General features: G+C 34.8%; 111 protein-coding genes, 2 tRNA genes and 2 pseudogenes (2 of these 115 only partly in view). 40 read left to right on the plus strand and 75 right to left on the minus strand.

The window, feature by feature from the left end:
- The 4 genes from OOK92_RS03800 to OOK92_RS03815 form a co-directional block, all read right to left on the minus strand.
- Positions 1-193: the 5' portion of a helicase RepA family protein gene (locus OOK92_RS03800; protein WP_264735731.1), read on the minus strand. The gene continues 614 nt to the left of window position 1, outside the view; 193 of the gene's 807 nt are visible here — the first part of the coding sequence; its start codon is at positions 191-193; the stop codon falls past the left edge of the window.
- 21 nt (positions 194-214) lie between these two features.
- Positions 215-1,030, minus strand: coding sequence for an ATP-binding protein (locus tag OOK92_RS03805; RefSeq protein ID WP_264735730.1), 816 nt, complete (start codon positions 1,028-1,030; stop codon positions 215-217).
- A 58-nt stretch (positions 1,031-1,088) separates the two neighbouring features.
- Positions 1,089-1,610, minus strand: coding sequence for an RNA polymerase sigma factor (locus tag OOK92_RS03810; protein WP_179947489.1), 522 nt, complete (start codon positions 1,608-1,610; stop codon positions 1,089-1,091).
- A 1,026-nt stretch (positions 1,611-2,636) separates the two neighbouring features.
- Positions 2,637-4,697 (minus strand): AAA family ATPase, encoded by a 2,061-nt coding sequence (locus OOK92_RS03815; protein ID WP_264735728.1) that lies wholly within the window; start codon positions 4,695-4,697, stop codon positions 2,637-2,639.
- Positions 4,698-5,034: 337 nt separating this feature from the next.
- On the opposite strand from OOK92_RS03815, the gene OOK92_RS03820 reads away from it, so the two are divergent.
- The 12 genes and pseudogenes from OOK92_RS03820 to OOK92_RS03875 form a co-directional block, all read left to right on the plus strand.
- Entirely contained in the window at positions 5,035-5,730 is a 696-nt protein-coding gene (locus OOK92_RS03820) for an AAA family ATPase (protein WP_264736295.1), read from the plus strand.
- 28 nt (positions 5,731-5,758) lie between these two features.
- Positions 5,759-6,235, plus strand: a complete 477-nt coding sequence (locus tag OOK92_RS03825) for a crossover junction endodeoxyribonuclease RuvC (RefSeq protein ID WP_264736296.1) — start codon at positions 5,759-5,761, stop codon at positions 6,233-6,235.
- Between the two features lie 109 nt (positions 6,236-6,344).
- Positions 6,345-7,550, plus strand: a complete 1,206-nt coding sequence (locus OOK92_RS03830) for a DNA modification methylase (RefSeq protein ID WP_264736297.1) — start codon at positions 6,345-6,347, stop codon at positions 7,548-7,550.
- A gap of 28 nt (positions 7,551-7,578) precedes the next feature.
- The gene (locus OOK92_RS03835) at positions 7,579-8,064 is read left to right on the plus strand and encodes a hypothetical protein (protein WP_264736298.1); all 486 of its coding nucleotides are present in this window, start codon (positions 7,579-7,581) and stop codon (positions 8,062-8,064) included.
- A 19-nt stretch (positions 8,065-8,083) separates the two neighbouring features.
- Positions 8,084-9,568, plus strand: coding sequence for an ankyrin repeat domain-containing protein (locus OOK92_RS03840; protein ID WP_264736299.1), 1,485 nt, complete (start codon positions 8,084-8,086; stop codon positions 9,566-9,568).
- Positions 9,565-11,391, plus strand: a complete 1,827-nt coding sequence (locus OOK92_RS03845; RefSeq protein ID WP_264736300.1) for a phage terminase large subunit family protein — start codon at positions 9,565-9,567, stop codon at positions 11,389-11,391. The genes OOK92_RS03840 and OOK92_RS03845 overlap by 4 nt, the downstream gene beginning before the upstream one ends.
- Complete coding sequence (locus tag OOK92_RS03850) at positions 11,384-11,608, plus strand: gpW family protein (protein WP_264736301.1); 225 nt, start codon at positions 11,384-11,386, stop codon at positions 11,606-11,608. Before OOK92_RS03845 ends, OOK92_RS03850 begins: the two co-directional genes overlap by 8 nt.
- A gap of 26 nt (positions 11,609-11,634) precedes the next feature.
- Positions 11,635-12,666 carry a PDDEXK nuclease domain-containing protein gene (locus tag OOK92_RS03855; protein ID WP_264736377.1) on the plus strand — a complete coding sequence of 344 codons (1,032 nt, stop codon included), beginning with the start codon at positions 11,635-11,637 and terminating at the stop codon, positions 12,664-12,666.
- The gene (locus OOK92_RS03860) at positions 12,666-14,072 is read left to right on the plus strand and encodes a phage portal protein (protein WP_264736302.1); all 1,407 of its coding nucleotides are present in this window, start codon (positions 12,666-12,668) and stop codon (positions 14,070-14,072) included. Before OOK92_RS03855 ends, OOK92_RS03860 begins: the two co-directional genes overlap by 1 nt.
- Entirely contained in the window at positions 14,072-15,124 is a 1,053-nt protein-coding gene (locus OOK92_RS03865) for a S49 family peptidase (protein ID WP_264736379.1), read from the plus strand. Before OOK92_RS03860 ends, OOK92_RS03865 begins: the two co-directional genes overlap by 1 nt.
- Before the next feature lie 67 nt (positions 15,125-15,191).
- Positions 15,192-15,566: a head decoration protein gene (locus tag OOK92_RS03870; protein ID WP_264736303.1), complete on the plus strand. Its 375-nt coding sequence runs from the start codon at positions 15,192-15,194 to the stop codon at positions 15,564-15,566.
- A 37-nt stretch (positions 15,567-15,603) separates the two neighbouring features.
- A pseudogene (locus OOK92_RS03875) lies at positions 15,604-16,230 on the plus strand (major capsid protein); the annotation flags it as partial.
- 8 nt (positions 16,231-16,238) lie between these two features.
- On the opposite strand, the gene OOK92_RS03880 reads toward OOK92_RS03875, so the two are convergent.
- Positions 16,239-17,195, minus strand: a complete 957-nt coding sequence (locus OOK92_RS03880) for an IS5 family transposase (RefSeq protein ID WP_264735591.1) — start codon at positions 17,193-17,195, stop codon at positions 16,239-16,241.
- A gap of 308 nt (positions 17,196-17,503) precedes the next feature.
- The gene (locus tag OOK92_RS03885; protein WP_264736304.1) at positions 17,504-17,815 is read right to left on the minus strand and encodes an ECH_0659 family protein; all 312 of its coding nucleotides are present in this window, start codon (positions 17,813-17,815) and stop codon (positions 17,504-17,506) included.
- A gap of 23 nt (positions 17,816-17,838) precedes the next feature.
- Here OOK92_RS03885 and OOK92_RS03890 point away from each other — a divergent pair, with 23 nt between their 5' ends.
- The gene (locus OOK92_RS03890; RefSeq protein WP_264736305.1) at positions 17,839-18,084 is read left to right on the plus strand and encodes a hypothetical protein; all 246 of its coding nucleotides are present in this window, start codon (positions 17,839-17,841) and stop codon (positions 18,082-18,084) included.
- A 142-nt stretch (positions 18,085-18,226) separates the two neighbouring features.
- Here OOK92_RS03890 and OOK92_RS03895 read toward each other — a convergent pair whose 3' ends face one another.
- Positions 18,227-18,358, minus strand: a complete 132-nt coding sequence (locus OOK92_RS03895) for a hypothetical protein (RefSeq protein WP_264736306.1) — start codon at positions 18,356-18,358, stop codon at positions 18,227-18,229.
- A 94-nt stretch (positions 18,359-18,452) separates the two neighbouring features.
- Between OOK92_RS03895 and OOK92_RS03900 the strand changes: the two genes are divergently transcribed.
- Positions 18,453-19,455 (plus strand): IS630 family transposase gene (locus OOK92_RS03900; RefSeq protein WP_264735405.1). Its coding sequence is split into 2 segments (ribosomal slippage): positions 18,453-18,962 and positions 18,964-19,455, totalling 1,002 coding nucleotides; the frame shifts between segments, so codons are not numbered across the junction.
- Positions 19,433-19,618 carry a hypothetical protein gene (locus OOK92_RS03905; RefSeq protein WP_264736307.1) on the plus strand — a complete coding sequence of 62 codons (186 nt, stop codon included), beginning with the start codon at positions 19,433-19,435 and terminating at the stop codon, positions 19,616-19,618. Before OOK92_RS03900 ends, OOK92_RS03905 begins: the two co-directional genes overlap by 23 nt.
- A 74-nt stretch (positions 19,619-19,692) precedes the next feature.
- Here OOK92_RS03905 and OOK92_RS03910 read toward each other — a convergent pair whose 3' ends face one another.
- Positions 19,693-21,792, minus strand: coding sequence for an ankyrin repeat domain-containing protein (locus OOK92_RS03910; protein ID WP_264736308.1), 2,100 nt, complete (start codon positions 21,790-21,792; stop codon positions 19,693-19,695).
- 69 nt (positions 21,793-21,861) lie between these two features.
- On the opposite strand from OOK92_RS03910, the gene OOK92_RS03915 reads away from it, so the two are divergent.
- Positions 21,862-22,053, plus strand: coding sequence for a hypothetical protein (locus OOK92_RS03915; protein WP_264736309.1), 192 nt, complete (start codon positions 21,862-21,864; stop codon positions 22,051-22,053).
- A gap of 524 nt (positions 22,054-22,577) precedes the next feature.
- Here the strand turns inward: OOK92_RS03915 and OOK92_RS03920 are convergent.
- The 4 genes from OOK92_RS03920 to OOK92_RS03935 form a co-directional block, all read right to left on the minus strand.
- On the minus strand, positions 22,578-22,718 hold the full coding sequence (locus OOK92_RS03920) for a hypothetical protein (protein WP_264736311.1): 141 nt from the start codon (positions 22,716-22,718) through the stop codon (positions 22,578-22,580).
- Between the two features lie 575 nt (positions 22,719-23,293).
- Entirely contained in the window at positions 23,294-23,872 is a 579-nt protein-coding gene (locus OOK92_RS03925; RefSeq protein WP_264736312.1) for an RlmE family RNA methyltransferase, read from the minus strand.
- 76 nt (positions 23,873-23,948) lie between these two features.
- Positions 23,949-24,524 (minus strand): PopZ family protein, encoded by a 576-nt coding sequence (locus tag OOK92_RS03930; RefSeq protein ID WP_264732275.1) that lies wholly within the window; start codon positions 24,522-24,524, stop codon positions 23,949-23,951.
- A 19-nt stretch (positions 24,525-24,543) separates the two neighbouring features.
- Entirely contained in the window at positions 24,544-25,779 is a 1,236-nt protein-coding gene (locus tag OOK92_RS03935) for a TolC family protein (protein ID WP_264736313.1), read from the minus strand.
- 132 nt (positions 25,780-25,911) lie between these two features.
- Here OOK92_RS03935 and rplM point away from each other — a divergent pair, with 132 nt between their 5' ends.
- The 3 genes from rplM (at position 25,912) to OOK92_RS03950 (ending at position 27,293) form a co-directional block, all read left to right on the plus strand.
- Positions 25,912-26,370: a 50S ribosomal protein L13 gene (rplM, locus tag OOK92_RS03940; RefSeq protein ID WP_253309391.1), complete on the plus strand. Its 459-nt coding sequence runs from the start codon at positions 25,912-25,914 to the stop codon at positions 26,368-26,370.
- A 10-nt stretch (positions 26,371-26,380) separates the two neighbouring features.
- Complete coding sequence (gene rpsI / locus OOK92_RS03945) at positions 26,381-26,836, plus strand: 30S ribosomal protein S9 (RefSeq protein ID WP_264732271.1); 456 nt, start codon at positions 26,381-26,383, stop codon at positions 26,834-26,836.
- 145 nt (positions 26,837-26,981) lie between these two features.
- Positions 26,982-27,293 (plus strand): HU family DNA-binding protein, encoded by a 312-nt coding sequence (locus OOK92_RS03950; RefSeq protein WP_264688310.1) that lies wholly within the window; start codon positions 26,982-26,984, stop codon positions 27,291-27,293.
- Here OOK92_RS03950 and OOK92_RS03955 read toward each other — a convergent pair.
- Positions 27,286-27,993, minus strand: a complete 708-nt coding sequence (locus OOK92_RS03955; protein ID WP_264736314.1) for a pyridoxine 5'-phosphate synthase — start codon at positions 27,991-27,993, stop codon at positions 27,286-27,288. The genes OOK92_RS03950 and OOK92_RS03955 overlap by 8 nt on opposite strands.
- 262 nt (positions 27,994-28,255) lie before the next feature.
- On the opposite strand from OOK92_RS03955, the gene odhB reads away from it, so the two are divergent.
- Positions 28,256-29,428 (plus strand): 2-oxoglutarate dehydrogenase complex dihydrolipoyllysine-residue succinyltransferase, encoded by a 1,173-nt coding sequence (odhB, locus tag OOK92_RS03960; protein WP_264329147.1) that lies wholly within the window; start codon positions 28,256-28,258, stop codon positions 29,426-29,428.
- Between the two features lie 38 nt (positions 29,429-29,466).
- Here the strand turns inward: odhB and OOK92_RS03965 are convergent, their stop codons facing one another.
- On the minus strand, positions 29,467-32,445 hold the full coding sequence (locus tag OOK92_RS03965) for a tetratricopeptide repeat protein (protein ID WP_264736316.1): 2,979 nt from the start codon (positions 32,443-32,445) through the stop codon (positions 29,467-29,469).
- Positions 32,446-32,694: 249 nt separating this feature from the next.
- On the opposite strand from OOK92_RS03965, the gene secA reads away from it, so the two are divergent.
- Positions 32,695-35,355 carry a preprotein translocase subunit SecA gene (gene secA / locus OOK92_RS03970; protein ID WP_264736317.1) on the plus strand — a complete coding sequence of 887 codons (2,661 nt, stop codon included), beginning with the start codon at positions 32,695-32,697 and terminating at the stop codon, positions 35,353-35,355.
- Between the two features lie 3 nt (positions 35,356-35,358).
- On the opposite strand, the gene OOK92_RS03975 is transcribed toward secA, so the two are convergent.
- The 6 genes from OOK92_RS03975 to OOK92_RS04000 all read right to left on the minus strand — a co-directional run bounded on the left by OOK92_RS03975 (position 35,359) and on the right by OOK92_RS04000 (position 41,496).
- Positions 35,359-36,780, minus strand: a complete 1,422-nt coding sequence (locus tag OOK92_RS03975) for an ankyrin repeat domain-containing protein (RefSeq protein ID WP_264736318.1) — start codon at positions 36,778-36,780, stop codon at positions 35,359-35,361.
- 309 nt (positions 36,781-37,089) lie between these two features.
- A complete protein-coding gene (gene guaA, locus OOK92_RS03980; protein ID WP_264736319.1) occupies positions 37,090-38,652 on the minus strand; it encodes a glutamine-hydrolyzing GMP synthase in 1,563 nt (520 codons plus the stop codon).
- 96 nt (positions 38,653-38,748) lie between these two features.
- Complete coding sequence (locus tag OOK92_RS03985; protein ID WP_264736320.1) at positions 38,749-39,276, minus strand: hypothetical protein; 528 nt, start codon at positions 39,274-39,276, stop codon at positions 38,749-38,751.
- A gap of 401 nt (positions 39,277-39,677) precedes the next feature.
- Positions 39,678-40,031 carry an Asp-tRNA(Asn)/Glu-tRNA(Gln) amidotransferase subunit GatC gene (gene gatC, locus OOK92_RS03990; protein ID WP_065094978.1) on the minus strand — a complete coding sequence of 118 codons (354 nt, stop codon included), beginning with the start codon at positions 40,029-40,031 and terminating at the stop codon, positions 39,678-39,680.
- Positions 40,021-40,947, minus strand: coding sequence for a ribose-phosphate diphosphokinase (locus OOK92_RS03995; RefSeq protein ID WP_264736321.1), 927 nt, complete (start codon positions 40,945-40,947; stop codon positions 40,021-40,023). The genes gatC and OOK92_RS03995 overlap by 11 nt, the downstream gene beginning before the upstream one ends.
- Positions 40,948-41,298: 351 nt before the next feature.
- Positions 41,299-41,496, minus strand: a complete 198-nt coding sequence (locus OOK92_RS04000; RefSeq protein WP_264688305.1) for a hypothetical protein — start codon at positions 41,494-41,496, stop codon at positions 41,299-41,301.
- Positions 41,497-41,676: 180 nt separating this feature from the next.
- Between OOK92_RS04000 and sdhA the strand changes: the two genes are divergently transcribed.
- Positions 41,677-43,482 (plus strand): succinate dehydrogenase flavoprotein subunit, encoded by a 1,806-nt coding sequence (gene sdhA, locus OOK92_RS04005; RefSeq protein ID WP_264736323.1) that lies wholly within the window; start codon positions 41,677-41,679, stop codon positions 43,480-43,482.
- On the opposite strand, the gene OOK92_RS04010 is transcribed toward sdhA, so the two are convergent.
- From OOK92_RS04010 to OOK92_RS04030, 5 genes are all read right to left on the minus strand, one after another.
- Positions 43,483-45,732: an ankyrin repeat domain-containing protein gene (locus OOK92_RS04010; protein ID WP_264736325.1), complete on the minus strand. Its 2,250-nt coding sequence runs from the start codon at positions 45,730-45,732 to the stop codon at positions 43,483-43,485.
- 313 nt (positions 45,733-46,045) lie between these two features.
- Positions 46,046-48,559 (minus strand): ankyrin repeat domain-containing protein, encoded by a 2,514-nt coding sequence (locus tag OOK92_RS04015; protein ID WP_264736327.1) that lies wholly within the window; start codon positions 48,557-48,559, stop codon positions 46,046-46,048.
- 402 nt (positions 48,560-48,961) lie between these two features.
- Positions 48,962-49,570, minus strand: a complete 609-nt coding sequence (gene gmk / locus OOK92_RS04020) for a guanylate kinase (protein ID WP_253308926.1) — start codon at positions 49,568-49,570, stop codon at positions 48,962-48,964.
- Positions 49,554-51,359: a pentapeptide repeat-containing protein gene (locus OOK92_RS04025; protein WP_264736380.1), complete on the minus strand. Its 1,806-nt coding sequence runs from the start codon at positions 51,357-51,359 to the stop codon at positions 49,554-49,556. Before OOK92_RS04025 ends, gmk begins: the two co-directional genes overlap by 17 nt.
- Positions 51,352-52,545: an ankyrin repeat domain-containing protein gene (locus OOK92_RS04030; protein ID WP_264736328.1), complete on the minus strand. Its 1,194-nt coding sequence runs from the start codon at positions 52,543-52,545 to the stop codon at positions 51,352-51,354. Before OOK92_RS04030 ends, OOK92_RS04025 begins: the two co-directional genes overlap by 8 nt.
- Before the next feature lie 313 nt (positions 52,546-52,858).
- Here OOK92_RS04030 and OOK92_RS04035 point away from each other — a divergent pair, with 313 nt between their 5' ends.
- A complete protein-coding gene (locus tag OOK92_RS04035) occupies positions 52,859-53,815 on the plus strand; it encodes an IS5 family transposase (RefSeq protein WP_264735591.1) in 957 nt (318 codons plus the stop codon).
- A 93-nt stretch (positions 53,816-53,908) separates the two neighbouring features.
- On the opposite strand, the gene ychF is transcribed toward OOK92_RS04035, so the two are convergent.
- A complete protein-coding gene (ychF, locus tag OOK92_RS04040) occupies positions 53,909-55,003 on the minus strand; it encodes a redox-regulated ATPase YchF (RefSeq protein WP_264736329.1) in 1,095 nt (364 codons plus the stop codon).
- Between the two features lie 118 nt (positions 55,004-55,121).
- On the opposite strand from ychF, the gene OOK92_RS04045 reads away from it, so the two are divergent.
- Entirely contained in the window at positions 55,122-56,381 is a 1,260-nt protein-coding gene (locus OOK92_RS04045; protein ID WP_264736330.1) for a hypothetical protein, read from the plus strand.
- Positions 56,382-56,464: 83 nt separating this feature from the next.
- Positions 56,465-57,637 carry a CCA tRNA nucleotidyltransferase gene (locus tag OOK92_RS04050; protein WP_264736331.1) on the plus strand — a complete coding sequence of 391 codons (1,173 nt, stop codon included), beginning with the start codon at positions 56,465-56,467 and terminating at the stop codon, positions 57,635-57,637.
- Here the strand turns inward: OOK92_RS04050 and OOK92_RS04055 are convergent.
- Positions 57,621-59,933: a hypothetical protein gene (locus OOK92_RS04055; RefSeq protein WP_264736333.1), complete on the minus strand. Its 2,313-nt coding sequence runs from the start codon at positions 59,931-59,933 to the stop codon at positions 57,621-57,623. The two genes, OOK92_RS04050 and OOK92_RS04055, sit on opposite strands and share 17 nt — an antisense overlap.
- A 135-nt stretch (positions 59,934-60,068) precedes the next feature.
- Positions 60,069-60,602 (minus strand): HK97 family phage prohead protease, encoded by a 534-nt coding sequence (locus OOK92_RS04060; RefSeq protein ID WP_253309059.1) that lies wholly within the window; start codon positions 60,600-60,602, stop codon positions 60,069-60,071.
- A 720-nt stretch (positions 60,603-61,322) separates the two neighbouring features.
- On the opposite strand from OOK92_RS04060, the gene OOK92_RS04065 reads away from it, so the two are divergent.
- The 6 genes from OOK92_RS04065 to OOK92_RS04090 all read left to right on the plus strand — a co-directional run bounded on the left by OOK92_RS04065 (position 61,323) and on the right by OOK92_RS04090 (position 68,308).
- Complete coding sequence (locus OOK92_RS04065; RefSeq protein WP_264736335.1) at positions 61,323-61,541, plus strand: hypothetical protein; 219 nt, start codon at positions 61,323-61,325, stop codon at positions 61,539-61,541.
- Positions 61,542-61,753: 212 nt separating this feature from the next.
- Entirely contained in the window at positions 61,754-61,876 is a 123-nt protein-coding gene (locus OOK92_RS04070; protein WP_264736337.1) for a hypothetical protein, read from the plus strand.
- Between the two features lie 913 nt (positions 61,877-62,789).
- A complete protein-coding gene (locus tag OOK92_RS04075; RefSeq protein WP_264736338.1) occupies positions 62,790-63,878 on the plus strand; it encodes a type I glyceraldehyde-3-phosphate dehydrogenase in 1,089 nt (362 codons plus the stop codon).
- Entirely contained in the window at positions 63,875-64,633 is a 759-nt protein-coding gene (tatC, locus tag OOK92_RS04080) for a twin-arginine translocase subunit TatC (protein WP_264736339.1), read from the plus strand. The genes OOK92_RS04075 and tatC overlap by 4 nt, the downstream gene beginning before the upstream one ends.
- A 151-nt stretch (positions 64,634-64,784) precedes the next feature.
- Positions 64,785-65,531, plus strand: coding sequence for a hypothetical protein (locus tag OOK92_RS04085; protein WP_264736340.1), 747 nt, complete (start codon positions 64,785-64,787; stop codon positions 65,529-65,531).
- 731 nt (positions 65,532-66,262) lie between these two features.
- Positions 66,263-68,308 (plus strand): hypothetical protein, encoded by a 2,046-nt coding sequence (locus tag OOK92_RS04090; protein ID WP_264736341.1) that lies wholly within the window; start codon positions 66,263-66,265, stop codon positions 68,306-68,308.
- 172 nt (positions 68,309-68,480) lie between these two features.
- On the opposite strand, the gene OOK92_RS04095 is transcribed toward OOK92_RS04090, so the two are convergent.
- From OOK92_RS04095 to OOK92_RS04120, 6 genes are all read right to left on the minus strand, one after another.
- Positions 68,481-71,618, minus strand: a complete 3,138-nt coding sequence (locus tag OOK92_RS04095) for a YhdP family protein (RefSeq protein ID WP_264736342.1) — start codon at positions 71,616-71,618, stop codon at positions 68,481-68,483.
- Positions 71,611-72,048: a ribonuclease HI gene (gene rnhA, locus OOK92_RS04100; protein ID WP_253309066.1), complete on the minus strand. Its 438-nt coding sequence runs from the start codon at positions 72,046-72,048 to the stop codon at positions 71,611-71,613. Before rnhA ends, OOK92_RS04095 begins: the two co-directional genes overlap by 8 nt.
- Before the next feature lie 175 nt (positions 72,049-72,223).
- Entirely contained in the window at positions 72,224-73,111 is an 888-nt protein-coding gene (locus tag OOK92_RS04105) for a heme o synthase (protein WP_264736343.1), read from the minus strand.
- A 1-nt stretch (position 73,112) separates the two neighbouring features.
- Positions 73,113-74,663: a cytochrome c oxidase subunit I gene (gene ctaD / locus OOK92_RS04110; protein WP_253309068.1), complete on the minus strand. Its 1,551-nt coding sequence runs from the start codon at positions 74,661-74,663 to the stop codon at positions 73,113-73,115.
- A 15-nt stretch (positions 74,664-74,678) separates the two neighbouring features.
- Positions 74,679-75,443: a cytochrome c oxidase subunit II gene (coxB, locus tag OOK92_RS04115; RefSeq protein ID WP_264736344.1), complete on the minus strand. Its 765-nt coding sequence runs from the start codon at positions 75,441-75,443 to the stop codon at positions 74,679-74,681.
- A gap of 543 nt (positions 75,444-75,986) precedes the next feature.
- Positions 75,987-77,507, minus strand: a complete 1,521-nt coding sequence (locus tag OOK92_RS04120) for an HlyD family type I secretion periplasmic adaptor subunit (RefSeq protein ID WP_253309070.1) — start codon at positions 77,505-77,507, stop codon at positions 75,987-75,989.
- 266 nt (positions 77,508-77,773) lie between these two features.
- On the opposite strand from OOK92_RS04120, the gene fabG reads away from it, so the two are divergent.
- The gene (gene fabG, locus OOK92_RS04125; protein ID WP_253309071.1) at positions 77,774-78,508 is read left to right on the plus strand and encodes a 3-oxoacyl-[acyl-carrier-protein] reductase; all 735 of its coding nucleotides are present in this window, start codon (positions 77,774-77,776) and stop codon (positions 78,506-78,508) included.
- 95 nt (positions 78,509-78,603) lie between these two features.
- Positions 78,604-78,939, plus strand: coding sequence for a TrbC/VirB2 family protein (locus OOK92_RS04130; RefSeq protein ID WP_264736346.1), 336 nt, complete (start codon positions 78,604-78,606; stop codon positions 78,937-78,939).
- Positions 78,940-78,967: 28 nt separating this feature from the next.
- On the opposite strand, the gene OOK92_RS04135 is transcribed toward OOK92_RS04130, so the two are convergent.
- From OOK92_RS04135 to carA, 36 genes are all read right to left on the minus strand, one after another.
- Positions 78,968-80,248: a M48 family metalloprotease gene (locus OOK92_RS04135; RefSeq protein WP_264688286.1), complete on the minus strand. Its 1,281-nt coding sequence runs from the start codon at positions 80,246-80,248 to the stop codon at positions 78,968-78,970.
- 71 nt (positions 80,249-80,319) lie between these two features.
- Complete coding sequence (gene ribB, locus OOK92_RS04140; RefSeq protein WP_182182755.1) at positions 80,320-80,964, minus strand: 3,4-dihydroxy-2-butanone-4-phosphate synthase; 645 nt, start codon at positions 80,962-80,964, stop codon at positions 80,320-80,322.
- 6 nt (positions 80,965-80,970) lie between these two features.
- Entirely contained in the window at positions 80,971-81,465 is a 495-nt protein-coding gene (gene greA, locus OOK92_RS04145) for a transcription elongation factor GreA (protein WP_264736348.1), read from the minus strand.
- Between the two features lie 9 nt (positions 81,466-81,474).
- Positions 81,475-83,016 (minus strand): F0F1 ATP synthase subunit alpha, encoded by a 1,542-nt coding sequence (gene atpA, locus OOK92_RS04150; RefSeq protein ID WP_264736349.1) that lies wholly within the window; start codon positions 83,014-83,016, stop codon positions 81,475-81,477.
- Positions 83,013-83,573 (minus strand): ATP synthase F1 subunit delta, encoded by a 561-nt coding sequence (atpH, locus tag OOK92_RS04155; RefSeq protein ID WP_253309075.1) that lies wholly within the window; start codon positions 83,571-83,573, stop codon positions 83,013-83,015. Before atpH ends, atpA begins: the two co-directional genes overlap by 4 nt.
- Positions 83,574-83,599: 26 nt before the next feature.
- Positions 83,600-83,965: a YraN family protein gene (locus OOK92_RS04160; RefSeq protein ID WP_253309076.1), complete on the minus strand. Its 366-nt coding sequence runs from the start codon at positions 83,963-83,965 to the stop codon at positions 83,600-83,602.
- 23 nt (positions 83,966-83,988) lie between these two features.
- Positions 83,989-84,417 carry a 50S ribosomal protein L17 gene (gene rplQ / locus OOK92_RS04165; RefSeq protein WP_253309077.1) on the minus strand — a complete coding sequence of 143 codons (429 nt, stop codon included), beginning with the start codon at positions 84,415-84,417 and terminating at the stop codon, positions 83,989-83,991.
- Between the two features lie 7 nt (positions 84,418-84,424).
- Positions 84,425-85,492 carry a DNA-directed RNA polymerase subunit alpha gene (locus OOK92_RS04170; protein WP_253309078.1) on the minus strand — a complete coding sequence of 356 codons (1,068 nt, stop codon included), beginning with the start codon at positions 85,490-85,492 and terminating at the stop codon, positions 84,425-84,427.
- Positions 85,493-85,513: 21 nt separating this feature from the next.
- A complete protein-coding gene (gene rpsK / locus OOK92_RS04175) occupies positions 85,514-85,900 on the minus strand; it encodes a 30S ribosomal protein S11 (protein WP_264732204.1) in 387 nt (128 codons plus the stop codon).
- Positions 85,901-85,924: 24 nt separating this feature from the next.
- Positions 85,925-86,293, minus strand: a complete 369-nt coding sequence (gene rpsM / locus OOK92_RS04180; RefSeq protein WP_264736350.1) for a 30S ribosomal protein S13 — start codon at positions 86,291-86,293, stop codon at positions 85,925-85,927.
- Between the two features lie 59 nt (positions 86,294-86,352).
- A complete protein-coding gene (locus tag OOK92_RS04185) occupies positions 86,353-86,994 on the minus strand; it encodes an adenylate kinase family protein (RefSeq protein ID WP_264732200.1) in 642 nt (213 codons plus the stop codon).
- The gene (secY, locus tag OOK92_RS04190) at positions 86,991-88,319 is read right to left on the minus strand and encodes a preprotein translocase subunit SecY (RefSeq protein WP_253309081.1); all 1,329 of its coding nucleotides are present in this window, start codon (positions 88,317-88,319) and stop codon (positions 86,991-86,993) included. The genes OOK92_RS04185 and secY overlap by 4 nt, the downstream gene beginning before the upstream one ends.
- Positions 88,320-88,322: 3 nt before the next feature.
- The gene (gene rplO, locus OOK92_RS04195; RefSeq protein WP_264736351.1) at positions 88,323-88,793 is read right to left on the minus strand and encodes a 50S ribosomal protein L15; all 471 of its coding nucleotides are present in this window, start codon (positions 88,791-88,793) and stop codon (positions 88,323-88,325) included.
- A gap of 3 nt (positions 88,794-88,796) precedes the next feature.
- Positions 88,797-89,309 carry a 30S ribosomal protein S5 gene (gene rpsE, locus OOK92_RS04200; RefSeq protein ID WP_264736352.1) on the minus strand — a complete coding sequence of 171 codons (513 nt, stop codon included), beginning with the start codon at positions 89,307-89,309 and terminating at the stop codon, positions 88,797-88,799.
- A gap of 12 nt (positions 89,310-89,321) precedes the next feature.
- Positions 89,322-89,693 (minus strand): 50S ribosomal protein L18, encoded by a 372-nt coding sequence (gene rplR, locus OOK92_RS04205; RefSeq protein WP_250294835.1) that lies wholly within the window; start codon positions 89,691-89,693, stop codon positions 89,322-89,324.
- 5 nt (positions 89,694-89,698) lie between these two features.
- On the minus strand, positions 89,699-90,244 hold the full coding sequence (gene rplF / locus OOK92_RS04210) for a 50S ribosomal protein L6 (protein WP_253309084.1): 546 nt from the start codon (positions 90,242-90,244) through the stop codon (positions 89,699-89,701).
- 16 nt (positions 90,245-90,260) lie between these two features.
- Positions 90,261-90,656, minus strand: coding sequence for a 30S ribosomal protein S8 (gene rpsH / locus OOK92_RS04215; protein WP_264736353.1), 396 nt, complete (start codon positions 90,654-90,656; stop codon positions 90,261-90,263).
- Between the two features lie 21 nt (positions 90,657-90,677).
- Complete coding sequence (gene rpsN, locus OOK92_RS04220; RefSeq protein ID WP_064124653.1) at positions 90,678-90,986, minus strand: 30S ribosomal protein S14; 309 nt, start codon at positions 90,984-90,986, stop codon at positions 90,678-90,680.
- Positions 90,987-91,002: 16 nt separating this feature from the next.
- Complete coding sequence (gene rplE / locus OOK92_RS04225) at positions 91,003-91,536, minus strand: 50S ribosomal protein L5 (protein WP_010962750.1); 534 nt, start codon at positions 91,534-91,536, stop codon at positions 91,003-91,005.
- A gap of 6 nt (positions 91,537-91,542) precedes the next feature.
- A complete protein-coding gene (gene rplX, locus OOK92_RS04230) occupies positions 91,543-91,860 on the minus strand; it encodes a 50S ribosomal protein L24 (protein ID WP_182182782.1) in 318 nt (105 codons plus the stop codon).
- A complete protein-coding gene (gene rplN / locus OOK92_RS04235) occupies positions 91,860-92,219 on the minus strand; it encodes a 50S ribosomal protein L14 (RefSeq protein WP_006279348.1) in 360 nt (119 codons plus the stop codon). The genes rplX and rplN overlap by 1 nt, the downstream gene beginning before the upstream one ends.
- Positions 92,220-92,232: 13 nt before the next feature.
- Positions 92,233-92,469 (minus strand): 30S ribosomal protein S17, encoded by a 237-nt coding sequence (rpsQ, locus tag OOK92_RS04240; protein WP_264732192.1) that lies wholly within the window; start codon positions 92,467-92,469, stop codon positions 92,233-92,235.
- Complete coding sequence (gene rpmC / locus OOK92_RS04245; protein ID WP_006279350.1) at positions 92,462-92,665, minus strand: 50S ribosomal protein L29; 204 nt, start codon at positions 92,663-92,665, stop codon at positions 92,462-92,464. The genes rpsQ and rpmC overlap by 8 nt, the downstream gene beginning before the upstream one ends.
- Positions 92,666-92,676: 11 nt before the next feature.
- Positions 92,677-93,090 carry a 50S ribosomal protein L16 gene (rplP, locus tag OOK92_RS04250; RefSeq protein ID WP_250294844.1) on the minus strand — a complete coding sequence of 138 codons (414 nt, stop codon included), beginning with the start codon at positions 93,088-93,090 and terminating at the stop codon, positions 92,677-92,679.
- Positions 93,091-93,101: 11 nt separating this feature from the next.
- A complete protein-coding gene (gene rpsC, locus OOK92_RS04255) occupies positions 93,102-93,716 on the minus strand; it encodes a 30S ribosomal protein S3 (RefSeq protein ID WP_264736354.1) in 615 nt (204 codons plus the stop codon).
- A gap of 39 nt (positions 93,717-93,755) precedes the next feature.
- The gene (gene rplV / locus OOK92_RS04260) at positions 93,756-94,106 is read right to left on the minus strand and encodes a 50S ribosomal protein L22 (protein ID WP_096616838.1); all 351 of its coding nucleotides are present in this window, start codon (positions 94,104-94,106) and stop codon (positions 93,756-93,758) included.
- 5 nt (positions 94,107-94,111) lie between these two features.
- Positions 94,112-94,396: a 30S ribosomal protein S19 gene (gene rpsS / locus OOK92_RS04265; RefSeq protein WP_006279181.1), complete on the minus strand. Its 285-nt coding sequence runs from the start codon at positions 94,394-94,396 to the stop codon at positions 94,112-94,114.
- Between the two features lie 3 nt (positions 94,397-94,399).
- Complete coding sequence (gene rplB / locus OOK92_RS04270; RefSeq protein ID WP_253309089.1) at positions 94,400-95,224, minus strand: 50S ribosomal protein L2; 825 nt, start codon at positions 95,222-95,224, stop codon at positions 94,400-94,402.
- 1 nt (position 95,225) lies between these two features.
- Positions 95,226-95,513 carry a 50S ribosomal protein L23 gene (locus OOK92_RS04275; protein WP_064124642.1) on the minus strand — a complete coding sequence of 96 codons (288 nt, stop codon included), beginning with the start codon at positions 95,511-95,513 and terminating at the stop codon, positions 95,226-95,228.
- Positions 95,510-96,124 carry a 50S ribosomal protein L4 gene (gene rplD / locus OOK92_RS04280; RefSeq protein ID WP_264736355.1) on the minus strand — a complete coding sequence of 205 codons (615 nt, stop codon included), beginning with the start codon at positions 96,122-96,124 and terminating at the stop codon, positions 95,510-95,512. The genes OOK92_RS04275 and rplD overlap by 4 nt, the downstream gene beginning before the upstream one ends.
- 2 nt (positions 96,125-96,126) lie before the next feature.
- Complete coding sequence (gene rplC, locus OOK92_RS04285) at positions 96,127-96,849, minus strand: 50S ribosomal protein L3 (RefSeq protein ID WP_253309090.1); 723 nt, start codon at positions 96,847-96,849, stop codon at positions 96,127-96,129.
- A gap of 9 nt (positions 96,850-96,858) precedes the next feature.
- Positions 96,859-97,179, minus strand: coding sequence for a 30S ribosomal protein S10 (gene rpsJ / locus OOK92_RS04290; protein ID WP_264736356.1), 321 nt, complete (start codon positions 97,177-97,179; stop codon positions 96,859-96,861).
- A 14-nt stretch (positions 97,180-97,193) separates the two neighbouring features.
- Positions 97,194-98,366, minus strand: coding sequence for an elongation factor Tu (gene tuf, locus OOK92_RS04295; RefSeq protein WP_264329094.1), 1,173 nt, complete (start codon positions 98,364-98,366; stop codon positions 97,194-97,196).
- 79 nt (positions 98,367-98,445) lie between these two features.
- Positions 98,446-98,516, minus strand: a tRNA-Gly gene (locus tag OOK92_RS04300).
- A gap of 4 nt (positions 98,517-98,520) precedes the next feature.
- A tRNA-Tyr gene (locus OOK92_RS04305) sits at positions 98,521-98,602 on the minus strand.
- Positions 98,603-98,716: 114 nt separating this feature from the next.
- Positions 98,717-99,808, minus strand: a complete 1,092-nt coding sequence (gene carA, locus OOK92_RS04310; RefSeq protein WP_264736357.1) for a glutamine-hydrolyzing carbamoyl-phosphate synthase small subunit — start codon at positions 99,806-99,808, stop codon at positions 98,717-98,719.
- Between the two features lie 183 nt (positions 99,809-99,991).
- On the opposite strand from carA, the gene OOK92_RS04315 reads away from it, so the two are divergent.
- Complete coding sequence (locus OOK92_RS04315) at positions 99,992-100,492, plus strand: hypothetical protein (RefSeq protein ID WP_253309092.1); 501 nt, start codon at positions 99,992-99,994, stop codon at positions 100,490-100,492.
- A 181-nt stretch (positions 100,493-100,673) separates the two neighbouring features.
- Here OOK92_RS04315 and glpX read toward each other — a convergent pair whose 3' ends face one another.
- A complete protein-coding gene (glpX, locus tag OOK92_RS04320) occupies positions 100,674-101,591 on the minus strand; it encodes a class II fructose-bisphosphatase (RefSeq protein WP_264736381.1) in 918 nt (305 codons plus the stop codon).
- Positions 101,592-101,706: 115 nt separating this feature from the next.
- On the opposite strand from glpX, the gene OOK92_RS04325 reads away from it, so the two are divergent.
- From OOK92_RS04325 to OOK92_RS04345, 5 genes are all read left to right on the plus strand, one after another.
- Entirely contained in the window at positions 101,707-103,050 is a 1,344-nt protein-coding gene (locus tag OOK92_RS04325) for an ankyrin repeat domain-containing protein (protein ID WP_264736358.1), read from the plus strand.
- 469 nt (positions 103,051-103,519) lie between these two features.
- The gene (locus OOK92_RS04330; RefSeq protein ID WP_264735333.1) at positions 103,520-104,776 is read left to right on the plus strand and encodes a WD_0033/WD_0034 family tandem repeat-containing protein; all 1,257 of its coding nucleotides are present in this window, start codon (positions 103,520-103,522) and stop codon (positions 104,774-104,776) included.
- Positions 104,777-104,934: 158 nt separating this feature from the next.
- A complete protein-coding gene (locus OOK92_RS04335) occupies positions 104,935-105,171 on the plus strand; it encodes a hypothetical protein (protein WP_264735334.1) in 237 nt (78 codons plus the stop codon).
- 161 nt (positions 105,172-105,332) lie between these two features.
- Positions 105,333-106,781 carry an ankyrin repeat domain-containing protein gene (locus OOK92_RS04340; RefSeq protein ID WP_264735335.1) on the plus strand — a complete coding sequence of 483 codons (1,449 nt, stop codon included), beginning with the start codon at positions 105,333-105,335 and terminating at the stop codon, positions 106,779-106,781.
- Positions 106,782-106,876: 95 nt separating this feature from the next.
- Positions 106,877-107,854 carry a hypothetical protein gene (locus OOK92_RS04345; RefSeq protein WP_264735336.1) on the plus strand — a complete coding sequence of 326 codons (978 nt, stop codon included), beginning with the start codon at positions 106,877-106,879 and terminating at the stop codon, positions 107,852-107,854.
- An 89-nt stretch (positions 107,855-107,943) separates the two neighbouring features.
- Here the strand turns inward: OOK92_RS04345 and OOK92_RS04350 are convergent, their stop codons facing one another.
- The 4 genes and pseudogenes from OOK92_RS04350 to OOK92_RS04365 form a co-directional block, all read right to left on the minus strand.
- Positions 107,944-110,211, minus strand: a complete 2,268-nt coding sequence (locus OOK92_RS04350; protein ID WP_264735337.1) for a hypothetical protein — start codon at positions 110,209-110,211, stop codon at positions 107,944-107,946.
- The gene (locus OOK92_RS04355; RefSeq protein WP_264735338.1) at positions 110,202-112,079 is read right to left on the minus strand and encodes a hypothetical protein; all 1,878 of its coding nucleotides are present in this window, start codon (positions 112,077-112,079) and stop codon (positions 110,202-110,204) included. The genes OOK92_RS04350 and OOK92_RS04355 overlap by 10 nt, the downstream gene beginning before the upstream one ends.
- A 128-nt stretch (positions 112,080-112,207) precedes the next feature.
- Positions 112,208-113,430, minus strand: a pseudogene (locus tag OOK92_RS04360) (IS256 family transposase).
- Positions 113,431-113,453: 23 nt separating this feature from the next.
- Entirely contained in the window at positions 113,454-114,401 is a 948-nt protein-coding gene (locus OOK92_RS04365; protein WP_264735339.1) for a coiled-coil domain-containing protein, read from the minus strand.
- 685 nt (positions 114,402-115,086) lie between these two features.
- On the opposite strand from OOK92_RS04365, the gene OOK92_RS04370 reads away from it, so the two are divergent.
- A protein-coding gene (locus OOK92_RS04370) for a hypothetical protein (protein ID WP_264735340.1) crosses the window boundary here: on the plus strand, positions 115,087-115,343 show its beginning. 967 nt of this gene lie beyond the right edge of the window; the window shows 257 of its 1,224 coding nt (coding positions 1-257); its start codon is at positions 115,087-115,089; its stop codon lies off the right edge, out of view.

The raw sequence follows: 115,343 nt of genomic DNA on the forward strand, positions 1-115,343 counted from the left end.
CCATGTAAACAAGCCAAGAGATCAAAAAGTCACTTTTGCCGATTTTAGGTGGGCCACCCAGCACCAATAGACCTCTTTTTGTTAAAATCCTTGGTGAAATTATATCTTCTGGTATTGGCGATTGATCATTCAAGTATTCTTTCACACTGAAAAAGGGAATTTTTTGACCGATATTGAAAAAGCTTTGTTCCATAATAATTTCTCCAATTTTTAATTAAACAATAGGAGCCAAAGTTTTGGCTTTAATTTTCGCAAGTAATTTACCCAGATGCGGCTCTTCAACCATATTAAGGCAACCACTTCGATCTTTAGCTGGGTATCCCCAAGAATTAATGTTATGACAGACAAATGAACGTACTTCTGTGCCATTATCTTTCTTAATTCCAACCATGCTGATCACCTCATCAACAATGCCTGGAATCTCACTAGCGGTTTTAGCTCCTTCACATTGAGGTAGCCAAATTGGACGATTGCAGTCATCGAGATATTGACCTAATGTTCCAACTATGATAGTGTCTTTGTCTCTGATATGTTGAAATTGATTGAGCCAAGCCATCATCTCTTGAGCAAGTAATCCATGGGCAGCTCTCATATCCTGTTTTCCCGATCTCTCAGAAAAAGCTTCAGGTTGCATTTTTGCCCATAATAGACATAAACGTGAAGCAACGGTTATACTGTCCACAAAGATGCATCGGTATTTAGAAACTTCAGAAAGAAGATTTTTATACTTACCAGATACATGTTCATGGTGTCTTTGGCTGTATGCTTGATCAGACCTCAGCGCAGGATTAGGCCCACCAATAAGACAAGCAATGTCTCTAGCTTCATTCCAAGTGCGAATATTGATTGAATCTCCTTTCCAATCCTGAACAGCAAGAAGTCCTGCTTCAAAATCAAGGCAAAGCGTTGTCGATTCAACAAGAGTTTTAAGCAGGCTAGTTTTACCGATTCCATAAGGTCCAAAGATTACCATTTTCACACCTGTGACTGTTTTTATTCTTTCTTCGTTATTTATTATTTTTAGAGTCATAGTTTTTACCCCCTATATATATAAGTTCAACATTTAGCGCATATGTGTTCACTATTTTTTACGAGATATAAGTTTTTAGATGTGGAAATTTTTCACCTATTCGTTTAAGAATCTTGTAGATGGTTGTTCTCGATAAACCAGTAATTTCAGAAACTTCAGCTACATTATAAACTTTGAGTTTTTCACAAAGATCTTGCCAACGTGGTGGTAACTGTTTAATAAGATCTTCAACATCTGAACATGCTGCAACTTTGCTTTCAAAATCACAATTTTTATCAACTAAACTATCCAAGATTTCATTGTCAAGAAAGGTAATATCTCCACCATATTTCATACGTTGTTTTTTGTTTATAAGGTTAACAACACGATTTTTGATCACTTTGTCTGCAAAGTAGGAAAAACTGCTTTTGCTTTTCTCATGTTGCTCGAGGCAAGGCCAGATCTCACAAAAAAGTTCTTGTTCTATATCTTCAAGAGTGTCATGAGCAAAACATCTGAAAGACTTCATGTATTTAGCATAATCTCTTACCTTTTTAACTAATATATAATTAATCTTAGAGTATTTATTTTTAGACTTCATAAAGCTCCATAAACAGTTATATGGCTTAAGAATGAAGTCTATTGACTCAATCTTGCAGGGCATGGAAGAAACTCAGTCCCCTATGTAGAAAAATTAACTTATTGATATTCAGGTGTTTTTTGTTAAAGCATCCCCCATCTGCAAAATTTGTTCAGACATACTTATAGATGTTTTTATATTGGAGACTAGTTCTTCTTTGAGTTATTTCCGTTTTAAGTTTTCTCAATAAGGCATTCATATAAATTTTTTTTCTTTACAGTGAATAAAAATAACGGTAAACTTACTTGTAAGTTTATTTTGTAACAATAGAATTGTTTAGAATGCCTTCTATTTGAGCTTTTAAGAGATTTACAAGCATTAATTAAAAAAAAGATGACTTCTTTATCTGAATTACAAATAGTGTTTATAAGGACCTCTTAAAGAGTTTTAAAGGGTAAGGAAATTTTGTCACCGTCCTTATGGTAGAGGTAACAAGAATTGGCTATTGCAGAAATGACCTTTCAAAAAATCTCTAACCATTTGTTCTTTAGGCTTGAAAAATTTTCTCTGCAATCAACAAAAAAAACATAATCACAGGTAATAAATAAAAATTTTGGTAAAAGTAATGCCTTTTTATGAGGTTTGAAGTTTCAGTAAGTCAAGAATCGTTTTAAAAATAATTACTGGCATTTTTTCTTGTTAGTTTTCATGACACTAGTAGTATGTGTTTCTATTCTAATATTTATTTATATTACTTTATATATCTACGTATGTATTATTTACATATATTATATAATATATAGGTTTTCGGAAATTGGAAAGCAGCTATTCTAGCGGGTTTGAGTGTTACCAAATTGACTAAATTTTTTAAAAATGGAAACGTAACATTATTTATGTTTAGTAGCTGAAAGTTGGCGAATTTCAATAAGTTAGCTGCAATACAATCTCATTTCCAAAACTTGGTAAATTCTCCGGAAACGTTGGAAATTGGGTAAGTCCGGAAATCATTTTTGCTGTACTTTCTAGAGACAAAAAAGCTCACAATTTTCAAAAGTTAACTACTTCAAACTTTCCTGCACCTACATTAAAATCACCTTTACCCTTAGCAAATGGTCCTGTTGGTATATCAAGCCACTTATCTTCTTTTGAGTGTGTAGCCATGCCTTTAATTATCTTACGCTCGTTTAATAAGCTTTGTGCTAGGTATTCAAGTTTATGCCTACTAATATCATGAAATGCAGCTGGTAATCTATGCCGCTGTTTAAACACCCCTGGTCCACCTGTATGCGTAAATGGGTGCCCTTCTTCTGCTGAAACTGCTATAGCTTGCACAAGTATCTTTTTTAAGTATTCATCAGATATTTTTTTGAGCTTAAATTCTTCAGATATATCCTCAAGCAAGCCAGTTGAAGAACGCAAGTAAGTTCTTATACTCCTATCTGTTGACCCATTAGATTTAACTATAGCTCCTTGATATACTGCATTATTAACTTTATTCATCTTGAATGTCTCAAATACAATGTTTTGATTGTCTGCAGAAGCAGGCCATAATGCAAAAGAACACCTAACTCCATCAACAAGTGCAGTAGTTCCTCTTATTGCCTCTCTTGCTTGCTCTACAGTTGTGATTGGTCCTCCACATTTAGGTTTTCTCATGTGATGTGCTACAATTGTAGTTGCTCCTGTTTCACTTGCCAAACTAGCAAGTAACCCCATTGTGTACCATCCCATCTCTGGATCCGCATTTATATCTGCATGGACAAATGATGTTAATGGATCAAAAACAATAAGTTTTAAATTGTTAATCGAGCTTAATTGTGCTCTGATATCTGCAAACTTTTCTGAAATTTCAGGACATTTGCCACGCATATTAGTTTTTACTACAGAAAAAGGTTCTCCTGTATTTGGTATAGGTACAATAAACAACCTATCTTGATATTCTGCCCTTTTACCTTCAGGATCAAGGCGATCGAGACGACGATGTATTTCATCTGCATCATCTTCTGCTGAAAAAATTACCACTGATCCATGTTCTGTCACAAGTGGACCAAAACCGCATGTTTGATCTGCGTTACTTGCAACTTTAAGTGCTAGATCAAGAAGAAGCATACCTTTACCTGTATCTCCCATAGCAGCTACTATTGAGGTAACACCTAAAGGGAATAAACCTTCAACAAGAAACCTTTGTATTGGTACTGGACCTAAATAACGACTCACACTCCAATCTAAAATGTTAAGTGGCTTTTTTGTAGATTTTTTTTCGATGAATTCCGAAATATTTATACCTTCTTGTACACCATCTGCAGCATCCCACCCTTTCGGTTTACCTTGTGGAATCTTAAGAACAACAAGTGATGCAACTCCGATCTCTAAAAGCTTTTTTTCAGCATTTTTTGCGTATTTATTACCTGCTTCATCATTGTCTGGCCATATAATAATGTGTTTACCTTTAAGTGGAGTCCAATCTGTTTTCTCAATAGGTGCATTTGCTCCAGACATCGCTGTTGTTGCAGTAATTCCTTGTTCTATCAGCGCTTCAGCACATTTTTCTCCTTCAACTAGAACAACTTTATCAGATTTTAAAATGCCTGGTATATTATATAGAGGCCTTATTTCTGGTGAAGCATAATTAAACGTTTTAACATCAAATGGACGATATTCTTTCTTTCCTTCAGGAGGGTCATAACGGTAAACTATAACTATAATCTGGTTGTCTTCATCGTAATAATTCCAGCTGTAAGTCATGTACTGTTCTAGATCTTTGATACTCTTTTTTTCTCTAGTGTGTTGTTTGCCAAGCCATTCGCTTATTGAAACTATTACCTCAGAAAACTCTGTCCTTGCATTCTTTCTATGCACAGCTGCCCAAAGGTCGATAATATCACCACCTTCTCCAGTTGCAAAATCATTCCATAGACCGGCTCTACTGCCACTCAGTTCTACTCTTAAACTTTTTCCTTTATTACCCCAGATATCACCTACTTGAAACTCATTTTTGTGAAAAGTTCCGTAAGGTAATAAGTACGAAAGACAAGATCTGATATTTTGTAAAAGCTGTGTTTTTAGGTCTGCTGTCCCTTTTGTTGAAAAATGATCCTGTGAATACATAAACTCTCCAGTTGCCTTAATTAATATAGTTCAATGTTTTTTGAAGAAGTGTACACGTACAGCAGTTGCAACTATTGCAATGGTTTATAAAATTTTCTGGTGAGTTTATTGATGAAACAAGAGAACAAAAAAACTGAACACTTTTTCGAAAAAAGTTGAACTTATATTATTAAGGGGAGAATGAAATGCAACCTCTCTCTAGTTAAGTAGCATAAGATTCTTGGATTTCCGTTGTTGGCCAACAAAAAAACTATAAACCGCTTTTTGATAGTACGTTGTAGGAACCAGACGATATTTTGGAATCAGTGCTACTTATAGTCAATGTTTTGGTGATTTTATGATAAAAGCAATAGATTTTTCAACTTTAAAGAACTCATCTCCATATAAAGAATTTATTATGCAAGATTGGCTTGCCATTGGAAGTCTCTCCTCTTTTTTTGGTGAACGCGGAACAAATAAATCTTTTTTAGTTCAAGAATTAATGACAGCTATTGCAACTGGTCAACAGTGGTCAGGTACAAGTTTTTTACCAGCTAAAGTTTATGGAGTATTTTCAGAATATGATGAAACCGAACTATTATGCCGTCAATATAAAATCAATAAAAGTTGTGAAATAAGCAACCTTGACAGAATGAAAATGATTTCCCTATTTGGTAAAGAAAATTTATTAATGACTTTTAATAACAATAATGTAGGAACACTCACTCCTCTATTTAATGAATTACTTAGTGATATTAAATCATTTAAACCTAAACTTGTAGTGCTAGATAAGGCATTAGACTTATTTGGAGGCGATGAAAATAATAATTCTCATGTTAGACAGTTTATTCATAGGTGCTGTGCTTATATAGCAAGAGAAGTTAATAGTTCTGTTTTGTTGTGTAAACATGGGTCAATAGGAGAAGTATGGCGTGATACAATAGAATTTCATATACACGCTTATCTAGATGAAAAAAGTAACTATCTAGAGAAAAAAAATAACGTACATGTAGAAATTTTACCGCAAAAGACTTTATTTGCCGGCAAGCTATAGATAAGTTCTTTAAATTTTAGAAAATAATATGTCAATCCTAACACTGGACCTTGGCAAGCAAACGGGCTGGGCAATTCTAACAGATGGAGTAATTGAAAGTGGAAGCAAAAGTTTTCATGGTAGCCGTTTTAGCGGAGGTGGAATGCACTTCTTAAATTTTCGTAGCTGGCTAAATGAAATGAAGGAAAAGTTCTCAAACATTGAAGCAGTGTATTTTGAAGAAGTGAGAAGACACCTAGGAACTGATGCAGCGCATTGCTACGGTGGGTTTTTGGCTGTTCTCTCTGCTTGGTGTGAAGAACATCATGTGCCGTACAAAGGTGTTAATGTTAAAACTATCAAACGCTTTATAGCAGGCAAAGGCAATGCAAGTAAGAGTGAAGTTATTGAAGCTGTAAAGGAAAAAGGTTTTTTGCCTAAAGATGATAATGAATCTGATGCTTTGGCATTAATGTTTTACGCTATGAATCTCAGTAAAGATTTTAACACATTAAAAATACCATAAAAAGTGGGTCCTTTCGGCCATAATGGCGGGTTTGGTGGTGCTGACCCCAGGCCTTCTTTAGCGTCAGACATATTTTAAATATTAACTTTTTAATTAGTATAGCAATTATATGAATTTAGCAATCCACTATTATCCTGTTGAAAACCTCGTCGAATATAAGCGTAATCCTCGTAAAAATGATGACGTAGTAAATAGAATGTGTGCTTCTATTCGGGAATTTGGCTTTCGTATACCAATAGTTGCAAAAAGCGATGGAACTGTGGTTGATGGTCATTTAAGACTTAAAGCAGCAAGAAAACTTGGTATGGAAAGTATTCCAGTGGTCTTAAGTGATAATCTAAATGAACCACAAACCAAAGCTTTTCGATTACTGGCAAATCAATCAGCTAATTGGGCAAAGTGGGATGATGAGCTTTTAAAAGTGGAAATTCAAGAGTTAGAAGATTTACAGTTTGATCTTAAAATGACTGGATTTGAATTAGAAAAAGTTCAACATTTCCTTGATGATTTAGATAGTGAAAAAGAAGATCTTTCTGACTTAGCTATTGATGACAAACAAGTAACAAAACCAGGTGATCTATGGATTTTAGGTGATCATAAAATCTATTGTGGTGATAGCTCTGTAGTTGAATCATATAAAGCGCTGTTAGATGATAAAATGGCAGACATTACTGTTTGTGATCCTCCATATAATGTTGATTATGGTGGTAGCCAAGATAAAAAAATATTAAACGATAATCAAGGTGAAAAGTACGAACTTTTTCTCTACGATATCTGTTCCCATATTTTAGCATATACGAAAGGTGCAATTTACATTTGCATATCATCATCAGAGTTTTCAACGTTGCAAAAAGCATTTGAGGAGGCAGGAGGAAAATGGTCAACATTTATCATTTGGGCAAAGAATCACTTTACGCTAGGAAGATCAGATTATCAAAGACAATACGAAGCAATGCTCTATGGATGGAAAAGCGGCAATAAACGTGAGTGGCATGGTGGTAGAAATCAAAGTGATCTGTGGTTTTATGATAAGCCAACACATAACTCATTACATCCAACAATGAAGCCAGTAGAGCTAATGGAGAGAGCAATAGTAAACAGCAGCAGATCAGGAGACATAGTACTTGATCCATTTAGCGGTTCTGGAAGTACACTGATTGCATGTGAGAGAACAGGAAGAATTTGTAGGACAATAGAGCTAGATTCAAAATTTGTAGATGTAACCATAAAACGTTGGCAAATATATACAGGAAGAGATGCCCTTTTAGCCAGTACTGGTAAAACTTTTGCAGAAATTCAAGAAGAAAATTCGTAAAAAGGAGCAAAAAGAGAGGAGGAAAAGAGTGGAAAAAATCACGCAGACGGAATGGGCAAGAGAGATAGGAGTATCAAAGCAATATGTCTGTTATTTAGTAAAAAAAGGAATAGTTAAGTTGGAGGATAGTTTGATCAATAGAGAACAAGCAAATGAAGCAGTAGCGGCAATAAGAGATCCAAGTCAGCCACTGAGGAGGAAAAATCCAGAAAACGAAAATACAAGTAACCTTTCCACGATGTTGCTAAAAACTCGAATAAAAAATGAAATGGAACGAGGTAAACTTCTTGAGGCAAAAGCTAGGGCTGAGATAGGAGAACTTGTAGCAGTAGAAGAAGTAAAGCGCGATGCATTTAATGTAGCAAGAGTTGTCCGTAATAATTTACTTAATATTCCAAATAGAGTTTCAGCATTGCTTGCATCACTAAGTGACACTGAAAAGATTCATATGGCGCTAACTGAAGAGATTACAAACTCATTACAAGAATTATCTAATACTAAATTTCAAATATAAGAAAGATTTTGAATATAAAATGGCTGATAACTTAAGTTTAGAGTTAATAAAGTGTCTCATTAATCAACCTGGATTAGATGTTAATGTTAGAGGATTAAATGGAAAAACCCCACTACATTGCGCTATAGAATTTGACGAATTAAGCATGGTGGATTTGTTACTCACAAAAAAGAATATTAATCCTTTTGTGGAGGATAATGAAGGTAAAACATCTCTTGATTACGCCAAAGAAGGGAAAAAAGCAGAAATATTACAAGCGCTAATTAATAACAAGTACGGGTCAGAACAAGATAGTTTACTTCATTTAGCTGCAATGATAGGTGAAGTTAATGCAGTTAGATATTTGATAGGAAAAGGTATTGACGTTAATGTACGAAATGCTTTGCACCATACTCCATTACATCTAGCAGCAGGCATAGGACATGCAGAAGTTGTAAAGATTTTGATAAGAGAAGGAAAAGCTGAAATAGATGTCTTTGATGCACGAAATCAGACACCAATGCACTATGCAGTTAATAATAAAAAGTTGGAGATAGTAAAGTTACTGCTGAAGCTTGGAGCAGATGTGAATAGTGCACGCATGGGACAAAACTCAATGAAATTGTCACCTGTGCATATAGCTGTAAGTAATGCTAATTACGATGAAAGAGACTTATGTCTTGATATCCTCAAATCCTTAATAAAGGAGCCTAATGCTCAAGTAAATTTGCAGGACTACGAAAATAAAACACCACTACATTATGCTGAAAGACTGAAAACAATAGAAGTTTTACTAACGCGAGAAGATATAGACCCTCTGGTAAAAGACGATAGCGGTAAAACACCATTTGATTACGCTAAACCTGAGATAAAGAAGGCTTTGATGAGTAATAAATACGGTTCTGAAAAGAATAGTCTACTCCATTTAGCTGCACAAATGGGAGAAATTGAGCTTGTAGATGCAATTTTAAAAGAAGAAATCGATATTGATATTGTAAATAATAAAGGTTTATCACCGATTTACCTTGCTGCGGAAAAAGGGCATTTACATGTAGTAAAGTTATTGCTGAAAAAAGGGGCAAATTATACACCTGTTTTTCACTTAGCAATCAAATCAAACAATTTAGAGTTACTTAAAGTTTTGTTTACTGAAAAAAATGGGTCTTTGCTCTGCAGAGATACCGTTGTTAATTTTCCAACCCTTCATAATAAATATATAGCACAGAGAGAAATAGCAGATAAAAGGACGAAAAAACACAATAATATTATCTGCATCTATACTACAGTCAGCGCAATAGCAGTAGCAGTATATATAGGGTTGATAACAACAACAATAAGCAGTGCAATCATTTTTGCAACAATAACAGGGGTATTTGCGCTTGTTATAGCAATAATGATAAGTGAGATGAGCAAAAGATATATAGAAAACGAATTTCAGAAAAAGATGTTTATGGAATTGGAGGAGTGTAGTTCTACTGTTAATGATGTTGAGATAGAACCAGTTATGAGTAGATGCAGACAATGATATACGCTAGAGCTTTTTCTGAAGGTTTAAGACCAGATCCGCAGCTTAAAGTGTCAGAGTGGGCGAATGAGTATCGAGTTTTAGCTCCAACTGCAGCATCAGAGCCAGGTAAATGGAGAACGGAAAGAACTCCTTATTTAAAAGAAATCATGGATTCACTATCTCCATCTTCACCAGCAGAGAAAATAGTATTCATGAAAGGAGCGCAGATTGGGGGAACAGAAGCTGGTAACAATTGGATTGGCTACATCATAGATCAGACTCCTGGTCCAATGCTGGTAGTACAGCCAACAGTTGAAATGGGAAAGCGTTGGTCAAAGGGAAGATTTGCACCGTTAATAGAGAGTACACCATGTTTAAAAAGTAAAGTAAAAGACCCAAGGTCAAGAGATTCGGGCAATACTGTGCAAAGTAAGGAGTTTCCAGGTGGAATAGTAGTAATAACTGGAGCAAATAGCAGTGTAGGACTTCGCTCTATGCCAGTAAAATATCTCTTTCTTGATGAGATTGATGCCTATCCAGGAGATTCAGGAGGTGAAGGAGATCCAGTTTTACTCAGCATAGCTCGTACCAATACATTTGCACGGCGAAAGATTTTTTTAGTATCAACACCAACGATTCATGGAATAAGCAGAATTGAGAAAGAATTTGAAGCAACAGATAAGAGATATTTTTTTGTACCATGTCCGCATTGTAATTATTACCAAATATTAAAATGGTCACAAATAAAATGGGAAGATAAAAATCCAAATACAGCACACTATATATGTATAGAATGTGGTAAAAAGATAGAAAATCATCAAAAGACAGAGATGCTTGAGCGTGGAGAATGGAGGCCTACTAATAGAGTAAAAGGTGAGAAAAAAGGATTTCATCTTTCAAGTCTTTATAGTCCAGTTGGCTGGTATAGTTGGCAACAAGCAGTAGAGGATTTTCTCCATGCAAAGGAAAGTGAACAATTACTAAAAGTTTGGATAAATACCACTTTAGGAGAAACTTGGGTAGATAAAGGAGAAGTACCTGATTGGAAGCAATTATTTAACAGGAGAGAATTTTTTCAGATTGGCACAGTACCAAGGAGAGAAGTGGTACTTACTGCAGGTGTTGATGTCCAAAAAGATCGTTTAGAAGTAGAAGTTGTAGCATGGGGAAAAAGCCGTGAAAGTTGGTCAATAGACTACCGAGTATTTGAAGGAGATACAGGAGGTAGGGAAGTATGGGGAAAACTCTCTGAGCTCTTAAATCATCATTTTATTGGTGAAAATGGGCTTGAATACATGATAAGCATGATGGCGGTTGATGCAGGGTATGCAACGCAGGAAGTGTATAATTGGGTAAGGAGTCATCAAGGCTCTGGAAGAGTAATGGCAGTAAAAGGTGTAAATAAAGCTCTAGTGCCACTTAGCAGCCCAAGTAGAGTAGATATAACAGTTGGTGGTCAAAAGCTGAAAAGAGGAATAAAGCTCTGGCCAGTTGGAGTATCGATATTAAAGTCAGAGCTTTTTCAATTACTTAATATTTTGAAAGAAGGTGAAGAAGCTCCAGCAGGATATTGTCATTTTCCTGAGTATGCACCTGAATATTTTAAGCAGCTAACGGCAGAGCAATTAGTCAGCAAGGTAGTAAAAGGATACACTAAACAAGAGTGGCAAAAGGTAAGAGAAAGAAATGAAGTACTAGATTGCCGAATTTACGCAAGAGCAGCATCGATAGCACTGGGAGTAGACAGATGGCCAGAGAGTAAATGGAATAGTTTGAGTGGAAAAATGGAAAGTAAAAAGCCTAAAAAAGTAAGACAGAGTAAGTGGTTGAAAAATGTATAACGAAGAGTATTTGTTTCAAGTTGAACAAGCAATAAAGAAGCTTCAGAGTGGCGAAAGAGTGGTATCAATTGCATATGGTGATCATGTTGTGAGATATGCTGAAGTACAGATAAATGACTTGCTCAGCCTCAGACAACGCATCAAAAGTGAACTAAAGATTGCTGGAATGAAGCCGAAGAGAAAGATTGTTTTTTCAACGAGTAAGGGGATCATATAATGATGAAAATCGTTGAAAGGAATCACATGACAAAAATTATAGCAAAAGAATATACAGAATTTTTAGAGCAGCTCAAAGAACAGATTGCTACTAGTCGTTATAAAGCAGCACTGGCAGTAAATAGCAAGCTTATTGTGCTTTACCACCATATTGGTACAGAGATCTTAAAGCGCCAAAAAGAACATGGCTGGGGTGCTAAAATCATAGATCAGCTAAGTAAGGATTTAAGAAGCGCATTTCCAGAAATGAAGGGATTTAGCGCTAGGAATCTTACTTATATGCGTCAATTTGCTGCAGAGTATCAAGATACTGAATTTACGCAGCAGGTTGCTGCACAATTGCCTTGGTTTCATATTGTAGTTATTTTAGATAAAGTAAAAGATCCAAAAGAAAGACTATTTTATTTTCAAAAGGCTATAGAGCACGGTTGGTCACGTAGTATAATGGTGATGCAAATCGAACGTGAATTGCACAAACGTCAAGGAAAAGCTGTTACTAACTTCAAAGATAAGTTACCTTCTCCCCAATCAGATTTAGCACATTATACATTAAAAGATCCATATATTTTTGATTTTTTGAGTATAGGAGATGACGCTCATGAAAGAGAAGTAGAAAAAGGTCTTGTAGGCCATGTGGAAAAATTTCTGCTAGAGCTAGGGGAAGGATTTGCATTTGTTGGTAGGCAGTTTCACTTAGATGTTGGAAATAAAGACTTCTATATTGACTTATTGTTTTATCATTTAAAGCTACGTTGCTTTGTAGTAATTGAGCTAAAAGACAAGGATTTCAAGCCAGAGTATGCAGGTAAAATGAATTTTTATCTTTCAGCCGTTGATGATTTACTAAAGCATGAGACAGATCAACCATCTATAGGATTAATTTTATGCAAGTCAAAGGATAATGTACTAGCTAAGTATACATTGAAAGACATAAATAAACCGATAGGGTTGGCAGAATATAAAATTACTGAAAATCTACCAGAGAATGTAAAGACAGCCTTGCCAACAATAGAAGAGCTGGAAGCTGAGTTATCAAAAATTTCAGATAAGGAAAAGTAATGCTATTAAAGTCATTTAAACAATTATTTAACAAGCCAAAGATAAAAAGCTCAGCCTGGGATGCAGCAGGCTCAGGAAGAAGATTTTTTCACTTTCAACCAGAGTCAGGAAGTATAAACAATTTGCTGTCTCAAAACCTTGAAACTTTACGTAGTCGATCACGTGACATGGTGAGAAAAAATCCGTATGCAGCAAATATCATTGATACAATAGTGAGTAACTCTATTGGAACAGGAATAAAGCCGCAATCAAAGGCAAGAGATGGAGAATTTCGAAAGAAGGTGCAAGAATTATGGCTAAAATGGACAGATGAAGCAGATAGCTGTGGAATAAGTGATTTTTATGGATTACAAGCTCTGGTATGCAGAAGTATGATAGAGGGTGGAGAATGTTTTGTAAGATTAAGAATGAGAAAGCTGGAAGATAGATTTTCTGTGCCATTACAACTGCAAGTACTTGAGTCTGAACATCTAGACAATAAAACAAATCAAACTTTAGGAAATGGTAATGTAATAAGAAACGGGATTGCGTTTAACAGGCTTGGTCAAAGAGAAGCTTATTACTTATTTAAAGAACACCCTGGTGAAAATACCTTTGGAGAGTCAGTAAGAGTACCAGCAAACGATGTTTTACATATCTATAGACCACTAAGACCTGGTCAGATAAGAGGAGAGCCATGGCTTTCTAATATACTGCTAAAGCTCTATGAACTTGATCAATATGATGATGCAGAATTAGTGAGAAAAAAGACAGCAGCGATGTTTGCAGGGTTTATTACAAGGCTCGATCCTGAAGCAAATATTTTAGGAGAAGGTGAAAGTAATGAGCAAGGAGTAGCACTATCTGGCCTAGAACCTGGAACAATGCAGCTTTTAGACCCAGGAGAAGATATAAAATTTTCAGAGCCGTCTGATGTTGGAGGAAGTTATGAAGCGTTTATAAGACAGCAACTCAGGGCAATAGCAATAGGCACAGGGATAACATATGAACAACTAACAGGAGATTTAACCGGTGTTAATTATTCATCAATCAGAGCAGGGTTGATAGAGTTTCGCAGAAGATGTGCAATGCTACAACACAATATTATGGTATTTCAATTTTGCAGACCAGTATGGAATAGATGGCTAGAGTTAGCAGTACTTTGTGGAGAACTGAGTATAGATGAAAAAGTAGTAAAAGCAGCAAAAGAAGAAGTAAAATGGATACCACAGGGATTTGATTGGGTGGATCCGCTAAAAGATCAGCAATCGCAGCAAATGGCAGTAAGAAATGGCTTCAAGAGTCGCTCAGAAGTAGTATCAGAAATGGGTTACGATGTAGAAGAAATTGACCAAGAAATAGCAGAAGATCAAAAGCGTGCAAATAGTCTCAACTTAATGTTTGACTCTGATTGTAAAGGATTATGATGCTCTTAGGAAAACCATTAATGCTTGAACCAAGGAGTTTTGAGCTGCTATCGTTATACAAAGAAAAACAGCCAATTTTTAAAAATCTCAAGCACTCCATCAAAAGTAACGTAGAAAGAACTGCAATTATACCAATTCATGGAATTTTAACTAAAAAACCGGGTGCGTTTGATGAAATGCTCGGGATGACATCATATGAGCAAATAGAAGTACAAGTAAAGCAAGCATTAGAAGATAGTAGTATAGAGACTATTTTACTGGACATAGATAGTCCCGGAGGAGAAGTAAACGGTATTTTCGACTTAGCTGATTTTATCTACAGTGCAAGAGCAAAAAAGAGAATTGTGGCAATAGCAAACGATGATGCGTACTCTGCTGCATATGCTATAGCTTCTAGCGCTGAGAAGGTATTTGTGAGCAGAACTTCTGGTGTTGGCAGTATTGGAGTAATAGCAAGTCATATAGATCAAAGTAGATTTGATGAAAAGCAAGGTATTAAGTACACCACAATCTTTGCTGGTAGTCGAAAGAATGATTTAAACCCACATGAGCCAATGACGTCTGAAAGTCTGGAAAGCTTAAAAAAAGAAGTAGACCGACTATATGAAATGTTTGTGCAGCTAATAGCAAGGAACAGAGGTCTTTCAATTGAAAAGATTCGATCAACGGAAGCAGGGCTTTACTTTGGTGAAAATGCAGTAGAGATAGGCCTTGCAGACGGAATTACAATTCTTTCATCTATTAATCAAAACAGGAGTATTATTATGAATGAACAAACTACAACTGACCTAAAAACTGATAATTTAACTAATAAAATCAAGAATGACAGTTATCATGCTGAAGTTCTTGAATTAATACGTTTATGCAACTTATCACGAATGCCAGAGAAAATAGGAGAATTTATAGAGCAGAATGTTAGCAGCAAACAAGCACAAGAAATATTAATGTCGATACTTGCAGAACGAACAATGAAGACTGAAATTTTAAGCACATTACCACAGAATTCGTCAGAAGATTTAATGATACAGGTAGCAAGAAGTCGTAGGAGTTAAAGTATTTTTATAACCGCCGTATATAGCATTGATAAAAGCGGCGGTAAGCAGTTAAGGAGAGAAATTTATGAGTTGTATAAGCGAACAAAATAATCTAGGTGACTTATTAAAGTATGAGGCATCAAGTCTATATTCAAGAGACCAAATAACTGTAGCAAAAGGTCAAAATATTAAACTTGGTACAGTAGTTGCCAAGAAGACAGATGATGGTTTTATTAGAATGCTGAACCCCACTGGAACAGACGGCACACAAACAGCAGTAGGAGTAATTACAACCGATATACATAGCAAAGATTCTGATATGAAAGGAGTAATTATTACTCGCAGTGCAATGCTAGCAGATCATGCAGTGGTGTGGCCAGCAAATATCACTGAAGAACAGAAAGCTGAAGCAATAAAGCAACTTGAAGGACGAGGGATCATTATCCGCAAGGGAGCTTAAAAAAACTATTAAAAACACAAAAGGGGGAAAATAAAAAATGCAAAATCCATTTACAAATACAGCATTTAGCATGACGGCACTAACAAATGCAATGAATATATTGCCGATAAATTATGGACGAGTTGAAAATCTAAATTTGTTTCCAAGTAGGTCAGTGAGATTTAGACATATTACCATAGAAGAACACAACGGAGTATTAAGTTTACTACCAACGCAAGTTCCAGGAGCACCAGCAACAGTAGGAAAAAGAGGAAAAAGAAAGGTAAGGACGTTTACGATTCCGCACATTCCTCATGATGATGTAGTGCTGCCAGAAGAAGTGCAAGGAATAAGGGCATTTGGATCAGAAAGTGAACTGAAAGCGCTAGCAGATGTAATAACTGATCATTTGCAATCAATGAGAAACAAACATGCAATAACATTAGAGCATTTGCGAATGGGAGCGCTCAAAGGAATAATTTTAGATGCTGATGGGTCAGAATTATTAAATCTGTACAACGAATTTGAAATAACACCAAAAGTAGTAAATTTTGCCCTTGGAACAGCAACAACTGACGTAAAACGTAAGTGTCTGGAAGTACTCCGGCATATAGAAGATAATCTAAGTGGTGAATATATGACCGGAATGGCTTTGTTGCATAGCACCTTAAGCAGTGATGGTTTACGACAAATTTATGTAATGATTTCAAATTTAGCCATACCAATATCAGTGAATTTATTAAGCAAATAGCATTTGATTAGCAGTTCTTTTTCTCGATTTATCTCAGATTTATTCCTAAAACTAAATCCGAATATTTGCTTTAATCTTGAGAAAAACCCTTCAATATAAGATCTTTTCCCATAATTTACTTCTTTTTTCCATTCTTTCATGCCATCTTCACCGTATAATTTTATTAACCTAATAGCAGCATTCCTGTCAGACATATAATCTATTTTTGAATGTTCTGCTGCATCCTTTTTTGGTAGAACTTTTGTCTTTATATCGTATTTCTTACACAATTTATAAAGTTTGTGCCTATCGTATGCCCTATCTGCATATAATGCTTTTATTTTGTGCTGAAAATTAACTTCTTCAAGCAAATCGCAAGCTCCATAGTGGTCAGAGTAGACGCCATTACTGTATCTTGCAGCTATAGCTTTTTTACTATTCACACTTAACATAACATGTAACTTTCTTACTTGCTCGTAGCTTCGGTACTTTCTATCTGCACTGTTTTCCTTACTGTGGCCAGGAGTGTTACTGTAAATGCTGATACTTGTGCTATCTATGATAATTTCAATATTTTCCATGTTGCTTTTATCAACCCTGCAATCATTTATCTTAATATTAAGTTTTTTAAACCTTCTTGATGCTTGTGAATAGCTGATAACTGCCAAATTTTTTCCTATTTGTTGCAGATATCCTTTTATAAACCCCACCGTTTGTCTTAACCCAATTCTAAAAAGATTGACAATTATATGCACCAAAATTACGACTTTATCACTGTAAATATAGTTGCCGCCCTGCATTTTTGGACTATTTTCATACCAATTTTCGATAGCTTCATCGATGTAACGAAAAATATTTCCCCTTTTTTCAAGGAATTTGTTATATTCGTTTTGGTTACTGACTTTCATTTTCTGTGGCATATTTTTTCTTCAACAGTTAAATGGTTATTTATAATGAATTTTGTCAGTAGCCACCAGATTTTTTCGGTTGCTATGCAACAAAGCCCACTGGAATCCAGCCTTTCACTGTCAAAGATGTTATTCTTAATATAAGGTTAGTCACTTTCGTGCTCACCAACTTAATCTCTAATCAAAATTTCTGGATCCAAGTAGTCAGGGCACTGGGATGACATCTTTGTGTTTGAGGCAAAACCGGCTATAATATTTCTTCGCAAACAAATGTTCGTACAGAGCTACTTTCATGACACCACGATTATGCTATAAATTCTTTATCGTATGAATATATTAAGAAGAGAACGTATTAAAGCTGTTTCTCCTTTTTTATTGATAAAATTTGAACTTATAGCATATTCAACTAGGCTGGATTTTAGTAGATTAACATTTTGAGAATGAATATTATTGAAGATGGAGTTTAACTCTTTAGCAAGCAGACTGCAAAATTTTTGCACACTGTCATATGCGATATTTTCAAGTTCATGTGCAAATTTATCTTGAGCTATAGTTGTTATATCTTCAATTTCCTTATTAAACTCCTCTAGCTTTTTTTCGTTATTTTTAAAATTTTTCGTAAAAGTTTTCATATCAATTAAACTCAACTACTATTATGATTATAATGATAATGAAAAACTACCGAAGTAAAAAATTCACACTACTGTGTAACTTGCAAATACTTTTACGCGCTAGGGCTATAGGTGTCATCCAAGTACCCCCTTCCCATCATCTGAGTAGCCTCCTTTTCCTGTCATCCCAGTGCTTGACACTGGGATGGCTTTGTTGCATCGCTAGCTATGATGGATTAAAGATAAAAAAGATGGAGAATATCAGTAGCTTATTATTCTGGTATTTATAACAAGAACGGTCAGTGAATACCTAAATTTGAGTAAAAGAAATTTCACTACCACTCACTAATCCGGCTAAAATTCAAGAATTTCAATGCTTTAGCTATTTTCAATAGAATTAAGTTTATTAATATAAATAATAAATTACTATTCTTAAATTTGATCAGATTGATTGCAAAAAAACAAGATTTTCAATAGGTTGCTTATAATCCTAGCTATAGTTAGCCTTTCATAAGTAGCGATGCAACAAAGCCCACTGGGATCCAGGAAAAAGAATGGTGTCATGAAAGTAGCTGATACCAATTCCCACTATACAAAGAACAGATAGAAGATAATGGAAAAAAAGCTATACTAAAGTAAGTGAAATAGCGAGGTTTAAATGGCATTAAGGTCAAAACTATTAGACGAAAAAGTTGTAAATTTGGCGAAAGAAATGTTAAAAAAGGTCAGAAATAATGCATATGTTTCAAAAAAGTTACAAGCGGTAATAGCAGGAAAAGAAAGTAGTATAAGCGCTGTAGCAAGAATATGTAAAATTTCAAGGACTGCTTTGACTGAATGGATAAAGCATCTAAAATTTGGTAGAGTAGAAAAACTATTTGCCCCGTCTCAGCGGCGAAGAAAAAGCAAATTAAACAAAAATCAACGTAAGCAAATTGAAATATGGGTAGAAAAAAATCCAAATATTACTATTAAGGAAGTGCGAATAAAAATCTCAGAGGAATTTGACCTAAACATCGGTAAATCAACAGTGCACCGTGAGATACAAAGGATGAAATTTTCTTACATAACACCAAGGCCAATGCACCATAAACAAGATAAAAACAAGCAAGAAGAGTTTAAAAAATACTTCAATAAAATAGTCAATTCCCACCCTGAAAAGGAGGTATTTTTTTGATGAATCACGATTTGGAACTCATTCAAAAATCGGACACGGATGGTTCAAAAAAGGGATCAGAACGCAGGTTAAAATAAAAATCGGTAGACAAAATTTCTATATCTACAGTGCGGTAAATCCAAGAAGCGGTAAGGAAATTAGCCTACTTGCTCCATATGTAAACACTGATTGTATGAATATATTTCTGGAGCAGATGTCGAAAGATTTAGGCACGAAAGAAGCCTTTCTTGTAATGGATTGTGCAAGTTGGCATAGATCAAAAAGTTTGAAATTTCAGGAAAACATTACCATTATATACTTGCCTCCTTATTCACCTGAACTGAATCCTGTTGAGAGGTTGTGGCAATATATCAAACACAATACTTTACGCAACAGAGTCTACGATACCATAGGCTTACTTGAAGATGTTGTGTGTAATTTTATTGTCAGTATTTCCAGCACTACTATTAAACGAGTTTGTAATGTTTCTTATTTGTTCGATTAGTAATGGAATTTGGTATGACACTGATTTCCATCCAAAAGGGTGTCATCCCAGTGCCCAGAAACTTGGATCCAGAAAACTTAACTCTACACCAAGTAAATGTACAGTAAGAACTAGATCCCAGTGTCTGGGCACTGGGATGACAAAAAAAGGAGCACTGGGATGACATCATCCTTTTTTTGGGATTCCAGTGTCAGCTACTTGCATCTGCAAACTGCAATGTTCGTACAGATGTAGGTGCTAAGTTTTACAAACACCACGTTGTGCTGAACCTATATCCACTTCTTTCAATTCAGTGTCAGGAGCGATGGGTTTTGATATTGTGTATGTAATGCCACCGGCTATCAGTGCAGATACCACAGAAGCTGCAACTATTAATAGAGCAGACAATCCAGAAGCAATACTAAGAGCAGCACCTACTACTAACATAGCTGCAAGGCTCGCATAGACAACTTTTGGGGAAAATTGTCTTTTTCCTACTTTTTCTAGCGACACTTCATTTGTTTTAGTTTTGCCTAATTCACCCTTAAGTGGTGTGTTTTCATTTTTCAGATTTTTTATTTCTTGTTTTAGTAATTCATTCTCTTTATTGAGTTGTTTCAACTTAGTCTCATGTCCAGCTATGCAACTTTTTGATTCTTCTAGTTCCTTTTGCGTTTTTTCTAACAACGCTTCTGCTTTAGAATACTGACTTTCTGTTTTGTCTAATTTATCCTTAAGCGTTGCGTTTTCATTTCCTAGCTCTTGTATTTTTTGTTTTAGTGATTGATTCTCTTCCTTTAGCTGAGCACATAATTTTTTTAATTTAACCTTACGTTTTCTAACCTTTTCTGTTTCTTCTGGAGTTTCCGTTGCATTGTGTGTTTTGGAATGGGAAGAAGTACCAGATACAACCTCAGATAGCTGACCACACATACTGTTTAGTCTATCTATTATTAGGCCTTCATCCTTTATCAATGAGCGATCTGCTCCATGTTTTATCAAAAGTTTTGCTAATTCTTTATTGTCATTTTTAACAGCAAAGTATAAAGGGATATGTTCATCTTGATCTTGTGCATTAACATTTGCTCTCTTATCTATTAGATACTTTGCAATCTCTACATAACCATGCGTAGCAGCATAATGTAAAGGGGTATGTTCATTTCTATTTCGTGCATCAACATCTGCTCCATGTTTTATCAAAAGTTTTGCTAATTCTTTATTGTTATTTTCAACAGCACAATGTAAAGGGTTCACGCTATCTTTATCTTGTGCATTAACATCTGCTCCATTATCTATTAGATACTTTGCAGTCTTTATATCACCATTTGCAGCAGCATGGTGTAAAGGAGTCATTCCATTTTCATCTTGTGCATAAATGTCTTCTCCATCTTCTAATATAGATTGGCTTAAAGCTTCAGATTTATCTGCATCAAAATATATTCCACTCTCGTCACTACTACTTTTATTTAAAAAGGTCTGTTCACCATTATATGTAGCACCGTATTGTTCCGAATGTTGATTATGACCGGGTTGTTCTATGCACTTCCGATTATTGGCAAATCGTTGTTCTGCCTCTTGCAACTTTTGCGCCACAGCATCTCTTTTAGCCTGTTCTCTTTCTAATGTATCACCTACTTTGTCTGTATTGTTTTCATTAATGATTGAGTTTGAAGAAGTCTGTTCATTCTCATTTTGTACATAGATTTTTCTGTTGTTTGGTGTAGTTCCATTGTTCTCTCCCTGACCTTTTGCATTCCATGCTTGCACTGCAGCAGTTATTTTATTTCCGCCCACAGCTAAATTTCCTGGAGTTTTATTATTAGGCTGCAGTAAAGTGCCTTGTCCATAAGTTAGTCTTTTCTTTCTTGCCTCAGCATAACGTTGTTCTCCTTCCTTTAACATTTCTACTATGATATCCTTATTTGGTATATTGCTAACCATATCTCTTGGAGTTCGGCCTTGACTATCTTTTAGTGAAGGATTTGCGTTAGCATCTAATAAAAGCTGAACCATCTCTTGATGACCATGCAAAGCAGCAATGTGCAAAGCAGTGAATTTAGAATTAACATCACCCGATATTTGTTCATCAACTTTTACTTTCTTTTCTAGTAGGAGTTTTACTATTGGTACACTGTTACATTCCACAGCAAGATGTAACAATGTGTAACTTGCAATTTTATCTAAATCTTGTATCATGAATAGCTTATCTATCTTCAAATTGTTATAAGTGCTATATGCTTCTGGGTTTACACCTTTTAGCTTACTCCCTATTCTTTCAAGCAAATTATCCTTATTCAAACCTTCACTCTCACTCACATTGCGTATTATTTCAAAAAACTTTTCCTTTTCTATTACCATAACCTTTCCTCTCAATTTATTTATTATTGCTGAATAGTCTCACAAAAAAGTTAAGTTTGTCGAAATTCGATGTTTGATCTAAAAATTAGTCATAAACATTTTCTTCCAATTCGTTGTCATTCAACTCCCCTGTCATCCCAGCACCTTCTTCTGTCATCCCAGTGCGTGACACTGGGATGGCTTTGTTGCATCGCTAGCTATGATGGATTAAAGATAAAAAAGATGGAGAATATCAGTAGCTTATTATTCTGGTATTTATAACAAGAGCGGTCAGTGAATACCTAAATTTGAGTAAAAGAAATTTCACTACCACTCACTAATCCGGCTAAAATTCAAGAATTTCAATGCTTTAGCTATTTTCAATAGAATTAAGTTTATTAATATAAATAATAAATTACTATTCTTAAATTTGATCAGATTGATTGCAAAAAAACAAGATTTTCAATAGGTTGCTTATAATCCTAGCTATAGTTAGCCTTTCATAAGTAGCGATGCAACAAAGCCCACTGGGATCTCATTTTACTTTATGATGATGTCATGAAAGTAGCTGACACTGGAATGGCTTTGTTGCATCGCTAGCTATGATGGATTAAAGATAAAAAAGATGGAGAATATCAGTAGCTTATTATTCTGGTATTTATAACAAGAACGGTCAGTGAATACCTAAATTTGAGTAAAAGAAATTTCACTACCACTCACTAATCCGGCTAAAATTCAAGAATTTCAATGCTTTAGCTATTTTCAATAGAATTAAGTTTATTAATATAAATAATAAATTACTATTCTTAAATTTGATCAGATTGATTGCAAAAAAACAAGATTTTCAATAGGTTGCTTATAATCCTAGCTATAGTTAGCCTTTCATAAGTAGCGATGCAACAAAGCCATCCCAGTGTCATGCACTGGGATGACAAAAAAAGGAGCACTGGAATGACACCCTACTTAACCCGTCATACCGCCGCGGTATCTCCTTAGCATAGATCCCGCTAACAAGCAGCGGGATGACGATTGTCGTTTAGCTACAAACATTAAGAAATTTACCAAGTAGAAAAAAAGGCAAAAGAAGCCCCGTGGTTGGCTAATTACTTACATTATACTTTCAAGTATGGCGTTTTTTTATTCTAAACGTTTAATAACCGCGATTCAGTTGCTTTTAAGCCGCAACTAATCTAAATTATAAACATTAAGAAATTTACTAAACAGAAAAAAAGGCAAAAGAAACCCTAGGGTAGCTAATTATTCACTATCCATTTTTTAAGTTGGCGTTTTTTGATGTTTTAAATAGCGTATTTCAGCTTGTGTAGGTAAAAACCTAGAAATTTGATAAAGACATAGAGTGCACATAGTGCAAAAAATTAAACATGAGACGCCAGATACGTGAGTTTTTTTGTCATTTAATCTGTACAGAGAAGATAAATAAATAGCTTCAGTTTCATGATAAGGGGGCTGGCGGAGTTTGTCAAGGAAGTTTTTTCACTTCTGCGGGCTACCTGGGTTAATATTATATAGGAGGTCTGCTGCCAATAAAGCCTAAACTTACCAAATACATTTCTGTAGATTCAGATCTACTTGACTTTGGTTTAAAATATTTTACTGTTTTAAACATTTTTTTTAGCTCGTTACAAAAATCTTTATCAGATTCTCCTTGGAAAATTTTTACTACAAACGTGCCACCATGGCTCAAGAAATGCTTTGCAAAATTGAGCGCTGCCTCACATAAAAGCATAATTCTGATATGATCCAACGATTTTAAACCACAAGATTCGGGCGCCATGTCAGATAAAATTACATCAAATTTTTGATCCTTGAATTTTTCTCTTAAAATTTCAAGCCCATTGATAATATCACATTGTATAAACTCTACTCCATTAATTGCGTTCATTGGTTTCATGTCAAGAGCAACTACATTTGCACCTTTCTGAGACGCGACTTGTGACCATCCACCAGGAGAAGCACCAAGATCAATAATTTTTTGCCCTTCTTGGAATAATTTAAATTTATTATCCATTTCTACCAGCTTATATGCTGAGCGTGACCTATAACCATCCTTGCTAGTTTTTCGCACATACTGATCATTCAAATGACGATGTAGCCACCTTGTTGAAGATAGTTTTCTGCCTCTAGCCGTCTTTACTCTAGTTTTTATTGCTAATACCCTACTTATTATTGATTATATCTTTGAGCTCTTTTTCAACTACTTCTTTTACCAGTGCATGTAGATATTTATTCAGCCATTCTGAGAGCTGAGGTTTTAAAAGAGATGTAACTAATTCTTCAACAGTAAGATTCGCTCTTTTTTGTTGTTTATGCTGCAATTCGTTTTGCATTTTTCCAAGCAGCGCTTTGATCTCTTCCATATTCTCTTTTAAAACTAGATGATCATTATTTTGCGCTTGTAAGCCGCTATTACTCGCTTTGTTATTACTCATTTGGATATTATCGTACAAATCAATGTCTTTTTTTTCTTCTGAATTGTAGCTATGGCCATTAAATTGGTTGTTGTTGCAAGCCATTTCCTCACTTTGGTCATCATTATCAATGTTCTCTTCTTTACCATTTTCTTTTTTGCCATCTTCTTCCATGTCTTCTGGATACTCTTCTTCAAGGCATAGCACATCATCATTTTCATCCTTTATTTCTGCTTTATCGTTACTTGCGTTTTTACCCGATATAGCTTTTTTTATATCTTCTAGAATATCTTTTACAGATTGATTGCCTTGTTCATCATGCATAGTGCTAATACCATTAAATTTAGAGATTTATACTATTTATTATAAAAAGCAAATTATAAACACTAGTTACATAATTGCTTTTTGCTTCAACTAAGTCTGAACGTGCTTTAAATAATGCATCTTCAGTGTCCAAAAGGTCAGATGTACTCTTTAAACTTAAGTTTACCTCTTGCTCAACTCCTTCCAATGCTAAAGCTGCTGCTTTTTCCGCTTCTTGACTTGCTTTAATAATGGCTTTTGCTGTTAGCACATTATTCCAAGCATTTACAACTGCTTGTTCTATATTTTTTACCGTTTCATAATAATCGTAGGTAGATTTTTTTGCATCCATTTTAGCTTTACTGACACCAAAAGCATTCGCTCCTTTTTTAAAGATTGGAACATCAAGAGTAAAAACTATATGAACATTTTCTAATAGCTTGTCTAATTTTACACCATCCTTCCCAAAATTTTTGCTTGCGCTTAGATTTAAAGAAGGAAGCCACTTGGAGCTTTCAGCGATCACTTCCATTCCGGCTGCTCTTTTTTGATAAACTGCTGCTTTTAGAGATAAATTATTGGTTTTTGCTAATTGTAAACATTCATTTAGCTCTGGGACAGAAGGTAGTTTATCATTAGCTTCAGAAAGGTCATCAGCATCTTCGCCAATCAAATGATAATAAGCAATATTTGCCAATTTTAATTTACCTTCAGCATCAACTCTTTCGGATATAGAAGACGAAAATTTTGCTTTTGCTAGCAAAACTTCAGCGTTAGTAACTTCTCCAAGGGAAAAGCGTTTTTTCATAGCTGACAAATGTTCCAAAGAAACGCGTTCTTTATGTTCTCTGAGCTTTAATATTTCTGTCTTTTGTAAAACACCAACATATGCTTTCACAGCATTAAGTGCAACCTCTTGTTTTAATTGCTGAAATCGTATTTTTTCTGCTTTGAGAAGATGACTTGATCGACTGAATGTGGCAAAGGTGCCACCGCCATCTATTATCCTTTGGCTTAATATCAGACGTTTTCCAGGTAAATTAGGTTGATTATAAAGATTAAAATTACTATCAAAATTGTACTGCAAACTAATGTCAGGTAAAAATCCAGCTAACCCAGAAGACTTAAGCTGTTTTTCTGCGCTTTTATATTGGTAAAATTGAGACTTTATTTTTGAGCTATTTTTGATCGCTTTGCTTATAACTTCTCCCACATCGGTTGCATAGCAACTTATAGTACTAAAAATGATCGCAAGTGTAATAATCAATCGAAACATTCTACTTCCTGTGCATATTGGTTGCGCAGCTCAATTACTAACATAAATTACTTTAATAATCAATAACTAATATTGTTGACACTATTGAGAAATTAAGTATATAGTAGCTTACTATTGTTTAGTTAAATTACAATGAAAACTTTTTTCTTAAAAGAGAAACAAATCGACAAAAAATGGTTTGTCATAGATGCAGAAGGATTAGTGGTAGGAAGGCTTGCAGCATTTGTAGCGACACTATTGCGTGGAAAGCATAAACCTGAGTATACACCTCATATGGATTGTGGCGATAATGTAATTATTATCAACGCAGAAAAGGTGCATTTTACCGGGAAGAAGCTTAAAGATAAAATTTACTATAAGCATACAGGTTATTCTGGTGGTTTGAAGAAAACTACTCCAGATAATATTTTAAATGGCAAATTTCCTGAGCGTGTAATAAAAATGGCAGTGAAAAGGATGCTTGATGATGGCCCTATGGCGCGTAGACGCTTTGAAAATTTGTATGTTTATTCTGGTTCAGAGCATAAGCATCAAGGGCAGCAACCTGAAAAGATAGATTTTGCCTCTTTGAATCGTAAAAATAAAAAGTAATGGAGTAAAAATGAAGAGTTCTACAATAAATAATAATGATTGGTCAGAAAAGACAATTAAATCAGCAGTTGATTCGCTTGGTCGTTTATATGCTACAGGCCGAAGAAAAGAATCTGCAGCAAGAGTATGGATAAAGCCGGGAAGTGGAAAATTTAGTGTTAACAAAAAAGGCGATCTAATTTCTTATTTTAAAAGAGAGTCAGTGTGCCAAATAGTGAAAATGCCATTTGTAGCAACTTCTACGTTAGACAAATATGATGTATTCGCAACTGTAAAAGGTGGAGGGCTATCTGGTCAAGCAGGTGCTCTAGCTCATGGAATAAGCAGAGCTTTAAGTAGTGTAAGCCAAGATTTGCATTCTATATTACGTAATGGTGAGTTCTTAACTAGAGATTCGCGTGTTGTTGAACGTAAGAAATATGGTCAACATAAAGCTCGGAAAAAGTGTCAATTTTCTAAGAGATAGTTATTTCATAGTGGTGTTTTTTTGTAAGTATTATACAAATATTTGCAAAAGTGTATAATATCCTCTATTTTTGTGATGAATTTAGTTGACTATCGGTGTCAACATAATATGCTATTTGTGTGATTTTTCAATATTAAGGTAATTTATGAGTAAAGAAGATATAATAAAACAATTAAAGGAAGATTGTTCTGGTCAGAATATAGATATAACAAAATCTGATTTGAGCAAGATTCATGATGCGTTTATTAAAATAATAAAGGATGAGCTGCATGGGAAAGGTGAAATACGTTTGCATGGAATAGGAACATTTTCTACTGCTATAAGTCAGGAGAAACAATGTCGTAACCCCCAAAATGGTGAGATCATGACTGTTCCTGAAAAGACAAGGGTAAAATTTAAAGCAAGCCAAACTCTTTTAAGTATTTTAAATGAGAAGGAAAAAGCAGCAGTTAGTTAGACATTATCATTTTCATTGTTTTTACTACGCTGTGTAAGCCATAAAATACAGCTTCGCTAATTAAATAGTGGCCTATGTTAAGAGCTGAGATGTGAGGTATTCTTGTCATCTTCTTAGCGTGTTTATAAGTTATGCCATGTCCTGCGTGGCATTCTATTCCTAATTTATTGACGTACTCTGCAGCATTAGTAATTAACTGTAACTTTTTTTCTGATGGATTATCACAGTAATCCCCTGTGTGAATTTCTATTATGTCAGGTTTTATCTCTAGCTTCTCAAGATATTTTAGTTGATTAATATTTGGATCGATAAACAGTGAGACTTTTATGCTAGAGCTATGCATTTCCTCTATTATACTAGAAAGTTTGCTGTGCATATTAATGATATCCAGGCCACCTTCGGTTGTTAATTCTTCTCTTTTTTCTGGTACTATACTAATCGAATAGGGTTTTACCTTTTTTGCTATTTTAAGTATTTCTTCCGTGGCTGCAATTTCAAGATTTAGCTCAGTGCTAATGCTTTTTTTTAGGTTAAATACGTCTTCATCTCTAATATGCCTTCTATCTTCTCGTAAGTGTACAGTAATAAAGTCTGCTCCAGCGTCAATGGCTATTTCTGCTGCTTTCAATAGATCTGGGTAGGAAGTTCCGCGTGCGTTGCGGAGGGTTGCAACGTGATCAATATTAACACCTAGTTTCACAATCTACCTCAAAAATTATTTATGGATTATACATGTTATTAGGTCTTTTGCATAGTCATTGTTTGATTAGCAATACCATAGCCGAGAGACGGGGTTGGCGAAATGTGTCAAGGTGGCCTAGCATCACGCGCTGGAATGACATTTGGGAGTATGTTATCCGTTTGTCACTTCTAAATGATAAAAGCCTCAATGAATTTATTAGTTTATTACATGTCTCTTTTCATGTATAAATCTATAGAAAGTTTTATACGGAAGTTGTTTTATGAGCAAAATTATAGAAATCAGAGCGCCAAAAACTCTTGGTGGTGAGTCAGTTACGGAAGGTATAGTAAAAATAAAGAAAAATATTGGAGAAGCAGTAAAAGTAGATGACTTGATCTTTGAAATTGAGACTGACAAAACAGCACTCGAATTAACTGCAGAAGCTTCAGGGCAAATAACTGAATTTCTCGTAAAGGAAGATGATGTAATAAGTCCTGATCAATTGTTAGCGAAGTTTTCCGTGGGGGAAGTAAAAGAGGAAGCGAGAAAAGAAGATAAAAGCGAAAGTTCTGCTAAAAAAGATGCTCCATCAGCTCGCAAAATTATGGAAGAAAATGCAATTAATGCAGAAAGTGTCAAAGGAACTGGCATGGGAGGCAGAGTAACAAAGGCAGATGTGATAGGCCACATGAACAAAGCAGAACAGCCTGCAATAAAACAATACGAATTGCCAAAAAGTGTAGTGAGTGGAGAGCAAAGAGAGGAACGAGTAAAAATGAGCAAAATAAGACAAGTAATTGCTGCTCGTTTGAAGGCATCGCAAAATACTGCTGCAATACTGACCACGTTCAATGAAATTGACATGAAAAATGTCATGGATCTAAGAGCAAAATATAAGGACACTTTTGAAAAAAAATATGGAATAAAACTTGGTTTTATGTCGTTTTTTATAAAGGCAGCGGTGCAAGCACTGAAAGAGATCCCTGAAATTAACGCTGAGATCTCAGGCGATGAGATCATATATAAACATTACTATGACATAGGTGTTGCTGTTGGCACCGATAAAGGTCTTGTTGTACCAGTTATTCGAAATGCTGATCAGATGTCATTTGCAGAAATTGAGTTGACTTTAGTTGCTCTTGGCAAAAAAGCTCGCGAGGGTAAATTACAAGTATCAGAAATGGAAGGCGCAACATTCACTATCTCAAACGGCGGAGTATACGGTTCACTCCTTTCTACTCCGATAATAAACCCTCCGCAATCTGGAATACTTGGAATGCACTCAATACAAAACAGGCCAGTTGCTGTAGGCAATTCAATTGAAATCAGGCCTATGATGTACATTGCCCTCTCTTACGACCACAGAATAGTGGATGGCAAAGGAGCAGTAACTTTCCTCGTTAAAATAAAAAATTATATAGAAGACCCAAACAGATTAGTTTTAGAAGTGTAGCTCAAATGAGTTGTTGTTAGTCTAGTATTGCTAAAAGCCTAAACTTTGCCTAGTTCTGCCGATGGTTTAGCAACTTCCGGGTGATCAGGACCGTAATGTTTCTCGAAAATAGGTAAAGCCCATTCAAGTAACTCCTTTTTTTTCTCATAATTACCTAAATCTCCATGAACGATACTTAGGTTTGCCAGCAGTTTAGCAACTTCCGGGTGACCAGGCCCATAATGTTTCTCAAAAATAGGTAAAGCCCGTAAAAGCAATTCCTTTCTTTTCTCGTAATTACCTAAATCCCTATAAGCGTTGCCAAGATTTGCCAGTGTTTTAGCAACTTGAAAATGATCAGAGCCGTAATATTTCTCTTGGATTGCTAAAGCCCGTTCTAGCAACTTTTTTGCTTTCCGAAGATTACCTAAATTCCCATAAACGTTGCCTAGGTTTGCTAGTACCATGGCAACTTGAAAATGATCAAAGCCATAGTGTTTCTCAAAAATGGGTAAAGCCTGTTCAAGCAACTCCTTTTTTCTTTTATGATTACCTAAAGCACCATAAGTGATACCTAGGTTTACAAATGTTTTAGCAAATTCGAAATGATCAGGGCCGTAATGTTTTTCTTGAATTACTAAAGCCCGTTCAAACAACTCTTTTGCTTTCTTATGATCACCTAAAGCACCATAAACGATACCTAGGTTTCCTAATGTTCTAACAACTTGAAAATGATCAGGGCTGTAATATTCCTTAAAGATAGGTAAAGCCCGTTCAAGCAATTCCTTTTGTCTTCTAGGATTACCTAAATCAGAGTATCCATCATCCATCCATATTAACAAATCCACAAGATAATCCTTCTCTATTGCTTGTTTTTCTAAAGATTCTGAAGGTTTTTCTTCTAGCCAATTGTCTATATGTGATAGAAATGCTTCTAAATGTGGTAATAATTGTCGTTTCTTAGCATAATCTTCTAATTTGTCACTGCCATAAGGAAAGCTTTCTTTCAGTAATTCAAAAGTCTTTTTCACAACTTTTTCTTTGCCTTGCTTTTCTAACTCTATTCTTGTTACTTGCTGCACTAACCTGTGAACGTTGACTGAACTTTGCTCTTCTCCTGAGTTGATCATTGAATATTGCTTAAGTAGTTGGATAGCATCACCTAACTTTTCTCTATTGCGTTCTAATCCTAAAAACATTTCTACAGGAATATTGTCAGAGGCAATATAGGCGATAATATCTAAAATTTCTTTGGCTTGCTGGCCATACTCTGCGTTGTCTTTGATTTTATTAATAGTAATTCTCCAGGTTATAAAAGTTGTCTCGGTGTAACTATCATTGCTGTCTTCAGGAAACTTGAAATCAAGCAATTTTTCTGCTTCCTCTTTATACCTTTTTAAATAATCACTGATTTCAAACCTCAAGCCTACATTCTTTAATGCTATATCCCTTTCTTTTATGTATGCAACTGCCTGCTGCAGGGCTAAAGGAAAATGCTGTAATGTCTCTGCTAAATTCTTTATTTCATTTTCTTGTGATCCATCCTTTATATCCAATGCTTTTCTAATGAAGTCTATGGACTCTTTAAATATACCCAATGTTAATACTTCTATATCTCCCCACTTTTGATTACGCGAGGTAATCAAAACACTAGGTTTATTATCATCAGATGATAAAAAGTGGGACGGTAAAAATTGACTAATACCAGCATCTTGACCTTCACTTCTATATTTTTCTGCATTATCGAAAACAAAGAGACTTTTTCTCTTGGCAAAAAAAGCATATATATCTCTTACAATAGATTCAATATCCCTATCTTCTGTAGGAATGCCTAAAAGACCTTTAGCTAATCTGAAAAAAGACTGCACTATAGTTTCATAGGTTGCAGCATTTATCCATATAATATTGTTGTCATAATTTTTACTGTGCTTTTCAATATATTTTCTGGCTAGTTCAGTTTTACCTATTCCTCCCAAACCACAGATAGAAACTAGTTGTGATATTACTGTGGCTACACCTTGACTTTTTTGTATTAATTTGTGTAGTTCTCGTAATTCTTCTGTCCTTCCAGTGAACGATCCTACTGGATTTCTCACCTCAAATCGAAAGCCTCCTAAGATTTCTTCTTTCATCTTGCGAAAGAATTCTCTTCCGTCTTCATGTGTAAGAAAACGTCTCCCTTTTTCTTTCAACCAATCTAGCATTTTTTCTTGGAAGCGAGCGTAAACATTCTGTCTATCAATATCATTAAATTGCTCGCCTAGCTCACTTTTGATAATATCCGCTAGTTTTATTTCATTGGGCTGATTTACTGCAAATACTAACTTATCAAAAAATTCTTTTATATTGTCTTCCAACCTACCTTCATTCATCATTCGTCCAAATTCACGTTGCCACGTCTGATTTCTTTCCAATTTCCTTTTTGAGTTCTGATCTGGCTTGTTTTGGAGTTTTTTTATCTCCTCTTCTAATTCTTCCATCGCTTCTTCTACAGCACTTTCAAATGCTGGTTGCACTACTGAAATCATGTTATTGTGAATATAAGAGAACTTATATCTAGTGCCACCATCTTTAAAAAAGACATCACTAGTGTCGATTACTTCAACTAAAATTTCTATTTCCTCGTTTGGTCCTAAAGTTTTTACCCTCAACTTCTTCACTGTGTTTCGTGCTGTGCTTTGATCCAGATCAAAATCGATATTAGTACAGATAATAAAATCTTTCAGGTTACCATCTGCAAAATCTTGATTATTTTTGATCTTTAGGTAAGAAACAAAATACTTTGCTAATCCAAACTCACCACTTTTATCTTTTGTAAGTAAGTTCCCTACTCCAATTTTCTTGTTATCTTCATCTTGTGTGTGTTTAGCCTGCAAAAAACGGTATACTTTCTTACTACCTTGGGTACATTCAAATACTAAATCATCGAACTTTCTGGCCTCTTCTATTTCTGTACCTAAGCGAAAAGAGTGCTGATAGAGCACTCCTCGATGCAAAAATAGCATCAATACCTTTAGCTGGTAGATATTACCGTGCATAACTAGTTACCTCATACAGGCTGCTATAAATTTGTTTGATCTAGAATTAAAGATTACCAAACACCTAAAATAATGCAATAGAGTCTTTATGTGTTGATAGAAAGGCCTTCGAGGGTAGGAATTGCCTGGCAAACTCTTAATTCTTGATTTAAAAAAGACTTTCCAAAGACTCCCCGAATCTAATATGTAATTGCTGTAGGCTGCATTTAGTAATATAATCTCATATTAAATAAGACTTTACTTAAGTTTATGCTAGATTCTCCGCTAATTTTGACAGCCATTCTTATATTTTTCATTTTTACGTTGTCATTCTTTTTTATAAGAAAGATATTTGGGTCAACAAACAAGAAGATAATAAAATCCTTTAGGAAAATTGTTCAGCAAATAAATGCATTAGAAACAGAAATGCAGAGCTTATCTGATGAGGAGCTTGCTGGTAAAACTGAAGAATTCAAACGAGAATTGAAAAATGGAAAAACGTTAAATGATCTTCTCGTACCTGCATTTGCAGTTGTGCGTGAAGCCTCTCGCAGGTTTCTTAACATGAGGCACTTTGATGTTCAGCTGATCGGTGGAATGGTGCTCCACAATGGTATGATATCAGAAATGAAAACAGGAGAGGGAAAGACACTCGTTGCAACTTTAGCTGCATACCTTAATTCTTTAGAAGGGAAAGGCGTGCACGTCGTAACTGTTAACGATTATCTTGCAAAACGAGACACAGAGTGGATGAGCAAATTATATAATTCTCTTGGGGTTTCTGTTGCGTTTATCACGAATAACTTGACAGACGAAGAGAGAAAAGAGGCTTACAGTGCAGATATCGTGTATTCCACAAATAACGAGCTTGCCTTTGATTACCTGCGAGACAATATGAAATTTTCTCAAGAAGACATGGTTCAGAGAGGCTTTCACTACGGAATAGTTGATGAAGTAGACTCAATACTCATTGATGAAGCTCGCACTCCGCTTATTATTTCTGGCCAGATTGAGGAAAACAATCAGATATATAAGCATATCAATAAAATAGTAACCAAATTAGTTGACTCTGATTATGAGGTGGATGAAAAGGGTAGGGCAGTGTTCCTTACTGAAGATGGTATTTCACGAGTGGAAGAACTACTCAGGTCATACAATCTCATTCCTGAAAATTCCTCGCTCTATGATACTGACAGCATGATAATGACTCATTATATAGACCAAGCATTACGTGCACATAAGCTGTTTACTGCTGATAAAGATTATATAGTAAAGGATGGCAAGGTAGTGATTATTGATGAATTTACTGGGCGTATGATGGAGGGCAGGAGATATTCCGATGGTCTTCATCAGGCACTTGAAGCGAAGGAGAATCTTGAAATTCAGCATGAAAACCAAACTTTAGCATCGGTCACATTTCAGAATTACTTTCGTATGTACAATAAACTTTCCGGAATGACTGGAACAGCAGCAACAGAGGCAGAAGAGTTTCGTGATATATACAGACTAAATGTAGTAAAAATTCCAACCAATGTACCTGTAAAAAGAGTTGATATTGATGATGAAATTTATGGCACAGGAAAAGAAAAATTTAATGCTGTGTTGAAGTTTATAGAAGAATGCCACAAACGCCTTCAACCGGTCCTTGTTGGCACGGTAAGCATCGAAAACTCTGAGAAGCTTTCTGCGCTTTTGCAAAGCCATTCTCTTAAGCATTCAGTACTAAATGCTCGTTATCATGAACAAGAGGCGTACATAATAGCACAAGCTGGAGTGCCAGGTAGTATCACTATAGCAACTAACATGGCAGGACGTGGAACTGATATTCAACTCGGTGGAAACGCTGAAATGATTGCAAAGGTAGAGCTAAAGAAGATAAAAAATGCTGATGAAAGAGAAAAAAAATACCAAGAAATAGTCGAAAGAGTAAAAAAAGATAAGGAAATTGCTATAAAAGCTGGTGGTTTATGCGTGGTTGGAACCGAAAGACATGAAAGCAGGAGAATAGATGATCAATTACGCGGCCGTTCTGGTCGTCAGGGGGATCCTGGACTTTCTAAGTTCTTTTTATCACTTGAAGATGATCTAATGAGAATATTTGGTTCTGATAGAATGAGAAGCTTTTTACAAAAAGTAGGGTTAAAGAATAACGAAGCTATTCATCATCCATGGATCAATAAGGCACTTGAGAAGGCGCAGAAGAAAGTTGAAGCTAGAAACTATGATGTGCGGAAGTCTTTGCTTAAGTTTGATGACGTAATCAACAACCAACGTAAAGTTATTTTTAAGCAGAGAAACAATATCTTAGGCAACGAAATTAATGATTTACTTGAAGTATATAGCGAAGTAAATGAGAGCATAGTAGAAGGTATAATCCAAAGTGGCTATTATGAGGATTATATTGAAGATATAGTCAAAGAATTCCATACAAGGTATGGAATAACGCTTGATAAAGAAGATTTAGCAAAGTTTTTAAACAAACAAGAAGCTTTGAATTATATAAATGATAAGATACAAGAATTTTTTACTGAGAAAGAAAAATATTTCAACAGTCAGCACACTACAGATTTGTGGAATACGATCGTGAAGCAAGTAATGATCATGACACTCGATCATTTATGGAGGGAGCACCTTTCAACTTTAGAAAGCTTAAGACAAAGCATAAGCTTACGTGCCATGGGGCAGAAAGATCCACTGAATGAATTTAAACGCGAAGCTTTCTTGATGTTTGAGTCAATGCTTGAAAAATGGAAGGAACTCACCATTCATCGCTTAGCACACTTTAAGTTGGCAGACAACCAAGAGATAGGCAATAGGTTACATTCTGCTAGAAATAGCAGACTTTCCAAAGTCTCAAGAAACGACAAGTGCCCTTGTAATTCTGGGAAGAAGTACAAACACTGCCACGGCGCAGTTACTGTGGTAAATTAGTAACTATGGTTGTACAGTTTGTTTATTTCCATCAACATTACTGCAGCTAACCTCACTTAGCTTACTGTTTAATGAATGCTCTGATGACTTATACGCAACCCCATAGGAAATTCCACCAACGATCAGTGCAGATGCTACAGTAATTCCAATTATTGCTAGTGCAGGTAATGCAGTAGCATAAATGAGTGCTAATGGAGCAACAATGGCAGTTAATGTACCCACAACAGTTCCTATTATGATAGCTCGAGGTTTGTGAATGCGTGATGGGTCTGCACCATGGTCCAGTAGAAGTTTTGTTATTTTTGAATTAAAACCACCCTCATAGGACAAAGGAGTTTGTCCACCTTTATCCTGTGCGTCAACACTTGCCCCTCCTTTTAATAGAGCCTCTGCTATTTGTGTGCGTCCACGCTCAGCAGCATAATGCAAAGGAGTTCTTCCTTCTTTATCTCGCACATCAACACCTGCCCCTCCTTTTAATAGAGCCTCTGCTATTTGTGTATACCCGTTATCAGCAGCATAATGCAAAGGAGTTCTTCCTTCTTTATCTCGTACATCAACACCTGCCCCTCCTTTTAATAGAGCCTCTGCTACTTGTATGTATCCATACTTAGCAGCATAATGCAAAGGAGTTTTTCCCTCTTTATTTTGTAGATCAACCTTTGCTCCTTTTTTTAATAGGATTGCTACTACTTGTACCTGTTCATTCTCAGTAGCATAATGCAGAGGGGTTTCTCCATTTTTCTCTTGCACGTCAACATCTGCCCCTCCTTTTAATAGAGCCTCTGCTACTTGTATGTATCCATACTTAGCAGCATAATGCAAAGGAGTTTCCCCATATTCATTTTGTACATCAGTAATTGCTTGCCCCTCTAACAGAGATTTTACTATTTCTACAGCTCCGTAGTAAGCAGCACAATGTAAAGGAGTAAATCCTTTTCGGTCTTCCACATTAACATTTGCTCCTTTTTGTATCAGAAATTTTACTTTCTCTTCATTTTTTGACCCATATCTAATAGCCCAATGCAAAGGTGTTTCTCCTGAGCTATTCTGTATGTTAACATTTATTCCTTTTTCTAGTAAAAGCTCTGCTACTCTTAAACTTCCACATCTAGCAGCCCAATGCAAAGGTAAGTTCTTTTCATCACTGATATCAAAACCACTTTCTATCAGAACAGCTGTTAATTTTTCACAATCATATTCAACTGCAAAATGTAGCAAATTATAATATGGAAATTTCTTTAAATCAAAATTATTTTCTTCCCATCGCTTACGATACCATTCTAAACCTTCCTTAACTTGCTCATCTAAATTTTCTTCTTTGAGCTTAGTATCTATTTCAGTTCTTATTTTATTAGCTACATTTTCCTTATTTAGATCTGAGCTATAACTGACTGCTAATAGTATTCTATCTAATTCCTGCATTTTTTCCTCCAAGCTATAAAACTTTATTATGGCATATGAAGTGGATTATGTCAATGAAGAACTAAGAAACTGGTTCTTCTTTTTTTCTATAGCTTTAGGTTTACCTACAATTTGAAAAACAACAAATTCGTCATTCCGCCGCAGTATCTCTAGATCCCGCTAACACGTAGCGGGATGACGAGTTACTTAACGTCATACCGTGATTTATTCACGGTATCTCAACCGCTAACAAAGTGGGATGACAGCAATCCTACGTCATACCGCAGCGGGATCTAGAGATACCGCGGCGGTATGACTAGACTTTTTGATTTACTCCCACTCAATGGTTGCTGGTGGTTTAGAAGTTAAGTCATAGACAACTCTATTTACTCCGGAAACGTTATTAACAATTATACTGCCAACATTCTGTAAAAAGTCCCAAAACACTAGCGAATGCTGATCCTTATCTTCAAATGGAAATGCATCAGCCGTCATACCATCGGACGATGTTACAGCCCTTAAAGCACAAACATATCCGTATGTACGACCATCTCCCATGACGCCTACAGTTTTTATTGGTAATAATACAGCAAAAGCTTGCCATATCTTATCGTATAGATCGTAATTTTTCATCGTATTAATATATATTTCATCTACTTCTTGCAATATTCGCACCTTTTCTTCATCGACTTCACTTATAATCCTCACTGCAAGTCCGGGTCCAGGAAATGGATGTTGAAATATTATCTCGTCTGAAAGCCCAATTTCTTTTCCAAGTAGCCTTACCTCATCTTTAAAGAGGTAGCGTAAAGGCTCTACTAGCTTCAGGTTCATCTTTTCTGGCAACCCACCAACATTATGGTGAGACTTAATTGTACTAGTGTTGTCTGAGGCATGCCCTGACTCAACTACATCAGAGTAGATGGTACCTTGCATCAAAAAATCCACATCACCTATTTTTTTTGCTTCTTCTTCAAACACTTCAATGAAAGCGTTACCGATAATTTTTCGCTTTTTTTCTGGATCAGTTATTCCCTTTAACCTACTCAAAAATAAATTTGATTTATCAACGTAGTTTATCGGAATTTCTTTCAACATAGCAATGGTCTGGTTCTTGCGTAACAACCCAGTATCGATAAAAATACAGTTCAATTGTTTTCCTATAGCTTTATGTGTGAGAGCCGCTGCAACACTTGAATCAACCCCACCACTTACTGCAGCGATTACTTTTTTCTCTCCTACTACATTTTTGATTTTTTCCTTCTGCTTTTCAATAAACGATTTCATTGTCCAGTCTCTCTCGCAATTTGCAATATCCAAGAAGTTAGAGAGCAATTTACTGCCATTTGTTGTGGGCCTCACTTCAGGATGGAACTGAGTACAGTAAATCTTCCGCTGTTCGTTGACAATTATTGCAATTGTTTGATTTATCACACCTGATGCGATAACAGTAAATCCCTGTGGTATAGTATCAACACTGTCCGCATGGTTCATTAATACATCCACTTCAGAATTAACATCCCAGGTATCCTTTATAATGGGGGATTCTTTTAGTATCTTGATTTTAGTTCTGCCAAACTCCTGTTTGAAACTCTCTTTTACTTTTGCTCCAAAATAATGACAAATGAGTTGCTGTCCATAGCATATTCCAAGTATAGGAACGTTTGTTGCCTTATTAAGTTTTATAATTTCATGTACTACTCTACTTGTTTCAGAACAATCATCATTTACAGATTGTGGTCCTCCAGAGAGAATAAACCCATTGAATTTTGATATTGTTTCAAAACTGATGTTGCTTGGAAATATTTCGTAATACACACCCATTTCCCTGACTTGTCTTGCGATAAGCTGTGTAAATTGTGAACCAAAATCAATAATGGCAATTGCTGACAATTTGCTCCTCCATATTATTTAAAAGTGATATCTGATAATAAAGGAAATAATGGAGTAAGTAAACTAAGACCTCTTAAAAGCTTTAATGTGCGTTTGCTATGATTTATTTTTATCTAAGAAGAACTTTTTACGGTGGTACTTCAGAGGTTGCAGCCCCTCTTTAGGGTTAAGACATACTTCCAATTCTTCCCAACCACTATAACTTCCACCACCAACCAATTTTATACACACTCTGGATAGAGACTTAGCCTCAATCACTTTTCCAGTTTTGTTATCTACAAACTCTTCCACTCCCTTAACTTTAATTTCGTATTTTTGGCCACTATTTGAACGATTCCATACAAGTATTTCCCCTATAAAAAGAGCTTTAATAACTTTTTGATTTTGCGTTAAGCCATCATCATCAACTTGCACAATTTCTTTAGGTTTATCTATTTTGAGCTCATTTAGTGGCTCATTACCCACCATATTGTTTAATACTTTATTTATTATATATGTTACTGCCTCATCTTTGACTTCTTCTACCCTTTTATCTACATATTTTTCTACTTCACTACGCACATGCCTTTTCAAACTTTCAAGCAAATCCTGTAAGTCGAGTAAAGTTAATTCAGATGTTTCCATAAAACCCTCCAGTTTTATTATCACGTATCAATAATACATCTAGTATACTTAAAATATCTTTAAGAAAGGCGACTCTGACCCTCAGGTAGCTAATGTTAACTACCGATATCGTACGTGAACCAAAATCAATGATGGCAATTGCTGACAACTTACCCCTCCATATTATTTAAAGCAATATCTGATAATAAAGAAAATCATGGGGCAAGTAAACTATAGCTAAAGTGGCTTAGGTTTACCTACAATTTGAAAAACAACAAATTCGTTATTCCGCTACTTGTTAGCGCCGCGGCGGTATGACGTAGGGAAACCTTCTTGGGTTAGCTATACCTGTTTTGCCACTCTGCTGAACGGATACTTTGAAAGTAGATCTATTATAGAATTGATATGAGCCTTATTTTACCCTAATCGTTTATAACCTTTGGCACTACGAAATACCCATGCTCAGGTTTTGTATTGGACAATATCTCTTCTTTAATGTTTTGAGAATTTATAACATCATCGCGTACATGAATGTCCTTGTCTATACTGCCATAACGCATAGGAGAAACACCTTCAGTATTAACTTGTAATAAAGTATCATGTATCCAATCCAGCATTGTCAGTTCTTTGGAGTAGTGATCAATCTCGTCATTTGATAACTTAATCCTTACAAGCTGTGCAATTTTAAGCATTTCTTCCTTGGTAATTGTTATTTTTCTCTTATTTGCAAATTCTATTAGTGAAGTAATAACGTCTTCTGTTGACTTAGCTGGCATCTTTACCTCCTTGGATGAAGTGAGTTAAAATATCTACGACCGAAACAACTTCTATTTTACCAGTTTTTTCAAGTTTGTGAAGTATAGTATCCGTAATCACTAATTTATCTAAAGAAGAGGAAGAAATTTTTTCAACTGCACTTCCTGAAAGCACGCCATGTGTGATGCATGAAATTACGGACTTTGCTCCGCAATTTTTTAAAGCAAGGGCTGCATTACACAATGTTCCACCAGAGTCAACTATATCATCAACAATGACACAATTTTTATTCGCAACTTCTCCTATTATGTTCATTACTTGAGATGTGCCTGCTTTCTCCCTATATTTATCTACTACAATAATCTTATCACTTAACCCTATCTTGTACTTTTCCTCTAAAGTCTTTGCAAAAGCACGTGCTCTGCCAATTGCTCCAACATCAGGTGCAACAATTGCCAAATTTTCTGTGTGTATACAGTCAACAAATGCTTCAAAGCAGTTCAAATTAGTTATCGGTACATCAAAGAATCCTTCAATTTGACTTGAGTGCAAATCAATCACTGCAACACTACTTGCACCTGCAGTTTGAATAAGATTTGCAACTAATTTGGCATTTAAAGCAGATTGCATATTATTGTTCTTGATAATTCTATCTTGTCTGCTATATCCATAATAAGGAATAATTACTACTATCCTTTTGGCTCCTAATCTATTTACTGCATCAATTATAAGCAGAAGCTCCATAAGGTTATCATTCACAGGGGGAGAAAGAGATTGTACTATGTATACTTCTTGATTATATAGATCATTTGCTACTTCTACATTTACCTCGCCATCGGTAAACTTTGATATCCAAGCAGAGGATGGTTGAACATCTAGCCGGTTAACTACTGATTCCCCTAATTCTTTACTAGCATTACCTATTATTATCTTCATAATGTACCAATTGAGCTTGTAAGATTATACAGAAATTATGAAATAATTGAAATGTAAGTTTCTTTATCTAGCATTCTTGTCGGCAAATTAGGTACCTCTTGTACAATGACCTGTCATTTTCACGCATTGTTTCAATATACAGACCCAAATTGAAACAACTATACAAAATCCTGCTTATGTTTCAAGATAAATGACTTTAATGAAATATAATTTACCTTACCACTTCGTTTTGATTCTCCAGTTCAACATAGGATAAATTACTCATACATTCTCCTAGTATTTCCTCCTTTTTATCATTATCTAGTCCACTGCTAAACCCCTGACACTTTTTCTCAAGAGCTAAGCGTGTAGCTATCTTACTGTTTCAGACGATAATTCCGGCAACTCATTACGAATCTTTTCCTGCTCTTCCTCAGAGAAATTGCCAAGGTTTTCCCTGGCCATTTCAGAAAATTTTTGAGTAATCGTTTCTTTTATCATTCCACCAACTTCCTGTTTATTTAGTGTAATAACTACCGATGGATGCAAGCCAGATAAAGACTCAACCATTTTATTGTATGTTCCACCTGAAGTAAGTAAAATAGCGAGGTTTAAATGGCATTAAGATCAAAATTATTGGATGAAAAAGTGGTTCACTAATAATGAGAATTGGTATTAGCTATAGAAAACTTGTATAGATTTTTTCTACTTCTGTGATATCATAAGCCTGTAATGATAAAATAAGCAAATATGGATAAGTCAGCGTATAAGATCATAGAACATGAGTATGATGTGGTAGTAGTGGGTGCAGGTGGAGCAGGGCTCAGAGCAACGCTTGGGATGGCTGCAACTAATTTTTCAGTTGCCTGCATTTCTAAAATTTTCCCTACACGAAGTCATACAGTTGCAGCACAAGGCGGAATTAGTGCAGCTTTAGGTAATATTGGTGAAGACGATTGGCGCTGGCATGCATATGACACAATAAAAGGTTCAGACTGGCTTGGTGATCAAGATGCAATAGAATATATGTGTAAAAACGCTGCTAAAGCTGTTATTGAACTTGAAAATTTTGGCGTACCTTTTTCTCGTACAGAAGATGGCAAAATATACCAGCGCTCTTTTGGTGGAATGACAACTCACTTTGGTAAAGGAAAATCAGCTCAACGCACTTGTGCAGCGGCAGATAAAACTGGGCACGCAATCCTTCACACTCTATATCAGCAGTGTCTTAAATTCAACGCTGAATTTTTTGTTGAATACTTTGTGATTGATTTAATTATGGATAGCGAAACCGGAGCATGCTGTGGAGTTCTTGCTTGGTCGCTATGCGACGGTACATTACATAGATTTCGCGCACATTCGGTGGTGCTAGCAACAGGTGGATATGGACGTGTTTATTTCTCTGCAACAAGTGCGCATACCTGCACAGGTGATGGTAATGGCATGGTGGTGAGAGCTGGGTTACCACTTGAAGATATGGAATTTGTACAATTTCATCCAACAGGAATATATGGCTCAGGGTGCTTGATGACAGAAGGGTGCCGTGGAGAAGGGGGGTACTTCGTTAATTCTCAGGGCGAAAAGTTTATGGAACGTTACGCACCAAAAGCAAAAGATTTAGCTTCCCGTGATGTGGTATGTCGTGCAATAACAATTGAAATTAGAGAGGGAAGGGGAGTTGGACCGAAAAAAGATCACATGTATTTAACTATAGCACATCTTGATCCGGAAGTAATAAAACTCAGATTGCCGGGCATCAGCGAAACCGCAAGAATTTTTGCTGGAGTTGATGTCACTAAAGATCCAATACCGGTCATTCCGACTGTTCACTATAACATGGGTGGCATTCCAACCAATTATCATGGAGAAGTGATCACGCTGAAGCAAGGTAAGGAAGAAGTGGTAGATGGACTATTTGCAATTGGAGAAGCTGCGTGTGTCTCTGTGCACGGTGCAAATCGACTTGGTTCTAACTCACTTCTTGATCTTGTGGTTTTTGGTAGAGCTGCAGCGCTCAGAGCAAAAGAGAAACTAAAATCCGGTACACCACATAAAAAATTGAGCTCAGATTGTACAGATTGGATAATAGATAGGTTTAATAAAATGCGATTTGCTTCTGGAAAGTTTAGGGTGGCAAAAATACGCAGCGAAATGCAGAACACTATGCAAAAGTACGCATCAGTGTTCCATGTTGCTGAAGTTTTAGAAGAAGGTAAAAAAGCTATAAAAAAGGTAGCAAAAATGATGCCTGATATTTCACTTGAGGATCGCAGTATGATATGGAACAGTGATTTAGTTGAAGCACTGGAGCTTGCTAACATGATCCCACAAGCGGTTATTACCATGGAATGCGCAGCCAATCGAGAGGAGAGTAGAGGTGCCCATGCTCGTGAAGATTTTCCTGAGCGTGATGATAAAAACTGGATGAAACACACCATAGCGTGGCTTGAAGAAAAGAAAGGTCAAATTAACGTAAAAATTGATTATAAAAAAGTGGCTGAAAAAACTCTGAGCGATGAAATTGACTTCATCGCTCCGGAAAAGAGGGTATACTAGTTATATTGTTAACCCATCTGCGGGAGATTTTGTTGATGTATCTTTCATTTCACTTTTTGGATTTCTTGCACGCTTTGTCTGTCGGTCATTGTCAGTAGAGCTCTTTGTTTTATTAGTTAGTTTTTCAAAACATTTCTTAACACCACTAAACCCTAAAGTGAGAGCAAGACATGTAGCTATAGCAATAGCTGCGAGGAATAAAGCGGCAAGGGCCCCAATGTAACCCTGAGAGACACCATATGCTACAGCTGAAATGAAAATAACCGTTGTTATGGATATTAATGTTTGACGGGTTCTCTTTGCTGGATCTATGTACTTTCCAGCAGCAGATACTGCTTTTCCTGTAGTAGATGCTGTTTTTTCTATAAAAGAACCTGCTTTTTCAATGCCAGACTGACATTTTTTTGAAGCAGTTTTACAGTGGTATTTTTCCTCGAGTTTCTCCTTTAGCTCTCTAACCTTTTTTTGTGCTTCTTGTGTAATTCTTGGATATTCTTTTAAATTAAGTAAAGTTAGATAATACTTTTTAGTATCAAATGTTTGACCTTCCAACTCTAGAGAACAGGGATCAGCGCCCATTTCTAGCAGCATTGCACAAAACTTTGTTGTATTGCTACAACTAACTGTTGAATCAAAAATTGTTCCTTGCTTTAGATATTCAATTTTTTCTTTCCTTGCTTTTGTTTTTAGCACCGCTTGTAGAGGCGTGTCTTCTTTCTGGTTGGTAGCATCTACAGCTTCTCTCAATTTATCTTGAGATATCACTTCTTTTTCTACTAAATTCAAAATCAACTCCAAATATGCAACTTTTTGCTCTCCTTTAAGTAAAGCAATATGATGTAAAGCATTGTTGCCATTTGTGTCTTTCAGGCTAATATCCGCCCCTTTCTGTAGTAACTCCTCAAAAAGTTTTTTATCATTATTTTCAATTGCTGAATGTAATGGATTACTATCTGGAGTATTTATGGTATACCCTATAATTTCTTTAATTTTTGTTTCTGTATTGGTTTTTATTTCTGGTTCTAATTCAGACTTCTTTACTGACTCTGCCAATTTTTCTAAGAAGTTAAGATAATATATTTTTTGTTTTTCGCTTAACTCCTGTAATTCTTCTTTAGACAACTGCAAATCATCAATATTTGCTCCTAATTTGAGCAATTGTATAGCAGATACTATTGTATTGTCGTAGTGTGGTATAAGTTTTTTTAAAGGTGTTAAAGTTTTTCTAGGTGTAGTCTCAAAACTATGTTTTTCTTTTGTTACTTTACTAAGTAACAATGCTTGCAGTGGTGTTTGACCGTTGCCATTTTTATCGTTTACAGCTTTTTCAAGTTGTGCTTTAAGTTGCTCTTTTCCTTCCTTCTTACTCACATCTAGTACTGTATTTAAAAAATCAAACTTTTGTTTTTTCTCTAATTGTGTAACTATTAGGTGTAAAATATTATTTTCCTTTTTATCTTTTACACTGCTAATATCCGTGCAACCTTTCAGATATTCTCTAAATTTCCCTTGATCTCCATTTTTGATTACTTTGAATATTGGCTGCTCCTTATCAGTATATTGAACACTGCTGTTCATTATTCCGTTCTCTACTTCTTGGTCTTCATTTGCTGTGTGGAAAATTGGTATACCCGAAATGTGGTCTTTCTCGTCAGCATGATCATCTTCAGCTTCGCTACTGTTGCCGCTTTCAATTCCACTGTCTTCACTTTTACCCGTTATCCCGTTCTCTACTTCTTGATCTTCACTTATTGTGTTAGCACTACTGATTGAATGCTTCTTACTAGCGTCATGATTATCTTCAGCTTCGCCACTGTTGCCGCTTTCGGTTTCACTCTCCATACTCCCTCTACGACCAGTTTCATTTTGATCAACGTTATCAGGATGATCTTTTTTGCTGCTCTTGTTAATAGCTTCTGAAATTACTTGTTCTATTTCCTCTTTTTTTGTTGGGTCTAGTTTTTTTGACTGTTTGATTTCTTTTTTCAATGCTGGAAGGAAGTGTTGAGTATAATACTTATAATATTTTTCTTGTTCTTCAGGTGATTCTCCTAATTTGGTTAATACTTTGGTTAATATCTTAGGACTAGCCCCTTCCTTGAACAATCCCTTGCATTTGTTGAGAGTCTTGTCTTTCCCAACTTCTGGGTGTAGGTGTTTGTGCTTTCCTTTTGTTACTTTTTTCGTTATAATGCTCAATAATTCATTGTTGTGTACTAACTCACTAGATGTAGAATTTTCTTTTGTCATACCAAAGCCTCACTAAAAACTAACTATTTGTGTATCTTTGTAGTTGTAAGTGTCAACAATTTGAGATTGAGAACTAACAACTAAAAAGCTAGATTTAAATTTTAAAATGTTGTATATGTAATTGAAATACAGGCAGAAGAGCGTTTCTGCTAGTATCATAGTTAAACCTCACTTCAACGATTATCTACTATTTTAAATGTTTAGTTTTAAGAAAGGATAAATATTGGTATATAGCTAAAGTGAACAGGTGCAAAATGTGCTATACCGCGGCGCTAACGAGTAGCGGAATGACGGCATATCAAATTGTAGCTAGCTATAGAACGTTCCCTACTAGCTTATTCATGAATTGACGTAGTATTGATACATCGCTCATTTTAGTAGCTGGATTTTCTGTATATTCTGATTGACTTGATGATTTTTGTACCTCTTGCTCTTCTAAATCGTTGGACTTATTTTCTATATCCTTAACAGAGTTATTGCATTGTGTATCATTTTTTGGTGCGTTATCTTGAAGTGTAAGTTGCTTTTCTTCAGTAAACTTTCCTTTAATTTTTCCAAATCCTTCATAAATATTTTCTAAATTCAAGTAAATAAGATAACAAACTCCAATAACTGCTATAATAGATGAGGCAGTTGCAATTGTAATACTTCCTTGAGAAGCGCTGAATATTACCGCACAGGCTAAAGCAGTAAATACAAGCGTTGTCACTACTTTACAAACAACATTATTGACATACTTCACAATATCGCGTGCTTTTAACTTCTTGCCAAAATTGCACTTCAGTTCAGTTCTCATATCATCTGGAATAAGCGCTCTACCCATTGATTTCTCTATTCCTTTTATAATTTTATAATACTCTTTGCTCCATAATCTTTCGGGTAGTATTAACTGCTTTGGGTCAACACCATTTTGCACTAATTTTACACAGAACTTGATCGTGTTATCACGGCTCTTAGGATTGACCAAATTATGTTTATCTTTTGTCGTCTTAGTAATTAGCGCTACTTGTAGTGGTGTGCGTTCTTTTTCGTTAGTGGCGTTTGCAGCTTTACTAAATTTCTCTTTTTCCACCGAATTTAAAATCAACTCTAAACATGTAACTTTTTGTTCTCCTTTGAATGAAGCAATATAGTGCAGAGCATTTTTTTCATCTTTATCTTGCACGGTAATATCTGCACCATTTTGTAAAAATAACTCTAAGGCTTTATATCTATTTGTTTTTTCAAATTTTCTATCTGTACATGATCGATCCTCATTCTTTTCTTTTATATGCTGAAGCAACTGATGAAGAGGTGTTTGCCCTTCCTTGTTAGTAGTATTTACAGCATTACTAAATCTATCTTTATCTGAAATCAACTTCAAACATGCAACTTTTTGTTCTCCTTTGAATGAAGCAATATAATGCAGAGCATTTTTTCCATCTTTATCTTGCACAGTAATATCTGCACCGTTTTGTAGTAATAGCTCTAGGGTTTTATATCTCTTAGTTTTCTCAAATTTCTTAAGTGATCGGTTCTCACTCTTCTCTTGTATGCGCTGGAGTACCTGGTGGAGCGGTGTTTGCCCTTCTTTTTTATCATTTACAGCTTTTATAAATTGTTCTTTTTGGCTTGCTTCTAGCAATATATGGAGAAGTTCAAGTTTTTGTTTTGTTTCAGGTTTAACAATCAAGTGTAAAGCATTATTATCATCTGTGTCTTTAAGGCTAATATCTGCCCCTTTTTGCAATAGTTCTTTAAAAAGTTCTTTATCATTATTTTTAATTGCTAAATGTAATTGATAATTATCATTACTATCTGGAGTATTTATGGTATGTGGTATAATTTCTTTAATTTTTGCTTCTGTATTGATTTTTATTTCTGGCTTTAATTTAGATTTCTTTCCTTGCTCTGCTAATTTTTCTAAGAAATTACGATAGTATGTCTTTTGCTCTTCTTTTAAGCCTTGTAATTCTTTTGTAGATAATCCTAAATTATCAGAGCTGGCTCCATGCTCTAACAATTTTGTAAGAAACTTAAGTGTGTTATCATTATTTTGGATCGTATGAGACTCATGTTTTTCTTTTGTTATCTTGTTAATTAGTGCCACCTGAAGGGCGTCCTGATTTTCACTATTAATGAGTTGTGCTAAATCTTCCTTGGTGACCGTTTTTATTAGGATACCCAGAAACTTGCATTTCTGTTTCTTTTCGAGCGATGCAATAAGGTGTAAAATATTATTTCCTTTTTCATCTTTTATGCTGCTAATCTCCGTACAATCTTTTAGATATTTTCTAAATTTCCTGTTATTTCCATTTTTGATCGCTTTTAGTAATTGAACATTATTATTCGTTATTCCGTTGCTTATTTCTACTTCATGATCATCTTCAACATCGCTACCGTAGCCACTCTCTGTTTCACTGTCCCTACGATCATTTTGGTTGTGGGTAAAACAATATTTGCTATTATAAGTAATTTCTGAAATTGCTTGCTTTACTCGCTCTTTTGTTTCATTTGGTGTTTTTTTCGATCGTTCTATTACTTCATCTAGCACTGGAAGGAAGCATTGGACATAATACCTATAATATTTTTCTTGTTCTCTAAGTGATTCTTCTAATTTAGTTAATACTTCAGAGCTAGCACCTTCCTCAAATAACCTTTTGCACTTCTTGAGGGTTCCATCTTGACCTCTTGGTTTTTCACGCTTGTGTTTTTCTTTTTTTACCTTTCTCTCTATAGTGCAGTGCAATTGCTCGTCTTTTCTATCCTGCTCTCGCTTTTTATTTTTATCTATGCATTCGTCTAATTTATCTGCATTAGTAGCTAGTGCGCTTAGATCTATACCCATACTAAAACCCCAATATTAAAAGCTATTTAAGTTGTCAGCACTAAACTAACAACCAAGAAGTTTGACTTTTAAATTGAGCTAAACGTTGTATATGTGATCAAAATATAGGTGGAAAGGCAGAAAACTAGTTTCTATTAGAAAATCTGTTATCATAGTCAAATCCTCACTTGAACAGTTGTCTACTATTTTAACCATTTAATCTTAAAAAATAATAAATATAGCTAAAGTGAGTAACTGCAAAACGTGCTACTGGCTAAAATATAGCTAAACTGACTTACGACAATTTGAAAAACCGTCATTCCGCTACTCGTTAGCGGAATCTATGCTGAGATACCGCGGCGGTATGACGGTTCGCGGCGGTATAGCTATAGGATAAGAAACTATAGCTGCAGATCGATGCTTTTATAAATCTTCCAGACTTGGTTTTTCTTTTAGTTTTTTAAGTCTTTCTTTATTTAGTATGGAGCTTATCTCTTCTACACTTTTATCAATATCATCATTGATTATTACATAATCATATTTATCACGTTTGCTTATCTCTTTTTGAGCTTCGGCTAATCTGCGCTCTATTTCATCCGCACTGTTGCTATTACGCTTTTGCAGGCGTAACCTCAGCTCTTCCATTGAAGGGGGAAGTATAAAAACACTTACAACTTTTTTTCTCATGAGCTTGAATAAGTGAAATGCCCCTTGCCAGTCTATGCTTAGTAAAACGCTTATTCCACTGCTTAAGTTTTGCTCTATAAAATCTCTTGGTATACCATAAAAATTCTCAAAAACTTTGGCGTATTCAAGCATCTGACCAGCTTCGCATAACTCGTGAAATTTTTCTTCGGTAACGAAAAAATAGTCTTTTCCATTTATTTCGCCAGAGCGAGGCTTGCGCGTAGTCGTAGAAACAGACCTAACTAAATTAGTTGATCGCTCAAGTAATTTTTCTGATATAGTAGTTTTTCCAGCTCCAGAAGGAGAGGATAGAACCAATAATATGCCCTCACTTTTTATGGTCATTTTTCTTTGCATTTTTTAATATGGCGCTTTTTGGATCAGAGTTTAAAAAGCTAGAGCCTTCTAAATTAGAATTTGATAAGTTGGTGCCAATGAGAGAAGAGTTATCAAAGACAGTATAGCGCAAATCGGTTTTTTCAAGATTTGCCTTATTCAAATTAACGTTTACAAACTTTGCTCTACTCAATGTTGAATTAGAAAAATCAGCATTTTCTAAATTCATATTCTTAAATTCAAAGTAAGAATAATTTACATTAAATTTTTCACCCTGTGATATTTTCTCTTGCAAATCTCCAATTGAAGTTATAGCATTTTCTAACCCTGCAAGTTTTTTCTGCCCTTGATTGTCAATCAAAATTGAATTATCAAACTTGCAATCTGTTAAATGAGCATCAGCAACTGAACTTTTATATATGCTTGAAGAGTGAAAAGACATATCACTAATTGTTGAATTGCTCAAATTGCTAAGAAAAAAGCTAGTTTTCCTAAAGGCATTAGCGTGAAGCAAAGAAGATCTGAAATCGCTTTCAATAAAATTTGAATTAGTTACTTTTAAATTGGACCAGCTCGAATTATCAGCTAATAAATTAAAGAATGTTGAATTTTCTATTTCACTGGAATCAATATTATGGTGAAAAAGTGTACTGTTATAAACTTGAGAGTCTTGGATTTTTATCTTATACATTGAAGTTGTAGAAAGGTCTGAATCTTCTATCTTCGCAGAGGTGAATAGTGAATGGTCAAAAAATGAGCCATTCATGTCAGAATTCGCAACTTTAGTATTATGAAACTTTCCGTGACGAATGTCAGCATTAGAGACATTAACTTGATGCAGTTCACTAAAACTAAAATCAATATTGGATAAATCAGCATCCTGAAGACTTGCTCCAAAAACATATACATGTTTTATCTTGGAACCATTTAGTATAGATTGAACAAAACTTGAATTATCGTCATTCACATAGGAAATTTGTGTGTTGCTTAAATTAGCTTCGTCGAAGTTACTGTTAATTATGATAGAAGAATTAAGGCAGGCATCGGAAAGATTGCTACCTGTAAAGTCTGATTCTTTTAACTCTGCACCATATATGTTAGCATTTTTTAATGAAGAAAATTGTATCTTTAATTTATATGCATCCACTCCAAAGAAACTTGCATTATCAAGGTTATTTTTCTGCATAACAGTATCGTTTATTTCACTATCATTAAAATTTACGTAGCTAACATTCGAGTTTGATAAGTTGGAGAGATTCATTTGCACATTCGAGAAATTAGTATGCAAACCAATTACGTTGTGCATACTTACTTTTTTGAGATCGGAACTGATAAAATCAGCATAACTAACATGAGACTGATCAAATACGATATCTGTTAAGTTTGCAGAAACAAATTTTGTAAAACTCAAATTTGTACCTTTTATTTTAATGCCACGTAAATTAGCATTGGAGAAATTAGCACCACGTAAATCAACATCAATGAAAGACACGTCGGATAAATCGGTGTTAGAAAAATCAGCACCAATCAGACTTACTCCATCAAAAACAGATCCACTTAGGTACAATTGGCTAAAATTAGCTCCATTTAAGTTAGAGCCAAAACCTTTCTTAAAATCTTCTGGCACGCCCTCTTTGTGGCACTGCACCAAAAATTCAGCAAAGTCTTTTTTACTGTAAGATACGTATTTTGCATCATGTAGAGCGTTTAAAAAATCACTAATCTGATTTTTTTCATCATTTGTTTCGTTTCCATAACATAAATGACCAACTAAAATTAATATCAAAAATCTAATCATCTTGCTTATCGCACTGCGACTCATTGTTTTCTTTCGTTTTCACAGCCCAATCGTAAATTGCTGAGCTTTCTTTATTGTCTATTTTTCTATCCTCCAAAAGGTGTGGCATCATTTCGGCAATCGCATTTATTATATTGATCTGCTTTTTTTCGATTGCTATATCAATTGGGGATTGAAAATTATTATTAACTACTCTAAGATCAGCGCCTTGTAATAAGAGAAAGCGCACTATGTCTACCTCACCTTGTTTAACTGAATAAATGAGAGGAGTATCACCCAATTTATTTCTAAACCTTAGTATCTCTTGAGTTGTTAATCCAATTTTTTCTAGCTTACTCATTATTCCTCTTAAGCAAGGTAAGTTATTTTTCTTAATACAGTAAAAAAATTGCTTACTGTAATCATCAATAAATACAGTTGTAGGAAGATGCTCATTAAGGCTATCATATTGTCGTTTATATATTGACTTGCTTTGTATATCTTTATGACCCCATTCTTTTATTGGTTCTCTGTTTAGCTTTGTCCATTTTTGTAAATTTTTCTTTTCACTTTGCTCTTCTTCATCTTTTTTAGTTATAGGTTTTACTCTATTGCGGTCCTTAGAATTATTGTTTGTTTCTTTCACTTTTTTTTCTTCAAACTGATTCTCTACTTTTTCTTTTTTTCCCTCTAATAATTGACTCGCATCACTTTTTGAAAGTTCATTATCTTTTATATCAATCTTCTGATCAGCTTGTAGATTTTTTTGCGGGTCAGTTGTATTCTCATTTAAATCAGCACTTAAAGGCAAAGGCTCTGGTTTCAAATCTTTATTCACTTCTTTATTGGCCACATTTGGTAAATTTCGAGCAAATTCGCCTGTACTTTCTTCTAGCTGGCCATTTGGCAAACCTTTATCAATCCTTTCACCTTCACTTATAGTTTTTTCAACCACAGAAGCTTTATTCTCGTTGTGTTGCAGCTTCTCTTTATCGGTTACTCTTTTTCTCTCAGCCTCTTGTGTTTGTTTAGCATCGACGTTGCTTTTCAACTCATCTTTTTGATTTGTGCTATCTTGCTTCCTTACACCTACATTTTCGTTTTTATGAACTGATTCAATTTTCTTTTCTTCAAATTGCTCTACAGCAAATAGGCTCAGTGATCCAAATACGACAACTAATAGTATGAAATATAAAATATTTTTCATAAATGTTCAAAACATAGGCTTAATTAAAATGATACTATAATCAAATGATTAATCTACAGTAAAAAATGCCTTAGGATTTAATTTATAAAAAAACAATAGATTTTTTGTATCTGTTCAGGGGCATCGCAAATATTGAAGCAAAGTGGTCAGTGCTTACTGTACGAACATTGTGATTTGAGAGCAATCTCCGCTAGGGAGGATGTCATCCCAGTGCCCAGACACTGGGATGGCTTTGTTGCATAGCAACCGAAAAAATCTGGTGGCTACTGACAAAATTCATTATAAATAACCATTTAACTGTTGAAGAAAAAATATGCCACAGAAAATGAAAGTCAGTAACCAAAACGAATATAACAAATTCCTTGAAAAAAGGGGAAATATTTTTCGTTACATCGATGAAGCTATCGAAAATTGGTATGAAAATAGTCCAAAAATGCAGGGCGGCAACTATATTTACAGTGATAAAGTCGTAATTTTGGTGCATATAATTGTCAATCTTTTTAGAATTGGGTTAAGACAAACGGTGGGGTTTATAAAAGGATATCTGCAACAAATAGGAAAAAATTTGGCAGTTATCAGCTATTCACAAGCATCAAGAAGGTTTAAAAAACTTAATATTAAGATAAATGATTGCAGGGTTGATAAAAGCAACATGGAAAATATTGAAATTATCATAGATAGCACAAGTATCAGCATTTACAGTAACACTCCTGGCCACAGTAAGGAAAACAGTGCAGATAGAAAGTACCGAAGCTACGAGCAAGTAAGAAAGTTACATGTTATGTTAAGTGTGAATAGTAAAAAAGCTATAGCTGCAAGATACAGTAATGGCGTCTACTCTGACCACTATGGAGCTTGCGATTTGCTTGAAGAAGTTAATTTTCAGCACAAAATAAAAGCATTATATGCAGATAGGGCATACGATAGGCACAAACTTTATAAATTGTGTAAGAAATACGATATAAAGACAAAAGTTCTACCAAAAAAGGATGCAGCAGAACATTCAAAAATAGATTATATGTCTGACAGGAATGCTGCTATTAGGTTAATAAAATTATACGGTGAAGATGGCATGAAAGAATGGAAAAAAGAAGTAAATTATGGGAAAAGATCTTATATTGAAGGGTTTTTCTCAAGATTAAAGCAAATATTCGGATTTAGTTTTAGGAATAAATCTGAGATAAATCGAGAAAAAGAACTGCTAATCAAATGCTATTTGCTTAATAAATTCACTGATATTGGTATGGCTAAATTTGAAATCATTACATAAATTTGTCGTAAACCATCACTGCTTAAGGTGCTATGCAACAAAGCCCACTGGGATCCAGAAAACTTAACTTTAAATAAGTGGCTGCATAATAAACTACACATTAAACCTAAAGTGTATTATATCGCCATCTTGTACGATATAATCTCTGCCTTCAAAGCGAATTTTTCCTGCGTCTTTGCAAGCTGATTCACTTCCATACTTTATGTAGTCTGCAAAGCTTATAGTTTCTGCTTTTATGAAGCCTTTCTCAAAATCAGTGTGGATTACACCTGCTGCCTTATCAGCTGTTGATCCTACTTTTACTGGCCATGCCCGTGCTTCTTTGGGGCCCACAGTAAAGAAAGTTATCATACTCAGCACTTCATACATAACACGCGCTACTCCATCAAGGCCTGATTCTTGTAAGCCAAATTCTGATAAAAAACTCTGTTTTTCCTCTTCACTATCAAGATTTGCAATATCTGCTTCAAGTTTTGCTGAAATGCAATAAAATTTGCTTTTATTTTCCTCTGCCATTCTCTCTACCTTTTGAGATAATTCATTGCCAGTTATAACATTTGTATCTTCAACATTGCAAACGTACATAACGGGCTTTGTTGTCAGCAATTGAAGTGACTTCATTTCGGCTTCGTCCATGTTTTCCAAACTTCTTGCAGGTTTACCGAGTTTTAAAGTAGCTAATACCTCTTGCATTAATTCAAGTTGTCTCTTTAGCTCTTTATCACCTTGTTTTGCTTTCTTTTCCAATTGAGGAAGCCTTTTTTCTATGCTGTCAATATCAGCTAGGATTAATTCCATTTCCACCACTTCAGCATCTGATATTGGATCTATTTTACTGTGTACATGGCTGATATCGTCATCCGTAAAGCACCTGAGCAGATGCACGATGGCATCAACTTCTCTGATATGGCTTAAAAATTTATTGCCGAGTCCTTCACCTTTGCTTGCGCCCTTTACAAGACCTGCAATATCCACAACTTCTAATTGATTATAAATTATCTTCTCTGAACCGGCAATTGCTGCGATTTGTTTCAAACGCTGATCTTTTATCGAAATCTTGCCTATATTTGGCTCAATTGTGCAAAAAGGATAATTTGCAGCTTCGGCTGCACTTGACTCTGTAAGTGCATTAAATAAAGTTGATTTTCCTATGTTTGGTAACCCAACTATACCACAGTTAAAGCTCATATTTGCTATTTAAAGCCATAATTATTGCACAATTTAAGAATTTCTGCTATACTTAATTAGTTACTTATTGACAGTTTTGTTGGTATAGTAATATATAGCTTAAATTAAGGTAAAAATTATGCTTCAATCTAGGGAACGGAAATTACCAACTAATAGCCAAGTAGTTAAGTATAATACTGCGGGCGATGGCAATTGTTTTTTTCATGCTGTGTTTGGTGATAATAGCTCTGGTCCATATAAAGCTGAAAGAGCGCAAGATATGAGAATGGAATGGCACAAATTTTTAAGTCAGTTTGAGTCATTGGATGATGCAAGTATGCCAGCTCCTTTAAGAGCTCAGCTAGAAAATGTTTTTAATATGTTTTTAAACAAGCCAGAGGATTTAACTGGTAAGTCCAAGAAAATAAAAGGATTAGCTGAACAAACAAATAAGAAAATCGAGGAAGCTGACAGTAAGACTCAGGAATTAAAAGAAGAAATTGTAAAAAACTTTCGTGATGATGGTGACTTCAGAAAAGTAATATATCCAGTAATAGAAAGAGCTATTACTCAGCGTAATGAGCGTAATATCGACTCTCCGAGAGACCAAAAAACTTTGCTCAGTGTTGAAGACTTGCTTAAAGAAGAAAATAAGGAGAGGTTATATGGTGATATCACAGAAGATCTTGAGTCTTGTGCATTAATATTGAATCCTAACCTCAGTAAAAAGGAGTATGGTAATACATATGACCCTAAAGTTATAAAAGATTCATTTTTTAACGATGAAGTTCTCTATAAAGAATATCTAGAAGCAATAGAAAGTAAAAGTTATTTTCCTTTCATTGGAGAAATTAGTATGTTAGCTTCTTTAGCTAACATTGAAATTAATGTCTACTACAAAGATAATAATAGCGAGGAGCAAAAAAAGTTTGAGCCAGATCCACAAATGATAAATAATGATGATCAGTTAAATCAGGTATTTAATCGTGAGAGTTATAAATTAAATGACGAGTTATGGGGTAGTAAAGAGCGAGAAACAATATATCTTGGAGGGAATCATTACTCTAGAGCTGAAATTGTAACTCAAGAATTAATAAGACAGCAGCAAGAACAAGAAGATTTCCTATTAGCAAAAAAACTTCAGGTAGACGAGATCTTAGAGTATTGTAACCTTTCAAAGGATATCTCTGAGAGAGCAGAGGTTGAGAAGAGATTTGATGAGTTATTGGCAGAAAATGCTAATGGAAAAATTTGTGATGTTGTAGAGCAGTGCGTTAGTGATATAAAGCAATACATAGAGCGCTCTGAAGAGCAAGACTCTTTGAACCCATCGTGTGGTATTGAAGAAACAAGGGTGGAAAAAGCATTTCATCATCAGCAACCAATACTTGTAAAGTAAATTTTCATAGCCCTGTATATTTTTATATGGGGCTTTTTGCAAGCATTTCATATAATATGCACTTGCAGTACGTACTAACCTAAATGCAAGTTGACCATGAAACTAGTTTAATCATCGATGCCATAGAGAAATTTGGTGGTGAGGCTAGGCTTGTCGGCGGGTGTGTGAGAGACTCAATTTTGCAGCGTGATGTCCATGATATTGATCTCGCTACCAATTTGCTTCCTGATCAGGTGATGAAAGCGCTAAAACTCCGTAATATAAAAACTATTCCAACTGGCTTAAAACATGGGACTATAACTGCGGTTCTAAATCAAAGATCTTTTGAGATCACAACACTAAGGCATGATGTGAAATGTGATGGCAGGCATGCGAAAGTAGAATTTACTAATAATTGGCAAGCTGATGCTTCAAGGCGTGACTTTACATTTAACGCTCTATATGCAGATAAGCATGGCCATATATATGATTACTTTGGTGGTATCGAGGATTTAAAGGCGCGAAGGTTAAACTTTATAGGCAACGCTGAAGATAGAATTAAAGAAGACTATCTACGTATTTTAAGAGCATTTCGTTTTCATGCAAAAATATGTGTCGGAGATTTGAGTGATGAAATACTAAGCGTATGCAAAAAGCATTCGCATATGATCCAAAACCTCTCTGGAGAGAGAATAAGAGATGAAATACTTAAATTGCTGGAGTGCAATGATCCTTTTCCAACACTTAAGAGCATGCAAGAATCTGATGTTTTGCAAAAGATTATCCCAAAAGAAGTAAAATGCGAAATTCTGTCTTCGTCACTTCTTTTGGGCACTGATGCACTAGTAAAATTAGCATTACTCCTTAGGACCACCAAAAATGACAGGCTAAGTCTTGGAGAATATGTAAGCAAATTTTTACGTCTTTCAAACAAGCAAAAGAAAAAGCTGCTATTTTTACTATCCAACGATATCAAAACAGAACTCTCAGAAAAAGAGCAAAAAAAATACATATCTTTATTTGGTAGAGAATTATATTGTGATTTAGTAAAAATTTGTGGTGTTGAGTCTGGAGAAAATGTTGATAAATACATTTCGTTTGCTAATACATTCAATATTCCAAAATTTCCTTTATCTGGCGATGATTTAATAAGTATAGGTCACCAGCCAGGAAAAAGTTTAGGTAGGAGCTTGGAGTTGCTAAAACAACATTGGGAAGACAGCTCCTACACTTTAACAAAAGAGGAGCTGGTGCTTTATGCTAAGAGCCTACTCTAACTGCTTTCCGACTGTTCAATGAATGTATGCTTGCAATATTAGTGTGACTCATCGAGGAATTAGGTGTGTATTCTTTTTTAGCTTTTTCTGTTAATTGGTATTCGTTTACTCCTCCTTGAGTTTGATTACACATTTTCTGATCTGGAGATAAAAATTTATCTCTTATGCTTGATGTCAGTTGTAACTCTTGAATCTTATCTGAAAAAAATCTCATTCTAGCTTCTACTAGCTCTTTCACAACAATTTCTTTAAGTAATTCTCCTGAGTCGTTATTATTATTATTTTTGCTATTAAAGCTGTGCAAGATAGAATCTCTAGTTGCAACTGCATCTTTTTCGTTAAAATTTAATTTTTTCATGCATTGCTTAACAGAAGTTAACAACTTGGCTTTTAACGTGTCATCTCGTAGTTCTTTACCTATATTTTTTTCAATGCAATGTTTGTTGACAACTTCTTTAACCTTGGCTTCTATGATCTCCCTTGCGGATTGTTTTAAATTACTTTCTAATAATTTAAGTAATTCTTTACTTTCAAATTTTCCACTATTTTTATTTGATAGAGATTTTATGGTTTCATCAAGCACGTTATGGCAAAAGTGCTTTTCTTTAAATTCAGGAAAATTTTCTTTCAACTCTTTATTTTTATCAGATAAAAAGTCATCAAGATTCTTATCCCTAAAAAGCTTATTGGGCAAGTTCCGCAATTTTGAAAGGGTTGATCTACTAGAGCTAGTAGTTGATTTTCCAGTAGATACTGCGCTTACCAAACTCACTGTATCTGACGCTTTAGTTTTTGTTTGTCCTTGTGATTTTTGAGTTTCTTCATCAATATCTTCTAACCTTTTATCAACACCCTTTAACTTTTCTTCCAACTTTTGTTGTTCTTGATTATTTAACAGTTGTTGTTGCATTATTTTTAATTGTTCTTCCATGTTTTCTTTTTCTCCCTGTAGTTTCTTAATATCAGCTTCCAATTGGCTTTCTACTTGCTTCTGCTCCTTTTGTAACTGCTTAATCAACTTCTCTTGTTCTGCAAGCTTTTCTTGTAACGCTTCATCTGATTCTTTCTTTAATTCTGCCTTTAGTCTTTCTATTAAGTCAACTTTTTTTCCCTGTAGTTGTTGCTCTTGATTATTTAGTGGTAGTTGCTGCGCTAACAATTCCATCACGCTCAAAGAAGTTTTATTTAAGGTATCACCTATTCCAGCTAACTCCCATTCTTTATTTCCTTCTAATATCCGTACTTGTTCTTGCAACCTAGCAACCTCATTTTCTGAGCTCTTTTTCTCTACTTCAGCAGTTCTTAATTGACTTCCCAAGCTCTCTAATTTGCGTTCTAACTCACGCTGACTTTCCTCATGCATTTTGCGTTCTTCTTTCATAGCTTTTAACTGCTCCTCTTTTTCACTATTTAAAGCATTAATTCTGTCTTTTAATTCAACATCTTCCTTTCTTTCTTGCTTCAATTCTGTTTCTTTTTGCTGTAGACAATTTATCTTCTCCAATTGTTCTGTTGACTCCTTCTCTTTTACAGATAAATTTTCCTTGAGCTTTGTTACTTGCGCTTGCAAATCTTCATTGTCTTTCTTAACAGCCTCATTTATATCTTTATTTTTATCGATAAGTGATTTAATGAAAGCTTCTTGCTCTCTTATTCTTTTCTCTTGATCAGATATAGTGCGCTGTTGTTCGTTATTTTTAGCATCCATTTCCTTTTTATCTTCATCTAATCCTTCATTTAACCGCATTAAACTATTTATTTTCGTGTCTTTTTCTTTCACCTCTACCAACTCTTCTTTGCATTCTGCAAGTTTAGATTCCAAATCCTCATTTTCCTTTTTTAAGAAGGCATTTTGTAAACGCTCAAGTTCTAGTTCCTGACTTACACCTTCCTCCTCTATGCTTACTTCTTCCATACTATCGTATTCTTCATCAATGAATTCATCATTTACTATAGTATCAAAACAACTCTCATCAGTGAACTCACTATTTTCTTCAGTTTGAACCTCTCCATCCTTACTTATTACTTCACTCTGGCTCCCTTTTTCTGCAACCTCAGGTTTTAAGTCAGCTCCAATATTTTTATCCGTTGTTTCAACACATTCGGTCTGCATTGTCGTATCTTGAAATGTTACTTTATTAGATAGAATATTTTCCGCCCATTTGTTCCATTTCTTTGGTAGTATTCGTCCAATCGTTTTTAAGTACAACCAAGCAAATACAGTAGACCAACTGTATTTTTTTTCCTTTCGTTTAACATTAATTTCATAATTAACCGTATTGTTAGTATTTAGCATAAAATCACCTTATTTTTTAACTTCGATTTACAGAAAATTTTAACAGTAGTAAAGTTATATATATTAGTATAAATGTTAAATAAATACTAACGCAGGTATCAAATTATGGTAAAGTCTTTGCCCGCCTAATACACTTTAAGCAGAAATGTACATGTCTGTAAGTACAGCATTTGCTTTTTCTATCGCTCTTGCTAACATTTCCTGTTCATTGTTCTGATTTTTCACATTGATTACCTGAGCAGCTAAGTTCGCAGGAAAAGTGACCAAACTGACTTCCCACAATTCCACTTGTTTTAACACTCTAGCTCCGCTTTTATGATCAACATCATACTCTATAGGTATATAGCCGATGGAAAGTCCATTGATTACTCCAGTTTTGAGCATTAAGTACGCTTCCTTTGCTTTTTGGATGCCCAAAAGTAAGTGTGCGGTTATATACAGGCCAACATCATTTTCGCAAATATCTATAATATTACCTATAGGTTCACCTGGATTGTGCTGCCAAAGGAGTTTTATTTTATTTCTGTTTAAATTTTCCTTAAATGCTCCGGGTAAGATCAGGTCATTTTGTTTATCAACTATATTAAAAACGCTAGCATAACCAGAAAATACACCGTTTTCTCCTATGCTTTTTATTGACAATGGTGAATAGAGAAATTTCTTATTCATAAAGCCTCCTGTAGTATTGGGAATTTTGTTTGCACAATGCACTGCAATGTCAAATCTATTATATGCAGTTCTCTAAAAAGGGGAAGCACTTTTCTTAGTTACTAAAAACGCTAACTGGAATGGCTTTGTTGCATCGCTACTTATGAAAGGCTAACTATAGCTAGGATTATAAGCAACCTATTGAAAATCTTGTTTTTTTGCAATCAATCTGATCAAATTTAAGAATAGTAATTTATTATTTATATTAATAAACTTAATTCTATTGAAAATAGCTAAAGCATTGAAATTCTTGAATTTTAGCCGGATTAGTGAGTGGTAGTGAAATTTCTTTTACTCAAATTTAGGTATTCACTGACCGTTCTTGTTATAAATACCAGAATAATAAGCTACTGATATTCTCCATCTTTTTTATCTTTAATCCATCATAGCTAGCGATGCAACAAAGCCAACTGGAATCCAGATTGGACACTGGGTTATAAAAGTATAGCTTCTACATCATACCGCCGCGGTATCTCTAGATCCCGCTAACAAGCAGCGGGATGACGGTTGTCAGGGTAGCTGTCATCCCAGTGCCCAGACTGCAGTTCTCTAAAAAGGGGAAGCACTTTTCTTAGTTACTAAAAACGCTAACTGGAATCCAGATTGGACACTGGGTTATAAAAGTATAGCTTCTACGTCATACCGCCGCGGTATCTCTAGATCCCGCTAACAAGCAGCGGGATGACGGTTGTCAGGGTAGCTGTCATCCCAGTGCCTCTCTATAATGTCATCCCAGTAGCCCCCTATAATGTCATCCCAGTAGCCCCTATAATGTCATCCCAGTGCGTGACACTGGGATGGCTTTGTTGCATCGCTACTTATGAAAGGCTAACTATAGCTAGGATTATAAGCAACCTATTGAAAATCTTGTTTTTTTGCAATCAATCTGATCAAATTTAAGAATAGTAATTTATTATTTATATTAATAAACTTAATTCTATTGAAAATAGCTAAAGCATTGAAATTCTTGAATTTTAGCCGGATTAGTGAGTGGTAGTGAAATTTCTTTTACTCAAATTTAGGTATTCACTGACCGTTCTTGTTATAAATACCAGAATAATAAGCTACTGATATTCTCCATCTTTTTTATCTTTAATCCATCATAGCTAGCGATGCAACAAAGCCATCCCAGTGGGCTTTGTTGCATCGCTACTTATGAAAGGCTAACTATAGCTAGGATTATAAGCAACCTATTGAAAATCTTGTTTTTTTGCAATCAATCTGATCAAATTTAAGAATAGTAATTTATTATTTATATTAATAAACTTAATTCTATTGAAAATAGCTAAAGCATTGAAATTCTTGAATTTTAGCCGGATTAGTGAGTGGTAGTGAAATTTCTTTTACTCAAATTTAGGTATTCACTGACCGTTCTTGTTATAAATACCAGAATAATAAGCTACTGATATTCTCCATCTTTTTTATCTTTAATCCATCATAGCTAGCGATGCAACAAAGCCATCCCAGTGTCACGCACTGGGATGACAAAAAAAGGAGTACTGGAATGACAGCAGTCCTACGTCATACCGCGATTCATTCGCGGTATCTCTTAACATAGATCCCGCTAACAAGCAGCGGGATGACACCTCTCTTGGGCTCTTTTAGCTACAAACGTTAAGAAATTTACCAAACGAAAAAAAAGGCAAAAGAAGCCCTGGTCATTGTCTATTTTCAGTATTTGGCGTTTTCTAAGTCTTAAACACCGCAATTTAGCTGCTTTTAAATGCAACTCACCTTAGTTTAAATGTTTAAGAAATTTACTAAGCAGAAAAAAAGGCAAAAGAAACCCCGTGTTAGCTAGTTGTCACTCTCTAATCCTGCAAATTGGCGTACTATACTGTCTTAAACGACTTATAAGCGCGTTTCAGCTTATATAGGTAAAAACCCAGAAATGTTGTGAAGACATAAGGTGCACATAGTGCAAAAAATTAAAAATAAGACGCCAACTACGTTGTTTTCTTGCTGTTTAATCTGCACAGATGAAGATAACTGAATACCTTCGGTACCATAATAAGGGGGCTGGCGGAGTTTGTCAAGCAAGTTTTTAGCCCTGTCTCCTTGCTATAATGTTCATATCGATAGAAAAGCAAAAGAATAGAATGAAATATCAAGTGATATCCTCTATAATTAAATTTTTTGAATGAAGAGATGACGATTCGTGTAGGAATTAATGGTCTGGGTAGAATAGGCAGAGGCGTATTGCGTGCTATTTTCGAAATAGAAGAATATAGCAAACAAATAGAAGTTGTAGCTGTCAATGGATCGCTCAGTGCAAAGCAGCATGCACATTTGATTAAATATGATTCTGTTCATGGCAAATTCAGTGGTGATATTGACTTTAATGAGTCTCAAAATTGGCTATCTATAAATGGCAGAAAATTTTCTTTATATAGAGAACGGAGCCCTGAAAATATTCCTTGGAATGTTGATGTAATACTTGAATGTACTGGTGCATTTAACAAGCGTGAAGAAGCAATAAGGCACAATGCAGAGAAAGTGATTGTCTCTGCTCCAGTTCCAGATGCTGATGTAACTATAGTTTATGGTGTGAATAATGATATGCTCAAAAAAGAGCATAAAGTAATATCAGCAGGTTCTTGCACTACAAATTGCCTGGCTCTAATTGTGCAGGTTCTACACTCCAATCTAGGTATAAAAAGCGGTTTTATGACTACTATACATGCCTACACGAATGATCAAAATGTTCTTGATGGTAATCATAAAGATTTGCGCAGGGCAAGGGCTTGCGGACTATCTATGGTGCCAACTACAACCGGGGCAGCAAAAACAATTGGTTCTATAATTCCTGAATTAAAGGGAAAGCTAGATGGCACTGCCGTCAGAGTTCCAGTTAGCAATGTTTCTATGGTTGATTTTAAATTTACGACTGATAAGAAAGCGACCGTTAAAGAAATAAATGAAATGTTTAAGGATGCAGCTCTCTCCTCTACGTCATTCCAGCGCGTGACGCTGGAATCTAATCCAGTGTCAGCTACTCGGATGACATCAGAGGGTACTAGGATGACAGAGGGTTCTCCAATGTCAAATGTACTTTCTATATGCACGGAACCTTTAGTTTCAATAGACTTTGTGCATAACCCTTATAGCGCAATTGTGGATTCAACTGGTACATATGTTACAGGCGACATCTGTAGAGTTGCAGCGTGGTATGACAATGAGTGGGCTTTTTCGCTGAGAATGTTAGACATAGCATTATTGAGCCATAGTAAAGTATGAATGGAAACCCAAACAAATATGCTTCATTTTGTGAGCACTTTGCGGAACTCAGAAAAAGAGTTATCTTTTGCTTTCTATTTTTTTGCGTTACTTTTGGTTTTTGTTACTACTTTAAGGAAAATATATACCGTTTTTTACTTGCACCTTTAATAGAAGCAACAAAAGATAGCGAAGGTTTTTCTTTAATTTACACAGACTTAACAGAGGCATTTTTTGTGTATCTTAGAGTCGCAATAATGAGCGCACTTTTGTTTTCTTTTCCTGTGTTTGCATGGCAATTCTATATGTTCTTAGCACCTGGGTTATATAAAAGTGAAAGGGCAGTGTTGTTGCCATACTTAATTGCAACCCCGGTTTTATTTGTAACGGGAGCTACTGTAGTCTATTACTATATATTTCCTTTAGCCTGGAAGTTTTTTATCAACTTCGAACACAGTGGTAAATCCTTCGATATACCGATAGAGTTTATGCCATCAGTTAGCGAATATTTAGACCTCGTTCTCCAATTTATGTTTGCATTTGGCACTGCATTTCAAATTCCAGTAATACTCACATTGATGGTGAGAGTAGGGTTACTCACTACACAAAGTTTGTCAAATAAACGCAGAATCGCGATAGTGGTAATTTTTATTATCGCTGCAATCTTAACTCCACCTGATGTATTAAGCCAAGTAGGGCTTGCAATACCAATGCTGATTCTATATGAATTGTCCATTTTGATATGTAGGTATATTGAAAAGAAGGCAAAGGATTGAATAAATATGTATTTGTAACGTTCTTTTTCGAGCACGAGCACCTTTCTCTTGTTTGAGTGTGTGTGATAATTCCTAATAAGACTTTTTGTATTTGATTTTTTACATAAAATATGCAATAATTAAACTTAGTAGACTTATGGGAGTAATTATAATGTTTGGTTTCACACAAGAACAAAGGAAATTATATGATCGGTTACAGAACGCAATAAAAGATCATGGTAACGTTGCTGAAATTCTACAAGGAGTTTCAAAAGATGATTTACTAGCAGTTCTTATTACTTATGGTACAACTATAGAGTCCAAAAATGGTAACAGAGAAACTCTAAACCTGCTTGCCTATGCTTATGTTATTGAGAATCAGGAAGGCGTGAAAGCTATTTTCAATGCGATAAGAGAGAAGGGTATATCATTAAAAAAAGAAATTGTCGATGCTGAGAAGCATATAATTATGGATTCCCCAAATGTTGTAAAATTTGATGGGACGCCATTTGACAACAAGCAAACTAAGCCAGTGTCCTTTAATGCACTTAAAGAAAATGTTATGTTAAGAGAGTTGTTTGTCGAGATGATTAAAGAAAATGGTGAATTTTTTAATTCCAATTTTAGTGAAAAGTCTGTTGCTGATATGGACAAAGATGACCGTGAAGAAATGAAAGCTGTTTTTAAAGAAACTGGAAATAATGATTTGCTAGACAGAGTTCTTCAAGTTGAAGCTAGCATGGCAGTTAGTAAAGCAATGAAAGTTGGTGTTGTTTGTGGTGTTATAGCTGCATTGGTAGTCGGTGGTGGATGTTTTGCTGCTGGTGCTCAATTATCAATATTGGCTATAGCTGGTATAGCTGTAGCTGCTCGCTGGCAGTCGGGATTGTTGCTGGTGGCATTACATATGCAGTATTAAAACCTAGTAATAAACTAGATGAACCAGACTCAAACAAAGTAGCGAGTGTTGCTCATAACGCGTTATGAGTACTTTGGAGATCTATAATAAGTATGATCTCCAAATACTAATATATAATACTTAAAGAGATACTTTAACACTTTCTCTTAAGTACTAATCTGGAGGTTCGACAAGTTGCTGTTTAAAAGGTTAGGAAGTAGTTTTATTAGCATTGAAAATTACATAATATACATTATGGAAAATAAAATCACATAATATAAGAAGCAATGCTAAAAATAAAATCACATAATATAAGAAGCAACGCTAAAAATAAAATCACATAATATAGCGAACTATAGCTAACCTAAGAAAGGTTTTCCTACGTCATACCGCCGCGGTATCTCTCAGCCGCTAACAAGTAGCGGGATGACGAGCTTATCGTCATCCCGCCGCGAACCGTCATACCGCGATTCATTCGCGGTATCTCGGCATAGATTCCGCTAACTAGTAGCGGAATGACGAATTTGTCGTTTTTCAAATTGTCGGTAAATCTAAGTCAGTTTAGCTATATAAAACATAGTATAAAAAGAGCTATTTCAGCAAAATTTTAAACAAATAAAGTTCATTAGCTTCACAATTGGCGCTTTATGAGAAAAGTACACTTGATATACAGATTTAAAATACAAGTTAACGAATTATTATGATTTTTACCAAGATAATAATATAGTAAGGTTTAGTAGTGAGGTATCAAAATGGAAAAATACACTAACACACGGTTTTATAAGAAAGATAATCACGATTGTGCAAACGATGGTACTTGTGGGCAATCTATAAAGAATTTTAGGATTGGTGATTCTAAAATTTCTTTCTACGATAACCATGGAAGAACGATTGCACAAATACCTAACTTGCCTAATGGAAACTCTTTTACATACTATAATAATTTATATAAAACTGCACAATCAAGAAACTTTGGTGAGAATACAAAATACGTAGGACTACAAGATATATTGCCTAATCAATTTAATTTTGAATACGGACAGTTGAATTGCGTAATACATTATGACAATGTATCGCAACGGGAGAAAGATCAAATAAAGCTTGATATTCAAAATGCCTATGAGGCATATAAAGCAAAGTTTTGTATTGCTAGTAATACTCAAGTCACCGTGCATACCTATATTTTTAATAATAAAGATGATTATAGGGGATATGGCACTTTGGTTCCTAAGTTTTCAACATCTCAAGATATGATCAATATTTCTGGTGGGATGACGAACGGAGAAAGCGTATTGCTCTATAAAAACACTTATACGGACAACGTTTTAGCCCATGAATTCGGTCATGTGTTTCAATTTAAGCTTTCCGAAGCAAAAGTAAGAGAATTGGACTCTGTAAATGATCAGCTGATGGCAAATGCAATTGGACTTGAAGTAGAAGAAAAAAATTATAAAGCTATTTGCAAGCAGATGGGTGTAGATGAATATAAAGACCATGGATGGATGTTTCAATTTAAATATAAGGATACAACTGGTAGTATATACCGCAAGGATCTTTCAGAAGAAGAAAAATTTCAAATTATACAACGTGTCAAGAATTCTGGACTAGATGAATATGAAGACCGTGGATCGATGTTTAGTTTTAAATACAAAGGTACAACTTATAGTATATACCGCAAGGACCTTTCAGAAGAAGAGAAATTTAAAGCTATACAAAATGTCAAGAATATTCATGAACTAGTAGATGAATATACAGACTATGGAGAGATATTTAGTTTTAAATACAAAGGCACCACTTATAACGTAAAATGCGAGTACTTTTCAGAAGAAGAAAAACTTCAATTTATCAAAGACATTAAGAACTCTCATGAATCGCTCATTAGTGAATGTGATGGATTAAATGAGGGGCCATTAAGTCAGAATGCAACTGTAGTAATTTTTGTTGATGAAAATAAGGAGATAAGTCGAATGTATTTTCAAAACTCCGACAAAAATATATTCAAACAGCTAGATAAGACGCTTATAAGCAGAAGTAAGTCTGAAGAAGAGGCAAATGAAAACCGCACGAATCCAGAACCAGAAGAAGAACAAAAAGGCGATGAATACACAGAGTTTACAGGAGTGTTGCAATTTAAGTACAAAGGGACCAATTATGATATACAACACAAAGGTTATCTTTCAGCAGAAAAAGAAAAACTTCAATTTATCAAAGACATTAAGAACTCTCATGAATCGCTCATTAGTGAATGTGATGGATTAAATGAGGGGCCATTAAGTCAGAATGCAACTGTAGTAATTTCTATTGATGAAAATAAGGAGATAAGTCGAATGTATTTTCATAATCCAGACAAGAATATGTCCGAATGGTTAGATAAGACACTTATAAGCAGAAGTAAGTCTGAAGAAGATGTGGATGACACAGATCCAAAACCAGGAAAAGAGCCTGAACCAGAATCAGGAAAAGAACCCAAAGAGGATATAAGCAGAAGTAAACCTGAACAAGAGGTGGAAAAATCAAATGAAGTAGAGCAAAGTAATGTAGATGTAGAAGAGGAAAAAAGTAACCAGCAAGACACTCAGCAACCCAGTAATTTCTTATCCAATATTTTTCCAGCAATTAAATCCGTTATTGATTCTATCTCATCATTCTTTTCATGGTTATTTGGGTCTAAAGAGGAAGAACAATCTGATAACAATCTTTCTTTGCTTGAACTTAATGTTGACGACAATATTGCAGGAAATTTTACAAACAATCACCACTTATTAGACGATTATCGCTCACCTGATGAGTTCATGTAGTGAAACTATTTTATAGCCACTTCACTACCCTTTCTAATTGTTTATAGCCTCAGCAAATATAGAGAGGCTAAAGGGAGTGGTATTACTTAAACAACTAGATAAAAAACCAGGTGGATCATTCTGAAATTCTTGCATTTTTGTCCATAATTTTGTTAAACAACTTCCCTTTTGGTCATGTCGAACCAAATTTCTTTTTCACACCACCTTTTAAGCCACCGATGACAGCTTCGTTAGTTTTTGTCATAGTGCGATCAAACACTCCCAATAACCTCTTTAATAGGTTTGGAGTTAGCGAAGAGATAAGATCAACAGATACGTTATTGTTTTTGTCATCACCACTTGCTTTATAGTCTATTGAAACGATTCCCCTACTTTTCCCGCCAGTAAGAAGTTTCCCAATTATAGGAATTTTTAACAAAGATTTATTAATTGAATATGCTGGTATTACCTGTCCTTCAACTTGGAATTTATAATTTCTAATGTCGAGCTTACCGCTAGTGCTAATGCCTAATTCCGCCCCTTCAAGCCAAGATTCTTCAATTTCGACAGAGCCATCTTTGTATGAGAAAGGTACATTACATTTATAAAAGTATACACCTTCATCCTTTATAGCATTTACAATACCAGGAAGCGAAGACATCGATAATAAAGTAGTGAGTAGTGGAGCATCTTTGATATAAAAATTACTAATAGATAACATGCCATAATGTTCTTCATTTTCTCTTTGAGGAGATAGATAAAGAGAAAGTTTACCATTTTTGACTGATTTACTAATGCCTAAGGAACGCGAAAGTATACCTGCATTGTCCGCATATATTTCGAGCCCTATTCCACTGTATTCCGCTAGTATGTTGCTGCTATCTTCTAGAAACTGTCCTGTAAATTGACTTCCATTGCAATTACCTTTAGTACAGGTTACATTCAGCTTAGCATTTTTGATAACGACGCCTTCTTTCATAATTACATTGTCAACATTCATACTAATTTCTATATCTTTGTTTAATCCATTATTGTTTTTGCCAAGCAAGCCTAAAATATCACTCAAATTGATTTTCTCACCATAAATAGTTATGGCATTTTTTTCCTTACCTGATTCAATTTCTATACTAAAATCATTATCAGGCAATTTAAAACTACTAGAATTTAAATATAAATTTCCATTTCCTACTCTTCCGCTGAATTTTATATCTAGGTCATTTCCTATAACATCTAATTTGTCTATTAACAATTCATCGGCACCTTTTAATTTTACAGAGAACAAAACTTTATTGTGATCTTCAAAACGATTTTTCCACCCAAAATAACTTGAACGTGATTCAAGCTCTGATAAATCCATATTACCATTAACATGTCCCGTCTTATCTTGATTTATTACCAATTCTATATTTGTATTGACATAGCCACCTATATTTTCATCAAAATCAAGTATTTGAGCGGGTAAATCTCCGGTCAAATTCCAGGCAAAACTTTCATTCCTATTGCTACTTTTCAGGTCAAATAATAGCTGTGTGTTATTCACCATACCACTACCATTTAAATCTATAAAGTCACTGCCAAAACTAAGCTTAATGTCATATTTACCAAGACTTGCATTATAGACGGCCAAATTGTCAATTTCAGAATGAAAATTTGCTGAGAAGTCTACTTTTTTGTCATCAGCATTTAGATTAAAAATGCGAAAATTAAATACAGATTTTGCCATTCCACTTACTTTATCCCTTTCAACCTTCACCACATCATCCAGCTTAAATCTTATAGGCTCATATAAACCATACGCATCACTTACAGCTTGGCCATTAATGGTTAGAACTGAATTTTCCTTATTGAGAGATTTCATTTCAATATCACCACCATTAATAGTGAAATTCTGAAACTTAGCGCTATTTGCAGTAATTTTGAGATCGTTATTCTTGATGATCAAATCACCCTTTAATTCCTTTACTTGCTCAAAATCTTCATCAAATTTTACGCTACCATTTTCTATATCAGCAACAATTACAATGTCTGACAGATCGTCATCAACCAAATTGTTAATTTTGCCATTGAAACTTACAATGGTATTTAAAACATCCCCATTAATATTATCACAATACCAGCTTCTAAATTTACTATTCACTACACCATCTGGTACATAAGTACATAAATCCTTTGCAGCAAACTTGCTAATATTAATTCTAAGCAAAGCATGACTTGTACTAAAGTTCATCTTGCCTATTAAAGAGAGATACGTGTCATTTAACTTAAAATGGAAGTTTTTTACACTAATAATTCCATCACTATATGTTAAATTTATATTTACATTAGTTAAGGCCAAATTTTTGTTCAAATAATTTTCTGTATTCAATACGTATATATTTCCATCTACAATTTCATCCTTTTTATTAATTTTCACTGAGAAGCTTCCTTTGAATCCTATATTTTTGTCCAAATTGTAGCTTTTAACTAATGTAGAAAACTCGCTCAATAGTCCCAATTTTAGATTATAAAATGTCCCGTATACATTTAGCAAATTGTTGCGATTTTTTATTGTAATTGATAAATCATCCAAAAATCCCTTTCCATCTTTTGTATTCACATGAATATCTAAAACATTAAAATCTTCCCCCTTCCCTATATATAATTTATCAATAAAAAATTCATCTTCTGTGCTTTTATCAATAGCGATGTTAGTAAATTCAATTTTTGAATCCGCATTTAAGTCAAAAAAAAATTCCCTTATTGTTTTTAATAGATTTTTTGCACTGCTTTCTGTCATCTTGAAATTCTTCCCTGTCATTCCAGCACTCGTCCTTGTCATTCCAGCACTCGTCCTTGTCATCCAAGTAGCTTGACTACTTGTTTCTTTTTTTCTAGATTCCAGCGTCACGCGCTGGAATGACACCGAAGGAAGGCGGTTACTATTTAAATAATGATTATCCAAAAGGTCTAATGAGTTTTGCGGATTAACATTAGTTTCTTCTCTCTTGATACATACATGCACATTATCAGCTGAAACCTGAGAGAGATTTGTGCTAGCTTTAAATAAGGAACTTAACTTAAAATGTACAAAAAGCTCAGGAACTTTTATAGTAAAATTAGGGTTTGCTATTGCCAAATCTGTAATGACTAAATACGGATCTTTGCCATCTTTCTGCCAAACAACTGAGGTATTCTCCATATTAACGCTTGAGCCAACAAATATTTTTGATATTTTATGTCTAACATAAAAATTAATATAATTAATATTGATTTCTAAAGGCTTTAAAAAAATAAAGAAGCACAATATGAACAATAAAGCTACGGAAAATAATATAGTAATTTTTTTAAGCATCGATTATTGCTTTTCTTGCTAAAATATCAGCCTCCTCATTATATTTATTGCCACTGTGTGCTTTAACCCACTTCCAATCAATTTCGTGTTGTGAAGCAACGTTGTCTAGCTCTTTCCACAATTCCATATTTTTTACTGATTTTTTATTACTTGTTTTCCAGCCATTCATTTTCCACTTATTTATCCACTCTGTTATGCCATGCTTAATATAAAGACTATCCGTATATAAATTAATATTACAAGAAAATTTCAATACTTTTAGCCCATTGATCACCGCTGTTAACTCCATTTTATTGTTTGTGGTATTTTCTTCTCTACCATAAATGTCTTTTCTATAATCTTGAAATAATATGATAGCTGCCCATCCTCCCGCTCCAGGATTACCAGAACACGCCCCATCCGTGTATATTGTCACTTCTTTCTTACTCATCTTTGTTTATATCGGTTAACAAAGTATATAGTTGCTTTTATGAAAGCACAATTTCTAAAGGTAGTTTAAGCTGCACCTTTAAATTTTATTATAGAAACAAAAAAAAGTGTGACAACGAGCATTACCAAAAGGAAAAGTAAAAAATAGTTTTTATGCTTCTGCCGTTCTTTCATAACTAAAATAAATCAATAGAACAAAAAATAATACTGGCGAATAGGGAAAATAGATAAGAAATTGAATAAGAAAACATTTGTTTCTGTGAGTTGTGGTTCTTGAATCTGAGAATTGATATAGCGTACCAAATAAAGATGCAACCTGCAAAAATTGCCATGCTTAGATAAAGTAAAGCCTTTTTCAAAAATAGAGCTGGAAGCAAGCTGGTTAATACCAGCAACACACTATAAATTAATATATATTTTCTTGTTTTTTCCGGACCATAAACAATATTGAACATAGGAATCGATGCTCTTGCATAGTCTTCAGACTTATTTAAAGATAGGGCCCAAAAGTGTGGTGGAGTCCACATAAAAATTACTAAAAATAAAATGAAACTTTCCCAACTGACAGAATTAGTCACAGCTGCCCAGCCAATCATTGGAGGAAAAGCACCTGCTGCACCACCGATAACGATATTCTGTGGAGTACGCCTTTTTAGCCAAATTGTATATACGAAAACGTAAAATAATATGCTAACTGCAAGCAAAGCAGCAGAAATATAGTTTACTGCTATTGCCATGATAAATACTGACAATATTCCAAGAGTTATACCAAATTCAAGCGCACTTTCTGCAAGAATTCTTCCTGAGGGTATAGGGCGGTTTTTTGTCCTTTCCATGAGCAGATCTATGTCTCTGTCATACCACATATTTATAGCACCTGCAGATCCTGAGCCAAGAGCAACACATATAAGAGATATTAGTGCTAGAAAAGGGTGCATACTACCTGGTGCAGTAACCATACCAGCAACTGCAGTAAATACCACAAGATACATTATCCTTGGCTTCAGCAAACGCCAAAAATCCAGTATTGTTGATTCAACATTTAGCAAAATACTTGTGTACATTCTATTTTACCACTGGTGGTTTTTCGAAAGTATGAAAAGGCGGTGGTGAAGATACCGTCCATTCCAAGGTGTCACCTTCCCAAGGATTATCTCCAGCTTTCTTGCCCCATTTAAAGAGATGTATAACTATAAACACAAAAAACATAACTGAAACAAAGGACATATATGAGCCAATTGAGGATATATAATTCCAAGGGATAAACGCATCAGGATAATCAGGTATACGCCTTGGCATGCCAGCTAATCCTAAGAAATGTTGAGGTAAAAAAGTGATATTGGTACTAATAAAAGTAAGCCAAAAGTGGATTTGACCTAAGCGCTCATTATATTGTTTACCCGACATTTTACCAATCCAATAATAAAAGCCAGCAAAAGCTCCAAATAATGCAGCAAGTGACATGACATAATGGAAGTGAGCAACAACATAGTAGGTATCATGCAGAAGCTTATCTATTCCACCATGAGAAAGAATTATTCCCGTTATGCCACCGCCAACAAACATGAAAATAAAACCTAGTGCAAATAGCATAGGGGTCTTAAACTCAATTGCTCCACCCCACATAGTTGCAATCCAGCTAAAGACTTTTACACCAGTTATAACACCGATAAAAATTGTGGTAGTGCTAAAAAATGCAGCAGCGTCAGCACTAAGCCCAACAGTGAACATATGATGAGCCCACACCATAAAGCCAAATACTGCTATACCTATCATAGCATAAACCATCCCTATGTAACCAAATACAGGTCTGTGAGAAAAAGTTGATACAACCTGACTTATGATGCCAAATGCAGGAAAAATAATTACGTAAACTTCTGGATGACCAAAAAACCAAAATAGATGTTGAAATAACACAGGATCTCCGCCACCGGCAGGATCAAAAAAGGAAGTACCAACATTGCGATCAGTAAGAAGCATAGTTATAGCACCGGCAAGCACTGGTAAGGCAACAATCAACATAAATGCTGTTAGCAAGACAGACCAAACAAACAGTGGCATCTTAGTTAATGACATTCCTTTTGTGCGCATGTTAAATATAGTAACTATAAAGTTGATCGCCCCAACAATTGACGACATACCAGCAACATGAAGTGCAAGTATAGCAATGTCAACTCCTGCACTTGGATGGGACATTACCTGTGATAAAGGTGGATATAAAGTCCAACCTGTACCTGGACCTTCACCAATAAACACTGAGAGAATGAGCAAAATAAAAGATGACACTAATAACCAAAAACTTAAATTATTCATACGAGGAAATGCCATATCTGGTGCGCCAATCATGAGAGGTACAAACCAGTTACCAAATCCTCCCATGAGGGCTGGCATTATCATAAAAAACACCATTATCAACGCATGCCCTGTAACCATTACGTTATATAATTGATAATTATTGTTAAGTATATTAATGTGCATTAGCTGAGTGCGAATAATCACCGATAATAATCCACCAATAATTCCAGCTAATATGGAAAAAATAATGTACAGTGTCCCTATGTCTTTATGATTAGTGGAAAACAACCAACGCTTTATGCCCTTTGGTACGTCACTCATATCTATACTCCAAATTTAACTCACTAATTTTCTATTTTCAATCCACTTATTAAAATCTTCTTTGCTTACTGCTTCAACAACAATTGGCATAAATCCATGGCCTTGACCACACAATTCATAGCACTGCCCGTAATAAACACCAGACTTTTTGATATTAAACCACGCCTCATTCAGCCTACCTGGTATCGCATCAATTTTTACACCGAAAGCCGGTACTCCCCAGCTGTGTATCACATCTCCTGCTGTAACTTGTAAACGAACGTTAGTATTAATGGGTAAAACGATGTTGTTATCAACAGAGAATAGCTTTAAATCTCCTTCGATAAAGTCTTCTTTTCCCTTAATATAACTATCAAATGACACACCTTGATATTCTGGATATTGGTAACTCCAATACCATTGATGGCCAATAACTTTCAGTGTTATATCAGCTTTCGGTATTTCTTCCTGTAGCTTCAGTAATTTAGCGTTTTCAAAGGCTAATATACAAACAATAATCGTTGGTATAACAAACCAAACAATTTCTAAAAGGACATTGTGGTTAGTTTGGCTTACGTTTGCCACTTTGCTTTTACGAAAGCGAAATACTACATAAGCAAGCAGCGCCCACACAAAAAGCATTATTGCAACCATCACAACCATTACAAACGAATGTGACCTAACTACAGCCTCCATTACTTCAGTTGCAGGAGCAGGAAATCCAAATTGCCAGGAAGTAGGAGCAGAGGCAACAGATATATTTGAGTAAAATATTATCAATAGTGCAAATAACTTCACCATATCTTTTGTTTGTTTGCTATAAAACTAAATGATATACTGTATAATAGTATATATAAACTTACTATGCAAATAGAGATTAGTGATGGTTAATAATTTTTTAGCATTCAATAAGTATAATAGTACAATACTAATTTGAGGAAAAAAGCATTTACATAAATCTATTGTAAGGAAAAATATTATGATATTTTAAATTAAGTATTTACTTTAAGTAAATTCTATAATAAGTTTAATAGTGTCTGTTACTGCTAATAACCCTCTAGCCTCACACCTAAAAGCAGTAACAGACACTATTAAACTTTATGACAAGTTTATAATTTGCAAGATCAAAATCTTACAAGTTCCTTTATTTTATTATACATTGCAGTTTGTTAATTAACTTTTAATGCCTATGGTAGCATTTACAGCTTGGACCAAAGATTTACGCATTATAGAAAATAATTATAAAAAAACACACTATATTTGTATACCATACAAACTTTTTTCATTCTGCATAGCTGAGTTACTAGATTCTGTAAACGAAATCTTTAGAGAAGCCAAATAGAGCTACCTTTCTATAAAAGACCTATCGACTGTTGCAATTATAGGCGTAAACAAGAATGATAAAAGAGTACGGGATTGAGTAACTATGTACACTTCTGCTGGCATACCAGGGTATAGGTATACGTTTTTAAACTGAGCAAGCTCTGACTTTGGTATCACCACGCGCACTGAATAATAACGCCCTAGTCTTGGATCATCAAGAGCATCAGGAGAAATATGGCTTACTATACCACTAATTAAACTTAAACGACGTGCACTGTAAGCACTCAGCCGGACTTTAACCTTTAGCCCTTCTAGCCCATCAATAGAGACTATGTTGCTATCTTTCTTTTGTGCTGACAGTACCTCTTCTATGTTTCTGGTCTGAATTTTAGCATCTATTATTAGGTCATCATCCGATGGCACTACGCTCATGATTGGAACTCCAGATTGTATAACACCACCTTCAGTATGGTATCTTATATCTGTGACTATCCCATCTTGAGGGGATTTAATTATTGTACGTGCTAATGAATCTTCAGCAACCATCAGCCTCTCTTTCAAGTCTGCAATAGACGTACTAACTTCCTTAAGTTCAGCGTTTGCTCTTTCTTGAGAATCATTTCTCACGTTTATAATTTCTAATTCATTCTCTCCAATTTTTTGCTGCACTTGAGATATTGCAGAACGGTAATGTCCAACTCTGCCTTCAATTTCAGCAAACTGTTTTTCTAAAGCTAAAATGTGTGGTTTGCTTATATGGCCACTATCAAGTAATTGTCTTTTTGTTTCCAACTCCTCAGTTATCAAGTCATATTGCTTATGAGCTGCATTTAGTTGAAAGTTTAGCCCAGCTAATTCATCATTTAACTGCTTTATACGTTGTTGCAGTATGTCTGTTTTTCCCAATATGCTCTTTCTCTGAGAGTTGAACAACTTTACTTGATTCTTTATCGCTTTATTTACAAGTTCATCGTGAGATAATTTTTTAACCTCATCAGGAAACTCGAGCGTGTCTAAATCTCCTCTGATTGCAATAAGCCTTGCTTCTGTTGCTAAAAATGATAAGAGCTTCTCTTTGATAATACTTAAATTCGCCTTCTCGTTAACATCACTCAACAAAACTAGAGGCTCATCTTTTTTAACTGCTTGGCTCTCTTTGACTAAAATTTTGCTTATTATTCCTCCGCCCAAGTGTTGAACTATTTTCCTATTTGAAGATACAATAACTTCTCCACTTGCATGCACCGCACCGTCAATTGGAGCTATAGCCGACCAAATACCACCTATCCCAAAAAAGATGAGTATTACTACCAGACCAAAAAATAGTGGTCCCCATGTTACTCTCAGAACTTCATTTACGTTATTACTTTCGCGTTTTAAAATAAAATTTATCACTGCATCAATCAATGCAAACGTCTTATCCAAAAATTTTGGGTACTTCTTCTTTTTATTTTTTGCTCCTTGCATATTTATATTATCACTATGGCCAATCAGGCCTGTCAAAGAAAATCCAGCGCTAAGCTTTTTTAACTTACTTATCATAATACTACTGTGAATTTGTGTTAACTCAAGATAACACACAAAAACAAAGAATCTATAATTTAGGCATTCCATTTAGACTGCAGAGCACCAGAATAAACTATTTAGTAACAATTCCTGCATCAACTATGTTTTTAAAATTTTTTGACGTTTAACTTTATTATAACTTTTCCTTTATTTTGTGAATATCTGAGTTACTTATATTATGTAAGAAATCTATTGCCAACCAGTCGATATTCTGTTAGGAATTAAGATAATATAAAGTTATTATGTTTAGATTGGAAAGTAGAAAGTTCCTGATCACTGGCGCATCAGGCGGAATAGGGCAAGCAATTGTAAAAATTATGCACAAAGCCGGAGCAACTTTATGTATTTCTGGCACAAAAAAAGAAGTGCTCGAAGAAGTTGCTAAACAATATGAAAAAAATATGCACATACTCCCTTGTGACTTATCAAATGCTGAGGAAGTAAATCAACTAGTAAATAGAGCAAGTGAGTTGATGGAAGGCTTTGACGGGCTTATATGCAATGCGGGCATTACGCGAGACAGTTTATTATTGAGAATGACAGATGAAGCATGGCAAAAAGTAATTGATATTAACTTGAGCTCTACATTTAAGCTGAGTAGAGAAGCATGTAAGAGACTAATTAAGAATAATTGGGGAAGAATTATAAATATTTCCTCAATAATAGGGCTGACAGGAAACGCCGGGCAAGCAAATTATGCAGCGTCTAAAGCTGGAATAATAGCTATGAGCAAATCTATAGCAAAAGAAGTTGCAAGTCGTAATATAACAGTAAATTGTATTGCTCCTGGGTTTATAGATACTAAAATGACTGAAGTTTTAAATGAAGGACAAAAGGGAAAAATATTAGATAATATTCCAATGAAAAGAATGGGAACAGGGGAAGAAATAGCAGCAGGGGTATTATTTTTAGCAAGTGATGAAGCAAAATATATAACAGGGCATGTGCTTAACATTAATGGTGGGTTATTTATGTAGCAACACTTATGTATAGACAAATTATAATTTTTACTTTAAAATAAAAATATGTGTAGGTTTGCGTTTGCGTTAATTTGTTATTTAAAGGCAAGAAAATGAGCTCTATAATAAAAAGATTTTTTAGTGTTTTTTGTGTAGTATTACTTTTCTCTTTCTCAGGTTATGCAGCTACCGCTGATCCTGATATGGATGACACAACTAAAGTAATATGCAATATTATTGGTTACGTTTGGGGAATAGGCGGTCCACTTATGACGGTAGTAATAATTGGTGCAGCTTTGCTTGCAATATTTGGCAGGATGCCGTGGCCAGCCCTCTTTGCTCTAGGCATGTTCTGTGGTGTATTTTTTGGCGCTAAAACTATCATAACGAAAATTATGCCCAACGTAAGTAATGAAGCAAAAGCTATGTTGGAAAAGTGTGGAAAATAACCCATAAAAGTGCAGAAATGCTTTTTTGTTATCCATTAAATCGCTTCATATCTTCAACTTGCAACAAATAAGGACTATCTTTTGGTAGAGTTTTAACAGCTAGCTCAGCATATTTTGTAAATTGCTTTAAATCACCTTCAATACAAGCCTTTTTTGTCAAGGCAAAATAATGCATTGCCGTATCAGCTTCACATTTATATGCAATGCTTAAATATTTCCAGACAAAAGCGTTATTTGGTTCTACATTCAAAATCTGCTCCAGGTAAAAAATCGCCTTTTTTGCATCACCGTGTAATAATAAAGTATGAGATAATGCAAGTTTCACTAAATAACTGTTTTTCTCAGATAAATACCTAAGCGATTCCTCATACATTTTTATTGCTTCACTTAAATTTCCGGCCTTGTATAGCATTTCTGCTTTTAATTCATATAGGTATGGGTCATTGCGTGACTCTTGAATCAATGAATTAACTTTAGCAATAGCCTCTTCTATCTTTCCTTGCCTATAGCAAACTATAGCATTTACATACTCAGAATTATTTTCATATTTATTAGATAACACATGAATAGGAACAAAGAAAGAGTCTAACTTTGCAACCACACGCTCAAACTTTAGTAACTTATCCGCAAAAATTGGTTTTACGTTGTTTTTGACCTTATAATTTTGTACAGCAAATATGCGTTTCTCACTAAGTGGGTGAGTGCGGAAATATTCCTCGGTGTTCTCATGCTCAATACTTTTAAAATAATCAAAAATCTCTTTCATACCTGAATTATCATAGCCAGATTCATCAAGGTACCTTAAAGCATAGCTATCTGCTACACTTTCTTGCTCTTGAGAATAGTTAAAAAATAGCCCTGAACTGAGTGCTACACCACTAAGCAAAATTGCACCAGCAACCTGAGGGTTAATGATAATACTAGAAACTAATCCTACCATATAACTAATCATTGCTATCGATTGAAAATAACCCATAGCACTACTCATTTGCAATATATGACCAGCAGATATGTGAGCAATCTCATGTGCTAATATACCAAGCAGGACATAAGGTTTAGCCGAGTATTGTAAAAGTCCTAAATGAATGAAGATACTGTTGTTGTTAATTACAAAAGCATTAATCGAATTATCATTAATTATAAAAACTTTCATTCGGTCACTATCAATGTTTGCAGCGAAAAATAAAGGTTGCGCTAGCTCTTTCACTATTGCTTCCACTTCACTATCTCTAATAATGTTAATAGAGTAAGCATTATTATAATATGCAAAAAAGAACAATAAGGTCAAAAACTTAGCAATTCTAAACATGGAAATTCTGTGCTTGTATAATTTATAGGAATTCTATATTTTAACACTTAAATTATACAAATTTATAAACGCTAGTTTAATTTTTTAACGTAACTGATAAGTTTGTCGATGGTAGTTAACTTAATTTTATGTTGTTCAGCAAATTTAAGTAACTGAGGTAAGCGCATCATAGAGCCATCATCATTCACTAATTCACAAATAACTGCTGAATGATCAAACCCTACTAACTTCGCCATTTCAACACTCGCTTCAGTATGACCAGCACGTTGTGCCACCCCACCTTTATGTGCAATTACAGGAAAAACATGACCTGGAGTTATGATGTCATCCTGAGTGCCATCCTTGTTGATAGCAGCATGTATAGTTTTCGTTCTATCCTCTGCTGAAACACCGGTTGTAATGCCATAACGTGCATCAATTGATGTAGTAAATGCGGTATGATTTTCACCAATATTTTTCTTTTCCATGAAATTAAGGCCCAACCTCTTCATGTGAAATTTAGTCATTGCTAAGCACACAACCCCTGTACCGTACCTAACCATAAAAGCCATATGTTCTGGTTTTACTTTTTCAGCTAAGACAACCAAATCACCTTCATTCTCTCTACTTTCATCATCAACTAAAATGAATAATTTACCGGAACGAGCATCCTCTAATACATCTTCCACAGAAGAAATACCGGGTAGACTCATTGAAGCATAAGTGGCCTGTACCATAATAATTTACTTAAATTCAATCTTAACTATTTTATACAATTTCTCTCCATTTGGCACTGTCACTTCCACATACTCACCGACTTTTCTGCCGATTAAGGCACTCCCAAGTGGTGAACTAGTAGATATTAACTGCTTTGAAACATCAGCTTCATATTCGCCTACAACCTTATAAACATATTCCACTTCACCGTTATTATCACTTAACATGCTTAATGTCACAGTTGCACCAAACATTACTGAATCACCAGACAAATTTTTTACTTCTATTACTTCCGCATGTGAGAGCTTACTTTCTATCTCCATTATACGGCCTTCAATAAAACCTAACCTTTCCCGTGCTGCATGATACTCTGCATTTTCAGACAAATCACCTTGATCACGAGCATCAGAAATAGCCTGTATCACAGAAGGTTTTTCTTCCTTTAATTTTTCAAGTTCGGCTTGCATATTCTCAAAACCTTCCCTCGTCATAGGAAATTTATTAATAATGGATGAAGCCATAATCACCACCTAAACGCAATTAAATTGAGTAACGAAATTACTCACAATGTTAAAAATATCACCTTTTATATCATCACTCATGTCATTTGACAACTTTTTTAAAACCCCAGGGTGTACAGTATGAAAATAATTAATAAGATCATGTTCAAATTTATTAATGTAACTTATTTGTATTTTACTTAACTGATTATATAGGTTAGAAAAAATATACATCAGCACTACTTGCTCTTCTATTGACATAGGTAAATGTTGTTTTTGCTTTAATAACTCGACAAGATATTTACCCTTATTCAAGGATAATTGAACACTAGCATCAAGATCAGAACCAAATTTTGCAAAATCTTCTAATTCTCTATACTGAGCTAAGCTTAGCTTTATAGAACTAGCAACTTTCTTCACAGACTTTAGTTGTGCAGCAGAACCAACCCGTGAAACTGACAAACCTATATTTACTGCAGGTCGAAATCCTTTATAAAATAATTCAGACTCAAGAAAGATCTGCCCATCGGTAATTGAAATAACATTTGTTGGCACATATGCAGATACATCACCAGCTTGAGTTTCGACAATCGGCAAAGCAGTTAAAGACCCCTGCCCTTTTTTATCAGACATTTTAGCAGCTCTTTCAAGCAAGCGAGAATGTACATAGAATATATCTCCAGGGTAAGCTTCACGACCAGGAGGACGTCTGAGCAATAAAGACATCTGCCTATATGCCACAGCATGCTTAGATAAATCATCATATATAATCAAACAATGCATTCCATTGTCACGGAAAAATTCCCCCATAGTGCAACCAGCATAAGGTGCTAAAAATTGCATAGGCGCGCAGTCAGATGCACTAGCCACAACTACAGTTGTATACTCTAATGCTCCGCTTTCTTTCAGCTTATTTACCACTTTTGCTACTGTTGAAATTTTTTGTCCAATAGCAACATAAACACAGTAAATTTTTTGATTTTCGTTTACCTCATCGTTAATCTTCTTCTGATTGATAATAGTATCAAGCGCAATAGTAGTTTTACCAATTTGTCTATCGCCAATAATCAATTCACGCTGCCCTCTACCTATTGGAATTAGCAAATCTATAATTTTAATTCCTGTTTGTAGTGGCTCATGCACAGACTTACGATCAATAATGCCTGGCGCTTTAGATTCTATATCCATTCTGTTTTTGGCTCTAATTTCCCCACCGTCGTCTATAGGATGGCCCAACGCATTTACAACTCTCCCTAACAATTCATGCCCTATAGGCACCTGCACAACATCACCACTACATTTTACAACGTCCCCTTCTTTCACATCACGGTCATTACCAAGCACAACTATTCCAGCCGTATCATGATCTAAATCAAGAACTATTCCTTCTACACCGCTTGCAAAAAATACCTTTTCACCGAATTTTGCTTTTTCCAGCCCATAAACCAATGCGATACCATCTGTTACTGAAATTACTTCACCTATATTTTCCCGCTTTATAGGATTATCAAACGTCTCAACTTTTTCCCTTATTACACTTGCTATCTCAGAAACATTCATACTGTTCTTCATACAAAATTCCTTACTTTTAATATTTCCATTTTACTTAAGTCAACTAACCTATCTAAGTAACTTTTTAGCGAAGCATCGATCAAATTAAAACCATACCTAACTACGAAGCCACCTAGTATAGAAGGGTCAACCACATTGCTTACTTTTATTATTTTACCAAGAAAGCTCAAAGATTCAGTAATTATTTTTATATCAGATTCCTTTAAAGCTTCTGCTGACTTTATAGTAATTTCGAATTCATTTTCATTTTCTTTTGCAAGACTTAAGAATTTTTCTAATATAAGGATCAATAAACTAGAGCGTTTGTTTGCAAATATAACCATAATAAATTTTACTAAATTTTCACTCAAGTGCTCATTTATAGAAAGCATCACTTCTTTTTTGTGTGCAAAAGAAATCATAGGATGAGATAGGTACACAAAAACATCACGTTGATCCTTAAAAAAAGCCAATAAAAATTCTACTTCTTTCCTTATAATACCTAACCTGCTTCCTGAGACATGAAACAGCACTCTAGCGTAAGATGAAACTAAATTATTGTATTGGGTCTTTTTCATATTAAATCCAGTAAATCTAAATTAATTCAGCTACAAACCTTCCATTCTTCAATCCAAGCATTTTTTATATAAACAGGTCCTCTCTTTAAGGAAAGAAAACATAAATCATATCTGACTGAATAATCTAAAAAACTAAGGTTTGTACTTAAGAAATACTTAGAAGAATTTATAATAGACTGACATTGAAGATGAGATATCGGTATTTCTTTTCCAAGTAAACTTGTTTTAACTTCTATAAAAATCAGCTCCTTTTTTTTAGATACAATTAAGTCAATTTCACCGAACTTACAACGGTAACGGCGTTTTATAACATTATACCATTTCAGCTTTAAATATGCCAAAACTAACAATTCGCCAAAGTAACCTACAAAGTAGCGTAACCTACTTACCATAAGAAGAACAATTATGATAACAATTAACTTTGTGTAACTACTTTGCCTCCTTCTCTATTTTTACTATAAACCTTACCTCTTGCTGCAATATCCCTATTAACCAGTTCTATCACTGCCATTGAAGCGCAATCACCCTTTCGAGTGCTAAATTTTATTATTCTAGAATACCCACCTTTACGATCTTGATAACGGCTGGCTAAGACGTTTAATAACTTATCAACTGCTAACTTACTATTATGAAGGCGTGAAAGCAAAAGTCTTCTACCATGTAAAGTATTCTTATTCTTAGCAATTGTAATAAACTTTTCGACATATGGACGAAGTTCCTTAGCTTTTGGTAAAGTAGTTACAATCTGCTCATGGTTAATTAATGAGATAGATAGATTCTTTAACGTCGATAATCTATGTTCAGTGCAACGAGATAGTTTACGTTTTTTTATTCCATGTTTCATATATCACCTAATCTTCATCAGTATGTTGTTTAGCCAACTCATCTATATCCTTAGGCGGCCAGTTTAGCACATTCATACCCAAAGACAAGCCAAAATTAGCCAAAACTGCCTTAATCTCATTCAAAGACTTCCTGCCAAAATTAGCAGTTCTTAACATTTCACCTTCTGTCTTTTGCACAAGATCACCTATATAAGTGATGTTTTCGTTTTTCAGACAGTTATGAGACCTGACAGATAATTCCATTTCATCTACCTTACGCAATAAGACAGGGTCATAACCCAAATCTTTAGCACCACTAGACGAAGAAACCTGCGATTTTTTATAACTTACATCAGAACTAATAAAGGGCTGAAGTTGCTCCTGTAATATTCTTGCAGCAGAGTCAACAGCTTGACTTGGAGAGATTGTACCATCAGTTTCAATTGACAATATCAGCTTATCCTTATCAGTCACTTGGCCAACACGACTATTCTCTACCCTGTACGAAACCCTGTTAACAGGGCTATACAAAGCATTAACTGGAATAAAACCAATTAAATCCTGTTCACTCATAAGCTTCAAAAGTTCATTTTCTTTATACTTAGTTACAGGAAGATAACCTTTTCCGCTAGCCACATATATGGTCATGTTAAGCTCTACATTTTGCCCCAGCGTACATATTAACAAATCTTTATTAACAATAGAGCATTGATCATCAGTTTCTATCATCCCAGCTAATACCTGGCAAGGCCCTTTAGCGTTTAAATTTAAGCATTTATTAGAAGCACCATTTAATTTACAACTCAACATGCCCATATTTAATACTATATCAGTTACGTCTTCTCTTACCCCTTGAATTGAAGTAAACTCATGAGTTATACCTTCAATTTTTATTCCATAAACAGCACTACCTTTAAGAGAAGATAACATTACACGTCTTAATGCATTACCTAATGTTAAAGCAAAACCACTTTCCAACGGTTCTAGGACTATATCACCTTTTTCACTTGAATCATCTGATATTACCTTAACTGAACTAGGTTTAATCAATTTATCTAAATTGCTACAGAGAGAAACATTATTATTATAATACATAAAACAACCTTTTCAAATATCCTATACTCTTCTTTTTTTTCTTAACCTGCACCCATTATGAGGAATTGCGGTTTTATCTGCAATTGAAGTCACAGTCAACCCACAGCTCTGAAGTGCTTTAACCGCAGCTTCGGTACCAAAGCCAGGACCACGAATTATTACAGAGACAACCTTCATACCAAATCTCTCCATTGCATTCTTCGCAGCAGCCTCCGCAGCCTTACCTGCAGCATAAGGTGTGGATTTTCTCGAACCTGAAAAACCACATGCACCCACAGAAGTTTGACATAGCGTATTACCATGAACATCAGTTACATTTACAAAAGTATTATTAAAAGTTGCACGAATATGAACAACACCAGTAATAAACTCCTTTGTACTCTTACCAACCGTTTTGACTTTTTTCATTAAAACTCACAATAATAATAAATTTTATTTTTTCCCAGCAATAGGCAACCGAGATCTACCTTTACGAGTCTTAGCATTAGTATGAGTCCTTTGCCCTCTCACAGGTAAACCTTTTCTATGTCTCACTCCTCTATAGCATCCCATTTCCACTAAAGATTTTATGTTCATAGCCACTTCTTTTCTGAGCTCACCTTCTATAACATAATTTTGTCTAATGAAACTGCTGATCTTTTCTATATCTTCATCTCGTAATTCTGAAACACGTTTGCGCTTATCAACTTCACAAGCGTGACAAATTACATTCGCAGTAGCAATACCTATACCATATATATAAGTTAATGCAAAAGGAACACATTTCCTCACTGGAACATTTATGCCTGCAATACGTGCCACTGGTACCTCGATACTTTATTAATAACAACTCTTAATTTATACCATAAAACAACTCAGAGTCAAACCAAATTACAAGAAATTTTACTTTCAATCTCTTGCGTTACCTCATCAACACTCAAATTAGCGTCAATTGTTAATAATTTGCCTTTATAATACTCGCGTAAACCTTTCATTTGAAGGTGATATTCACTTATTCTCTTATTAATTGCAGACATATCAGCATCATCAATTCTTTTCTCTAACCTCGTACTTTTACATTTAGCACAAGTAGTACTCTTAAAAGAAGATACACTATATATGCTTTTACAGTCCAAACACGCGAGACGATTTTTTAATCTATCGATTGCAATATTATCGTCAAGCTGCAGTTCAATTACAATATCAACATCCCTATTATATTTTTCTTGCAAAACTTGAGTCAAAAAATGAGCCTGGTTTAAATTTCTCGGAAAACCATCTAATAAGCAATTATCATCCATTAATGCAAGCTGGTCATGCAATAATCCACATATAATTTCATCTTGAATTAAATTACCAGATTCCACGGTACCCTTTATTTTTTTACCTAACTCACTGCCATCAGATATAATATTCCTTAATAAATCCCCCACTGAAATTAATTTTAAATTATATTTTGCTATTAACAAGCTTGACTGAGTACCTTTACCAGAACCTGGAGGACCAAAAATCGTAATGATCATCTTACTTTCCTCGTTTTAGACTCATATTTCTTTATCCAGCTATCGTACCTATTCGAAAAAATATAAGATTGTATTTGCATAATAGTATCAGTAATAACGTTCACTATAATCAGTAAACTCGTCCCACCAAAAATAAATGGTATATCATAATAATATCTCATAACTTCAGGTACAGTACATATGACTACCAAATACGCAGAGCCAATGAATGTCAACTTAAAAACTATATCTTGAAGGTAATCAGAAGTATGTTTCCCAGGCCTTCTACCAGGTATAAAACCACCATTTTTTTTAAGAAAATCTGCGTTTTCCTCTGGATTAAATATAAAATTGGTATAGAAAAAATTAAAAAATACTATCAGCACCAAATAGGCTACAATATATACTACTTTATTTGCCATAAAGTAATTTAAAATAAAATCAGAAAAAGCGTGCCCCTTATAGAAATTTGCAATTGAAATAGGTGTCAATAAAATTGCATTAGCAAAAATGGTTGGTACTACACCAGATAAATTAATCTTCAATGGAATATAAGTAAAATCGTCATTATGTAATCTTTTAAATTGCTTTTTAGGATGTTGAACAATAACTTTTCTATAAGAAGACTCTACAAAAATGACTAAGACTAGCAGCAAAAAAAACAATACCAAAACAAAAAGGATAATAAATAACGATACGCTACCGTTTTTATTTAACGTTAACAGAGATGACAAAGCGCTGTGTAACTCTGATATTATGCCCGTGAAAATGATTAATGAGATACCATTGCCTATACCGCTAGCACTGATTCGTTCACCAAGCCATATTAAAAGCATAGTTCCACCTAAAAGGCTGAAAACACCTATTGTACGAAACATAACACCAGGTTCGATTACAACCAATACCCCTTCCCTATTCATCCCTTCCAATCCAACCAAAATTGGAATTGATTGAAATACACAAATTACTATGGTCAGGTAGCGTATATAAGAATTCATCTTTCTACGGCCTGACTCTCCATCATTCTTAACTTCCTTCATTCCTTTAATCGCAGAAGAAAGCAACTGAATAATGATAGAAGCCATTATATATGGCATAACGTTCAATGCTAGAATTGTCATTCTAGCCAATGCACCACCAGAAAATAAATTAAATACTCCAAAAACACCTGAGCCCTCTTTGGGAAATATATCATTAATTACATCAAGATTAATTCCAGGAATAGGCACATAAGTACCCAAGCGATAGCAAATTAAAGCTATTAGCGTAAAAAATATACGTTTTAATAAATCGCCTTTATATAACAACGTAGGATCCAAGCTATTAAATGCGGATTTATTGCCCATGATTTACGATAGTATTTCCACACTACCACCAACTGAAGCTACAGATTTTTTTGCAGCTTCTGACGCAAAATTAACATGAAACACAAATTTTTCGCTCAACTTACCTTTATTAAGAAGTTTAATTTTATCTTTAATAGACTTTATAAAACCTAATCTATACAGCCTCTCCTTATCTATAACAGAGTCTTTCACTATTTTTTTAGCTTCCATTAAGCGCTGTATATCGCCAACATTAATTATAGAATATATGTTCCTACGTATAGGCTTAAAACCTCTTTTAGGCAAACGAGTATATATAGACTGTTGTCCACCCTCAAAACCATTTATGGAAACTCCACTTCTAGCCTTTTGCCCTTTATGCCCTCTACCGGATGTTTTACCTTTACCACAACCGATACCTCTACCCAGCAACCTAGGCTTCTTTTTCTTAGATAACTTAGTAAATATAGAGTTTAATTTTACAGCATTATTCATACTTTACCTGCTTCCAACTATCTCGCTAATCTTTTTGCCTCTTTTGCTTGCTACCTGACGAGGAGATAACATACTATCAAAAGCCTTAAATACCGCACATATAACATTATGAGGATTATTTGATCTAGTGGATTTAGCTACCACATCCTTTATACCTAACACCTCAAAAACTGATCTAATCGCTCCACCAGCAATAATACCTGTTCCGGCTCTTGCGGTTCTTAAAACTATCTCACCAGAACAAAATTTAGCTTTAATATCATGATGCAAAGTTCTACCTTCACGCAAGTACACTCTAATCATCGATTTCTTTGCAGCATTTACAGCTTTGACTCTTGCTTCAGCAACTTCTGCGTGCTTACCTATTCCACATCCTACCCTACCCTTCCCATCGCCAACAACAACCAAAATTGAAAATGAAAATCTTCTGCCACCTTTGGTAACCGTTGTTACTCTTCGTACCGAAACTAAAAGCTCTGATAAATCATTATTATTTTGTAAATTCTTTATAGCCATATTCAAAACCTTCTAAAACTCAAATCCAGAACTTCTTAAAGCCTCAGCAAATTGAGAAACTAATCCTGTATATTTATACGCTCCACGATCAAATACTAGCTTTTGTTCTAATTTCAGACCAGATAAGCGCTCAATCATTAAAGAAGAAACCTGTTTTATAGTTTCAGCATTGACTTTTCCTTTACATACATCCTTAATTTTAGCATCCAAAGTAGAAGCTGAAGTGAGAGTTACTCCTTTTACATCATTAATTAACTGGACATAAAAATGCCTATTAGATTTAAATATGGATATACGCAAACGTTCAGCGCTCTTGTCAAGCTTCGCTCTATTACGCAACTTCCTTTTTTCATAGTTACTTAAAAAATTATATAACCTTCTCATCTTAATTACTTCTTTTTACTTACAACTTTACGCAACATAAATTTACCCTTTATTACAATACCCTTACCTTTATAAGGATCGTACTTCCTAATCCTGCATATATCAGATGCCACCATATAGACTTTTTGCTTATCCATACCACTAACTACTAAGTGAGTTGGCTTTATGCACTTAATCTCAACATCTTTAGGCACTTTATATTTAACATTATGGCTATAACCAAGATACAAAGTCAAATACTTACCATCACACTCTGCCTTATATCCAACACCATTAATCTCAAGATTAACAGAAAAACCATCAACCATGCCGTTAATAATATTATTAATATTACTCCTATAAGTGCCCCACATAGGCTTTATTTCATCATAATCATCTTTATCTTGATCCACAGAAAGGAGTAGCTGATTATCAACAATCCGGCACACAACATCACTGATTAAGCTAAGCTCTTTTTCAGCCTTAGCACTCTTTATTAACATCCTACCATTATTATATTCAACTGAAATACCAGCAGGAATATTGATAGGAGCAGCACCTATACGAGACATGAATTTCTCCTATTATTTAAAACACACGACACAAAACTTCTCCACCAACCTTTAACTTATGTGCATTATAATCAGTCATCACTCCTTTGGGTGTCGATATAATAAAAATACCAAGACCATTATATGCTTTAGAAATGTCCTTATACTTAGAATAACAACGACAACCAGGCTTTGACACCCTAACTATGTCACTAATTACAGGTGACTTCTCATAATACTTCAATTTTACAATGAAAGAAGGTAAATTATCTACAACTTGCTTTTCATAATCAAGGATATACCCTTCATCTTTTAAAATCTTCAGTATAGAAGAATTCACTTTAGAAAACAACACTCTTGTTGTTCTATGCATTGCCAATTGAGCATTAAGTATCCTTGTTAAAAAATCACCAATACTATCAGATAACGCCACAATATACTCCTTATATTATATTTACCAACTAGACTTTGTAACTCCTGGAACTTGCCCAAAAGAACATAAATCACGCAAAACAATTCTACATAAACCAAATTTTCTATATACTCCTCTTGGTCTCCCAGTTAAAGCACACCTATTTCTAATTTTGGTTTTAGAAGAATTTCTAGGCAATTTTTTAATTAATTTATTTTGAGCTGTAAACCTTTCTACAATAGACAAATTCTTATTATTTATTATAGATTTCAATTTCTCTCTTTTTTCTTTATATTGATCGCACAGCTTTATTCTGCGAAGATTTCTCTCTATCATAGATTTTTTTGCCATATATTTCTCCTCTCAATTAATCAAAAAAAGGAAATTTAAGAGCCAGTAATAATTCCTTTGCTTCCTTATCACTAACTGCACTTGTTATAATATTAATATCCATACCTCTAATTTTACTTATTTTATCATAGTCTATTTCTAAAAACGAGATATGTTCCTTTATACCAAAGGAAAAATTACCATTACCGTCAAATTGCTTCACACTAAATCCTCTAAAATCTTTTTCCCTTGGCAAAGCAATATATATCAATCTTTCTAAAAACTCATACATTTTATCTCTACGCAAAGTTACTTTGCAACCTACTGTAGCACCTTTTCTGATCTTGAAGCCAGAAATAGATTTTTTTGCAAAAGTTGATAAAGGCTTCTGCCCAGCAATCAAATATAGGCTATCAAGTGGTTCATTTATTGCTTTACTATCTGTAGCAGCATCTCCAACGCCCATATTGATACACACCTTGACAAGTTTAGGCACTTGCATGATATTGCCGTAATTAAACTTATCCTTTAAGGACTTTACTATGCTATCTTTATACAATTCTTTAAACATATCAACCTAATCTATCACTTCTCCAGAAACTTTTGCAAAACGCACTTTTCTACCGTCTATAACCTTAAACCCCACTCTAGTTGGAGTTTTATATTTAGGGTCCAATGTTGCAACGTTGGATATATCAATAGCTAACTCTTTATTTAATATACCACCACTACTACCAGCTTTTGGTTTAGTGTGTCTCTTATGTACATTTACCCCAGAAACAATTACTTTCTTTTTAGCATCACATGCCACAACTTTAATCACTTTACCAATTTTTCCCTTATCTCTACCAGTTAAAACTATAACGTCGTCACCACTTTTTATTTTAGCACTCATTATAAAACCTCAACAGCTAATGACATTATCTTCATAAAAGAACCAGATGATAACTTTTTTACCGGACCAAATACCCGAGTGCCAAGTGGTTCACCTTGATCGTTAATCAAAACTACAGCATTGCTAGAAAAACGAATTACAGAACCATCAGATTTTCTAATAGGGCTTTTCACCCTCACCACAACTGCTCTATATACTTTTCCCTTCTCAACCTTCCCTCTTGGAGTAATAGATTTAGTAGATACAATAACTGTGTCACCTATAGATGCAGACTTTCTACCACCCAATAAACCAATACAAAGCACTGCACGCGCACCAGAATTATCAGCTACTTCCAACAATGTATTTTTTTGAATCATATAAATATCCTATTCAATGTGAGCTATTAACAACAACCCATTTTTTAGTAGTAGAAATAGGCTTGTGTTCTTGTATTAAAACCTTGTCCCCTTCTTTACAACTATTATTCTCATCATGTGCTGTATACTTCTTGTATTTTTTTATAACCTTTTTATACAGCTGATCCTTATACACTTGTAATACCGAAACCTTTACAGTCTTATCACACTTAGCCTTAGTTACAGTACCACAAAAAACCTTTTTAGGCATTCTTTTCCTCTCTTCTTCTTTTATTTAATGTAGTTAGAATACGAGCTATGCTCTTTCTTATTAAGCTAAAACGCGAAATATTGTTGCACTGCCCCAACTTCTTTTGAAAAACCAAATTAACAAACTCTTTTCTCAAATTTACAAGAATTTCATGCAATTCTTGTGAAGACCTCGATTCAATGTCAGCTATATCCATTGCAACTCCATTTAATTATGATTAGATACAAATTTACACTTCATAGGGAGCTTAGCGGTTGCCTTTTCAAGCGCCAATCTTGCTAAATGCATGGGAACATCACTGCTAATCTCAAACAACATTCTACCGGGCTTAGCTTTAAACACCCAAAATTCAACACTACCTTTTCCCTTACCCATACGTACATCTGCCGGCTTTTTACTAACAGGGGTATCAGGAAAAATTCTTATCCACACTTTACCAGAGCGTTTTAATGTTCTAGATATTACACGCCTTGCAGTTTCAATATGCTTAGACTGAATCCTACCTGCTTCTACAGCTTTTAAGCCATAATCTCCAAAAGATAATGTGCTACCACCTTTTGTATTACCCTTAATTCGCCCCTTAAATACCTTCTTATATTTACTCTTTTTGGGAACAAACATCTCAATATACCTTAATTACCAATATAAACCCAAACCTTAACTCCTATAATACCATATATAGTTTTTGCTTCACAAAAAGCATAATCTATATTAGCACGTAAAGTGTGTAAAGGCAAACGACCTTCTTTATACCATTCAGTACGAGCTATCTCAGCTCCGCCAAGGCGCCCAGAACAACTTACTTTAATACCTCTAGCACCCATCCTCAAACAACTTTGAATAGCTTTTTTCATCGCTCTTCTAAATGAACCCCTTTTTTCTAACTGTTGTGCAATGCTGCTTGATATTAAAACTGCATCTATTTCAGACCTTTTAACTCCTACTACATTCACTTCCACATTATTTTTTACTTTTTCAGCTATTTTTTGCTTTATCTTCTCAATATCTGAGCCTTTCTTACCTATTATCACTCCAGGTCTAGAAGAATGTATTATTACAGACACCAAATCGATTGTACGCTCTATAATTACTTTAGAAACACCAGCATGCTTAAAAGATTCATTTATATAACTGCGAATAGATAAATCTTGATGCAACCCTTGTTTATAACCCTTCTCAGCATACCAAACAGATGACCAAGTATTAATTATTTTTAACCTAAATCCTTTAGGATTAACGTTTCCCATACTTTTGCACTTTCCTTATTAATTTTCTATTTTTATGAATCATATAATTTCTCCCAATTTTACAGTTATATTACTATAACGTTTACTAACTCTATTAGCTCTACCCATAGCTTTTGGACATACCCTACGCAAAGTAAGAGACTTACCTATTGAAATTTCTTTTATATATAAATTATCGATATCCAATCCATAATTATATTGAGCATTAGCAATCGCAGAATTTAATACCTTCCTTATAAGACCCGCAGCTTTCTTTTCACAAAATCTTAATTGCACAGTGGCAAAAGAAACTTTTTTATTACGTACTAAACCAGCAACCAAATTCAATTTACGAGGAGTTGATTTTAAAACCCTAGAACCAGCTTTAACTATTACATCTCTGTTTTTCATATCAATTACCTTCTTGTCGCCTTTTTATCACCACTATGCCCAGTAAATTTACGAGTGGGCGAAAATTCACCAAACTTATGACCTATCATATTCTGATCATTAACATTAACAGGAATGTAATCCTTACCATTATAAACAGCAAACTTTAAACCTAAACAATTAGGAAGAATTACAGAAGCCCTGGAATGAACTTTTATAGCCATGTTAACAAACCCCTTGTTTAAAGCATTATTCACCGACTTTAATATAGAAGGATGACAAAAAGGAGGCTTCCACGCAGATCTACTCATAAACTAACCTTTCAATTGTTTTATATACTTATCACTAGATTTATTTTTCCTCCGAGTTTTCTTTCCTTTTGTTGCAACACCCCAAGGAGTAACAGGATGACGACCACCAGAGGTTTTTCCTTCCCCACCTCCATGAGGATGGTCAACCGGATTCATTGCAACCCCACGCACAGTAGGTCTAATTCCAAGCCACCTACTTCTTCCAGCTTTACCCAGCTTTCTATTCTTATGGTCAGGGTTAGATACTACACCAATAGTAGCCTTGCAAGAAGATAAAATCAACCTAATTTGACCAGACCTGAGTCGTAATAAAACATATTGGCCATCACGACCAACGATTTGCGCATAACAACCAGCAGCTCTAGCAATCGCAGCACCATTACCTGGCTTCAGCTCAACATTATGAACGAAAGAACCAACAGGTATATACTTGAGTAGCAAACAATTACCTGGCAAAATATCAGCATCATTTCCAGCTGTAACAATATCACCAGGCTTCATACCTTGAGGAGCTAATATATAAGACTTAATATCATCTTCCTTATATGATATTAACGCTAAAAACCCACTTCTATTTGGATCATACTCTATTTTTTCAACTATACCCTGACCACTTCTATTACGCTTAAAATCTATAACTCTATACTTCTTTTTGTGACCACCACCCCTATGACGAGTTGTAATTCTACCATAATTATTTCTTCCACCACTGGACTTTTTACCGGATGTAAGAGACTTTTCTGGCTCATCTTTTGATAAACCAACTTTACTTACTAACACAGTCCCACGAGAAGACGGAGTAACAGGATTAAAAAATTTCATACCCATATTAAACGCTCATTATATCTAATTTTTGACCATCTATCAAAGAAAAATAAACTTTCTTTTTCTGTTTTTCACAACCAATCACACCCCTGAAACGCCTATATTTAGGCTTAATTCTAACAACATTTATAGAAGAAATTTTAACATCAAATAGAGACTCTATTGCCAACTTTATTTGACGCTTATTTACATTTACAAAAACATACAAAGAATATTTATTAAACTTCTCCCTCAAAAAAGAGGCCTTTTCTGTAATTATAGGAGATTTTATTATATTATTATATTTGATCATAACAATCTACCTTCAAGATGCTTTAAAGTATCCTTTGTCAACATCACGCATTCGTGATTCAATATATCAAAGACATTTAACCCAATAGGTTTGGTTAAGTCTACATAATGCAAGTTTCTAACAGCACGCAACAAATTATCTCCATAATCACCAACTATCAAAAAGGAAGAAAATTTAAAATTTTTAATACATTTACACATTTCAGACGTTTTCTTCACATCAATATTTAAATTATCCAGAATAATCACTTGATTATTTAAATACTTTAGAGATAAAGCAATTTTTAAACCAAATTTGCGTACCTTCTTATTAAGAGAATAAGTATGACTCCTCACAACAGGGCCGAAAATAATCCCACCACCTCTAAATTGAGGAGATCGCAAGCTCCCTTGTCTTGCCCTACCGGTACGTTTTTGACCATAAGGTTTAGCTGTTGTACCAGAGACATCACTGATACCTTTTGTTTTATGAGTACCAGCTCTTCTCTTCGCTAATTGCCATCTCACTATATCATGCAAAATACTCAATTTTTGCTTAGCAGAAAATATCAAAGGATTGAGCTGAGCAGTACCTACATTATTATTAGATAGATTAACTAAATTACATTCCATAACTAACTTACCAAATTACTAGCATCATCATTTACATCTAACAGTAAACCTACCGGAAAAGGAACATCTTTATGTAAAGATTTTTTAACTGCATCTCTTACAAAAACATAGGAATTTTTAAACCCAGGAACATTATTACCCTTCACAGCAATTATACTATTTTCATGATCAATGGATAATATCTTCATATTTTGTGCAGTTATTCTGCTGTTACCTAAATGACCAGCCATTTTCTTTCCTTTGAATACTCTACCAGGATCCTGACATTGACCAGTGGAACCTTGTGATCTGTGAGCAATAGAAACACCATGAGATGCCCTAAGCCCACTGAAGTTATGCCGCTTCATCACACCAGCAAATCCTTTACCTATAGAATAACCCGTAATATCAAGATATTGACCAACCACAAAATGATTGATTCCCACTTTTTTACCACATTCTATTCCCGACAGGTCATTTAATCTACTTTCGTATAACTTACATTTATTATTTATACCCTTTTTCTTTAAATATTCCAACTGAGGTTTTGCTATATTTTTAAAATCTCCTGTGCCTAAAATGACTGAATTATAGCCACATTTATCTTGTCCTTTTATATCAACAATATAAGTTTCGCTGAGATGCAATAAAGTTACAGCCATGCGACTATTGTCAGAATACATAGCAGTATGACCAATATTCATCATTAGTAAACCAATTCTCCTCAGCGAATTTATTCTCTTCATTTCCTTCTCCTAAACCTTAACTTTCTTGACTTTTAAATCCACTTCTACGCCAGCAGAAAAAGATAAACCTGTAAGCATCTGCATCATAGTAGGAGTAAGATCATGTAAAACAATCAAACGCCTAGAAGTTCTCATTTCAAACTGTTCACGAGATTTTTTATCAACGTGAGGAGATCTATTAACAATAAATTTAGAATCTTTTCTTGGCAACGCAATCGGACCAGATAATTTTGCATTGGACCGCTTTAATTCATCAACAAATTTTCGAACACACTCCTCCAATAAAGAACAATCGAAAGCCTTAATGTTAATATATATATCTTGCTTCATCTTAGTTACTACTCTTACTCCAAAATTTCAGAAACAACACCAGAACCAACAGTTCTACCGCCTTCTCTTATCGCAAAACGCAATCCCTTATCCATTGCTATCGGTACTTGCAATTCTACTTCTACACTCACATTATCTCCTGGCATTACCATCTCCTTCCCATCTAGCAATTTTATGCTCCCGGTTACATCCGTTGTCCTTAAATAAAACTGTGGCTGGTAATTCGCAAAAAATGGTGTATGCCTTCCTCCTTCCTCTTTCTTTAATATATAAACCTCCGCCCTAAACTTTCTATGCGGCGTTATCGTCCCCGGTTTTGCTAATACTTGCCCTCTCTCCACTTCTTCTCTTTTTGTTCCTCTTAACAATATTCCTACATTGAGTCCTGCACTTCCCTTATCCAGCAACTTCTTAAACATTTCTACACCTGTGCATATCGTCTTTTGCGTCGCTTTCAGACCTATTATCTCTATCTCTTCTCCCGTCTTTATCTCTCCCTTCTCTATCCTTCCTGTTACCACCGTTCCTCGCCCCGATATCGAAAATACATCCTCGATTGGCAATAAAAATGGTAAATCCACAGGCCTTGGTGGAACTGCCACATACTCATCTAACTTTTCCATCAATTTATCTATTGATTTCTTTCCATATTCGCTACTGTCATCCTCCAGCGCTTTCAATGCAGACCCCACTACCACAGGCACTTCATCCCCTGGAAATCCGTATTTATTCAGCAATTCCCTCACTTCCATTTCTACCAAATCTATCATATCAGCATCAGCAACATCAGCTTTATTTATATACACCACGATATATCCAACACCTACCTGCTTCGCTAGCAATATATGCTCTCTCGTTTGTGGCATTGGCCCATCAACCCCCGACACTACCAATATCGCCGCATCCATCTGTGCTGCACCTACTATCATGTTCTTTACATAGTCAGCATGTCCAGGACAATCAACGTGTGCATAATGCCTTTTTTCCGTCTGATACTCAACATGCGCTGTTGCTATCGTTATCCCCCTTTTCCTTTCTTCTGGCGCCTTATCTATCTGATCGTACGCTACAAAATTTCCATAATGCTTTGTTATCGCCGCTGTTAACGTTGTCTTCCCATGATCCACATGTCCTATTGTTCCCACATTTACATGCGGCTTTCCAAATGCTTCCACTACTGCTGTCATAATTTAAACTTTTCTACCTAAAATACAAATACACCAATAAATAATATGTTGATTTTATAAAAATACAACAAAAAAAAAGAGCGGATAGTGGGAATCGAACCCACGTCACTAGCTTGGAAGGCTAGAGCTCTACCATTGAGCTATACCCGCACAATGGAGGAGGTAGGATTCGAACCTACGTACGCAATGCGGACAGATTTACAGTCTGTTACCTTTAACCACTCGGTCACTCCTCCACAAAAATTTGTTAAGAGAACGCTATTTTAGTACCTTAACTCAAGCTTTTATTGTATTTAATACTAAACGCCTAAAATTAAAAAATCAAGCAATAAAACCTACCCTGATTAAAATCATGCAGATTTCATTTTATACAACACAATATTGCCAATAAAACGTCTAAATAAATAATGCGAATCATGCGTACCTGGCGCTTCTTCTGGATGATATTGCACAGAAAAGACTAAGTAATCCTTCATCATTATCCCCTCTACACTATTATCAAATAGAGAAATGTGAGTAATTTCAACATTACTTGGAAGAGAAGCTGAATCAACAACAAAACCATGATTTTGGCTAGTGATCTCAACTTTTCCACTAATTACATCATAAACTGGATGGTTACTCCCTCGGTGACCAATATCCATCTTGATGGTCTTTGCTCCCAAAGTAATCGCAAGTAATTGATGACCCATGCATATGCCAAAAATTGGTATTTTAGATTTTATAATAATGTCTATCTCTGAAACTACACTTTCTCCTATTTCTTGCGGATCACCAGGACCATTTGAAAGCACTATACCATCTGGATTCATACTCAACACTTTTTGAGCAAAACCTGTGCTTGGTCTGATTAATTCAACTGTACAACCAAGTTCTATTAAGCGTGAAACTATACTGATTTTTACGCCAAAATCAACGATTACAACCCTATATTTTGCATTAAGGTCACTTTTAAAATTACTATGCAAGCTGACTTTATTGGTTATTTCTATCCCATTTACAGATTTGTATTCCTTCAATTTGTCCAACACATGCGTCTCGCTTGACGGGCATATCATTCCACTTTGAGATCCATGTTTTCTCAAATGTCTCGTTAAAGCTCTAGTATCAATTCCTGATATCCCAATCACGTTATTTTTCTCTAACCAATCATTTAAACTGATATATGAAGAAGGGTGGGACATAGAAGAAAGTTCACGCATAACCACACCACTTGCAAAAATTTTCTCTCCTTCATTATCTTTATGGTTTATTCCAATGTTACCAATATGAGGAAAAGTGAACGTTATAATTTGATCAGCAAAAGAAGGATCAGTTATAGTATGCTGATAACCGGTCATACCAGTGGTAAAACAGACCTCACCTATGCACTTGCCTTTTTTACCTACTGATTTTCCCCAAAAGCATTTACCATCTTGTAAAATTAAAACTGCGTCCTGCACTTCATTATCTATTTAACTGATTCAAAACAGTATACAAGAATTTCAAATAATACGTAACTCTTTCTAAAATTCCAAATTTAACCACGAGGCGGCGAAGAACAACATGAAAAAAACTTTTAACGTGCCCTTTCATAAAATATGTTGACTATCTCCGTATTTTATATTAGGTATACTCCGGCAGTTATGAAATGGAGGTTTATTATATCAAATGAAATCCAACCTAAAAATAAGTTACTAATTGTAGGAGCTGGCTTACTATTCTTTGCGATGGTGTTCCCATCATTTTTTCTCTTAGCAAAAATAGCCATAGGATTAGCTATGATCGCAATTGCAACAATCGCGGTAAAAATTTTCTCAAAAACAATATCAAACGCTCTTGAAAAAGAAAAAGTAGATCAGAATCAGGCAGCACAACAAACAACACAAAGTAAAATTATAAACCTAGCTATTGGATTAACATTTATATTTGCAGGAGGATTATCAATGCTCATTATAGCAAAAACTGGCTTAATTGCAGCATGTGCAGCTATAACTGCTTTAGCTCTACACGAATATGTTAAAAATGAAAAAATAGGAAAAGAGATAAATGATAAATTCGATAAGGTAGCTGACGATACAATCAATTTTATTGTTAGCAATGTTGAAAAACTTATTCCAACAAAGCCGCCAGGCATAACAGCCTAAACTGTCTCCGTTCAGCAGAGTGGTTTAAGAAACAATAGATAGAAGGTTTTGAAAAGGGTTCAGCCTTCTTTTTATGTCGGTCTTGAGGAACTTCTTGTACAATTAGTTTCTCTTGAGAAAATGAATCTAACATTTTAACACTCCCTTTAACTCTTACATCATATATTGAAAAATAATTAACCTAACTTATAACTTGCACCTTTATCAGCTTGTTAGGTAGAATTATTAAAGAATTAGTTGAATAGGTATTATGATTCAATTCAACTCCATCCACAAGTTCTCCGCTTGTTACTCCAGTTGCAATAAACACTGATTCACCTCTTGTCATATCTTTTATGGTGTAGATTTTTTCTGGGTCATCAATATTTAAATTTTTTGCTCTTTCTCTTAACTGATCTGTGTCAAATATTAATCTTCCCTCCATCTGTCCACCGATTGAACTCAGCGCTGTAGCCGCAAGCACCCCTTCTGGTGCCCCTCCTATTCCGATATACATATCGTGATTGCCATTTACTAGTGAAACTACGGCCGCAACATCACCATCATCTATTAGTTTAACTTTTGCTCCTAACTTCCTGATTTTCACTATTAATTCATCATGCCTTTCACGATTAAGTATAGTTACTGCAAGATCATTTACTTTACATCCTTTTGCCTTGGCTAAATTGTCTAGATTCTTTTCAATGCTATTTTTTAGTGAGACTACACCCTCTGGAAGATTTTTTCCTACTGCTATCTTTTCCATATAAACATCAGGTGCATGTAAAAAATCACCTTTTTTCGTTGCAGCAAGAACGGACATTGCCCCTTGTTTATGGTGAGCGCAAATTGTGGTACCCTCAAGTGGGTCAACAGCAATGTCGATTTCAGGACCATTTCCTGTACCAACCTTCTCGCCAATATATAGCATTGGTGCTGAATCTCTCTCACCTTCACCAATTACGATAGTACCATTTATTTCCATTGAATTTAATACTGTACGCATTGCATCAACTGCAACCTGATCAGCCCTTTTTTCATCGCCGAAGCCTGCTAGTTTATATGCAGCAAGTGCTGCAGCTTCGGTCACTTTAACTAATTTATAGGCTAAATCTTCCATCATTTGCTTTAAGAACTATATTCAATATATATCATGCTGCTTGAAACTGCAATATGTCTTGACTGGTTGTGAGAAAGTTGCTATAATAAACTAACATATAGTAGTAGGTTTAGTTATGGAATATAGTAATGATGATATTAGAGAGTTGTATCGAAAGATAGCTACAATTGTAAAATATGATGATAAGGGAATTGCTAGTCTTAAAGATTTGCAAAAGGAACCAAAGTGGAAAGAAGTTAATTTTCAAGATAAGTGTGAAGGAGACAATTTATTAGGAGACTTACTTCTAAAACATGCAACCGAAAATAACAACCCACGCGTTAAGGATCTTTTTCTTAGAAATGGGTTCAAGATTCCTCAACAAGAACAGATAACTACAGAGGTAAATGAGGAAAGAGAACCTGATGTAGAAGAAAATGGAGCAGGCAGCAATGCAGCAGATTCTAATAACTCCAGAGGTAGTCAATTTGCTACGTCATACAACAAGATAAAGGAAATTGTAACTAATAACCCTAGTATAACTGCTCAGGAATTTGGTGAGAAGCTTAAAAAGGAGGAAATAGATATAAAAATAACAAACCAGGATGGTTGGACTTTGCTTTATTATGCTGTTCGTTCAGAAGGGCCTAGTATTACCGGCGATCGCAGTATATTCCTAAGGGTTGTTGGATTGCTCACAAATTCAGACATTAAAGTCAATGGTATTCAAGATACGGCTTATACTTTATTAGATCATGCCGCAATAAAAAAACAAGCTGACGTTGTAAAGATACTTTTGAATAGTGGCAAATTTAATGAAGAAGAAAAATTTAACGCTCTGCGTCTTGCTATTGTTCAAGGTAATGTCCAAGAATTTGAGGCATTTTTAGGTTATGTGAATGCTGAAAGCAGACGAGCAGCTTTAGAGTTAGCTATGAATACTACACAAAAAGAAATTACTCAGGTGCTTTTAAACTTTATTACACCAGAAACATCTGATGTAGAAGAAAATGGAAATAGAGCTGGACCCAGCAGCAGTAATGGAAACATTGGTAGTAGACCTGTAAATACACCAAATGGCCAGCTAAATCATAATAACGAAAATAAAACACCTGTATCAACAAGGACTGACCAAACTGCCACACCAAATAATGATAATAAAGCTAACGGCTTCTTAGATGCTCAATTTTCTGTGCCAAATGAAAAAGAAACTAAATATAAGAAAAATTTTTACACCTCATTAACAAAAGATGTTGTTGGAGTTGTTGTTACAGGGTTATTCATTGCTGCTGCTGTGATGGTTCCATCTGTGGCTGGTGCGGTGGTTTGTGGTGTTATAGCTGCTTTGGTTGCAACATATATCGGATTACATGTAAAAAATTCTACATTACCAAGCTATAGAGAAATGGAAAAAAATAAAGTTGAACACGTGAGTTCAAAAACTGCACAAACATTGCGATTTGAGAAAAATCTCCACTAGGAAGGGTGTCATCCGAGTAGCTAAAACTGGGATCTATACTAGCACAGCCCTACGTCATACCGCGATTCATTCACGGTATCTTAGCATAGATCCCGCTAACACGTAGCGGGATGACGGTTGTCGGTAGGCCTAAATTACTTTAGCCATAAACATTTAAGAAATTTACCAAATGAAAAGAAAGGCAAAAGAAACCCTAGTCATTGTCTATTTTCAGTATTGACGTGCATAACAATGTTACAAAAAATAATATCATAGAATTCAATAGGATAATCCCTAGAGAATTACTCATCTACAAAAAGGCAAATCGTGTTAATGCTGTTTAGATGTAAAAGATAAGCTAAATCTTTACATGGAATTTAAAACAGTAGAATACCTTTGATTGAAAGAAAGAACCAAACTAGGCAACTTAACCGGTTTGCTATTTCAACTACTACAACTAAATCAATAAATCTTAATAGGGGAAAACATTATGGAAACGCCAAAACTGACTGGTGAATTAGTATGTGATATATATGAGTTAACAAATAAAGATGGAAAGAATATTCAAAAGCTAGCAAGCAAAATAGAGGAAGGGAAAGGTATTGCTAGAAAGTTCAGAAATGGAATATTCAAAAAGTCCAGCTACAATACAAGCACGATTCTTTTAGCGAAAATAACTTATAAATATCAGAACAGAGAGGAGACATTATCACTACTACATTATGCTATAAGTCATAAAAATAATCAAGCTGTAAAAGATCTTTTAGAAGAAGCCAAAAAACAAAAACTATTAAAGGAAGTTCTGAATGAAGAGATGACCACAAAACATTCAGATGGTCGGGAAGAAACTCATACAATACTTACAGATGCTATATCACGTAGAGACAATGACATTATGAGAGTAGTGTTAAAAATCTCTGAGGAAAATGGTATTTTGAAAGATATTCTAAAAAAGAGAATAATTATAAAACATTCAGATGGCGAGGAAATGATTTACACCCCATTCACCTATGCTGAAGAGTGTGAAAATAGTGAAGCTGTAGAAGAAATCTTAAAATTTTCTAGAGAACTGGGAGGTGTGCTTAATAAGAGAACAACTATAGAACAACAAGCACCATTTCTTACTGTTGTAACAGAGACTGCCACCAATGCTAGTACTACAACTGCACCATGCGATGAAGATAGTTTGAGTCTTAATGCAACAACAACTACAGAACATAAAGATACTGCTTCTGTAATTGATAGTACCAGAGCTACTGATATGCCAGCTAACGCATGTGAAATAGTAACTGAAGTATGTAGTTTTGATGTGGAGCATAAACCTGTAATTGATAAAGCTACCACTGACACCGGATTATGCGAAGATGTCAATAAAAGTAGTGAAGGTCTTCAGCCTATATGTGAAAACAGCGAAAAAGTCCAGCAAACTTCAGTGAAGACTGATGAACAAGAGTCAAATGCTTCCAATGACCTATCTCCCAAACCTCGTTTTGATGATAATGCTACAGATAAAAGAGAAAAACCATTAACAACGCAGGCAGTCATAGTTGGTAGTGTTGGTGCGGCATTACTAGTCTGTGGTATTGTAGCTTGTATATTGAAAATGTACGCTATAGCAGTAGTTGGCGGGATTGTTGGATTAGCTTGTGTGAGTTATGCGTTGTATAATGCTCTAAAGCCTGGCACAAAGCTAGAAAAAGTGGAAGATATAGAACGACTAGATGAAAAACCTCTTCCTAGTTTGTGAAGCTACCGAAATCAATATATTTACCATTATTAATAACAAATAAATATTTAAAAAATTTCTTGACTTCCGCCAAAATAGATGGCTTTATGCCAATACTACTAAGAAAACAGTAGTAAACATTAAAAAAAATTGAAGCGTTAATTAGTGAGGATTTTTACATGAGTAATAATAACAATAGCAGTAGAGAATTAAGCAACAATACGCTAGCACGACTACTATCAAAGACCCCTGAGCAGCTAAAACTATACTGCAAACTGCTCGATAATGAGAAAAGACAAGATCTTTATCAAAAGGTGCTGAAGGAAATGCGTAAAAACCCAGAAGTGAGTCAGTTGAAGAAGCTGAACGAAATAGCTGCTGTTATAGAAGAGGCCATTGAAGAGGGAAGAAAGTGAGTTTATTAATTAATATATATAAGATATTAGCATAATTATGAATGCCCTCATGAGAGAGAATGAGCAGTGCATATAGGAATTTATACGGGTTTTACAGTTAATAAAAAAATAATGTTTGTGTCTGTAGAATGGAATAGTTTTATTAATTTAGTGAGGTCATTATGACAAAAAAATATGTTGAAAAAAAGGATAATGTTAAAGAAACGTCTGACCAAAGTACAAAATATCTAAATGGCAAACCCATAGATACTAGTATTGCAGGCAAAACACCTTTACATTTAGCTGCTGAAAAAGGTAATTTGTATCTAACCGCACGTCTTCTTCTAAGTGAAGGAGCTGACTTAAATGCTCAAGATGAAGAGGGTTGGACTCCTTTGCATTATGCTGCCTCTTCAGGAAACATTGGTGTAGTAAAACTTCTAGTAGATAAAGGTGCTGATCTTAGTATTACTGATTATCACCACAAAGAAGGTACACCTATGTTTTATGCGTTTCAAAATGGTCATACTGATATGTGTAACATCATAGAAAAGTATTTAGTAGATAAGAAAGATGTTAAGAATGATGAAGGGAATACGCCTTTGCATTTAGCTGTGGAAGAAGGTAATCTTGAAGCAGTTAAACATCCTATAGAAAAAGGTGCTGATATTAATGCTGTTAATAGGTATGGATATACTCCTTTGTATATTGCTGCTTATAAAGGTAGCACAGATATAGCTGTATGTCTTGTAGAGAAAGGTGCTAATATTAACGATAACATTCTACGTGTAGCAAGTAACTTAGATATAGTAAGATATTTTATAGCAGAAGGAGCAAATATTAATGCTACTGATGAAGACGGTGACACACTTCTACACATAGCTGCTATAGGTGGCAAGTTAGAAATAGCTAGGTATCTAGTGGAAGAAAAAAACTTCAACATAAATGCAGCAAACAAGAAGGGTAATACTGTTCTGCATCACGCTGCTCATGGTGGTTGTGAGAGAACAGCTAGATATCTAGTAGAAAAAGGAGCAAACATGAAAGCAACTAATAGACATGGGATAACACCCTTGCATATAGCTGCTTTTTGTGGGTACTCATATGTGGTAGAAAATCTTATAGAAGATGGTGCCGACAAGAATGCCATTAGTAGCAATGGTTGTACGCTAGCACATTATGCAGCTATAGGAGATGAGTCTGGTATGTCATGTGTCCTTGAGTATCTAGTAGAAGAAGAAGGAATAAATTTTAATGTCACTGATAATCTAGGTAGTACACCACTACATTGGGCAGCTTATTGGTGTAATAGTGAAGTAGTAGAGTATCTTGTGGAGAAGCGAAACGTGGATATAAATGTAACTGACAATGAGGGCAGAACGCCTCTACATTGGGCTGCTTACCACGCTAACATTGATTTAGTAAAATATTTCATAGAGAGAGGAGCTGAAATTAAGGCCACTAAGAAATATGGGAATACACCATTACATTATGCCCTTAATGGTCAATGGAATGATGATTATTTAGAGGTAGTTGAATACATAGCAGGAACAAGAAAATTAACTATTCCCGAAAATGTTGAAAACGTTGAGAAGGACAGCTTGGACATCATCAAATATGATTTTTACTGAAGTCTTACTCTCTTACGGTAGTGCAAAGGAAAGTCTCCTTTAATAGAATCTTAGGTTAAAGAGTATATCTTTTCTTGAGATTCTTTTAAAGAGACATGACTAATGACACAAAGTTAACAGACTACGAAGTAGGGAAAAAATTAAAACATGAGAGGGAAAAGAAAAGATATACTCAGGCAGGTCTAGGAAGTAAAGTCGGAGTATTAGAGAAGCAAATGTCCAGATATGAGCGAGGGGAAAATCCGATTTCAATCATTATATTCTGTATGATAGTAGTGGAACTAATGATTGATATGGCAAAACTACTGCCTGAATCGATGGCATCAGAGAAAGGTGAGGTAGAAAAAACATTAAATCTAGTTAGAGAATGTAAAAAATTTAGGAACCAGGAATTATGTAAGATAGCCTCTGCATTAAATAAATCTATCCAGGTGGGGGAAGAAGAAGGTAAAAAAGCAGGAAAGATTAAAGTAGCAAAGAATTTACTTAAAGCGGGTATTTCTGTTGATATCATTCTCCAAACAACAGGCTTGTCTAAAGATGAACTTGAGAAACATAATAAAACAGAGATAGTTAATTTTATAGCCTATAAAACAGGGGAAAATATGAAAGACTGGAGGCTAGCAAGAGGACGTTCTCAGGAGGATTTAGGAAATGAAGTCGGTTTAACAGGTGGTCAAATACGACGCTATGAGCAAGGAACACATATCATGACAATAGGAAAACTATGTAACGCAGCAGACAAATTATCAACGCACGCTCAAACTCTACTGCCGAAAATTAGTGAACTAATAGAAAAAGGCAATGTTGAAATTGAAAGAAGTAATGAGGATAGAGAAGGAGAAAATGGAGTACTAGATTTAGTGAGAGAGTATAATAAAATTGAGGATGAAGAAATACGTGATAAATTTTATTCATTAATTATGTCAGTATCTAAAAGAATACAGATTGATAAAGAAAAGGGTAAAAAAATAGGGAGAACAGAAATGGCAAAAAATCTACTTGAAGTGGGTATTCCTACCAATGTAATATGTCAAGTGACTGGCCTACACAATCTTGAAGCTATAAGATAATTTCTTTAGAAAATCTCTTAAACCATTAACCTAACATTACCTCCTTTCACACTTGTGCCATTTCCGCTTAACTTGCTACGCCTGTCAGATTAACGACATTGTGATCTGCTGTCTATTTTAATATCACTATCGTTATAATATAAAGAACTTAATGACTGACTGTGTGGAATTGGTTGCACTTTACTTAACCTGCTACTTGGACCTGACTGATCGTTATTGCTACTGCCAGAACTTGACAGGCTTGACGACCTACTACGCGACATTGGCAGCACATTTGAATCATTGGCAGCTTGAGCATTTGGTTTTTGTTGCTGATCAAATTTAGCATTAGAAGCCTGAATAGCTGATTCTTGTTGTTGATCGTTAGTACCTTGAGCATAGGGTTGTTGTTGGCTAGTACTTGCCTCTTCATTCTGAGCTATTCTGCTATATCCTATATAGTTAAACAATTCTTGCGTAAAGTTTTGTAACTCTTTTCTCGTTTTTCTACTCTCTTCTGTAGATCTCCTACATTCTTCTTCAAGTTTTGCATTCCCTCTTATGACCCTATCACAATCTTCTCGAAGCTTCTTATTCTCTATTCTAGAGCTCTCTATATAAGTGTCAGTATCAGCTATAGACTTCTCTGCTCTTTTCAATACATCATCCATAATCTTTGTCCATTTAATGTACTCTTCCATAATATATTTTCCAACACCACCTTCTATATAAGAATCAGGTTTAAATTTATGTGCTAAATTATTCTTGATTATTTTTATGATTTCAAAAAATCTATTTCTCACTTTTTCATGGCTGATTTCCTTATTACCTGTTATTTCAAGGATGTCTCTTACTTTTTTTCCGTATTCATTATTGCCGTTAAAATACGATGCTAAACAATGCGCATAACCGTATAACACCCTTTCTTGTTCAAAATTAATCTCTGAATTTTCCTTCGTTTCCTGTGATGAATTCCCTTCCAGAAGGAAAGAAAACCATGATTTCTTCTCTTTGTTTTTCTTTTTTTCTACGTTAACACACATCTTACTGCACATCAATAAAACGCTAACATATTCTATAAACGGTAGCACAAAATATTCATCCGCATCTTCATAAACTCTGGGAGGTTGAAACTTTTTTTGTAAGGAGTCTGTAGCAAACTCATCTAATTCTTGCAACATATCCAATTGCATTTCACTCTCAATTAACATATTACATATTGAAGAATATATACCTTTCAGTGCTTTATCTTTCTCGCACACTTTCCCACACTCTTTTTTTACTTCATTAAACTCTTTAACTAATTTTTTATATCCCTTAACACACATGCTTAAATAGAGTAGAGCATCATCTCTATTTCTTTTAAAATTATCCAACTCATCATTAATAAAGCTTTCTATACCACATTGGCCTGCCTTTAAAAAGCTATTTATGTTTGCTATTATTTTCCCTTGTTTAATTTCTGACACTCTAGCTAATTTATTTAATATTCCAAAATTCAGCTTGTTTACCTCATCTTCATTTCCTAGTAAACTAATTTCCATTTTTGCATAAAACCCATACTTATAGTCAACATCAAGATCCTTTAAAAATGCTTTAGTAAGGCTATTTAATACCGTTCTTGTTGTACCCAGTGCGGTTTGCATCTCTTTAGCTTGTGCTACTTCTTCATCAGAGCCACCTCTATTTTGAACTCTATCAGGGTGATACTTTAAAGACAAATTCCTGATTTCCTTATCAGCATCCTTAACACGTTGTTCATGTTCTTTTTCATCCTTTATATGCCTTCTTACCTCTTCAAGACTAACGTCAAGTTCTTGTAGCAGCTTAGGTAAACCAAACAATTTTAATACATCACCCAGAGTCATCAAATCAGGTCCTTTATTTAAATTATCAGAAATATTAGTCGATGTTGTTGGTACTTCTTGACTTCTGTTTCTTGCTTGATTTCTGCCTTCAAAACTTCCCTTTTTAAACATACAACCCCCATAATAATTTGTAACTAAACTGTTCCATTGTAGAACCCGGCAATGAATCAAAACTGAAGTAAATAGACCCAAAACTATCTTCCAAAACCAAGAATAGTTCCCATATTCTCCTGCCCTCTGACATTGTTTCTTATCTATTTGAGCATCTTTTAGCTTACCACTCCACGGCCACCACCAATACAACTTTTCCTCACCAAAAGCCTCAAGCAATGTTATACACTGTTCTTTTATTCCTTCAGAAAACTTATCTTCTAAAAGTTTTTTAGCATTAAAGCCTTTCTTTTTGCATAAACTCTCAAGCAGAGTGGGGCCAAAACCCCACCATAGTACTCTATATTTTCTCTGCCCAGCAAGAAAATTAATTGCTTCTTCTTGCCACATTAACGACATTGTGATCTGCTGATTATTTCAACATCACTATCGTTAGAATGTGAAGAATCCAGTGACTGACTGCGCGATATTGGCTGCACTCCACTTAGCTCGCTACTTGGATCTGGCTGATCATCTGCTTGGTTTGCAGGCTGTTGCTGGCTAGATGAGCTACAACTAAGTTTGTTGCGTTGTTCTTTAACACTTTCAATCATTTTTTTTAACCTTTCCTCCCTTTCTGCACTGGCTGCTTCCTCACGTTCTAAATGTCCTATTAAGAACTCTGAATCTTGCCTACAAGACTCTGAAGCTTGTTCACAAAGCTCTGAAGCTTGTTTATAAAATTCTCCTTGCTCGCGAATTTGTTCGCACATCTCTGATACTACTTCATTCCGCTCCAAATGCACTTCGTAAAGTTGCTCATTGTATTGCCTCAGATCTTTACAAAATTCATCACCCAAATTTTTCATTGTCCTCAGAAAATTCATCTGCACTTCTGCAACTTTTTCATAAAAATCCTTTTCAGGCTGAAATTCCTTTTCTAGACAATTTGAGTATACATTGATTATTTGAACAAGCAGCTGTAATGCATGTTCTTTATCCAATGAGTTAATATGCAAAAGCTTAGCAGCTAATTTTCCATTTTCCTCATTTCCATAGCAATAATATGTTACAAGGTAATGAGAAAGTTCATGCAATGATAAAAAGCTATTTAAATTTCTAATAACCTTGTTATCAGCCACAGTTTTATATATCGTTTCATTACTAACAAGCTCTCTCCACCTTTTTGTATTAACTATCTCATTACATATAGCTAAAATGTTAGTATACTCTATAAACGGTAAAGTAAAATCTTTCTCTGCTTGTTCGTAACTTCGTTTATCATTAATGCAATAAGAATATTCGTGATTTATTAAATGACCAGAAACTTTATTTAATATTTTACCCTGAGTTTTACACTCTTCTAACATCTGAGTTGCAATAGGTTCCATGCGATCATTTTCTTTGCATAGATCACAAAACAACTCTAGATTAGTACGCAATTCTTCATAACCAATTAAATAACTTTGAAAATAACATTCAGCATTATCTTTTTCTTTTTGGAAGTGGTCCACATTATTTGAGATAAAACCTTTCATGCTAGCTTGACTTGACCTTAAAAACCCATTGAGATCAGGTACCAACCTCTCGTACTTAATATGAGATAACTCGCCTAGCTTGTTTAGTACTGTGTAAGTTATGTTTTTTAATTTTTCCTTGTTACCTAAAAAATCAACTCGTACTTTGCTAAAATAGCTGTATTTAAAATTATCACATTGGGAAAAGTTTTCATTAAAATGCTTCAATATACTTCGTATGTCATCTAATTTTGCCTGTATTGCTTGAGCTTTTGGTCTTTCTTCTTCAGGTATACTGTGCCATTTTGGCGAGTTAGGATGATATTTTTTACAAAGTTGTGTAAGTTTCTTGTCAACTTGTGTTTTAAAATATTCCTTGTGGTTTTCTATAGTTCTCTTTCCCGCTTTAACGTCCTTTAGATCATCATCAAGCTCAGACAACACGTTATCAGATTTAAGTATCCTGAGCGTATCTTCCAAAGTCATATGATCTATTACTGTTAAATCATCTTGCCTCTGTTCTCTTTGAGAATTAGATGCAGTAGGAATTTCTTTATCCTTACGTTCTACACCTTGAGAATTAAGTGATACATTAGGAACTTCTTTATGTTGTACACTTCCCATACCAGTGCTACTAGCACCACCATTTTTATTTGGTAACATTTTACTACCCTCCTTTTTCCATTTAAAAAAATACATTAACAATAAAATAAGCAAAAGAACCACTAATGCTACAATTAATAAGAGGACTACAAGATCCCTATTTTTCACAAAAACCCCCTTATAACTATAACATTATAAATCATCTGCTGAGGTTATTACTTACGTGATTAGACAATACAGGCTCGTCTATATCAGAGCTTGGGGGAGTGTTAAATAAACTGTGTCAAACCGCATTTTTAGTTCAACTCAATTTTCAATCTGCCAGGAAAGAAAACATCAAGTTGAGAGATAGTTAATGCCCAATCATGTACAGGCATCGTCCACTTTTCCTCTGCCTTCTTTATAGCACAATATACCTGCTTATACAAGGCATTTATGCTGGTAAATGAGCCTTTGGTCTTAGTGAATTTCCTAATTTGCCTATGTAGCCCCTCTATGGGATTGGTGGTGTAGATTATCCTCCTAACTGGACCAGAATACTTAAAATAACCAGACAAGTTTTTCCAATTATTCTGCCAAGATTTTATAACCATAGGGTACTTTGTGCCCCATTTTTCATCCAATTCCAACAGATAATTCTCGGCAATTTCCTTGCTTGAAGCTTGATATACCTTCTTTAAATCGCTCAAAAAACTCTTCGCATCTTTACTGGCCACATACTTCAGTGAGTTGCGTATCTGATGCACTATACACATCTGCACTTCCGCATTAGGAAAGACACTGTTTATAGCTGCAGGAAAGCTTTTCAGCCCATCAACGCAGGCAATAAGGATATCTTCTACTCCTCTTTCTTTGAGGTCATTTAGCACTCCCAACCAGAAGTTAGCTCCTTCACTTTCAGCCAAATAAAAACCTAATACTTCTTTTTTGCCATTTTGATCTATGCCTAATATGTTATACATGCATTTACTTACGCAATGCCCGTCCTCTTTGACTTTAAAAAACCATGAAAACTATCGGATATACAGACTGCAGCGGGCGACTACGCCATTCGTTGATTACTGGTAGCAATTTGTCAGTAATACTTGATATCTCTGCCGCCGATATTTTGTGATCATAAATTTCCTCAACATGTGACACTATATCTCTATACACTGGCAAATGTGCTCAAAATCTTCGTTTCAAGCTCTGGATGTAAGTTTGTTTGCCTTTTTTTGACTATTTGTGGTTCGAAACTTCCTTCCCTATCTCTTGGCGTCAAAAGCTCAAATGACCCTGCGCTTGTACGTAAAGTCTTTGCATTCCTCCCATTTCTTCGATTATTCTCTTCGCTTTCAGCCGACAAGTGGTTTTCTATTTCACCTTCCAGGCTTACCTCCAGCAACTTTTTTATAAACGGTGTTAATGCTCCATCTCTTCCTGTCAACGGTCTTCCTTCTCGTATAGACGACAGGATATTTGTTTCTAATTCTTTATAATCTACCAAACCGGTAGTTCTGTTTACTACTTTCTGACTCATTGTCAAACCTCCATTTTTTTATATCAATTTATTACTTTTTTTTCGGTTTGACACAGTTTATTTAACACTCCCGAGCTTGGACCAGTATTCAATTCATCAGAAGACTCAGCTACTAAATTAGAGGCTTGAGATTCATGTATATCATGATTAATTGACCTACTTTCACTTCTTTCTTTATTAGTTTTCTTTTCTTGATTCTCCTGAAATCGTCTCATTAGCTCTTGTATTAACTCTTTTTGGCCCTCCATTAACTCTTTTTTAAAATCTTCCTTGTCTTGCTTCATTTGATTCATCCCTTCTTGATGTCTTTCCTCTGCTCTTTTCCTTTCTTGCTTCATTTGATTCATCTCTTCTTGATGTCTTGTCTCCGCTTCTTTTTTTGCTTTAGACATCTCTCTTATTAACTCTTTTAAGTTCTCTTGTTCAACTTTAGAATTCTCTCTTTCCTTTTTATACCTTTTTTCATCTTCCTCCGCTTGCTTCATTAAATCTTTTATCCCTTGTTCTAATTCATTAATCAACGCTTGATTCCTTCCCCCTGTTTCCTCCCCTTTTTTAACTGCTTCTTTCAACAGCTTTTGCAACCTTTCTGTTTCCTTTTGCAACTTCTCTCTTTCCTCCGTAGACTTTTCTCTCTCCTCTTTAGATTTGTTAATTGATTCATTAAGTTTGTCTGTTAGATTTTTGTTTTCTTGTTTTATTGCTGCGATTGCAGAATTACACTCCTCTTTAACTTCTGTCAATTGTTTCTCAAAACTTTCTAACATTTGCTTATTCTCAGCTTCTAATTTTGATATCATTTCTTCCTTCTGAGATATGGTATTATTTTGCACAGCTATAGCGTTATCCTTCTCAGCTACAACATCCTCTAGTGTAGCTATAGTATTATCTCTCTCAGCTATAGCTCGATTTCCAGTAGCACTACCAACAATACCACCTAACACCACCAATAGCACTACCAACTGCAGCACCAGCAACTCCAGCAGCAATAACTGCAGTATCCACTCCAAACATATAACCTCCTCTTAAAATAAAAATTATTATGTATAACAAAATTGATTAGTAAGTCAACTACCTTTTTCAAAAAATACTTTCAATAAAAATGTAAGTCAATTAGCACCACAAAAAATCTAATTATTGACTTTTTCTAAAATTGCAAAAAAGTACCTACCTTTGTGAGAACTTATTGGGTAAAAATAGGGTTGTGCAAATAAAGGTGTGAAATTTTTGCAATAAAGCTAGGTACGTTAGTTCGCACCTAAATATCACAAAAATAGGCTAATATAGCTGATTTTACGATATAGTAGAATTATTATATAGAAAAGTTCGCACAGAACAAGCGGTAGACCAACTCATCCCAAAACAAAATCTTCTCACCGCCCTTGGTTTTGAGCGCTGGAAATGGTTGTTTTATTTAAACTCTTAATCAAATATATTGCTAAATTAATAGCGATTTACTTACTTAAGAATTAAGGCAAGCTTATGACAAAAACAAAATCTAAAATAAACAAAAGGTCATGTATTGAGCCTGTTAAGAGGCTTTTATCGAAAATTACTTTTAGTTAGAAAATTTTTCTAAAGTAGTGATTGACAAGTTTTAAAGGTGGAGTAATATACCTAAAATGTATTAAATTTTACTAAGTAGGAGGGTTGAATATGGGTTACGAAAAGATATTGTTAGCTTCTATAGAAGAAAGAGATCCTCATAAGGGATCTAAAGAGTTGGAAATTAAAAGGTGGTGTAGTGCGTACTGGCCGCTGATGGAAAGCTGGGGAGAAAGAAAAGCTCTGTTTTTTCAAAATGTTTTCAGTGATGAAACTTGTTGGGAAGTAGAAAGTGCTTCAGATCAAGTTAAACTCAATAGATATACTGTTGGAAAAAAGTTGTTATCTTTGAAAGCTGAAGACGGACA

It is taken from the genome of Wolbachia endosymbiont (group A) of Rhinocyllus conicus (assembly GCF_947250775.1).
In the GTDB taxonomy this organism is placed as follows: Bacteria; Pseudomonadota; Alphaproteobacteria; order Rickettsiales; family Anaplasmataceae; genus Wolbachia.

Bases quoted from the DNA above. Each gene is read 5' to 3' on its own strand.
- OOK92_RS03805 (WP_264735730.1), bottom strand. From the start codon at position 1,030: ATGACTCTAAAAATAATAAATAACGAAGAAAGAATAAAAACAGTCACA.
- OOK92_RS03815 (WP_264735728.1), bottom strand. From the start codon at position 4,697: ATGTATTCACAGGATCATTTTTCAACAAAAGGGACAGCAGACCTAAAA.
- rpsJ (WP_264736356.1), bottom strand. From the start codon at position 97,179: ATGAAGCAAGATATATATATTAACATTAAGGCTTTCGATTGTTCTTTA.
- OOK92_RS04315 (WP_253309092.1), top strand. From the start codon at position 99,992: ATGAAATGGAGGTTTATTATATCAAATGAAATCCAACCTAAAAATAAG.
- rplB (WP_253309089.1), bottom strand. From the start codon at position 95,224: ATGGGTATGAAATTTTTTAATCCTGTTACTCCGTCTTCTCGTGGGACT.
- OOK92_RS04070 (WP_264736337.1), top strand. From the start codon at position 61,754: ATGCAACAAAGCCATCCCAGTGGGCTTTGTTGCATCGCTACTTATGAA.
- OOK92_RS03965 (WP_264736316.1), bottom strand. From the start codon at position 32,445: ATGCACGGTAATATCTACCAGCTAAAGGTATTGATGCTATTTTTGCAT.
- rpsK (WP_264732204.1), bottom strand. From the start codon at position 85,900: ATGAAAAAAGTCAAAACGGTTGGTAAGAGTACAAAGGAGTTTATTACT.
- OOK92_RS04075 (WP_264736338.1), top strand. From the start codon at position 62,790: ATGACGATTCGTGTAGGAATTAATGGTCTGGGTAGAATAGGCAGAGGC.
- OOK92_RS03950 (WP_264688310.1), top strand. From the start codon at position 26,982: ATGAGTAAAGAAGATATAATAAAACAATTAAAGGAAGATTGTTCTGGT.
- rplN (WP_006279348.1), bottom strand. From the start codon at position 92,219: ATGATTCAAAAAAATACATTGTTGGAAGTAGCTGATAATTCTGGTGCG.
- tatC (WP_264736339.1), top strand. From the start codon at position 63,875: ATGAATGGAAACCCAAACAAATATGCTTCATTTTGTGAGCACTTTGCG.
- secY (WP_253309081.1), bottom strand. From the start codon at position 88,319: ATGGGCAATAAATCCGCATTTAATAGCTTGGATCCTACGTTGTTATAT.
- OOK92_RS03880 (WP_264735591.1), bottom strand. From the start codon at position 17,195: ATGCCACAGAAAATGAAAGTCAGTAACCAAAACGAATATAACAAATTC.
- OOK92_RS03820 (WP_264736295.1), top strand. From the start codon at position 5,035: ATGATAAAAGCAATAGATTTTTCAACTTTAAAGAACTCATCTCCATAT.
- OOK92_RS04060 (WP_253309059.1), bottom strand. From the start codon at position 60,602: ATGAATAAGAAATTTCTCTATTCACCATTGTCAATAAAAAGCATAGGA.
- OOK92_RS03840 (WP_264736299.1), top strand. From the start codon at position 8,084: ATGGCTGATAACTTAAGTTTAGAGTTAATAAAGTGTCTCATTAATCAA.
- OOK92_RS04275 (WP_064124642.1), bottom strand. From the start codon at position 95,513: ATGATCAAATATAATAATATAATAAAATCTCCTATAATTACAGAAAAG.
- OOK92_RS04350 (WP_264735337.1), bottom strand. From the start codon at position 110,211: ATGTCGTTAATGTGGCAAGAAGAAGCAATTAATTTTCTTGCTGGGCAG.
- OOK92_RS03985 (WP_264736320.1), bottom strand. From the start codon at position 39,276: ATGGAAACATCTGAATTAACTTTACTCGACTTACAGGATTTGCTTGAA.
- rplC (WP_253309090.1), bottom strand. From the start codon at position 96,849: ATGAAGAGAATAAATTCGCTGAGGAGAATTGGTTTACTAATGATGAAT.
- OOK92_RS04030 (WP_264736328.1), bottom strand. From the start codon at position 52,545: ATGAAAAATATTTTATATTTCATACTATTAGTTGTCGTATTTGGATCA.
- odhB (WP_264329147.1), top strand. From the start codon at position 28,256: ATGAGCAAAATTATAGAAATCAGAGCGCCAAAAACTCTTGGTGGTGAG.
- rpsN (WP_064124653.1), bottom strand. From the start codon at position 90,986: ATGGCAAAAAAATCTATGATAGAGAGAAATCTTCGCAGAATAAAGCTG.
- OOK92_RS03855 (WP_264736377.1), top strand. From the start codon at position 11,635: ATGACAAAAATTATAGCAAAAGAATATACAGAATTTTTAGAGCAGCTC.
- OOK92_RS04090 (WP_264736341.1), top strand. From the start codon at position 66,263: ATGGAAAAATACACTAACACACGGTTTTATAAGAAAGATAATCACGAT.
- rplP (WP_250294844.1), bottom strand. From the start codon at position 93,090: ATGTTTGTTCCCAAAAAGAGTAAATATAAGAAGGTATTTAAGGGGCGA.
- rpsC (WP_264736354.1), bottom strand. From the start codon at position 93,716: ATGGGAAACGTTAATCCTAAAGGATTTAGGTTAAAAATAATTAATACT.
- rpsE (WP_264736352.1), bottom strand. From the start codon at position 89,309: ATGGCTATAAAGAATTTACAAAATAATAATGATTTATCAGAGCTTTTA.
- OOK92_RS04000 (WP_264688305.1), bottom strand. From the start codon at position 41,496: ATGGTTGAGTCTTTATCTGGCTTGCATCCATCGGTAGTTATTACACTA.
- rplQ (WP_253309077.1), bottom strand. From the start codon at position 84,417: ATGAAACATGGAATAAAAAAACGTAAACTATCTCGTTGCACTGAACAT.
- OOK92_RS03935 (WP_264736313.1), bottom strand. From the start codon at position 25,779: ATGTTTCGATTGATTATTACACTTGCGATCATTTTTAGTACTATAAGT.
- OOK92_RS04330 (WP_264735333.1), top strand. From the start codon at position 103,520: ATGGAAACGCCAAAACTGACTGGTGAATTAGTATGTGATATATATGAG.
- tuf (WP_264329094.1), bottom strand. From the start codon at position 98,366: ATGACAGCAGTAGTGGAAGCATTTGGAAAGCCGCATGTAAATGTGGGA.
- ychF (WP_264736329.1), bottom strand. From the start codon at position 55,003: ATGAGCTTTAACTGTGGTATAGTTGGGTTACCAAACATAGGAAAATCA.
- OOK92_RS04325 (WP_264736358.1), top strand. From the start codon at position 101,707: ATGGAATATAGTAATGATGATATTAGAGAGTTGTATCGAAAGATAGCT.
- fabG (WP_253309071.1), top strand. From the start codon at position 77,774: ATGTTTAGATTGGAAAGTAGAAAGTTCCTGATCACTGGCGCATCAGGC.
- OOK92_RS04035 (WP_264735591.1), top strand. From the start codon at position 52,859: ATGCCACAGAAAATGAAAGTCAGTAACCAAAACGAATATAACAAATTC.
- rplR (WP_250294835.1), bottom strand. From the start codon at position 89,693: ATGAGAAGGTTATATAATTTTTTAAGTAACTATGAAAAAAGGAAGTTG.
- OOK92_RS04010 (WP_264736325.1), bottom strand. From the start codon at position 45,732: ATGACAAAAGAAAATTCTACATCTAGTGAGTTAGTACACAACAATGAA.
- OOK92_RS04045 (WP_264736330.1), top strand. From the start codon at position 55,122: ATGCTTCAATCTAGGGAACGGAAATTACCAACTAATAGCCAAGTAGTT.
- OOK92_RS03890 (WP_264736305.1), top strand. From the start codon at position 17,839: ATGATTATAATGATAATGAAAAACTACCGAAGTAAAAAATTCACACTA.
- rpsQ (WP_264732192.1), bottom strand. From the start codon at position 92,469: ATGCCTAAAAAGGTTTTTTGTGGTACTGTAACTAAGGCTAAGTGTGAT.
- OOK92_RS03850 (WP_264736301.1), top strand. From the start codon at position 11,384: ATGTATAACGAAGAGTATTTGTTTCAAGTTGAACAAGCAATAAAGAAG.
- OOK92_RS03905 (WP_264736307.1), top strand. From the start codon at position 19,433: ATGTTTCTTATTTGTTCGATTAGTAATGGAATTTGGTATGACACTGAT.
- OOK92_RS04160 (WP_253309076.1), bottom strand. From the start codon at position 83,965: ATGGTAAGTAGGTTACGCTACTTTGTAGGTTACTTTGGCGAATTGTTA.
- secA (WP_264736317.1), top strand. From the start codon at position 32,695: ATGCTAGATTCTCCGCTAATTTTGACAGCCATTCTTATATTTTTCATT.
- glpX (WP_264736381.1), bottom strand. From the start codon at position 101,591: ATGGAAGATTTAGCCTATAAATTAGTTAAAGTGACCGAAGCTGCAGCA.
- gatC (WP_065094978.1), bottom strand. From the start codon at position 40,031: ATGCCAGCTAAGTCAACAGAAGACGTTATTACTTCACTAATAGAATTT.
- OOK92_RS04130 (WP_264736346.1), top strand. From the start codon at position 78,604: ATGAGCTCTATAATAAAAAGATTTTTTAGTGTTTTTTGTGTAGTATTA.
- rplO (WP_264736351.1), bottom strand. From the start codon at position 88,793: ATGAATAATGCTGTAAAATTAAACTCTATATTTACTAAGTTATCTAAG.
- OOK92_RS03975 (WP_264736318.1), bottom strand. From the start codon at position 36,780: ATGCAGGAATTAGATAGAATACTATTAGCAGTCAGTTATAGCTCAGAT.
- ribB (WP_182182755.1), bottom strand. From the start codon at position 80,964: ATGGTACAGGCCACTTATGCTTCAATGAGTCTACCCGGTATTTCTTCT.
- OOK92_RS03825 (WP_264736296.1), top strand. From the start codon at position 5,759: ATGTCAATCCTAACACTGGACCTTGGCAAGCAAACGGGCTGGGCAATT.
- rplX (WP_182182782.1), bottom strand. From the start codon at position 91,860: ATGAGTGCTAAAATAAAAAGTGGTGACGACGTTATAGTTTTAACTGGT.
- OOK92_RS03995 (WP_264736321.1), bottom strand. From the start codon at position 40,947: ATGAAGATAATAATAGGTAATGCTAGTAAAGAATTAGGGGAATCAGTA.
- ctaD (WP_253309068.1), bottom strand. From the start codon at position 74,663: ATGAGTGACGTACCAAAGGGCATAAAGCGTTGGTTGTTTTCCACTAAT.
- rnhA (WP_253309066.1), bottom strand. From the start codon at position 72,048: ATGAGTAAGAAAGAAGTGACAATATACACGGATGGGGCGTGTTCTGGT.
- OOK92_RS03895 (WP_264736306.1), bottom strand. From the start codon at position 18,358: ATGACACCATTCTTTTTCCTGGATCCCAGTGGGCTTTGTTGCATCGCT.
- rplE (WP_010962750.1), bottom strand. From the start codon at position 91,536: ATGTTTAAAGAATTGTATAAAGATAGCATAGTAAAGTCCTTAAAGGAT.
- rpsS (WP_006279181.1), bottom strand. From the start codon at position 94,396: ATGAGTAGATCTGCGTGGAAGCCTCCTTTTTGTCATCCTTCTATATTA.
- greA (WP_264736348.1), bottom strand. From the start codon at position 81,465: ATGGCTTCATCCATTATTAATAAATTTCCTATGACGAGGGAAGGTTTT.
- OOK92_RS03870 (WP_264736303.1), top strand. From the start codon at position 15,192: ATGAGTTGTATAAGCGAACAAAATAATCTAGGTGACTTATTAAAGTAT.
- gmk (WP_253308926.1), bottom strand. From the start codon at position 49,570: ATGACCATAAAAAGTGAGGGCATATTATTGGTTCTATCCTCTCCTTCT.
- rplV (WP_096616838.1), bottom strand. From the start codon at position 94,106: ATGAAAAACAGAGATGTAATAGTTAAAGCTGGTTCTAGGGTTTTAAAA.
- OOK92_RS04105 (WP_264736343.1), bottom strand. From the start codon at position 73,111: ATGTACACAAGTATTTTGCTAAATGTTGAATCAACAATACTGGATTTT.
- OOK92_RS04085 (WP_264736340.1), top strand. From the start codon at position 64,785: ATGTTTGGTTTCACACAAGAACAAAGGAAATTATATGATCGGTTACAG.
- OOK92_RS04340 (WP_264735335.1), top strand. From the start codon at position 105,333: ATGACAAAAAAATATGTTGAAAAAAAGGATAATGTTAAAGAAACGTCT.
- OOK92_RS03830 (WP_264736297.1), top strand. From the start codon at position 6,345: ATGAATTTAGCAATCCACTATTATCCTGTTGAAAACCTCGTCGAATAT.
- coxB (WP_264736344.1), bottom strand. From the start codon at position 75,443: ATGGTGAAGTTATTTGCACTATTGATAATATTTTACTCAAATATATCT.
- OOK92_RS04025 (WP_264736380.1), bottom strand. From the start codon at position 51,359: ATGATTAGATTTTTGATATTAATTTTAGTTGGTCATTTATGTTATGGA.
- OOK92_RS03930 (WP_264732275.1), bottom strand. From the start codon at position 24,524: ATGCATGATGAACAAGGCAATCAATCTGTAAAAGATATTCTAGAAGAT.
- OOK92_RS04055 (WP_264736333.1), bottom strand. From the start codon at position 59,933: ATGCTAAATACTAACAATACGGTTAATTATGAAATTAATGTTAAACGA.
- OOK92_RS03885 (WP_264736304.1), bottom strand. From the start codon at position 17,815: ATGAAAACTTTTACGAAAAATTTTAAAAATAACGAAAAAAAGCTAGAG.
- sdhA (WP_264736323.1), top strand. From the start codon at position 41,677: ATGGATAAGTCAGCGTATAAGATCATAGAACATGAGTATGATGTGGTA.
- OOK92_RS04015 (WP_264736327.1), bottom strand. From the start codon at position 48,559: ATGGGTATAGATCTAAGCGCACTAGCTACTAATGCAGATAAATTAGAC.
- OOK92_RS03810 (WP_179947489.1), bottom strand. From the start codon at position 1,610: ATGAAGTCTAAAAATAAATACTCTAAGATTAATTATATATTAGTTAAA.
- OOK92_RS03865 (WP_264736379.1), top strand. From the start codon at position 14,072: ATGCTCTTAGGAAAACCATTAATGCTTGAACCAAGGAGTTTTGAGCTG.
- OOK92_RS04135 (WP_264688286.1), bottom strand. From the start codon at position 80,248: ATGTTTAGAATTGCTAAGTTTTTGACCTTATTGTTCTTTTTTGCATAT.
- OOK92_RS04050 (WP_264736331.1), top strand. From the start codon at position 56,465: ATGCAAGTTGACCATGAAACTAGTTTAATCATCGATGCCATAGAGAAA.
- rplM (WP_253309391.1), top strand. From the start codon at position 25,912: ATGAAAACTTTTTTCTTAAAAGAGAAACAAATCGACAAAAAATGGTTT.
- OOK92_RS04345 (WP_264735336.1), top strand. From the start codon at position 106,877: ATGACTAATGACACAAAGTTAACAGACTACGAAGTAGGGAAAAAATTA.
- OOK92_RS04065 (WP_264736335.1), top strand. From the start codon at position 61,323: ATGACGGTTGTCAGGGTAGCTGTCATCCCAGTGCCTCTCTATAATGTC.
- rplD (WP_264736355.1), bottom strand. From the start codon at position 96,124: ATGGAATGTAATTTAGTTAATCTATCTAATAATAATGTAGGTACTGCT.
- OOK92_RS04170 (WP_253309078.1), bottom strand. From the start codon at position 85,492: ATGTATTATAATAATAATGTTTCTCTCTGTAGCAATTTAGATAAATTG.
- OOK92_RS03845 (WP_264736300.1), top strand. From the start codon at position 9,565: ATGATATACGCTAGAGCTTTTTCTGAAGGTTTAAGACCAGATCCGCAG.
- atpH (WP_253309075.1), bottom strand. From the start codon at position 83,573: ATGAAAAAGACCCAATACAATAATTTAGTTTCATCTTACGCTAGAGTG.
- OOK92_RS03860 (WP_264736302.1), top strand. From the start codon at position 12,666: ATGCTATTAAAGTCATTTAAACAATTATTTAACAAGCCAAAGATAAAA.
- atpA (WP_264736349.1), bottom strand. From the start codon at position 83,016: ATGAAGAACAGTATGAATGTTTCTGAGATAGCAAGTGTAATAAGGGAA.
- rplF (WP_253309084.1), bottom strand. From the start codon at position 90,244: ATGTCTCGTATAGGTGCTGCTCCTATCAATATTCCTGCTGGTATTTCA.
- OOK92_RS03910 (WP_264736308.1), bottom strand. From the start codon at position 21,792: ATGGTAATAGAAAAGGAAAAGTTTTTTGAAATAATACGCAATGTGAGT.
- OOK92_RS03915 (WP_264736309.1), top strand. From the start codon at position 21,862: ATGTTTGATCTAAAAATTAGTCATAAACATTTTCTTCCAATTCGTTGT.
- OOK92_RS04335 (WP_264735334.1), top strand. From the start codon at position 104,935: ATGAGTAATAATAACAATAGCAGTAGAGAATTAAGCAACAATACGCTA.
- OOK92_RS04120 (WP_253309070.1), bottom strand. From the start codon at position 77,507: ATGATAAGTAAGTTAAAAAAGCTTAGCGCTGGATTTTCTTTGACAGGC.
- OOK92_RS04185 (WP_264732200.1), bottom strand. From the start codon at position 86,994: ATGATCATTACGATTTTTGGTCCTCCAGGTTCTGGTAAAGGTACTCAG.
- OOK92_RS04095 (WP_264736342.1), bottom strand. From the start codon at position 71,618: ATGCTTAAAAAAATTACTATATTATTTTCCGTAGCTTTATTGTTCATA.
- rpmC (WP_006279350.1), bottom strand. From the start codon at position 92,665: ATGGATATAGCTGACATTGAATCGAGGTCTTCACAAGAATTGCATGAA.
- rpsI (WP_264732271.1), top strand. From the start codon at position 26,381: ATGAAGAGTTCTACAATAAATAATAATGATTGGTCAGAAAAGACAATT.